This window comes from Labrenzia sp. VG12, assembly GCF_002237595.1.
Classification (GTDB): Bacteria; Pseudomonadota; Alphaproteobacteria; order Rhizobiales; family Stappiaceae; genus Roseibium.
Genome location: NZ_CP022529.1, coordinates 5,630,206 through 5,744,469, shown reverse-complemented (window position 1 = coordinate 5,744,469; position 114,264 = coordinate 5,630,206). Strand labels below are relative to the sequence as shown.

Sequence of the window (114,264 nt, the reverse complement as noted above, 5' to 3'; positions counted from 1 at the left end):
GATCCTGTTTGAAGGCAAGACAGCCATAGGTGTCGAGCTTCTTGGTGGTGAAACGCTGATGGCAGGCCGCGAAGTGATCCTGTCGGCCGGCGCGATCGGCTCACCGCAACTGCTGCAAGTGTCCGGGATCGGTCCGGGACATCTTCTTTCCGATCTGGGCATTCCGGTTCTCCTTGAGAATGACAATGTCGGCGGTCATCTCCAGGATCACCTGGCCGCGAAATTCACTTTCAGGGCGAACGAACCGACACTGAATGCCGTATTGCGGCCTCTGGTGGGCAGGGCGTTGGCGGCCGCACAATATGCGCTGACGCGAAAAGGACCGCTGTCGCTTTCGGTCAATCAATGCGGCGGCTTTCTGCGCTCGAATGGCAAGCTGAGCCGGCCGGACCAGCAGCTCTATTTCAATCCGATCAGCTACCGGCTCCTGCCAAGGGGGAACTCGAACCAGCTGACCATCGACCCGTTCAACGGCTTCATCATCTGCGCCCAGCCGGCACGCCCGACCAGCCGCGGACGCGTCGACATCGTCAGTGCTGATCCGGCAGCAGCGCCCAGGATCCAGCCGAATTCCCTCGCAACCGAGGAGGACCGCGCGACCGTGATTGCCGGTGGGCGTCTCTGTCAGCGGCTGATGGCGAGCAGGGCCCTCAGTGCGCTGGTCGAGCAATCGGAAGCGCCTCATCTGCCGCAGCTTGACGACGAGGCCCTGCTGGCGGATTTCCGAACCCGTGCCTCAACGGTGTTTCACCCGGTCTCGACCTGCCGCATGGGCGAAAACCGGAACAGCACGGTGGTCAACAGCCGCCTCAAGGTCCATGGTGTCGACCGGCTGCGCGTGGTTGATGCCTCCGCCTTTCCCAATATCACGTCGGGCAACACAAATGCCCCGACCATGATGCTGGCCCTCAAGGGGGCCGACCTCATTCTAGAAGATCAGCAACGGGTTCACTGATGACAGTCCAGGACATCGCACAAACGTATCTTTCCACCGGCAAGCTGGACGCCCTGCCCGATGGCCATTTCATTGGCGGCAAGGCAACCGCAGCCTCCAATAGCAAGATGGAAAGTTTCGATCCCGGCCGTGCCGAGGCCTTCGCCGAATTTTCTCTTGGCGACGACTCGGACATGGACCGGGCCATCGATGCGGCGGAAAAGGCCGCCAGTCACTGGCGCCAGGTGACGCCCGGCGAGCGCTGCCGGATCCTCAACAATGTCGCCCGGCTCTTCAGGGAAAATGCCGACCGCCTCTCGGTGATCGAAGTAATCGACAGCGGCAAGACCCTGGCCGAAGCCCAGGGCGACGTGCAGTCTTCGGCGCGCTTGTTCGAATACTATGCCGGTGCTGCCGACAAGCTGGACGGCCGGTCCGTCAATCTCGGTCCCACCTATACCGCCTTCACGATGCGCGAACCGGTCGGCGTTACGGGACACATCATTCCCTGGAACTATCCCACCTCGACCTTCGCGCGCGGTGTTGCCCCTGCGCTTGCCGCCGGCTGCTCGGTGGTTGCCAAGCCGGCCGAGACGACCCCTTTCACCGCTCTTGTCATGGCGGAACTGCTTGCCGAAGCCGGCGTACCGGACGGGCTGGTCAACGTGGTAACGGGGCTCGGATCGGATGTCGGCGCCAAGATGGCGCGCGATCCACGCATCAAGCAGCTGACCTTCACCGGTTCGGTCACCACCGGTATCAATGTTGCCCAGATGGCGGCTCCCAATGTCACGCGGCTGACGCTGGAACTCGGTGGCAAGTCGCCGCTGATTGCCTTTGCAGATGCCGATCCGGAAAAAGTGGCCGATGGCGCATATTGGGCAATCTTCTCCAATTCCGGGCAGATCTGCTCGGCCGGCTCCCGCCTCATCCTGCACAAGTCCCTGCGTGACGACGTGCTGGCGATCCTGGCCGAACGGGCCAAGAAAATCAGAACCGGCCACGGCCTGAGCGCCCCGGACATGGGCGCGATCAATTCAGAGCTGCATCTGTCTCGCATCAAGGCCCATGTCGATGCCGCCAAGGCCCGCGGCGCCAATATCCTGACCGGTGGGGATGTCACGGGTGACGCCGACACCGGCAAAGGCTGGTTCTTCCAGCCGACTATCATCGCCGACCTCGCCCCGAACGATCCGGCTGTCCAGGAAGAGATTTTCGGGCCGGTGCTATCCGTTCAGACTTTCGAGACCGAAGAAGAAGCGATCCGCCTTGCCAACGGCACGGAGTTCGGGCTGATTGCCAGCGTCTATACCAATGATGTCGGCCGTGCCATGCGGATTGCCGGTGCCATGGATTGCGGTCAGGTGTCGATCAACGACTATTGGGCCGGCGGACTTGAACTGCCCTTCGGCGGCAACAAGAAATCCGGTTATGGCCGCGAAAAGGGCTGGGAAGGGCTCGACGCCTATACCAAGGTGAAATCGATCACGATCAGCAACGCCAGCTAACGGGATTTCCATGAAACTCGACCATATCGAGACCTTCGTCGTCGGCAACCCGCCTCCCCGGCATGGCGGCCGCTATTTCATCTTTGTCAAGCTGGTCACCACCTGTGGCATAAAAGGTTACGGCGAAATCTACAATGCCACGTTCGGTCCGCATCTGGTCGCCGAGATGGCAAAGGACGTGTTTCACCGCCAGTTTGCCGGTGAAGACCCGCATCACATCGAGAAGCTCTGGCACAAGAGCTATGGCGCCGGATACACTCAGCGCCCGGATGTCTCTGTCATGGGAGTGCTGTCAGGCCTGGAAATGGCCTGCTGGGACATTATCGGCAAGGCCGCCGGCAAACCGGCATACGAACTTCTGGGTGGCAAGGTGCATGAGCGACTGCGGTCCTACACCTATCTCTATCCGGCTGATGGCGATGTTTACCCGGACCCGGACATACCCAATGTCTATAACGACGCGGGAATGGCAGCCGAAGCAGCCGCAAAGGCTGTGAAGCAGGGGTTCACCGCCGTCAAATTCGATCCGGCCGGGACTTACACGATCTATGATGGCCACCAGCCGAGCCTGGAAGACCTGGAGCGCTCGGAGGCCTTCTGCCGTGAAATCCGGAACGCCGTCGGCACCAAGGCGGACCTGCTGTTCGGCACCCATGGCCAGTTCACCGTTTCAGGTGCCAGGCGCCTCGCCCGCCGGCTGGAAGCTTATGACCCGCTCTGGTTCGAGGAACCCATCCCGCCGGAAAAACCGGAGGACATGGCAGACGTTGCGCGCTTTACGTCCATTCCGGTCGCGACCGGAGAACGGCTCTGCACCAAGTACGAGTTTGCGCGCGTGCTGGAGACCGGGGCTGCAAGCATCTTGCAGATGAACCTCGGCCGGGTCGGCGGTCTTCTGGAGGCCAAGAAGATCGCCGCCATGGCCGAGTGCCATTCGGCCCAGGTCGCCCCGCATCTTTACTGCGGGCCCTTGGTTGCGCTGGCCAACATCCAGCTGGCCACCTGCAGCCCGAATTTCCTGGTTCTGGAATCGATCCGCACTTTTGACGGGTTTTATGCCGACCTGCTGACAACACCGATCCGCTGGGAAGACGGCTATGTCATCCCGTCCAGCGAACCGGGCCTGGGCCACGAGCTCAACGAAGAGGTCGCCAGAGCGCATCCTTACGAAGGCAACGAGCTCCATCTCGGATTTCAGGAGACACCGGCGTTGCCGCTTTGACGGCAATGACCAGGTCGAAATCTTTCGGGCCCACCGAAGTCCGGTGAAGTCTCGCTACCTCCGAAGACTGCGAGGCTCGATGCGTGTGACCGCTGTGCTGCTCGACGGCCCCAAGGGCGTGTTCACTTGATTAGAGATTGACAGAATTATGTATTAATACGAAAAATATCCAACTTTTTTGGATAGATGGACGCAATGCTGTTCTCGGGTAAATCGTCTGAAGACAACACGATCGTGGAACTGCTTGCCTCCGCCCTGCGCAAGGACATTGCGTTCGGAAAGCTGCTGCCCGACCAGAAGCTGAAAATCAATGAACTTCGCACGCGCTATGGCGGCTCGAACCATTCCATGCGCGAGACCTTGCGGATCCTGTCCTCCGAGGGCCTTGTCGAAGCCACTGCACAGCGCGGCTTCCGTGTGACGTCGGCCACGGAAGATGACCTGCGCGACATTCAACTGGTGCGCCTGCAGATCGAAACGGTTGCGCTTTCGCGCGCGATCGCAATCGGAGATGTTGCTTGGGAAGGCCGCGTGATTGCGGCCCATCACGCCTTGCAAAAGGCGGAACAGCAGGTGACGGAAAATCCGGACGACCTGACAGCGCTGGAATGGGACAAGGCCTGTGGCGCCTTTGCCGCTGTCCTGATCGAAGCCTGCGCAAGCCCGCGGCTGATCGATCTGCAGCGCAAGTTCTTTGATCAGAGCCGCCGGTTCCGACTGGCGCAGTTGCGCGAGGGCAAACTGGACTGGGCGTCTCGTCGGACCCGCCAGAAGGCCCTGCTCGACGCGGTGCTGAGGAAAGACGCGGACATGGCGCTCAGCTTGCTGCAGGACGACATCAAGGCAGACCTGAAAACGACGGAAAAATCATAGGGAGGAAATCATGACTGAACTCAACCGCCGTAAGGCGCTTGCCCTGATGGGTGGAACGCTGGCTGCAACAGGCCTTGCCACGCCTGCACTTGCTCAGAACAAGAAGATCAAGGTCGGGGCTCTGCGATTTACGTCCCATGCCGGCAACTTCGTCGCCTTCGAACGCGGCTATTTCGACGAGGCCGGTCTCGACGTCGAATTCGAGTTTTTCCAGGCAGCACAGCCCATGGCCGTCGCGATTGCCTCGGGCGATGTCGACTTTGCGTTGACCGCGGTCTCCGGTGGCCTGATCAGCCTGGCGCAGAAAGGGGCGATCAAGGTGATCGGCGGCGGTCTGAGCGAAGAAGCAGGCATCGACGGCCAGAAGTTCCTGGCCTCAGATGCTGCCTTCCAGGCCGGTGTGAAAACACCGAAGGACCTGAACGGCAAGAAATTCGCGGTCACCCAGGCCGGTTCGTCCTTCCATTACATGGGTTCGAAGATGGCGGCTGCCGAAGGCATCGACATGTCCTTCACACCGCTGCAGAAGGTGGGCGCCATCATCGGCGCCATGAAGTCCGGTCAGGTCGACGGCTGGTCCATCGTGCCGCATATCGCCAAGCCGCTCGCCGGCTCCGGTGCCGTGCACATCATCGGCAATGTCTCCGACTACCTGCCGAACTACCAGGTGACCACGGTCTTTACCTCAGCCGAGAATGCCGCGAATGAACGCGACCTGACCGAGCGCTACCTGTCAGCCTATTCCAGGGGTGTTGACGACTACACCGCCGCGATGATCGACAAGACGGCGGACCAGGACGCGATGGTCGACCTGATCCACAAATATGTCTACACGGATCGCCCGCGGGAAAAGGCGGCACCTTCGATCATCAATGGCACCATGCGGCTCAACAAGGACGCGGCGCTCAACATCGCCTCGATCAAGGATCAGCTCGCCTGGTTCCAGTCCGAGGGGCTGGTCGATGCGGATATCACGATCGACCAGGTCGTCGACGGATCCTACGTGGACATGATCGAAGGCTGACACTTTCGGAGCAGGACCGGAGGCACTCGGTCCCGCTCCTTGCTGCGAGACCCCCATGGACATTCGACTGGATGGCATCAGCCATTCCTATGATTCCTTTGACGTCCTGCGTGACATCTCACTGGACATCCCCAGCGGGCAGATCGCCTGCATCGTGGGCCCGTCGGGCTGTGGCAAGTCCACGCTGTTGCGCTTCATCGGCGGGCTGGAACGGCCCATGTCCGGGCAGGTCCTGCAACTCGGCGACCCGCCGGAAGGCTGCCTGAACCCGTTGACCTATATCTTTCAGGACTTTGCCTTGCTGCCCTGGAGAACCGTCTCCGGCAACATTTCGCTGGTGCTTGAGGATCATGGCATCAAGGGAGACAGGGCGCGAAACATCATTGAAGATGTGCTGGCGCGCACAAAACTGACTGATTTTGCCAAGGCCCTGCCGAAACAGCTCTCCGGCGGCATGAAGCAGCGGGTGGCCATAGCCCGGGCACTGGCGGTCAATCCGGCTGTGCTGCTCATGGACGAGCCCTTGTCCGCACTCGACAGCCAGACCCGCGAACTTTTGATGGATGATCTCGTGGATCTGTGGACCCGTCAGCCGTTCACGGCGGTTTATGTCACCCACAACCTGGCGGAAGCGGTTCGGCTTGGGCATCAGGTGGTCGTCCTGTCGCGCCGTCCGGGTCAGATCCGCGAGATCGTGACCATCGACAAGCCCCTTGCCGGTCGCGAGTTCGGCGATGCCGATCTGGAGACAGCGCAGAAGCATCTCTGGCAGCTGATGCGCGATGAAGCCCGTGCGGCCGATGCGGAGTTGATCCATGTCTGATGACACCGTCACTCGAAACGCCGTCGCTTTTCGCGGTGGCGGTTTCGCACCGAAACCGCATCGCTGGGTGGGGTTCGCCGTCTTTGTCGGCCTGATCCTGATCACGGAATGGGGAACACGCGCAGGCTGGATTTCGGCGCTCACGTTGCCGAGACCCTCAGACGTGCTGGAAACGTTGGTGGAGCTCTACGAAAGCGGACTTCTGTTCAAACATCTGGGTCCCTCGCTGTCGCGACTGATCGTCGGCGCGGCGATCGGTGTCAGCATCGGCATCAGCGTCGGGGTGCTGATCGGCCTGTTCTCCTATATCCGGTCAGGCATGGTGCCTCTGGTCGCGGCGATCTTCCCGATCCCCAAGATCGCGCTGCTGCCGCTCTTCGTCATCTGGTTCGGGATCGGCGAAGGTTCGAAATACGCGTTGATCGCCTTCGGCACTTTTACGCCCACGGTCGTGGCGACCTATGGCGCGGTCGACAATGTTGACCGGACCCTCATTCGTATGGGCCAAAGCTTCGGCCTGTCCTGGTGGTCCATCGTGCGCAAGATCGTGCTGCCCGGTGCCATGCCCGGTATCCTGTCCGGCCTGCGTATCAGCCTTGCCATCGCGATCATTCTCTTGGTGGCCGCCGAAATGCTGGGAGCCGAATACGGGATCGGCGCCTATATCCTGGAGGCCGGGTCTCTCTATGACCTGGAGCGCCTGTTCGCAGGTGTCGTGATCCTGTCCCTGCTGGGGGTTCTTGTGAGCGCGCTGATCGGTGTGGTTGAACGGCGGTTGCTTGGCTGGCGCACCTGAGACAGACACCTGGGCCGTCGGTTAACCGGCCTGCGGGCGCATGTCACCTGCCCTCAACCGGTTCAGCCCTCAATTCTGACGGCGGGTGTTTTCCGCGCCAGCCTGCTGCCGGCGATTGAAAGTGACCCACCTGTCGATGTTCACCTCGAGCAGTCTTTCTGCGGTTCCATCACCAAACAGTTCAAGATAGCGCCGATTGAGATATTCCAGATGGACGGCGCAGCTCGAGCCAAGAGAGAAGCCGCTATGGATGAACCCGCCGATAATATCCCTTTCCAGCGGAACGATTTTTTCCCCGCCCTCGATGATGCCGAAGTGTGCCTGTCCGACATACCGGCCGTGAATGATGTAATCGAGCCGGCCGAGCATCAACCGGTTCACATTGTCTTCAAGCGAGTCGTTGTCCGGTAGTTTCAAGATTTCAAGCACATAACTGTCGAGGGGCTGTCCGTAGCGGTCTCCTGCATTCTTGCTTCCCTTGAGCGCTTTCAAATCGCTCCAGCGTTCCAGATCGAAGGAATTCTCAGCAAGCGTGAAAGCCGTAAAGGGATTGGGAAAGGCGGGGTAGTCCGTGAAACGAAGAAAGGCCTCGCGCTCGGACGTGCGTTTCAGCGACATGACGAAGTCGATCATGTTGCTCTCGGCCGTCGCCAGAACCCGTTTCCAGGGACCGGAATAAACGGCTGCGAATTCGACGCCTATTTCCCGAAACACCAACCTGTTGAGGTCGACGCTCGCACCGACAATTTCATTGCCCTCACGCCAATGATAGGGGGGATAGTTCGGGTGAGCGGAGGCAATGATCTTCTTGCATTCGTTCGCGCTCGCCTGGCTGTTGAAACTTGCAAGACAAAGCACGAGAGCGGCGAGTAAAAATCGCTTCATCGGATCACAGCTCCCCCTCGCAGTTTGCCAAAACAACAAAACCAGAAGTGGTACGTTATCGCAAACCAAACCTAACCCAACGTAAATTTGGTCAGGTAAACAGCTGCACTTTGCAGTTAATCCCAAGTACAGTCTTCTCCAAGGCGGAAAGACCGGGCCGACCATACAGCTTGCCTCTGCCGTCCGACCATGTCGGATAACGCAGATTGCGATTATTTCAATGGACACCGAAACCAAAAAGAGGCGGCCCATGCGGACCGCCTCGAGGATGTCTCGTTCAAGTTCGAATACCGGCCGTCAGGCAACCTTCGCCTTGAACTCGATCCGGCGGCGATGCAGCACCGGCTCGGTGTAGCCATTCGGCTGACTTGTCCCTTCAAGCACCAGCTCGCAAGCGGCCTGGAAGGCGACGGAACCGTCAAAGTCATCCGCCATCGGCCGGTAGAGCGGGTCGCCCGCGTTCTGTCCGTCAACGACGGCAGCCATGCGCTTCAGGGTCTCCAGGACCTGGTCCTTGGAGACGACGCCGTGATGCAGCCAGTTGGCGATGTGTTGGGAGGAAATGCGCAAAGTGGCCCGGTCTTCCATCAGGCCGACATCGTTGATGTCCGGCACCTTGGAGCAACCAACACCCTGCTCCACCCAGCGCACGACATAGCCCAGAATGCCCTGGGCATTGTTGTCGAGTTCGGCCTGGATGTCTTCCGGTGCCCAGTTCGGGCGCTCGGCGACCGGGATCGACAGGATGTCCTCCAGCTTGGCAGCGTCGCGGGACTTCAGCTCTCCCTGGTGATCGGCGACACGGACCTTGTAATAATGCAGCGCGTGCAGGGTTGCTGCCGTCGGCGACGGCACCCAGGCGGTGTTGGCGCCTGACATCGGATGGCCGATCTTCTGCTCCAGCATCGCCTGCATCAGGTCCGGCATGGCCCACATGCCCTTGCCGATCTGGGCATGGCCCGGCAGGCCGCAGGCAAGACCGACATCGACATTGTTGTTCTCATAAGCCCCGATCCATGTGGCGGCCTTCATGTCGCCCTTGCGGATCATCGGACCGGCTTCCATGGAGGTATGCATCTCGTCGCCGGTGCGATCGAGGAAGCCGGTGTTGATGAAGAAAACCCGGTCCCTGGCCTGACGGATGCACTCTTTCAGGTTCACCGTCGTCCGGCGTTCCTCGTCCATGATGCCCATCTTGAGCGTGTTGCGGGCCATGCCGAGCGCATCTTCGACCCGGTTGAAGATCTCGCAGGCAAAGGCAACCTCTTCCGGACCATGCATCTTCGGCTTGACGATATAGACCGAGCCGGCACGGCTGTTCAGCTCGCGGCCATTCGGGCCGACGTCGTGCAGAGCGATCATGCCCGTGATCATGCCGTCGAGCAGACCTTCCGGCACCTCGTTGCCGTCCCTGTCGAGCACCGCGTCGATGGTCATCAGGTGGCCGACATTGCGCACCAGGAGCAGCGAGCGGCCATGCAGCGACAGGGCGCTGCCGTCGGGGGCCGTGTAGTTGCGGTCGCCATTCATGCGGCGGGTGATGGTCTTGCCACCCTTTTCGAAGGTTTCTTCTAGGTCGCCCTTCATCAGGCCGAGCCAGTTTGTGTAGACGACCACCTTGTCTTCCGCATCGACGGCGGCGACGCTGTCCTCACAGTCCATGATCGTCGACATGGCCGATTCAAGGATCACGTCGGCGATATGCGCCTTGTCGGTCTTGCCGATCGGGTGCTGGCTGTCGATGTCGATTTCCAGATGCAGACCGTTCTTTGCCAGAAGCACCTTGTAGGGGGCGGCAGCGTCTCCGGAATAGCCGCTGAATTGCGCCGGATCGGCCAGCCCTGTGGAGCCTGCTTCAGTGGCGACCACCAGCTTCTCATTCTCGATGGAAAAGCCGGTGGCTTCCGACCAGCTGCCCGAGCCAAGCGGTGCGGCTTCGTCGAGGATCTTGCGGGCATAGGCGATGACTTCAGCGCCGCGCGCCGGATCGAACCCCTTGCCAGACGGTTTCGATCCCATGGCATCGGTACCGTAAAGGGCATCGTAAAGGGAGCCCCAACGGGCGTTTGCGGCGTTAAGGGCATAGCGTGCATTCATGACCGGAACGACGAGCTGCGGACCGGCAACGCTGCCGATTTCCGGATCGATATTGGCGGTGCCGACCTCAAAGGCCTCCCCTTCCGGAACGAGATAACCGATCTCCTTCAGGAAGGACTTGTAACCGGCCATGTCCGGCGTGCCTGGATTGGCCTTGTGCCAGGCGTCGATCTGTTCCTGCAGCTGATCCCGTTTCGCCAGAAGTGCGCGGTTCTTCGGCGCCAGGTCATGAACGAGATCAGAGAGGCTTTTCCAGAAATGGTCCTGATCGACACCTGTTTCCGGCAATGCCTTTTCGTTCACAAAGTCATAGAGGTCGCTGGCAACTTTCAATCCGTGCACATCGATCCGGCCTGTCATGGGGCAGCTCCTTTGAAAATCTCTTTTAATGGCTGTTTGCAGGTGTTTTGGGGTGAAAGACGGCACGCGTCAATTGCCGGATGCCTCCCATGACTTTTTCCATTTTGGAAAAGATCCAGGTCATTATCTCCAACAGTATAAGACGGTATACAAAATAAAAGGCCTTTCGGCCCTGCACCTGATCCGCTACCGATGGCGTTTCCGTTTTCTCTCATGACCCCACAGGACACCATGATTGCGCTGGTGAAACGACTTGGCGACCTGACCTATGGCAATGCGCTGTTAATGCTGGCGCTCACCACCCTTTTCTGGGGCGGCAACACGGTGGCCGGCCGTCTCGCTGTGGGCGAAGTCTCGCCGATGGTGGTCGTGTTTTTGCGCTGGGTGATCGTGGCCGCGATCATGCTGCCGATGCAATGGGCCAGTATTCGCCGCGAATGGCCGCTGATGAGGCCCTATTTTCCGCGCATGCTGCTGATGGCGATCTTCGGTTTTGTCGGCTTCAACTCGCTTTTCTACATCGCGGCGACCGAAACGACCGCGGTCAATCTCGGCATCATCCAGGGCTCCATGCCGATCCTGGTTCTGATCGGCTCCGTCATCGCCTTCGGCACCAAGGTGCGGTTGTTGCAGGTGCTCGGCATTCTGCTGACGCTTGCCGGCGTGACGCTGATTGCCGCCCAGGGCAAGCTGGAGGTGCTGCTGGCGCTCGCGGTCAATCCCGGCGACGGCGTGATGCTTATCGCCTGTGTGCTTTATTCCGGTTACACGCTCGCGCTCCGAAACCGTCCGCAAGTCTCGCCGCTGACGTTCTTCGCGGTGCTTGCCGGCATTTCCGCCATCACGTCAGTACCGGGCCTGTTTTACGAAATGGCGGCCGACAGCGCCATCTGGCCAAGCCTGCAAGGCTGGCTGGTGGTGCTTTACATCGCCCTCTTTCCGTCTTTTCTGGCCCAGATCTTCTTCATGCGCGGTGTGGAGTTGATCGGCCCGGCCCGGGCGGGTGTGTTCATCAATCTCGTGCCGATCTTCGCCGCGATCCTGGCAGTGTCGATCCTCGGAGAAGAGTTCAAGTGGCACCACGGCACCGCCCTTGCGCTGGTGCTTGGCGGCATCTGGCTCTCCGAGCGCAAAGCGAAGGAATAGCCGGAAACCATCCTGCGGCAACATGTCCTTGACCTTTTGCTGTCAGAACGAAGACCCACCAATTTGAAATTGCCGCAATCGCAGTGCACCATGGCGCGATGGAAACACCTTTGATAACAGGCGCTTTTGCGCTGCTGCTGATCACGATTTCGCTGCTGCAGCCCCTTGCCAGACGGCTGGGGCTTGCGCCGAGCGTGCTGTTGGCAACCGTTGGCACGCTGATCGGCATTCTGGCGATCTATCTGCGCTATTCGGCGGAGACCGACGCGTTCAATTCCATTGCCGACGTCTTCATCAATCCACCGCTCGACTCGGAGATGATCCTTTACATCTTCCTGCCGATCCTGCTGTTCCAGACCGCCCTGACGCTGGATGTACGCCGGATCATGGAGGATATTGCACCCATTCTGGTCATGGCCGTGGTGGCCGTTTTCGTGGCCACTGCCTTTATCGGTTTCGGGCTTTACCCGCTTGCCCTGCTGTTTTCGCTGCACGACATCGGCCTGATCGCCTGCCTGTTGCTCGGGGCGATCGTGGCAACGACAGACCCGGTCGCTGTTGTTGCCATCTTCCGGGACATCGGCGCGCCGGCCCGGCTTGCCCGGATCGTGGAAGGTGAAAGCCTTCTGAACGACGCTGCCGCGATCGTGATTTTCGTCATCCTGCTGCACATGCTGACAGGTCAGAGCACCTTGCAGGTGGACGAGGCGTTGATTGCCTTTTGCCGGTCCTTTGCGGGCGGCATCCTGGTCGGGGCCGTGCTCGGCAGGGTGACCGTCAGCCTGCTGCCGCTGATGCGCGATCTGCCACTCGCCCAGGTCACGCTCAGCCTGGCGCTGCCCTACGGCACCTATGTGCTCAGCGACCAGTTTGTGGACGTTTCCGCCGTCGTTGCGGTTGTCTGCGCCGGCACCGTTTTCAATTTCTACGGACTGGCAAGGATCCAGCCCTCCGCCTGGCAGTTTCTGCACGCGGTCTGGGAGCAGATTTCCTTCTGGGCCGCCTCGCTGATCTTCCTTCTGTCCGCCATCCTGATCCCGCGTTTTGTCGAAGGATTCTCTCCGGTCGATATTCTCCTGCTCCTGGTCGTGATCATCGCTGCGCTCGCAGCACGCGCCGTCGTGATCTTCGGCCTGTTGCCGGTCCTGAGCGTTTTAAAGGTGGGGCAGTCGGTCAATTCCAAATACAAGACGGTGATGCTGTGGGGCGGAATGCGCGGCGCCGTGACGCTGACGCTTGCCCTCTCCGTTTCAGAACATGCCCTGCTGTCGTCGGAAGTCTCCGGCTTTGTCACCAAGCTTTCCACCGGCTTTGTGCTCTTCACCCTGCTGGTCTACGGAACCAGCCTGAAACCGCTGATCCGGCTGCTCAAGCTCGACCAGCTGAATGCAAGAGACGAGGCACTCAGGACGCAATACCTGTCGCTGTCCCTGACGGACATCCGGCACGAGCTGGAATCCGCCGCCAGCAGCTATCATATTGGCCCCGATGTTTCGGGACCTGTTCTCAAGGATTACGAAGACCGGGCAGCAGCCGCAGCCCAGACCAACAAGCTGGATGAACTGACGGACTGGGACCGTGTGCGCATCGGCCTGATTGCGCTGGCCGACCGGGAACAGCAACTGGTTCTGGAGCATTTTCACGAAAAGACAATTTCCGGACGCTCCGTCTCCCGGTTCCTCACGCTGACAGGGCGGTCAGGAGATCTGGCGCGCAGCGACGGCCGGTCTGGCTATAAGAGGGCCACCCGCCAACCGCTCAAATTCGGCTTCGGCTTCCGCCTGGCCCAGTCGCTGCAACGTCGCCTACGGATTGCACGGCCATTGGCCATCCAGCTGGCCGACCGGTTCGAATTCCTGCTGGTCTACCGCATTCTCGCCGACGAGCTGATCGTCTTCAACAACCGGCGGATCAGGCCGCTGCTCGGCGACCGCGTTGCCGACATTCTGCAGGACACACTGACCCTGCGCCAGGACGAGACCCTGGCCGCAATCGATGCTCTGCGCCTGCAATATCCTGATTACGCGGATGCCCTGGAGGGCCAGTTCCTGCGTAAGGCAGGGGTGCGGCTTGAAGAGACCGCCTATGACGAGGCCAAGGCGCAGATGCTGATCGGCACCGAGCTGCATCGCGATCTCTTGCGCGATGTCGAGCGCACCCGCCGCGAGTGTCATACCCGGCCGAAACTGGATCTCGGTCTCAAGACGCGGGAGCTGGTCAGCGCTCATCCGCTTTTTGCCGACCTGCCGCGCAAGCAGCAAAAGGCGATCCGCCGCATGATGCGACCGCAATTCGCAACCCCCGGCGAGAAGCTGATCCGCAAGGGCGACCGGGGCGATGCAGCCTATTTCATTGCCTCCGGCGCGGTTGAAGTGCAGGCACCGACCCACAATGTCCGGCTCGGTCGCGGCGACGTGTTCGGCGAAATTGCCCTGATGACCGGCGGCCGGCGCAGTGCCGACGTGGTGGCGCTCGGCTATTGCCAGTTGCTCAGTCTGAAGGCCCAGGATTTCAAGGCACTGATGGCCGAGCACCAGGACCTGCGGGACCATGTCGTGTCGCTGGCACAGAAGCGGCAACTGATGAATACCGACGACGACCCGGAAGACATCGAGGATCCCGTGGTCCCGGTGTTTTCCGAGGTTCAGGCTGACGTTCGAACGGCAGCTGCCTCTGAAGCAGACGCCGTGCAGCCGGACGTCAATGCCCACACTCCGGAAGACGAGGCAGGCACGCCATTGGAAGAGGCCTCCTCCGAGACCGGTCAGCAGGCCGAGGCAGGCCAGGCGACGGAGGATGCGAAAGCGGATACTGGCGCGCCGCAGTCATCGGACGCAGCAGCACCAGCCAGTTCCTCCCCTGTTTCCAGTGATGATAACACCCCGGAAGGTGGTTCCGAACTGCCGGATGGCGTCATGCCAAAGGAACCTGAGAAAGTCTGAGACGCACGAGAGGCGTCGCGGCGGGCAAGAGCCACCGAGTGGCCATGCCCGCAGCTCTTCAGCTTGTTATCCTAGCCAGGCACAGAGCGGTGCCGCGTCCCGGCCTCTCGGGAATTTGCCCTGGCAATAGATGACGCGTCCAGGGCCCCTGTTTTCGCGGAAACGACACAAGGAATCCGCCGCCGGGAAAGGTGGCGGACTCTGTCTCTGGCTCACCCCGCCTTCTGGATTTCCACCTGATGCGGATAGGGAATGGAGATACCGCCCGCGTCAAAGGCTTCCTTGACGGCCTTGAGCATGTGGAACTTCAGCTCCCAGTAATCGCCGGCCTCACACCACAGGCGCACGCCGAGATCGACGGAACTGTCGCCAAGATTGGTCACGCGTACCCAGGGCTCCGGATCCTTGTGAACACGGCTGTCCGCACCGGCCACATCCAGGATGATCTGGATCGCCTTGTCGGCATCATCGCCATAATCGATGCCGAAAGTCAGATCGAGGCGGCGGGTGGCGTGGGCCGAAAAATTGGTCACCACCGTGCCCCAGGCCTTGCCGTTGGGCATGATGATCTGGACGTTGTCCGGCGTCACCAGTTCCGTCACGAAGATATTGACGTCCTTCACCGTTCCTGACGTGCCGCCGATGTCGACAAACTGGCCGATCTTGTAGGGCCGGAAAATGATCAGCATGACCCCGGCGGCAACATCGCTGAGCGTGCCTTGCAAGGCCAGGCCGATGGCCAGCGTACCGGCGCCGAGCACGGCAACAAGACTGGTTGCCTGGATGCCGAAGAGCTGGAGAATGGCAATCACGGTGACCAGAAGGATCAGCCAACGCACGATCGACGCGGCAAACCCACCGATCGTGTCGTCAATCTGCGGGTGGCTGACGATGCGTTTCTTGACAAGTGCCGAGAAAAAACCGGCGAGGAACCAGCCGATCACCAGAACGATGACAGCTTTCACCGCATTGATCAGCAGTGGCATCCAGACACTTACCTGGTCCATTGCACTTTCCATGAAGACCCCTCCGTCCTTGGCAAAATAAACCCTGCGGGAAGTTCTAACAGCGGTTGAGGGTACTTGGCCAGCAACAAGGCCTGCGTCGGCCCCAAAGGCTGAGAACCAGAGCAGACCCCGGTTCTCAGCCCTTGATCCGAGGTCAGAGGTCAGAGGTCAGAGGTGGCTCTGTTGCCAGTCCTCCAGAAACTGCACCATGTCCTCGTTACCGCAGCCGGTGATGAAGTGCGGATAGAGCTCGCTGCCGGCTTCCAGCAGCAACCGAGCACAGGTGATGTGGTCCCGCTCGTCCTTGTCCAGCCGGTGTTCAGAGCCGTGCAGCACGGTGTCCAGAGCGTCCCCGCCAAAGGCGTTCTTCCAGGTCAGGTCCGGTTTGAGGGTCAGCAGATAGGCGACCGCCTCCGGCAAGCCGGCCCAGCCAGCGGCATGGATCGGAGGCAGTCCCATTTCATCCGTCCTGTTCGGATCAAGTCCTGCCTCGACGAGCGCCTTCAGATGGTCCAGACGGTCCTCCTGAAACACAATGCGGGTCAACAGGAGCTGGTCTTCCTCCGGCAAGGTCGCCAGGTCGAACGGTGCGGCGGGGGTCTTTCCCATCGCGCAATCGGCCAGACCTTTTTCCGTCTCGCTTAAGGGTGTTGCTGCGCCCCGTTGTTCCAGAAGGGCTGCCACGTCCACGTTGCCGAAGATCCTGGCTGTTGCGTAGGGCGTATGACCCTTCCAGACCCGTTTCGGGTCCGCGCCATGATCCAGGAGAAGCTCAGCCAGCGGAGCCGGACACCAGCGGCGTGCGGCCTGGTGCAAAGCCGGGACTGTTTCGATCGGCTGGCCGCTCGGGTGATCCCGGACCGCTTCGTCCGGGTCTGCACCGGCTTCCAGCAGCAGGCGTACCTTGTCCTCTTCGCGAAAATCCAGGGCGCGGGCGAGCGCGTTGGTACCATCGGGCCTGGCGCCATGTTTCAAGAGCAGCTTGAGTGCGGCCGTGCCGGACAGTTCCGTGCTGTGGTAGAGACTTTCATTGTCGTTCGGATCCGCGCCATTCTCCAGCAGCCACTCGCCGAGAACAGGATTGTCGGCATGGCACAGGGCACCATAGAGCGCAGAGACCTTGTGTTCAGAGCCCGGTTCGGTGGCGTAGCCGTCATTCACATCCGCGCCGCCCGTGCGCAGCAGCTCGGCGATGGCGAGCATGTCGCCCTGCCTCTCCGGACTGCGATGAATTTCCTTGGAAAAGGCGAGATGCAGAATGGGCGTGCGCACGCCGATTTTGCTGAGCGCCGCATTCGGCTCGGACTCAAGCGCGGATTTGACCGCGGCCAGATCATAGAGAGCGATCTGCAGGCCGAGATTGTCGTCCTTCAGCGCCGGGTCCGCGGCAAGAAGTTTTTCGGTGGCCCAGTGCTGGCCGAAATAGAGCGCCATCTTCAGCCGTTCGGCCCGCTCTACCCGGCTCATGGCCGCGCTTTCCAGCGCGAACTTCAGTTTCGGCCAACTGTCATGGCCCGCCTCGCGGGCAATCACATGCAGAAAGTCTGCATGTCTCAGTGCCTTGTCTGAAGGAACATGGGCGGCAACGCGCGCAAGGGCTTCAGCCTCGCCCTTGGCATGCGATTTGCGCAAGCGGCGCGCCGCGTTCTTATAGGGATCGATGGAAGATGCAGGTCCGTTGGACATGGCTTTTCTCCTGGTTCAGATGCCCGGGTGATCCGCTGGTATCGGGCGCAGGTGAAAAACCGGCATATGTCGTCAGGTGTCAGGGTGCTTTCGCTTTCCGCGGATCCGGTTGCCGCCCTCGTCGGCACCGGCAAACTGCCTGAACGGGCTGGACATTGCAAGCCCGTTCAGCCGGATCAACGATCGTCTCAGCTCTTGACCGGACCAAGGTCGCAGGGCGCTTCGCTGTCGTCTGGCACGAAGAAGTCCGGTGCCAGCGCCAGGCTCGGATCGACCCGGTACTTGTCGAAATCGGTCACGCCACGGCTTGCCAGGAACGTGTCGTCAATGACGAATTGACCCGTGAAGTCCTTCGAGGGCGAGGTGAAGATCTCGTAGGCGGCATCGGCGAGAATTTCCGGCGTCCGGCTCTGCTGCATCATCTTGTCGCCTCCGATGATGTTCTTGATCGCGGCCGTCGCGATGGTCGTGCGCGGCCACAGTGCATTGACCGCTATGCCCTTGGACCTGAGCTCGCCTGCAAGTCCCAGAACCACCAGGCTCATGCCGTATTTTGCGATGGAATAGGGTGTGAACGGTGCGAACCATTTCTCCTGCATGTCGAGCGGTGGCGACAGCATCAGGATGTGCGGATTGTCCGCGTTTTTCAGATGCTCGATCGCGTGTTTGGAACAGGCAAGCGTGCCGCGCGTGTTGATCTGGTGCATCAGATCGAAGCGCTTCATGTCGGTCTGCTGCAAGGGTGTCAGCTGAATGGCGCTGGCGTTGTTGACCAGGATGTCCAGACCACCGAATTCGGCTGCCGTCCTGTCGATGGCTTTCTTGACGGCTTCGTCGTCACGCACGTCCAGCACGACCGGCAGCGCCTTGCCGCCCGCGGCCTCGATCTCTTCGGCGGCGGTGAAGATCGTGCCTTCCAGTTTCGGATGCGGTTCCGCGGTTTTTGCAGCAACGGCAATGTTGGCACCGTCCCGGGCCGCGCGCAGCGCGATTTCCTTGCCAATCCCGCGTGACGCGCCGGTGATGAAAAGTGTTTTTCCCTTCAGGGACATGATGGTTCCTCCTGGATTTCGCTCGAAGGCGGTCCTGTTTCTGCGTCGATGCCTCAAGGCCGTGGCAATTGCTTCATCCCATTCCCGTCGCCGGCGACTACTGGCCCCCCGCCTTCACGGGGATGACAACGGAGAGGTGGCGTGCTGCCCTCAAGCCTTCTTCTTCATCATGAAGGCCTGGAAAGCGGCGATGGTTTCCGGTGCCGTCAGGCGGCCGGCGAAGATCCTGATTTCCTCTTCCACCCGGTCCGACAAAACCGAGGTGTCCCCGCGCAGCAGTTTGCGCGACAGGGCCATGGCCTGAGGCGGTTTTGCCGCAATGTCCTTTGCACAGGCGAACGCCGCAGCATCGACATCGTCCTCGACGACCTCGTTGACCAGACCGCAGCCAGCTGCCTTTTCCGCGGAAAAGCCATTGCCGAGACAGAGCAGTTCAAACGCCCTGGCGTGGCCCATCAGTTGCGGACCAAGCAGGCTGGACCCGGCTTCGGGCACCAGTCCGAGATCGACAAAGGGCGAGCGGATCAGCGAGCGCGGGCTGGCAAAGACCATGTCGCAATGCATCAGCAAGGTCGTGCCGACCCCGATGGCCAGGCCATCGATGGAAGCCACCAGCGGCTTTTCATTGCGCACCAGCGCCCGCAGAAACCGCACGACCGGCGTTTCGTCGATGGCAACCTTGCCGGCATATTGCAGGAAATCGCCGATGTCGTTGCCGGCCGTAAAGACCTCGGGCTGACCGCAAATCAGCTGGCAGCGGATTGCGTCGTCGCCATTGCCGGTTTCCAGTGCGTCGGCGAGCGCGTTGTACATGTCACCCGTCAGGGCATTCTTCTTCTCCGGCCGGTCCAGACGCAGGGTCCGGACGCCGTCCTCAATGGATGTTCTTATCATCTGTTACTCCAGGGAAGCGCTCAGGAGGCCAGGGCTTCCGGATCAAAATCCTGAATGGCCGCGGCCGACAGGAGGATGTCCGATTTCAGACCCGATGTTTCGCCGAGGGTGGTCTCGCAGAAGCTGCGCGCCAGAAGCGTACGCTCCGACAGCCGCACGGCCGGTTCTTCAGAGGACCGCAGCGCGCCCCTGGCCAGAAGGGCGCCACCGAGTGCCAGCCCCGCCACGCGCAGGTAGGGGGTCGCACCCGACAAGGCATCCGCAACCCGGCCGTCGGCCTGAGCGCTCAGCATATAGTCGGTCGCTTCAGTGAGATCCTGAATGCTGGCGGCCAGCCGTTCGGCCGTCGCTCCGAATTCCGGTCGATTGGAGGCAGACACTTCGTCTGCAATCTCCTTCAGTTCCTGAATGAAGCCCTTGATGTGCTCACCACCGGACAGCGGCAGCTTGCGCATGACCAGGTCGATGGACTGGATGCCATTGGTACCTTCATAGATCGGCGCAATACGGGCATCGCGCAGATGCTGGGCAGCGCCGGTCTCCTCGATGAAGCCCATGCCACCATGGATCTGGACACCAAGTGACGCCACTTCGACGCCAAAATCTGTCGACAGGGCCTTGGCAATCGGTGTCAGCAGGCTGGCGCGCTCGCTCCAGAACGTCCTGCTCTCGGCATCTTCGGCGACATTGGCCATGTCGATCGCATGGGCGCAGGCGTAGCAGATTGCCCGGGCAACCTGTGTGCGCGACTTCATGCCCAGCAGCATGCGCTTGATATCCGGATGACGGGCAATCGGGCTCATGCCTTCGCCGGTGTCACCAGGTGCCCTGCCCTGCTTGCGCTCAACGGCATAGGCGAGCGCATGCTGATAGGCACGCTCGGCCACCCCGAGGCCCTGAATGCCGACGGCCAGCCGGGCGTTGTTCATCATGGTGAACATGCAGGCAAGACCGCGGTTCTCCTCGCCGACCAGCCAGCCGATGGCACCGTCCTCGTCGCCATAGACCATGGTGCAGGTCGGCGAGCCGTGAATGCCCATCTTGTGCTCGACACCGGCAACCTTGACGTCGTTGCGTTCACCCAGGGACCCGTCGTCGTTGACCAGGAACTTCGGCACCAGGAACAGGGAAATGCCCCTGGTTCCGGGAGGGGCATCCGGCAGCCGCGCCAAAACCATATGGATGATGTTGTCGGTCAGGTCATGGTCACCATAGGTGATGAAGATCTTCTGGCCGAAAATGCGGTAGGTGCCGTCGTCCCGGCGCTCGGCTTTGGCCTTCAGGGCGTTAAGGTCCGAGCCTGCCTGCGGCTCGGTCAGGTTCATGGTGCCCATCCATTCGCCTGTAACCAGTTTTTCCAGGTATTTGGCCTTGAGCTCCTCGGAGGCGTGTTTTTCCATCGCCTCGACAGCGCCGATGGTCAGGGTCGGACCGATGGCAAAGGCCATCGATCCGGAGTTCCACATTTCCAGCGCGGCGGCCGACAACATTTGCGGCAGGCCCTGTCCCCCTGCTTCCGGATCGGCGGTCAGCCCGTTCCAGCCGCCCTCGATCCAGGCATGATAGGCATCGCGCCAGCCCGGAGGCGTCGAGACCTCACCATTTTCAAGCGGCGTGCCATGCGTATCGGCAACCTTGTTGAGGGGAGCAATCTCTTCAGCTGCAAAGCGGCCGGCTTCCGTCAAAATGGCATCGACCAGATCATCGCCAAGGTCGGCGAAGCGGGCATTCTGCTGCAGATCACCCAATCCGCAGACATGTTTCAGCGTGAAGGCAATCTCATCGACCGGGGCTCGATACATTCAGGTCCTCCCAAACCTGCCGGCTCCACTCGTCCGGCATTTGATTGTTTTCGCGGCTCAAAGCTTGACGGAAGCCCGGCTTCTCCGCAAAAGGCGCTATCGACAGCGAGTTGACAGGACAATAGACCAGTTGACGTTAACGTCAACCCGTATCGCTGCGGCAGGTCATCGTCTTTTTGGTCAGGTCGCCGGAACCTGCAGGACGAGCCTTGCGACATGCAACGTTGGACACTCGACATCGACAGCCCTGACTGGAAGAGCGCGCCGGAAGCGGATGCGGTCTGCACCGCCCTGCTGGCAGGAGACCTTGTCGCGATTCCGACCGAGACCGTCTACGGGCTGGCGGCGGATGCCACCGATGGCAAAGCCTGCGCCAGGATCTTTCAGGCCAAGGGCCGACCGCAGTTCAACCCGCTGATATCGCATGTGCCTTCGCTGGAAAGTGCAATGGACCATGGCGAGTTTGATGATCGGGCCCTGAAACTTGCGAGGGCCTTCTGGCCGGGTCCGCTGACACTGGTGGTTCCGAAAAAAAAAGGGTCGCCGATCTCGGACCTGGCAACAGCCGGCCTTGAAACTGTCGCCCTGCGCGTGCCGAAGGGCCCTGTCATGCGGTTCCTGGCGGAGAAGACCGGACGCCCCCTGGCCGCACCAAGCGCCAATACATCCGGGCGGATCAGTCCGACCCGTGCCGAGGATGTCATTGCCGACCTGGAACCGTCCCTGAGCTATGTGATTGATGCCGGCCCCTGCACAGTCGGCATTGAATCGACGATTGTCGGGTTGATCGATGACCAACCTCGCCTTTTGCGGCCCGGTGGACTGACCCGGGAGGACATTGAGCAGGTTCTTGGAACGGAACTGGCAACGCGGGACACGTCCACGCAGCCGGATGCCCCTACTGCCCCCGGCATGCTGACCTCGCACTACGCACCCAATGCGCGTCTCATCCTTGAGGCTGCAGAAGCGTCTCCGGAAGACGGTCTGTTGTCCTTCGGCCCGACCTCCTTGCCCGGTGCCGAGGCAGCTCGTGCAGAGTTCAACCTGAGCCCGACCGGTGACTTGGCAGAAGCAGCCGCGAATCTGTTTCAAGCCCTGCGATGGCTTGATGCGCACGGGGCTGCCGTCATTCGCGCACAAATTATCCCCAACTTTGGATTGGGTGAAGCGATCAACGACAGGCTCCGCCGCGCCGCGGCCCCCCGTCCGTGACACGCTATCAGGTCATCGTTCCGCTGACTTGAAATCGGCCTTCCCTCAGGGAACTGACCATTTCTTCATCACCCAAACAAAAAGCCAGAAAAATCAGCAGGTCATGCGCCGGTTCTGACTTTTCAAGTGAAGCATGACCGCCTGAAATAAAGTTTCAGCCTGGACAAGTTTCCGTTTTAACGGACAAACAATACACGCACCCGAAACCGGATTTTGGTTAAGCAAATCATACAATAGACACCGGGAAATCTGCGGCGACTTCAAACTTATCAACACCATGTACCAAAAGGATTACGGTAAAAAGCTCGCATTCCCTTACTGGAATCACATAGATTAAAACTCAGATTTGAGATGCAGCGGACCTCCCCTCGGGCATTGCGGTGCTCGCACCTCGTAGCGGGCCGGCTTATCAGCCGGCCCTTTTTTTGGGCGTTTTTCCTTCAGTATCCCAGATAGGATTCGCCGAGGCTGTCGCGATACTTGTCGACCCAGGCCGTATTGATCCTGGAAATCGTGCCGTCCGCATCCAGTTCCTTGAAGCAGCGATTGAAGTCAGCCGCGTGCGCCGCATTGCGGAACGCCATGGTGTAAGGACTGGAGTCGAACACCGCCTTGAAGGTAACCGACTGGTTCGGATCGAAGCGCAGGTCACTCTGGCCGCGCAGTTGCTGATTGTATTCGGCAAACAGCATACCGTCGCCGATGATGGCATCGACACGTCCACCAAACAGCGACCGGCTTTGCGTGATCTGGTCGGTCACTTCGCGATAGTCACCGAAGGAACCGGTGTGGTCGGCAAGACCCGGAATGATGCTTTCCGCGCCCTTGAACCCGATCACCTTCTTGCCGGCAAGATCGCCAAGACCGGTGTAGCTGGCGCCACTGTCTGTCAAGAACGAGACCCCGTTCTGGTAATGGATGTAAACGTCGCTTGCCGTGCCGTCGATCGGCATGCCCTGAGGAACGGTCGCAACGGCATCACCTTCACCTTACTTGTAGGTTTCCCAGTGACGGGTGAAGGGCTGAATTTCGAAGGAAACCGAATGACCGCATTTTTCCATCACGGCGGAGATGATCTCGGCCTCGCGCCCCTTGCCGCCGTCCAGGAACATCGGCGGCAGGTTACCCGCCAGGATCTTGATGTCATCGGCCTTTGCGGTTCCGGCTGCAACAACCGCGAGAACACCGACCGCAATAAAGGAGAGATTTTTCATGTTTTACCCCTGCTGGAACACGCTTTGCACGCAGAGTAAAACCCGAACAAACTAAAATTTTGATTACTTGGTCAAATTTTTTATTTGATTCTATTATACGCACTTTTATCAATACATGCATTTCAGAACCCGGATTTCCACCGCCCCCCAACAGCGTTGCAATATCCCTTTCGGCAATTGACAGTCCCTATGGCAACCGGTCAGATGCTCAAAACAATTCTGACCTTCCGGAAACGCCTCCTTGTCTACCCTGATCCTGAATCACCCGTCCTATCTCGATCATCTGACGCCCGTCGGCCATCCCGAGCGCCCGGACAGAATTCGCGCCATCGACCGGATCTTGGAACACGAGAAGTTTCAGCCGGTTGAGCGGGACATGGCGCCCATGGGAGCGGTGGAGGACATCGCGCGCGCACATCCGATGAGCTATGTCGACATGCTGCACCGGCTGGCCCCCCAGGAGGGAACGGCCAGGGTCGATGCGGACACCACCATGTCACCGGGCACCTGGGAGGCTGCCCTGCGCGGTGTCGGCGGGGCCTGCCGTGCTGTCGATGAAGTTCTGACCGACAAGGTGAACAACGCCTTTTCCGCCTCCCGGCCGCCGGGACACCATGCGGAAAAGGACCGGGCAATGGGCTTCTGCTTCTTCAACAACGTTGCAGTAGCTGCCCGTTATGCGCAGGCCAAATACGGACTGGAACGCGTCGCGATCATCGATTTCGACGTGCATCACGGCAACGGCACGCAGGACATTTTCTGGGACGATCCGACGGTGATGTATTGCTCCACCCACCAGATGCCACTCTATCCAGGGTCGGGTGCGGCGTCCGAAACGGGAGATGCCAATACAATCGTCAATGTCCCCCTGCCGCCGGGCGAGGACGGCGCCGGGTTCAAGGAGGCATTTGACGTTGTGATCCTGCCACGCCTGAACACATTCGCCCCGGAACTGGTGATCATTTCCGCCGGGTTCGACGCGCATGCCCGGGACCCTCTCGGCGGCCTCAACCTGCTCGAAGCCGACTTCGCCTGGGCGACACGGGCATTGATGGATGTTGCCGACAAACACAGCGACGGACATCTGATTTCTGTGCTGGAAGGCGGGTACGATCTGGAAGGCCTGGCGCGGTCAACGGCAGCCCATGTCATGACCTTGATGACAGGCTGACCCGGCTCAGGCGGCAGGTCTTCATGCGCGTCTTGCCCCTTCCCAGTGAGCCTGCCCGTTGCTCAAATCCACGTGGATGATCGCCCTGAAAGACATTTGACACCTTGACCTCAGCTGCTGCGCCCGCAAGTTTGCTGCAGGATCACTGGATGCGAACACGAACGGAACCCACACCGATGGCCGATGCAGCGAACGACATTTCCGCGCTCTCCTTTGAAGAGGCTCTCAAGCAGCTGGAGACGATCGTGCGCGAACTGGAGCAGGGTAACGTGCCGCTGGAACGCAGCATCGAGATGTATGAGCGCGGCGACGCGCTGCGCAAGCATTGCGACACCCTGCTGAAATCCGCAGAGGCGAAGGTGGAAAAGATCCAGTTGGGCCAAAACGGCGACGCCAGCGGCACGGAAGCCCTGGACCCGCAATAGCGTTGCCGCAGGCTTCAACACCGCTGCCTGCCCGTACAGCGCAGCGGTTGGCGCCGTTTCGCCCCTCAACCAGAGCCTTGTTGTTACGCCCGACGCTGGACAGCCTCGCGTTCGCCTTAACTTAAGCAATAAATGAAAAAATACCGCTACTATTGCCAAGAAAGCGATAAATTGCTAGTAATATTGACAGTCTAAAGAGGCATTTATGTAATAATTAGTAGACAATGCAAACTATGCCAGCACTCAGTGAAACAGACCAAGCAAAACTACTTATGCGGGTTCTTGAGTGCTCCTCCCAAACCGAAGGTTGGCCCCAGGTACTGGCATTCATAGACAAGGCATTGGAATGCAGGTCCTTCCTGGCTGCCTTTGACGGAAATGGCGCCGCATTGCCTCACTTCGGTGGCCAGCGCTCTGCCCAGGACCTTGGTGGATTGCTTGAGCAGATTGAAACGGAAGATGGCCCCAGTGCGCTTCAGTTTCTTTTGTCCGAGGCGTCACTGTTTTTCCCGTATTGCAAAACGTCACTTGACCGGACCCATACCGGCAACACAGAGGTATCAGAGCCTGCCGCGCATCAGTCGACGTTGACTGAAGAGACTTCTGCGAATGCAAACGGCCAGAATGTTGAGGATCAGCTCAAAAAACTGCGCCGCGCACCTGGGCTGGTCTCCCCCATTTGGCGGACAGACCGATCCACCATTCTTTTCGGCTGCCTGTTCACGTCGCATCATCCGCAGACCATTGACGTCGCCCTTGCCAGAGAAACGTTTCGGGAGATCGTGAAGGCCCTTGCGCCAGGCTTGAACCTGCATTTTCAACTGGAGCAGCAACGGCAGAACAGCCAATTCAATCGCGTCCTTCTGTCGGCGAGCGACAGTCCCGCCGTGCTGATCAATTCAGACAGGGACATCCTCGCCCAGACGCCAACCTGCCTTGAAGCGCTCAGGCGCGCCGATGCGGCCACGCAGCAGCGCCAGAAACTTCTCGTCAAGAACAAGCAGTTGGATGCTGCGCTCCTGGAACTGGCCGTTGCAAACCGGCACACGCCGGACAGACCCGTTCCTGGTGTCGGCAAGTATCCTCAGCGTGCTCTCTGCGTCGCCGGACCGGATGGTTTGCTCAAACGGATCTTGATCAAGACGGTCTATCCAACACCGCCTTCCTCGGACCGGTTCTCGCCCCCCCTGTTCATTCTCAGGCTTTCCGAAACCAGGGACGTGCCCAAGGACGTTGAAAAATGTCTGCAGGATCACTTCGACCTGTCTCAGTCCGAAGCGCATCTTGCGCGACATCTCACCGTGACAGGGTCGATGAACGCAACCGTCGAGGATCTCGGCATCACCCGGAACACGGCCAAAACCCATCTTCGTCGCATCTATGAAAAGACGGGAAACAACACGCAACTCCAGCTGGCAAAACTCGTTCACCGGCTCGCTCAGTTGTTCTAGGTCAATTTGGGCTCGTGGCCGGCTCCTCGAAACCACCTGCAAACAGGCCACGTTCCAGCATGTCGCACATGTGAGCAGACAAAAAAATGGGGCCGCGAAATACGACCCCAAGTTGATCACTGTGCACGTGGCCCCATCGACCACACCCTTCCCTTAAGGTAGTTCCGAACGTGGCGCATCACCCAAACGGGTGACTAATGACGATTTCTTGAAAAGTTGCACACAAAATGCATGTCCAACTCCTAATTTAGTTGGACAAATTCTGCCTGGAACGCGTTTTCGCAGCCACCCCTGCCAATTTGGCGCATTCCTCTCTTCGAATTTGCGCCCTATATCGGGTTGGTGTATGCCTGCCCGCCAGTTTTCTAATCGTGGAGCGGTCTCCAGAGTGACTTCCAAACCAGACACCCCCCTTCTCGACAAGGTTCGTTCGCCGGCTGACCTTCGTCAGCTTGAAGAAGGCGAACTGCGGCAGCTCGCAGACGAACTGCGCGCCGAAACGATCGACGCCGTGTCGATCACCGGTGGTCATCTGGGTGCCGGGCTGGGTGTGGTCGAGCTGACCGTTGCATTGCACTACGTGTTCAACACGCCGGACGACAGGGTCATCTGGGATGTCGGGCATCAATGCTACCCGCACAAGATCCTGACGGAACGCCGCGACCGGATCCGGACGCTTCGCCAGGGAGATGGATTGTCCGGCTTCACCAAGCGCGCGGAAAGCATCTACGATCCTTTTGGGGCCGCCCATTCCTCCACGTCGATTTCCGCGGGCCTCGGCATGGCCGCTGCGCGAGATCTCAAGGGCGGCGACAACAATGTCATCGCCGTCATTGGCGACGGGGCCATGTCGGCCGGCATGGCCTACGAGGCCATGAACAATGCCGGGCATCTTGGCTCGCGGCTGATCGTGATCCTCAACGACAACGACATGTCGATCGCCCCTCCTGTCGGCGCCATGTCGGCTTACCTGGCCAAACTTGTGTCCGGCCCGACCTACCAAACCCTTCGCGACGCGGCGAAGAACCTGGTCAAGAACCTGCCCAAGCCGGTTTTTGAAAAGGCGGCGCGGGCAGAGGAATATGCGCGCGGTTTCTGGACCGGCGGCACGCTGTTCGAAGAGCTCGGCTTCTACTATGTCGGACCGGTCGACGGCCACAATCTGGAACACCTGCTGCCTGTCCTGAAAAATGTCCGTGACACGCATCACGGCCCGGTACTGATTCACGCAGTCACCCAGAAGGGCAAGGGCTATGGACCTGCCGAAGGGGCAAAGGACAAATATCACGGCGTCGCGAAATTCGACGTTGTCACCGGCAAGCAGGCCAAGCCGAAAGCCAATGCGCCGAGCTACACCAACGTCTTCGCCACGTCCCTGATCAAGGAAGCTGAAGCAGATGACAAGGTCGTTGCGATCACGGCGGCCATGCCGGACGGCACGGGACTGAACCTCTTTGGCGAAGCCTTTCCGGAACGGACCTATGACGTCGGCATTGCCGAACAGCATGCAGTGACCTTCGCCGCCGGTCTGGCCACGGAAGGCTACAAGCCGTTTGCCGCAATCTATTCCACCTTCCTTCAGCGCGCCTATGACCAGGTGATCCACGATGTTGCGATCCAGGGGCTGCCGGTCCGCTTCCCGATCGATCGCGCCGGTCTGGTCGGCGCCGATGGCCCCACACATGCCGGCGCCTTCGACACGGCTTTCCTGAGCTGTCTGCCGGGTTTCGTGGTCATGGCCGCAGCGGACGAAGTGGAACTGAGACACATGGTGGCAACCGCGGTTGCCTATGACGATGGTCCGATGTCCTTCCGTTATCCGCGCGGCGAAGGTGTTGGCCTGGAGATGCCGGAGCGCGGCAGCGTGCTTGAAATCGGCAAGGGCATCATTCGCCGTGAAGGCACGAAGGTTGCTCTTCTGAGCTTCGGTGGCCGCATGGCCGAGTGCCTGAAGGCAGCCGAGGAACTGGATGCCGCAGGCCTGTCGACAACTGTCGCCGACGCGCGTTTCGCAAAGCCGCTCGACATGGACCTGATCCGCCGCCTTGCGCGGGAGCACGAGGTTCTCGTGACGGTCGAGGAAGGATCGGTCGGAGGCTTCGGCAGCCATGTCCTGACCCGGCTGGCGGAGGAAGGCCTGCTCGACAACGGTCTGAAAGTGCGCACGCTCGCCCTGCCCGATACCTATATCGACCAGGACAAGCCTGACGCCATGTACGCGGCCGCCGGCCTGAACTGCGACGGCATCATGAAGACCGTCTTTGCTGCCCTCGGCACGGAGGCGATGACCGCTCCGCAGCGCGCATAACCGACGAAATACATTTCAAAAACGCCGCTCCCCATGCCTGACATGGGGAGCGGATTTTTTTGGTCATTGACACGGACCGGAAGAGCTGTGAAGGCTGATTTGCAGGATCAGGCGGCCGGTTCGTCCGGCGCTTTTGCAATTCATCTGCAACACCAGAAGCTGACAGTCGTTTACGTTGATGTCGGCACATATTTTCAGGACGCAGCCATGGCCCAGACGCTTCTTTCCGTGTCCGCCCTCTTGTTGTCCGTCGCCCTGTTTATCTTCGGGCACGGTCTGCAAACGACACTGCTGCCTCTTGCTGCCGACAGGTACTATTTCACCGATCTGGAAATCGGTGCCATGTCGTCTGCCTACTTCGTCGGCATGGTTCTTGGCTGCCTAGGTGCGCCGCTGATCATCATGCGTGCCGGCCACATCCGGGCCTTTGCCGCGCTGGTGTCGCTGATGTCCGCTTCCGCCATCCTGCATCCGGTGATGATTGATCCGACTGCATGGTTCCTGATCCGGATGATCTCCGGCTTCTGCCTGGCGGGCTTCTACATGATTGTCGAAAGCTGGTTGAACGAGAGCGCGACCAACGAGAACCGCGGTACGATCATGTCGTTCTACATCGTGATCCTGTTCGCAGCATTGATGCTCGGCCAGATCTCGATCGCGACGATGAGCATCTCCTCCTTCGTGCCCTTTGTAATCGCGTCGGTTGCCGTCAGCATTGCGGTGATGCCGGTCTCGCTGACCAACTCCACACAGCCGGCCCCGATCACTCTAGTGCGCTTCCGCCCCAAGCAACTCTACCAGAACTCGCCCGCCGCCTTCGTCGGCGTCCTGTTTGTCGGCGCAACACAAGGCGCCCTGTTGACGCTGTCACCGCTTTATGGATCGCAGATCGGCCTCTCGACCAACCAGTCGGCCTTTTTCGCAGCGGCGTTTATCGGCGGCGGCATGCTGGCCCAATGGCCCGTAGGCCGTCTCTCGGACAAGATGGACCGGCGCCTCGTGCTCGTGGGACTGGGGCTTTGGACCGCAGCGGGAGCCCTGGCGATCGTCTTTTTCTCGCCCGACGGGTTCATGACCGCAATCGCGATGGCGATATTCGTCGGCCTGGCCTCCCAGCCGCTCTACGCCATCACCGTCGCGCACGCATTCGACCACGCGGCAGCCGAGGACTTTGTCGAAACGTCATCAGGCATGCTGCTGTCCTTCGGCATCGGCTCGATCGTCGGCCCGTTTGCAGCCTCCCTGCTGATGGGAAAGATCGGGCCGTCCGGTCTGTTCGTGATGGTCTCCGTCGTGATGGTTGTGATGGTCGTTTTCATCCTGACCCGTATCGTCACCCGCTCGGCGCTGACGTCCGACGAAAAGACCGACTTCGAATACGCCTCGACGGCCCAGGTCGGTTCGGTCATCTCGCCGGAGCCACTGGATTGGGAAACGGAAGAGTACGTCATCCCGCCGGAAGAATTCCCGGCTTATGAAGACGATATCTACAATTTCGACACACCCGAGGAGGGTGAAACAGCCGATGCGTCCGAGGCCGAGTCCCTTGCGAAAGCAGGCGAGACCTCAGACAAGGAACAGCCGGATGCACCTGAAACGCAAACCGAAAGTCCGGCAAAACCCACCTAGTCCGGCGGGCGCCCCGTCCCTGCGCCGTTTCGCCGCTCGACTTCCGGCCTGAACCGTCCTATAGCCGCTTCATGGCAAGGCCTTTGACACAGATGCAATTGCTTCGGCAGGAGCGCCACCCGCTTGTCGCGCTGGCGGGAACGGCATTTGTGTTGCGTCTGTGCCTGCTTGTGCTTGCCAGCGCTCTCTCGCCGCAAATGGCAGCAGCCGACGGCCTGACAAGCCTGTGCCAACCATCCGGTCTCGAACAGGGACTGCCTGCACCCCACGACCCCATTCATTGCCAGTGTGCCCAGGCCTGTCCGCATGGCTGCGCCATGGGGCCCTGCCTCGCACCGCAGGCCCAGGCAACCGGACCATCAAGGGCAGTGCAAGAGAGTGTCGAGGCGACCCGCCAAGGCCCGAGCGCGCTTCGATACCCGGAAAAAACACGGGCCATCCGGGGCCCACCCGTTTCCAGGATCTGAAACCGACCATTTCTTCAGACCTCAAGGAAACTCAAAATGAACATCTTCAAATCTGTTGTGGCTGCAACAGCGCTCACGCTCGTGTCCCTGTCCGCCTTCGCCAAGGACTACAAGGCGGGCGACCTGGAACTCAGCACGGCCTGGACCCGGGCAACACCGCCGAAGGCAAAGGCCGGTGGTGGTTTCATCGAGATCGTCAATACCGGCTCGGAAGCAGACCGCCTGGTCTCCGCAAGCTCGGATGTCGCCAAAAAGACGGAAATTCATGAAATGGCTGTCACCGACGGCGTCATGAAGATGCGCGAGCTGGAAAACGGCATCGAGATCCCGGCCGGCGAAACCGTTGCCCTCAAACCGGGCGGCCTCCATATCATGTTCATGGGCCTCAACCAGTCCTTCGAAGAAGGCAGCAAGGTGCCTGTGGTCCTGACTTTCGAAAAGGCCGGTGAGGTAGCTGTCGAACTCGACGTTGCCAAGATGGGCGCCAAGACCCCGAACCACGGCAAGATGAACCACAGCAAGAACTGAGCTTAACTGAGAAGAGGACGAGACCATGTCTGGCTTGAAACTCTTCCGGTACGTGGCCTGGGCGGCGGTTGCCGTCCTTGCCGGCGTGTCCGGATACCTGGTCTATCAGCAGACCGCAGGCAATCAGAATTCCGGCGCCCTGATCGAACCGCTCGCCGCCATCGGCGGACCGTTCGAGTTGGTCAGTGGATCGGGCGAAACAGTGTCGGACAAGACGCTTGCCGGCAAACCGACCGTGCTGTTTTTCGGCTTCACGTTCTGTCCGGATGTCTGTCCGACGACCTTGTCGGAACTGCAGGGCTGGATGGAAGCGCTCGGACCTGATGCGGACAAGCTGAACTACGCCTTCGTGACCGTTGATCCGGAGCGCGACACGCCGGATGTCATGCGCGACTATGTCTGGGCCTTCGACAAGCGCATCCTGCCGCTGACCGGCTCCCGGGAGCAGGTTGACGCAATGCTGAAAGCCTATCGCGTCTACGCCAAGAAGGTGCCTCTTGACGATGGCGACTATACGATGGACCATTCCGCGGCCGTCTACCTGATGAATGCGGACAACAAGTTTGTCGGCACCATTGCGTATGGCGAAGCTGAGGAAAATGCCATGAAGAAGCTGGAGCGACTGATCGCAACGGCGCCGGCGTCTTCCTGACACCTTATATCGGAGAGACCCGGACACCATGGGCAAACCGCTTTTCATAGGACTGACAGCCGGCGCGACGGGTCTGCTCGCGCTGTCTGCCGTGCTGTGGGTCTATGCGGGCGACCGTGTTTATGCCGACCGGCTGCTCTCCGCCATCGCCAATTGCTTCTGATCCTCGTCCTTGATGTCCAAACACCGCCTCGACCAGTATCTTGTCGATCTGGGCCTGTTCCCGAGCCGCGCCAGGGCGCGTGATGCCATCCTGCGTGGAACGGTCAGCGTCAATGGAGCAACCTGCACCAAACCGGCGCAAAAGGTTGGTTCGGACAGCACGATCAAAGTCGAGGACCCGGCGTCGCGCTACGTTTCCAGGGCGGCGCTGAAGCTGATCGAGGGTCTGGACCGCTTTGCCATCGACCCGGCAAACCTCATCTGCCTCGACATTGGTGCTTCGACCGGCGGCTTCACCCAGGTGCTACTGGAACGCGGAGCGGCCAAAGTCCATGCCATCGATGTCGGCCATGACCAGTTGCATGACCTGCTGCGCGGCGACGCACGCGTTGTCGCAAGGGAGGGCCTGAACGCCCGCGACCTGAGCCTTGCCGATCTGGACGGCGACCGGCCGGACCTGCTTGTGTCCGATGTCAGCTTCATCTCGCTGAAACTGGCCCTTCCCCCGGCTCTCGATCTGGCCGCTCCCGGCGCTTGCGGCGTCTTTCTGGTCAAGCCGCAATTCGAGGCCGGCAAGGAGAATATCGGCAAAGGCGGACTGGTGGATCCGGATCTTGCCGCAGAAACCGCCAGATCTATACAAACCTGGCTCGGGACGGTCGATGGCTGGAGCGCCGCCGACCTGGTGCCGTCTCCCGTCAAAGGGGGCGACGGCAATGCGGAATGGTTGCTTCTGGGGCACAAGGCCCTCTGACCACCGCTGTAAACCGTCTTTTGAAAGACCTGCCGCAATCCCAATCAAGGGTTGAACGAATTTCAACTGCGTTACCGATTTGGGAAGACTTGGACCGTATAACCGGGCCGGTTACTGCGGAGGACAGGCATGCATATTCCGGCCTTGAATCGCGTGGAATGCGCGATACTTCACGATGAATTCAACCCGCTGGACGGTACCATTCTTTTTCAGAAGATCGAAAAACTTGCGATTGACCTTGGCTATGCGGCCGAGGTTCAGCTGATGATCACCTCGACCGGCAAGGACATTCATGTTCATGCGGGCGGGCACCGGATTCTGGTCAGCCAGAATGACACGCCGCTGGGGCCGGACGGGTTTCAGTCCGCGCTGACAACGCCCTATACCGGTTTCGTGTTTCCCGATGCTCGCGAGGTGGTCGCCCGGCACAAGGCCAATACTTTCATCACGATCGCCAAGGGGATCCTGGATACACAGTTCCTGTCTGAAAAGATGCGCGAGATTTGCGGTGACGATGCCCTGGCACAAATGCTTCCCGACGAGTCTTTCTGCACGCTCGAAGAAGCCGACCGGGCCAGAACCCTCTGCGCGGAACTCACAAAACTGCTGATCGGGCACAATCCAGCGAGTGCCCTGCACTGGTGCGTCAGCGACAACCTGGTGCCGCAACCGCTTTTTGAGCGTCTCACCCAGGACGAGGACCTGACCTTCCTCAATATCCGCCCCTTTCTGACGTCCAGTTCCGGACAGCTTGGAGAAGGCCGGCCGCTTGGCATGTTTTTGCATGGATCCCAATGGGTCATCGGCAAGATGATCGAGTTTGAGGAGGCCCCCGTGCCGTTTTCCTGGATGATGGAGGTCGTTACCAACTTCATCAAAATGTGCCAGATCCGCGGCTCGATCCTGCCCGACCGGAACATCTTCAGCACGGAAGGCGAAGACTGGACGGTGGCCGTCTTTCACGAAAAGATCGACGGGCACACGGCCTGGGAAAAGGTGCGGCTGCAAGTGATCAATGCACCGCAATTCGGGATCCACGGGGACACAACGGCAAAACGGTCACTCAAATATGACAATGAGCAAGACATCCGCGCGCGGGCCGAGGAAGAGCAACACGAGGTCCATGCTGCCAACGACCCGCAACCCTTTCACCGGCGTCCGGATGATCCTTCCGGACCGTCCCGGCAAGCGAGCCCGCCCGGCAGAGCAGCGGCCGGCGCAAATGATTGCGCACCTGAGCCCCTTCGCCGCGCGAACCGGCAGGACATGCAGGCGCTGCGGGAATTTGCCAAGCGCGCGAGCACGCAGTCTCAGGCCGCGGCCGATCCCGCCCGCAAGCCGAACAGCCTTCTGGCGAAGGCGCGGCGTCTGCTTGGACGCCAGTGACTTTCGCCAGCGCCCCCTGCCCCGCCAGAAAACACGGCAACCGGGCGGCGGCCCGGCGACTTTGCCTTGCACTGACCGTTCGCAGAATTAACCGCTGACATCACTGCCATTCCGCATTAGGGTCACGGCTCCCTCCCTTGCGTCTGGCGTTACACATGAACACGATCGCCCCTTACCTGCCCGGCCTGTTGCTGGTCTATTCCGCCTTTCTTCTTGCGGTGCTCAGCCCGGGACCCAGCGTGTTGGCCATCATGGGAACCGCCATGCATTCTGGCCGCAAGGCGGGTGTCTGTTTTGCGTTTGGTGTCGTTCTCGGCTCGATCACCTGGGGCACCCTGACGGTGATCGGCTTGTCCGCACTTCTGGCGCAATTCGGTTTTCTTCTGATCGCAATCAAGATCTTCGGCGGGGTCTATCTCCTGTTCCTGGCCTTCAAGGCCTTTCGGGCCGCACGGACCCATCAGGACATGACAGCGATGCCAACGGCAGATCAGAAACTCTCGGGACGCCAACTGATCCTGCGCGGCTATCTGGTGATGATCACCAATCCCAAGGCGATTTTCGGCTGGCTGGCCATCGTCTCGCTCGGCGTTCAGGACGGCGGCCCGTGGTGGATCGGCCTTCCGATCCTGGTCGGCACGGTGGGCCTCTCGTTCCTGGTCAATGTCGGCTACGCCCTGCTTTTTTCCACGTCCCTCATGCTTGCGGCCTACCGCCGGGCCCGGCGCGCCATCCAGGCCGCCTTCGGCGCGTTCTTTACCTTTGCCGGCGTGAAAATCCTGTCTTCGGCCTAACTTGAGGTGCAGCGCTTGCCCGCAGCGCCCTTTGGCGCTATCGCTCAGCCATGAGTGAGAGAGAGCTGATTGTTACCGAGCTCGGTCATCGCGGCGACGGCATCGCCCAGACCGAGACCGGGTCCGTGTTTGTCGCCGGTGCCCTGCCCGGCGAAACCGTTCGCGCCGAAGTCGTCGATGGACGGGCGAAAAAGCCTGTGATCGATACCCCGTCACCAGACCGGATCGAGCCGGTTTGCCGGCACTTCAAGACCTGCGGCGGCTGCTCGGTGCAGCATCTTGCCGAGCACCCCTATCTCGACTGGAAGCGTGGTCTGGTCGCCAAGGCGCTCGGGGACCGGGGCATTGAAACCGATGTTGACCGGACTGTCGCGGCCACCGCTGGCGGCCGCCGCCGCGCCGTCCTGACGGCAACACGCGCGGGCCGTCACACCCTGCTTGGCTATCACGAGAAGGCCAGTCACCGTCTGGTCGACATCACCGAATGCCCGGTGCTCGATCCTGCCATCGTTGCAGCCCTGCCCGGGCTGAAGTCGCTCGCGGCGGAAGTCTTGCCCAAGAAAGGCGACCTGCGCCTGACCGTGCTGGCCACAACCGCCGGGCTGGATATCGCCATCGACAAGGCGGACAAGACTTACGAACGCAAGATCCCGGCCCTGTCCCAGAAGGTTGTCGAGCTGGATCTGGCGCGGCTCTCCGTCAATGGCGAGGTGATCCTGGAAGTCCGCCCGCCCCTGCTGGACATGGGCGGCGTCGGCATCGTGGCCGCTCCGGGCGGCTTCACACAGGCGACCATTGCTGCCGAAGAAGCGCTGTCGAAACTGGTCCTTGCCGGCATCGGCAAGGCCAGGAACGTCGCGGATCTGTTCTCCGGCGTCGGCACCTTCGCCTTGCGGCTGGCGCGCAGCGCCAATGTTCATGCCGTGGAAGGCGACGCTGCGGCGCTCGCAACGTTCGACAAGGCGCTGCGCAAACCGCAAGGCCTGAAGAAAGTCACTTTCGAGCGCCGCGACCTTTCCCGGCGCCCCTTGGTGCGCGATGAGCTGGAGCCCTTCGACACGGTGGTGTTCGATCCACCACGCGCCGGTGCCCAGGCCCAGGCCGAGCAACTGGCGCTTTCCAAGGTCAAGACGGTCGTGGCGGTGTCGTGCAACCCGGCCACCCTTGCCCGGGACCTGCGGATCCTGATCGACGGCGGCTATGTGCTGCAAAGCGTCACACCGGTGGACCAGTTCCACTATTCGCCCCATATTGAAGTCGTGGCAGTGCTGACAAGGGAGTGAGCCATGAGCGCGGCAGACCAGGACACCGGGCCTTCTTCACGGGGACGTTCCCTGCCGCTTTCCAGTCTCGCCCGCCGGACCCGCTATGCGCTTTATCAGGGCAGCCGGGTCGCACTCTACACGCTGCATTCGGAAGCCATGCGGCGGATGAACAGGGATCTGCAGAAGGATCTGCCGGAAACGCCGAAGGTGGTGCCGGACGGCCCGGTACCAGGCCAGCGGCGCATGCTGGCCGATATCGTCAGGCTGTTCGCCGCCGACCTGAAGGCCGTCGAAGACGGGCTCTATCCCATGCCGTCGGACGGCACCATGAGCCCGCGCGAGTTGCTGGCCACCAGCCGTGCCTTTTTCAAGGATGTGCCGGAAGTTGCCCGCCGCCGGGCCACCGGTGCCCATCAGGAAGTCAATGAAGACCCGGACGGGTTTGCCGCGGCCCTGCCGCGCTATTATCGGCAGAACTTTCATTTCCAGACAGATGGATGGCTCTCCGAGGACAGCGCGAAACTCTACGACTTCCAGGTCGACGTGCTGTTTTCCGGAGCGACGGCTGCCATGCGCCGGCGGGCTCTGGTGCCGTTTGCACAGATCCTGCGCCGGAAGGACCAGCGAAAGATCGCCTATCTGGACCTGGCCTGCGGAACCGGCGGCTTGCTGAGACCAGCGCTGACGGCGTTCCCGCGCCTGACCGGTACAGGTCTCGATTTGTCTGAGCCCTATCTCAACGTTGCGCAGAGCAGACTGCAGACACGGCGGGCGCGCTTCGTCACCGCCATGGCCGAGACCCTGCCTTTTGCGGACAATTCGCAGGACGTGGTGTCCTGCGTCTTCCTGTTCCACGAATTGCCCCCCAAGGTCCGGCGGCAGGTGATCACGGAGGTCGCGCGTGTCCTCAAGCCCGGCGGGTCGTTCCTGTTTGTCGACAGCCTGCAGACCGGCGACGTGCCGGATTACGACGGCCTGCTGTCGCTCTTTCCGCAGCTGTTCCACGAACCTTACTATACCTCTTACCTCACTGAGGATCTGACCGGTCTGTGCGCAGACGCCGGTCTCAAGGAGACATGGATGAGCCCCGCATTTGTCTCGCGCGTCGCGGAATATCGAAAATCCGACTAATCTTTCAGTCTCACTGAATTTTCGCACACCCTTCTCTTGTGGCTGAAAGCGAACGGGCGTATATGCTGGCCCATGAGACTTGACCAATGGCTTGTACAGACAGGGGAAAGCCGCAGCGCCTTCGCACGCCGCGCCAATCTTTCGCCTGCCTCTGTCACCGCCCTCTGCAATGACCCGAATGTCTGGGTCTCGCGGGACATGGCCCGCAAGATCGCCATTGCCACCCATGGCGAGGTCACGCCCAACGATTTTCTCGGACTAGCTACAACCAAGGAGCATCCCGTGTCCCAGGCCCGTGTCGCTGAAGCAATCCGCGCATTCGAACGAGGTGAGATGGTTGTCGTGACCGACGATGACGATCGCGAGAATGAAGGCGATCTGATTGTCGCTGCCTCGAAAGTCACCCCCGAACAGATGGCCTTCATGGTCCGCCACACGTCCGGCATCATCTGCGCCCCGATGACGGTCGCTCATGCCCGGCGCCTGCGCCTAGACCCGATGGTGGCGGAAAACGACGCACCACTGGCCACCGCCTTCACCATCTCCGTCGATTATCGCCAGGGCCTGACTACCGGCATCTCCGCGGAGGAACGCTGTTCCACCGTGCGTGCCCTGGCCAATCCGAATGTCGGCGCGGACGACTTCGTCCGGCCCGGTCACATCTTCCCGCTGGTCGCCAAGGAAGGCGGCGTGATGATCCGTTCCGGCCACACCGAGGCTGCCGTCGATCTCTGCCGTCTTGCAGGCCTGGAACAGGTCGGGGTCATCAGCGAACTGGTCAATGACGACGGCACCGTCAAACGCGGCCAGCAGGTTGCCGAATTTGCCGCCGAGCATGACCTCAAGATGGTCTCCGTGTCCGACCTGATTGCCTGGCGCCAGCGCACCGAACGCATGGTCGAACGGGTGAATGAGCAGCCGGTCGACACGGTCTGCGGTCCCGCCTATGCCATGACCTATTCCACGCCCTATGACCCGATGCACCATCTGGCGATCGTCTATGGCGACATTCTCGACGGGCGCAACGTCCCCGTCCGGCTTCAGCTGGAATCGGTTCTCGACGACGTCTTCGGCGACAGCCAGCCGCTCGATCAGATCATGAAGCATTTTGCCGAACGCGGCCGTGGCGTTATTGTCTATCTGCGCGAGGGCTCGGTCGGGGTCGCACGTCAATCCAGGCGTGCAAGATCGGACTTTGAAGCCGCAGATTCCGAGGAACACAGCTCCGCACAAGCTAGACAGGAACAATGGCGTGAAGTGGGACTTGGCGCACAGATCCTGAAGGACCTGGGGGTGAGTTCCATACGCCTGCTGGCATCACGTGAGCGCCATTACGTGGGGCTGGAAGGGTTCGACATCAAGATTGACGAAACCGAGATCCTCGACACCTAGGGGATCCATCACGAGGTGATCCTTCATGGCGGCTAAGACCGAGGCAGTTTCGAACGAAGAGGCCGCGAAGCCGGAACCGGTGCCCTTCACGGTCGGCTTCAACCGCGGCCAGAGCGAGGGCCTTGTCTATGGCAGCCTGTTGCTCGGCATCCTGTTTGTTGTCATCGGCCTGGTCGGAGGCATTCCTCTCCTGGCGGTTGCCGGACTGGCACCGCTCGGCATTGCCTATTGGCATTATCCGATGATCGAAAAAAGCAGGCCGCAGCTCGGTGCCAACGAAGACGGGCTCTACGTGGAACGCATCGGCTTCATCGACTGGGCGGCGATCCGGATGACCGACGTCAAGCGCACCTCGGTGCGCAACATGGAGCTGGTCAGGCTGGATGTTCTGCTGACCCGCCCACTTGAGAATGCCGTCTTCAAGGCCCAGACCTTTCCGGTCTGGAAGAAGTTCATGATGCGCAACTGGAAGCGCACCCCGCGCGAACACGGCCGCGAGCTGATTGCGATCAACCTGCACACGCTGTCCGCCGACCCGGACGAAATCCTCAGCCGCATCCGTGCGTTCAAGTTTGTTTGAGGGCAGCCTCAAGACCAGACCTGCTGCTCCACATTCTTTGAACGCCGACTGGTCAGACTGCCGAACGGCGACACTACCTCAGTTTGTCATTCCGGCTTGGTGCAGCCAAGGGCGGGACCCGGTACTCACCGGTGCATGCGAGCTACCTTCAAACGACTGCGTTTACGAGGTCCCGGTCTCGACGCTTTCGCGTCAAAACGGATGACAACAAGAGAAGTGGGTGCAACACCCCGCCATGCATTTGGTCCGTGTCCCGCCCCCCTCTCCACCGTTATCATCCCATGGCTTGACCATGGGATCCATGCCGTTCCGTTTCCCGTTGCAAGGCATCGGGACAGACAGAAGTCACGGCATGGATTACCGGATCAAGTCCGGTAATGACGACCAGGGATAGGGTCTCGGGTTACAGCTCCCAGAGCACCTCCTACATCAGGTGCTGCTTGAAGAACTCAACCGTGCGCTCTTCGGCCAGTTTGGCAGCGGCTTCGTCGTAGCGTGGAGTGGTGTCGTTGTGGAAGCCGTGGTTCACCCCCGGATACATGTGGGCGACATAGTCCTTGCCGTTGGCTTTCAGGGCCTCTTCGTAAGCCGGCCAGCCCGCATTGATGCGCTCGTCGAGCTCGGCGAATTGCAGCATCAGGGGCGCCTGGATCTTCGGCACATCGGCCGCATCCGCCTGACGGCCATAGAAGGGCACGCCAGCCGCAAGTTCCGGATAGGCAACCGCGATCGCATTGACGACACCGCCGCCGTAACAGAAGCCGACCGCGCCGACCTTGCCGGTGCTGCCTTCATGGGCGAGCAGGAACTCGAACCCGGCGAAGAAGTCGTTGAGCAGCTTTTCCCTGTCCACGGTGCGCTGCAGCTCGCGCCCCTTGTCATCGGTGCCGGGATATCCGCCGACAGAGGTCAGACCATCCGGCGCCAGTGCCATGAACCCGGCCTTGCCAAGGCGCCGTGCGACGTCCTCGATATAGGGGTTGAGGCCCCGGTTTTCGTGGATCACCAGAACGGCGGGCAGTTTGCCGGTCACACCGGCCGGTTTCACAAGATAACCGTTGACCTCGCCATGGCCGTTCGGCGACGGATAGGTGATCCGTTCGGTGACAATTGCGTCGTCGTCGGGAGCGACCTGCTGGGCCAAGGCGTAGTTCGGCGACAACTGGTCGAGCAACATCGAGGCGGTCACACCGGCAACCGCGAACTTGGCGGCCCCGCTCAGGAACTCTCGCTTGGTGATCTTGCCATGAGCGTAATAGTCGTAAAGGTCGAGCAACTCCTGCGGAAAGTCTTTCGCCGTCATGCGGCGGATCGGGGTCATCTCGTTCATGTCATCACTCCCTGATAGGCACGGCACCATGCTGCAATCAGAATTAGGAGTGCGACGGCCAGGGTCCAGAGGCGCCTGGTGACAGAATTGTATCGAGATGTAACCCGGCGATCGTCAACCGACCTGGCCGCGGTGGCGCAGGAAATGATCTGCCAGCACGCAGGCCATCATCGCTTCCCCGACGGGAACAGCGCGAATACCAACGCACGGGTCGTGCCGGCCCTTGGTCATGACATCGACTTCCTCTCCCTGGCGGGTGATCGACTTGCGCTCGGTCAGGATGGAAGATGTCGGCTTGACCGCAAAACGGGCCACCAGGGGATCGCCGTTTGAAATTCCGCCGAGAACACCGCCTGCATTGTTGGTCAGGAACATGGGCTGACCGACATCGTCGACGCGAATTTCGTCGGCATTTTCCTCGCCCGTCAGCGTGGCGGCTTCAAACCCGTTGCCGATCTCAACACCCTTGACCGCGTTGATCGACATCATCGCTGCCGAGATATCGGTATCGAGCTTGCCGTAGATCGGCGCGCCCCAGCCGGCCGGAACCCCTTCCGCGACAATTTCCACCACGGCCCCGACGGAAGACCCGGCCTTGCGCACGCCGTCCAGATAGTCTGCCCAGAAAGCGGCAGCCGCAGCGTCGGGCGAGAAGAACGGATTGTTGTCGACTTCAGACCAGTCCCAGTTGTCGCGGGAAACCTTGTGCGGCCCGACTTGAACCAGGGCGCCGCGAATGGTCACGCCCTGAAGTACCTTGCGGGCAACCGCGCCGGCAGCCACGCGCATGGCCGTTTCGCGCGCCGAGGATCGGCCGCCACCGCGATAGTCGCGAATGCCGTATTTGGCGTTGTAAGTGAAGTCGGCGTGACCGGGACGGAAGCGGTCCTTGATTTCCGAATAATCCTTCGACCGCTGATCGGTGTTCTCCACCATCAGCGAGATCGGCGTGCCCGTGGTCTTCTGGACACCGTCCTCATCGACCATGACACCGGACAGGATCTTGACCTCATCCGGCTCCCGGCGCTGCGTGGTGAACCGGGACTGGCCCGGCTTGCGCTTTTCCATGAAACCCTGAATATCGGTCTCGTTCAGCGGGATCAGAGGCGGACATCCGTCGATCACACAGCCAATGGCGGGACCGTGGCTTTCCCCCCAGGTTGTGACCCGAAACAGATGACCGAAACTGTTATGCGACATGAAAGGTTTCCACGGCTTGAATAAGAGCTGTCAGGGGCAGAGCGATACGCCATCATGCCAGCAAGCTCAAGCCCGGAACGCCGGTTAAACGACGCATTCGGCGTCGGGTTACCCTCGAAGGCTTAGTGAATTTTCGCAAGTGTCGAACAGGAAAAAACACTCACCAATCCGTGAGTGGGAAACACTTATAAGTAAATTCTTCAAGAACCTTTCAAGTCCGGCGTCCATTCGACTTCAGATTTGCCAATCCTTAAGGCTCTACCACTAAGACAAATCGGGAGCGAAAATGCATCACGGGGCAAGATATTGCGCATTCGAGGCTGGCTGACAGGACTGATCGTATTTCTGCTGGCCCCAAGCCTGCTCTTCGCCTCGCTCTGGTTCTACAACAGGTTCGAGCAGGTTGGCGCGATCGACCGCAGTCTCGCCGGTCTGCACCTGATCGAGGCACTTGGTCCGCTGATGCAGGAAAAGGCCCTCACGGGCAAGATCAGTCAGCCTTCCGAAAAGCTGCGCAAGCAACTGGCCGCCTTCAGCGGCCGGGAAATGTCGGAAGAACTGACCGGACATCTTGATGCGTTCTTCAGGGAAAAGAGCACTCCCCTGGCGCTTCGCCAGGCCAGAATGCTGGCTTCGTCCGTAACGCAACTTGCCAAAATCAGCTCCTCCTCATCGTTTGAAGCCTCCCGCCTGCCTCATCTCGTCAACGATACGCTGCCTTCGGTTGTCATAGAATCCTCCATCATGGTGTCCAACGCCCGCATGCTGAAGGATCGCTCGTCGGTCAATGTCTGGGACAAGATGCTCATCCCCGTGCAAGGCGGACAGTTCAAGATCGCCGCGGACGGGGCATCGCGAGAAGCCACCGAGTATTTTGATCTCCTGTCCGGGGAAAGCGCCGAAAAACTCCAGCAACACGCACTGGCCTATCGCAAGGCCAACCACGCCTATCAGACGGAAGGGGCCAAACTCCTTTCTTCCACGATCAAGGCAGCGACCGGTGACGACGTTGTCTGGGAACCTGTTGTCGAAGCACAACCTGAGCTGGTCGCCGCCACATTCACACTGTGGCAGGCAGCGCTCGACTATCTCTATCAAGACCTGCAAACCCGCCGGGCCGAAACCCTGTTCGCTGTTGCGCTGGCCGGTCTCGTGGGCGGTCTCGTCATCCTGGGCGCCTTTGCCATTGCCATTGCTCTCAGCCGGGCCCTCGCAGACCGGACGCAGCGGGAATTCGAAGATCTCGGTTTTCACGACCCGCTGACCGGTTTGCCCAATCGCCGAGCGCTCCTGAATACGATCCGGTCGATGGAAATGCTCGACAGCAAGAACCGGGCCGGCCTGATCCTGCTCGATCTGCGCCAGTTCAAGAAAATCAACGACCGTTTCGGCGATCACAATGGTGATTCCATCCTTCGGGAGGTCGCCGAGCAGATGTCGCAACAGGCGCAACCGGACGATTTCCTCTGCCGGACAGGCGGCACCGAATTCACGCTGTTGCGACCGAAGGTCAAGACAAGGGACCGCTTCGAGCAATTTGCTCAGAAACTGCTGCGCGAAGTCGGCAAGGAAAGGGTGATTGACGGCCACAAGACCGCGATTGATGCCAGTGCAGGCCTGTGCATCAATCAGGAGGGCGAACCGATCACGGACAATGTGCTCACCGATGCCGCCCTTGCCTTGCGCACCGCAAAGCAGAAGGGACCGCTCAAAGTGGTCAGGTTCACGGCGGAAATGCGGGCCGCCTTTGAGGAACACGATGAAGTCGCCAAGAAACTCAAGAAAGCGCTTACCGAAGACAATATTGTCGCCTGGTACCAGCCGCAGGTGGATATCCATTCGGGCAAGGTCGTGGGCGCCGAAGCGCTCGCGCGCTGGATCGACGACGGTACGGTCCGTTTCCCGGGTGCTTTCCTGCCCGCTGCAGTGGAGGCGGGCTACATGGAGGATATCGAAGCGGCCGTGCGTGAAAAGGCGCTTCGTCTTGCTGTCGACCTGAGCGGCGCAAGCCAAAACCCCATCCACCTCGGCCTCAACGTTTCCGCCAGTCTCCTGACCAGCGCCAAGGCTGTTGACGCCCTCGATCAGCAGGTTCGGGCACTCGGTCTGGAGCCGTCTGACGTCAGCCTGGAAATTCTGGAAGCGGTCATGATCGACGAGATCACGGCCATGCCCATCAAGGAAAACATCGCCCGCCTGTCAGACCTTGGCTTTTTCATCGAGCTCGACGACTTCGGCACAGGACACTCCAGCATCTCCAGCCTGCGAGACCTGAAGGTGGACCGGGTCAAGATCGATCGCAGTTTCGTGTCCGGTGTCGACACAAATCCCGGCTTGCAGAAATTCACCAGCGCCCTGATCAATCTGGCCAAGAGCCTGGACATCAGCGTGCTTGCGGAAGGTGTTGAAACAGAAGGCGAGCGCGACTGGCTCAGACAGAACGGCTGTGATGTGATCCAGGGTTTCCTGATCTCGAAAGCCGTGCCGGAAGACCAGCTTGCCGCGCTGATCCTCAAGCAGAACTTCGTGCAACCTGTATCGGCGGCAGAACAGCCCCTGGCAGCCCGCGCGCGCTCCTGACCCTAATTCGTTACGCTCATTTTCGATTGTCTTGCCTTGAAAGCTGCTGCTGCCACGGACAAGCCGCCATCGGCGCCATCCACGAAATGGATATGATGGCTGTTGCCGATGTCCTGGACAAAACAGGTCATCAGGGCCGTGTCGGAGACATGCATGCCATAGATGAGGTCACCTTGCGCATAGGCCTCGTCCAGATGCTGCTCCAGATCGGATAGCTGACCGGGTGTCAGGTCCAGAACCAGTTGCAGACTGTCTCCCACCTTGCGATGGTCCGTGTTGAGCCCAAGCTCCCTGAAATATTTCTTGGGATCGAAAGGTCCAATGCGCCAGCCGGTTGTATAGGAAATCACGAAGAAGACATTCTCCATCATGGCCTGACACCAGCCACGCAGATGGTTTTTTGCGTGCCCCAACAGGACTTCCGCACGCATGCCGCTCGGTGGAAACCGGAACTTCAACCGCTTCCCTTCCGCCATCCGCACCTTCTTGTCATCCGACAGCGGATTGTAACCGAGCTTTGCTGCGATATCCTCCATCAGGCCCGGCAAGGTCTTCCCGCCGGCCGGTTTCAGGATCAGCGACACGATGTGTCCCTCCTGCGAGGGAAGCGGCTCCCAGCGGCAGGACAATCCTTCAAGCGGCGGGAGCTCCGCGCGATCTGCGCTGATGGCGAAAGGGGCAACCTGGTCCGGATCCTTCAAAATGCGATCTGCCAGCGCCAGTCCGTCGCCGATAATCATGGCAAGGTGATTGCCCGGGCTGAGCTGGTACTTGCGCAGACGAATGTCGCCGCCCAGTTCGCGCAGTGAAGATACCGGAATGGCCGCGGCCCGCAGCTCAAGCTCCATGACCTGGCGGGCCAGATCCACAACACCGGCAAGCGCGTCGCTCGCCGCCGCGAGATCGGTTGCCGGAACAACCAGTGTTGCGCCGTCGCCGCCAAAGACAAAGGGAACTCGATCCCGGCCAACACTGTTGAGCACGCCGGCAATGACGGCAGCTCCAAGCATGTTGACATCCTTGTAACGCCCGGCCGCGACGGCATCGGTCGAGCGAACGATATCGGCGGCCAGAACGAACCAGTCATCGGGAACCGGCCGGTATTCGTCCAGAACACCAACAGTGCTGAAATCGGAAAAACTGGGCAGTTCGGTGTAAAAATCTTCCGCGGACACGGTCATCTTCCCCGATGGTTTCGCCGTCTACGCCTTTTCGGCAAAAGCCGATCAACCCATGCGACCGGCCTGGTGTAAACTCTTTGTGTACACGGAACGGCACGAAGAGACGGCACGATAGGAAGATGGGGTGCCGGAAGCTGTATCACAGCCGGACCAAAGGCCGCATGTTAGGGGACCACAACGGCGAGACGCCTTTGATTGTCGGCGAACCGAAAAGGTTCAAACGACCTCGAAACAGCCTTTCCGCCAAACAAACACCTTGTCCTGCGGCACATCCAGCTTGGGCACGGCCACCTTCTCCCTTCCTTCCAGATGCCCCCGGAGCACCCGGAACACTCCGCCATGGGAAACGACGACGGACGGCCGGTCGACCGTCTTCAACCAGACACCAATCCGGTCCGCCAGCATTTCATAGCTCTCTCCGCCCGGGGGCACGAAGCCCCACTTGTCGGCGCGGCGCTGCAGGATAAGGTCCTGCTCTTCCTCCGCGAGCTCTTCCAGGGTGAACCCTTCCCAAGCGCCGAAGGTGATTTCCTTCAGTTGATCGTCCAGCCGGTAGGCGGACGCGTTCAGGTTCATGGCGCCGCGCAGCAGTTCCATGGTCGAGCGGGTCCGGGTGAGCGGTGACGAGACGAAGTCGAGCGTGGCAGGATCGATGCCTTCCTGCGCCAGATAGGCCTTGAGACGCTGGCCGTTCTCTGTCGCCTGCGCCTGGCCGGTGGCGTTCAGGGGAATGTCCTTCTGCCCCTGCATGCGACCTTCAAAATTCCAGTCGGTTTCACCATGACGGACGAATATCAGCAGCTCGGGATCGTGCAGTTTCGGCATGAGGCCGAGGCCTGGCGCGGGAATAACTTTGGTCATGGTGGTACCAGATAGGAGAGAAACGGCGCTTCGGAAGGGCCGGCAGAACGTCCTGAATGCAAAAACGGCCGGTTGGGAACCGGCCGTTTGATGGGTCAGTCCTTGACGACCGATATGTCCGGCGCGTCCACCGCCTTCATGCCGACGATGTTGTAGCCGCAATCGACATGCTGGATTTCGCCGGTCACGCCGCGGCCGAGATCGGACAGAAGGAACAGGGCGCTGTCGCCGACTTCCTCGATGGTGACCGTGCGCCGCAGCGGCGAGTTGTATTCGTTCCACTTCAGGATATAGCGGAAGTCGCCAATGCCGGACGCTGCCAGGGTCTTGATCGGGCCGGCGGACACCGCGTTGACGCGGATGTTTTTCGGTCCGAGATCCATCGCCAGATATTTCACGCTGGTTTCCAGAGCCGCCTTGGCAACGCCCATGACGTTGTAGTGCGGCATGACCTTTTCAGCACCGTAATAGGTGAGCGTCAGGATCGAGCCGCCGTCTTCCATCAGCTTCTCTGCCCGCTGGGTCACCGCCACCAGCGAGTAGCAGGAGATGTCCATGGTGCGCGCGAAGTTGTCGGAGCTCGTCTCAACGAACCGGCCGGTCAGTTCCGACTTGTCGGAGAAGGCAACGGCGTGAACGAGGAAATCGATCTTGCCCCATTTGTCTTCCAGGGCCTTGAAAACGGCATCGATGGAAGCACCGTCGGTGACGTCACAATGGCCGGCGACAAAGGCACCCAGTTGATCGGCGAGAGGCTCAACACGTTTCTTCAGCGCATCCCCCTGATAGGTCAGCGCCAGTTCGGCTCCCGCGTCGGCCAGTGCTTTGGCAATACCCCAGGCAATCGACTTGTTGTTTGCCACGCCCATGATCAGGCCACGTTTGCCATTCATCAGTCCGCGCGTTTCCGCCATCTTCATCTCCGAACAGAATTCCACTACCACCCGAACGGGCTGGCATCCTATGGCACAAGGGGTTTCGAGCTTCAAGTGACACGGCGACGGAATGAAGCGTCGACGTGGCCGGATCGAGCCACTATGTTGGCGCCCGAATTTCACTGTCAAACTTCACGAGGACCTCGCTCATGGAGCGCTCCCCCCACGCCGACCGCTTCGCCGACCTGATCGGCGCAGCCAATGTTCTGACCAGCCCGGACGACCAGGCCCCCTACCTGACCGAGTGGCGCGATCTCTATAAAGGGGTCACCCCGATGGTCCTTCGCCCGGGCAACACCGAGGAGGTCAGTGCGGTCATGGCCTATGCCTATGAGCATGATCTCAAGGTCGTGCCGCAAGGCGGCAACACAGGTCTGGTGGGCGGGCAAATCCCGCAGGAAACCGGGGATGAAATCGTCTTGTCGCTGGTGCGTCTCAACAAGATCCGGGACGTCGACCCGGCCGGTTTCACGCTCACGGCGGAAGCCGGCGTCGTGCTTGAAGCGCTGCAGCAGGAGGCCGAAAAAGCCGATCGTCTGTTCCCGCTGTCGCTCGGGGCACAGGGCTCCTGTCAGATCGGTGGCAACATTTCCACCAATGCCGGCGGCACCGCCGTCCTGGCTTACGGCAACACCCGCGACCTGGTTCTGGGGCTCGAAGTCGTGCTGCCGAATGGTGACATCTGGAACGGTCTCAGAACCCTTCGCAAGGACAATACCGGTTATGATTTGAAACAATTATTTATCGGCGGCGAAGGCACTTTGGGGATCATTACAGCGGCTGCGCTGAAACTCTTCCCCAAGCCGAAGAAGCTCGAGGCGGCTTTCGTCGGCCTGCCGAATCCACAAGCGGCGCTGAAGCTGTTCACGCTGGCCAAGGCGAGCGCCGGACCGGTGCTGACCGGCTTTGAAATCATGCCCCGTGTCGGCGTGGAATTCTGCCTCAAACACCTTGAAGGCGCGCGCGATCCGCTGGAAGGGCAGCACGCCTGGTACGTGCTGATGGAGATGTCCAGCGGCTCCGAGGCCTTTCCGGTGCGCGACCTTCTGGAAAGCGTGCTCGGTGAAGCGTTCGAGGACGGTCTGGTGGAAGACGCGGCCTTTGCGCAAAACCTCAGCCAGGTCCAGGATTTCTGGCATATCCGGCATGGCATGTCGGAAGTGCAGAAGCCCGAAGGCGGCTCGATCAAGCACGATGTTTCCGTCCCCGTTGCCTCCATTCCGGAGTTTCTCGACAAGGCCATGGCCGCCGTCGAGGCTTTCGTGCCCGGGTGCCGCCCCGTACCCTTCGGCCATATCGGCGATGGCAACATCCACTTCAATGTCAGCCAGCCCGTCGGGGCGGACAAGGAAAGCTACCTCGCCAAGTGGGATGAAATGAACAGTATTGTCCATGGCATCGTCGGAGACTTCGGCGGCAGCATCTCCGCGGAACACGGCATCGGCCGCCTCAAGCGGGACTTGCTGGCTGAGGTCAAGACCGACATCGAGTTGGACCTCATGAAACGCATCAAGTCGGCATTTGATCCCAAGGGCCTACTGAACCCCGGCCGCGTTCTCTGATCTCTCCGGTCTGGTCACCTGACCGGCAACATTTAACGGTCGCCTGCAGAATGCAGAGCGGCCGTTTTCTTTCGCCGGTCGGGCGCGCCTGCCGGATTGCGTTTATTGCGCCCAGGACAGAGGTCTTTGTTTTACACTTAAAACTACTTCAACCGATCTACTCTGGCTGACATCGACGTTTCATCCGCCGAGCGAACGGTTCGATCAATTGTCAAAACTGACGGATCGCCTGAAAACTGGCGGGGTTGGGGATAAGGTTAATATCGCGCTCAAATTCAGGGACCGGATCGGCTGCACCGAGATCGAGACCCATGCGATTGATCTTATGGCAGTTTTCGGAAACGGCACTTCCTGAGCACGCCTCTTCAGCCCCGCCGCTGGACCCTTTTCGACAGCTGAAACTGTCCCCAACTTCCAGCGCTCCAGAGCGCTCTTTAGGCGGCTTATCGACTCCTTCGGCGGTTCAACACACCTGCGGCCGAAACTCATCAAAACCGGTAATAGGCAGAAGTTACAGGCTTTTTTCCAACTGATCGGTATCCGCCTCGTTCGATTTCACTAGTTTTTCATCTGCCTTTTGAAAACTCGCAGAAAAATTTCCTAAAAGTTAAATTTTTCCTAAAATTGCTTACGTGCTCACAGGAAGAGCCAAAACAGCCAGAGGAGAACAACTCGGTCAGGACTTGCGGCATGTCCTGACGATGACGGAAGCTAAGATTCTCTATGTAAAATTTACATTCGCAGCGTCCGTCATCTACAAAAATCACAATATGAAACGTCTATGACCTCATAAAAATAAGCTATTTGAAAATATGGTAAGTAAAAGGTTAATGATGTTTCATAGGCGTTAAAAGCCAGCGGTCAGAAGGCTCAAAAAGGGCCCTGCGACCGACAAAAGCAAACGGGCAGCGAAGGCGGAAATTCGCGGCTCATAGACAGTGCACAGGGGGGGAACGGTGCAAAGCGGTCCCTCCAATGGAGGCCACAATGCAGGTTCAGAACTTAGCCGGTTCGGATCAATGGGATCGTGTGAAAAAGGAACTGAGAAACGAACTCGGGGACGATGTATTCTCAAATTGGTTCGGCAGGGTAAACCATGAAGAAACCACAGGCGATGCAGTCCGCCTGTCCGTACCGACCCGCTTCCTGAAAAACTGGATCCAGAGCAACTACGAAAAGCAGCTCGTCGGCCTCTGGAAACGCGAACAGGACGATATCAAGCGTATCGAACTGACGGTTCGCGGTGCGCTTCGCCCCCGGCGGATCACGGCGGGCAACGCTCCCAAGGCCATCACCGCACGCCGCATCAGCGGTCGTCCCGGTCCTTTCAGCAGCACGCCTCAGTTCGGCGCAGGCGCGGCAGTCATTCCCTGTCTGGCGGACACGGGCGAAGAAGCCGCTGCCGACTTCCTGAACGGTGCGGCGCTCAACCCGAAACTGACCTTCGATACGTTTGCCGAAGGCTCGTCCAACAGCCTGGCCTGCGCGGCCGTGCGCCAGATGGCCGCCGGCCATGAAGGCACGCTGGACATGCTCTATATCCATTCGACCACCGGTATCGGCAAGACCCATCTCTTGCAGGCAGCCGCCTCTGAAGCGCGGAAAACCGGGCGTCAGGTGGCCTATCTCTCGGCCGAATTCTTCATGTATCACCTGGTGCCGGCGCTGCGCACCCCGGCCTTCCCGGTTCTGCGCCAGGCCATGCGCTCCATCGACCTTCTGCTGGTAGACGACCTCCAGTTCCTGCATGGCAAACAGGGCCAGGATGAATTCGCCAAGACCCTGGAAATGCTGATGGAAGCTCCGTCGCAGATCATCATGGCGGCGGACAGGTCACCGGATGAACTGGACACGCTCGGCGAAGCCCTGCGGCGGCGCATTCAGAAGGGTGAAGTCGTCGGCATTCAGGCGACAGACTATGCCCTGCGCCACGACATTCTGAAAAAGCGCGTCTCCGCGGCCCGCCGGACCCATCCCGGCTTCTCCGTGCCGGAGGAAGTGTCCGACTACATCGCACGCTATGTCATTTCCTCGGCACGGGATCTGGAAGGTGCTCTCAACCGGCTGTTTGCCCATAACCAGCTGACCAAGCAGCCCGTGACCATGGATCTGGCCGAAAAGACCCTGCACGACCTGGTGCGGATCGGCGAACCGCGCTCCATCAAGGTCGAGGAAATCCAGCAGGTTGTCTGCAAGCACTTCAGTGTGACCAAGGCCGACCTCCTGTCGTCCTGCCGCGCCCGCACCCTGGTCCGGCCGCGTCAGATCGCGATGTATATCGCCAAGGTGATGACCGGACGTTCGCTGCCGGAAATCGGCCGCCGTTTCGGCAACCGCGATCATACGACCGTGCTGCACGCCGTGCGCAAGATCGAAGACATGGTGAGCAAGGACAAGACCCTTTCACAGGAGGTCGAACTCCTGAAGCGGCTGGTCCACACCTGAACTCTCCGGGGACACCCCTCCCCCGGCGACCAGCGACACCGGGCACGCCCGCTGTCGCGATTGCTCTCCCCCATACGGAGCAATCACGCGTCTGCGCAAAAAGTGCAGGCTGCATCAGGCAGTGGCAGCTGCCCGGTGTTTCATCTTAACCTCCCTCTCCTTAAAGCCGCTTCTGCGGCTTTCTTTTTGTCTCATTGGCATTTTCGACCGCGTTGACAGATGCCGGCGGCATGCGTATGTCTGCGCGCGGTCAGAGGGAGCCGGCCGCCCGCAGGCACTGCCCATGGTGAATTCCCTTCCGCGACAGATGTCGCGGTCTCTTGTCGACCTTCACGGATGTGCAGGCTTGATGGCAATGCGGGCCCCATGACGGGCAATGCCCGACCGCCTGCCTTTCCTGGAAAGGTACTCGACATGACGCTTCCAAGCGTTGCCCAGCTCAAGGCACAGGCGAAACGGCTCAAGGCCGCGCTGGCCGAAAAAGGGCAGAAACTCTCGCACAGCCAGGCGCTGGAACTCCTGTCCGCCCAATATGGCTTCAAGGACTGGAACACCGCCCATGCGGTGGCCTCGCGCCAGAACCAGATGCCCCTTGCCGTCGGAGACAGGGTCTCCGGTTCCTACATGAAACAGGCGTTTCAGGGCGAAATCCTGGCGCTCGCCCGGATCGGTCCGGTCGGGCAATACCGCGTGACCCTGCAATTCGATGAAGCGGTGGATGTGGTGACCTTCGACAGCTTCTCCGCCTATCGCAGCCGGGTGACCTGCCTGATCGATGCGGACGGTGTTGCCATCAAACGCACCTCCGATGGCGAACCTTATCTGAGGCTTCACCGCGCCGATTAGGAGCAGACATCGGCAGGTTTTCTAACCCGATGCTCCCGGTTTGCCGCCGGGAGCATCTTCCTGTTCTGCCTGCATTTCCCAGCAGGCAGCCGCCTTCGGCCGCTTCCCCTGTTTCATCTTGCCCGAGCCGTGCCATACTCAGGTTGTGCATGCCGTCTGCAGGATGAGGGCCGGAGATATGAGCATCCCAGTTACAATACCCGCTTCCCGTCCGGGACCGGTTGCGCAGCTCCTGCTTGCCATTGCCATGATTGTGCTGGCCTCCGTGCCCGTTGCAAAGGCCTCGGTGATGCCCGGTGGCAACAGCGGCTGGCTTGTCATTGCAAGCCGGGCCGACGCCAATTCCGCTGTCTCGCTGGCGCGCGGGTATGCACCGCGTTTTCCGCAGACAACCGTGTTCCAGTCCAACAATGGCTGGTATGCGGTTACGCTCGGCTGGATGCGCCAGCCGGCGGGCAATGCCTACAAGAACAGCCTGATTTCCAGCGGCGCCATCCCTGGCGACAGCTACTTCCACAATGGTGAACGGTTTCAGTATGCGGTCTGGTCGGCGACCGGCGTGACCGGCGGCCTGTCGCAGGCACTGTTGTCGGCAACGGCGCTGCAGGGAGGATCTCCCGCCGGATCAGGAAGTTACACTCCCTCCAATCAGGGCTACGTGACCGGCCTCAATCCACGCGGTGACAATTACCTGTCCCTGCGCACAGGGCCCGGATCCCGATACCAGGAAATCGCCAGAATGGGCCCGAATACGCCTCTGACGATCCTGGGGCGCCAGGGCTCCTGGCTAAGCGTCAGACTGCAGGACGGCCGCAGCGGCTGGGCCTATAGCAAATATGTTGCCTCCGCTCCCGCCGCCCCGACAGCGCCGCCGACCGTGTCTCCCCAGCCGACGCCAGCCCCTACGGTCGTCAGCCGGGCCATTTCGCCGCCGCGCCCTGGCCTTGTCGGCGACCTGAGCGACAGTGGTGACACATTCCTGTCGCTGCGCACGGGAGCCGGAACCGGCCATGCGGAAATTGCCCGGCTTCTGGAAGGAACGGAAGTCACCATGCTGACCCAGCAGGGGGCGTGGATCGAGGTCGAGTTGAACAACGGCATGCGCGGCTGGGCCTATGGACGGTACCTGGCTGCTGCGGCGACCAGAAACAATGGCGAAACGGACACGGACATCCCGGTTATCGGACCGGATCCTGCACCACCACAGGTGGCCACCCCCGCACCAGGCGCGCCGCCTACCTCTTCGCCGTCTCTGCCGGATCTGTCCACCTTGCCGGACGGCAAGCGGGTTGCCCTGGTGATGGGCAATTCAGCCTATGAATATGCGCCGCTCTTGCCCAACCCGAAGAATGACGCTGCCCGATTGACCGAGACCTTGAAGCGTCTCGGCTTCACGGTCATCGTCGGCCTGGACCAGAGCAAGGTGGCGATGGAAAGCACGGTCCGCTCCTATGTGCGTGCCATCAGGGATGCCGACGTTGCCCTCTTCTTCTATGCCGGACACGCCATGCAGATGGGCGGCAAGAATTTTCTGATCCCGATCGATGCGAAACTGGAAGACGCCACCGCGGTCGATTTCGAGACCATCGAGCTCGGCACCATCCTGAATTACATGAATGCGCCCGGACGGCTTTCGATCGCGCTGCTCGATGCCTGCCGGGACAATCCGCTTGCCCGCCGGTTCCGCAGTCTCGGGACCAGCCGCAGCGCCTATGTCGGCCGCGGTCTTGCTGCACCCGAGGCCGGCGGCGGTAACATCCTGATTGGTTATGCCACAGCCCCGGGCGAAGTCGCCCTTGATGGTGACGGCGACAACAGCCCGTTCACGACGGCCCTTCTTGAACACATCGAAACGCCGGGCCTTGAAATCGAGATCATGATGAAACGGGTCAAGGCGGATGTTTACTCCGCCACCGGAGGGTCTCAATCGCCCTGGCACAATTCCGCCCTGAGGCGGGAATTCTATTTCCTCAAATAGATCCGCCTTCAGCGTATCTGCGCCATGACGAGATGGCCCGGAACCGGATCGCCAGCCTCCTGGCGCACCGTGATCGGGTCCATCGTCAGAATGTCGAAACCGGCCTTGTCCAGTGCGGTGCGGACATAATCTTCGCTTTGCGCAAAGCGGTTGTTCGGGCCGACCATGTACGGACGTCCCTGCAGCAATGCGCCCGACAGGGTCTCGGTCGAAAAAGTCAGATAGCCGCGCGGGGTCAGCCGATCGGCTGCGCCTTCCAGAAAAGGTTCAACGGCTCCCAGATAGGGAAACACATCCGTTGCCGCGATCAGGTCCCAGCCCGGGCGCGTGCCGTCCTCTTCCTCGAAGTCCTTCAGAAATTCGACCGCCTCGCCGACATAGAGATCCTCATAGACTTCGCGGTCATAGGCCAGTTCAACGATCCGTTCCGACAGGTCCACACCGGTCCGGTGTACAGAACAGTCAGCCAGTGCCATTCCGGTCAGGCCGGTGCCGCAGCCAAGATCCAGCACCCTTGCGAAAGGTCCGATCTCCAGCTTCGCAATCAGGTCGCGTACCAGCAGCGGCACGCAATAGCCCAACTCGTCGACCAGGATCTCGTCAAAGACGTCGGCATGCTGGTCGAACAGCGTTGCGACATACGCATCGGGCATCTTCTCCGGGCTTGTTTCTGCGCCAATGGCCGCAAGCCGGACGCTGACACCGCCGCTGTCGTCGGGATCGAGCGCAAGTGCTTCACGGAAAGCCGCCTCGGCGCCCTTGAAGTCGCCGGCCTTCTGACGCTCAAGGCCACGGTTATAGGCCTCTGCAAGGGCTTCGTTTTCGGTGTCGTCCTCTTGGTCGGACGGGTGCTCGTCATCGATCATGTTTCTGTTCCGGCGCTTTTCTCCTGCCCTACAGGGCTGACACGTCAGATGCACGCAAAATCTGAATTTCCGATCGCTCAGAAAAGATCGAGTTGACTGTCGTCGGCAGCCTGCTTTTCCGCTGCCTTGCCGGCGTCCCTGATCTTTTTCAGCGGCACCGCCATTTCCTCTGCGGAGATCTCACGCTGAACATCCGGGTCATCGTTGACGACCTTGTTGACCCGGGTCGAAACCGGACTGGCAACCAGAAAGTCGTCTTCGGCCGGCACCAGCAGTTTTTCCGCGTCGCGCCGCTCCACATTGGCAACGTCCAGCCAGGTGCCAAAATCGCCCGGCTTCAGGATCACGGGCATGCGGTGATGGATCTCGGACATCATCCGGTTGGATTCGATCGTCAGGATTGCGCCGGTGTCCATGTCGCCGCCGTCCGGATCGGACCAGGTTTCCCACAAACCGGCAAACCCCATGATGTCGCCGTTGCGGGGCCTTATCCAGAATGGCTGCTTGCCCTCCGGCGTGCGCCGCCATTCATAGAAGCCTGACGCGGGAACCAGACATCTGCCATGCCGCATGGCGGTGCGAAAGGATGGTTTTTGCGCGGCGGTTTCCGCCCTGGCGTTGATCAACAGCGTGAAACTGGACGGATCCTTGACCCAACCCGGGATCAATCCCCAGCGCACCAGGTGAAACCGGCGCGTCCCGTCCAGCGTCTGCCTCACGATGGCAAGCGGCTGGGTTGGCGCGATGTTGTAGCGCGGCGGAAAATTCGGCCGATCGACATAGCCGAAGAAGGTGCGCACGGCGTCGGGCGGCGTCGTCAGGGCCAGGCGGCCGCACATGGCTGTTCCCTCCGTTTCTTCACCGGCAAACGCGTCCGGCGATTGGCTGTCGCCAAGTTAGGCAATTGGAAACAAAAAAGAAGTAGCTTAGGCCTCAAGTCAATAACAGGGGGACAGGTATGGAGTGTTTGCATCCAGTATTGGGCGCCGGGGAGCTGGCAGCCGATCGGCTGGAGGAGGCAAACATCAACCCCCAGACCGGGCTTGCTACTGATTACCTCAATCATTTCAATGAGGTAATGATGCTTCTTGAAATGCTTCCCGACATGCCGGATTGCGCCGAAGATGTCCTTGAGTGGGCCCCTCTTGACTATGAAGGGCATTTCGAGAACTCCACCTTCAAGGACAAGAACCTGGCGATTCAGGCCTACCATGCGGCTCCTGCCTATTTGCGCGAGCATCTGGAAGCCCAGGTTGCCGACATCAACAGGCTTGTCGGCGAGATCCAGGACCAGTTGCGCGCCGCGCCGAATCCGGCAGAGGTCGCCGCCATGATCGCCGACAAGGCAACGCTCGAGATCAAACCACTGATCGCCATTGCCGGCGCGGTCATTCACGGCCATGTCGAACCGGAAGCCTCCGAACACGAAGGCGACGGCGCACAGGCAGAAATCGACGCCCTGTTCGCCTGATTTCCCCGTTAGGGAATGGCCCCATAAGGCTCATTGAACCGGGCCGCGTTCTCAAGACTGTTCCTGTGCCTGAGGGCGCCCTATTCTCTGGCAGCGCACCGATTCCTTTCCTGTTGCCGAGGTCTTCATGTCCAGGTTCTATCCCGATGCACCACGTGCCAGTGTCAGCGTGCTTTGCCACCGGGACGGCCGGGCGCTTGTCGTCAAGCGCGGCAAGCCGCCCTTCAAGGACCACTGGAGCCTGCCGGGCGGCGTGATTGAACTCGGGGAAACTCTCAGGGAAGCCGCCGCGCGCGAATTGCTGGAGGAAACGGGGGTCACGGCGGATCTCGACCAGCCGGTCGAGACCTTCGATTCCATTCAAAGGGATCCGGACGGCAAGGTCGTCACGCATTTCATCCTGACCGTCTTTTGCGGGGCCTACCTTGCCGGAACACCCGAGGCCCAGGACGATGCCGCAGACCTTGACTGGGTGCTTCCCGAAGAGCTCGACGACCGGCCAACGACACCGGGCACGCCGGATCGGATCCGGCGGCTGCTGTCGTCAACGTGATCACACAGGATTGCAAAGCCGTGATTCGAAACCGCGGCGAATAGCGACAACCATGCCTCTGGTTCACTCCTGAGGGATCAAGCAATGGACAAGCTTGTCAAAACGGGCCTGACAATTTCCAGGCACATCGCAAAGGCCACCGTGTTTTGCCTGTTCCTCGTCGTGTCCGCCCAGGCCAGTCCGGACCAGTGGCGGCGCGCAGGCTTCAGCACCGATTTCAGCAAGAGCACGGTTGATCTCGGCACCATCTTTTCCGGCGGCCCTCCAAAGGACGGTATCCCGTCGATCGATGACCCACGGTTTGAAAGGGCAACAGACATTGACTGGCTGGAGGACAGGGAACCGGTGATCCGGCTGGATGTGGACGGCATTGTCCGCGCCTATCCGCTGCAGATCCTGATCTGGCACGAGATCGTCAATGACAGGATCGGATCCGTTCCGGTGTCGGTGACCTACTGCCCGCTTTGCAATTCCTCGATTGCCTTCGATCGGCGTCTTGGCGGAGAAACGCTGGATTTCGGCACCACCGGTCTTCTGCGCAATTCAGACCTCGTCATGTATGACCGTCAGAGCGAAACCTGGTGGCAGCAGTTCACCGGCGAAGGCATCGTCGGCACTCATGCGGGCCGCGAACTGAATATGCTGCCGTCGAGAGTGGTGTCGTTCGCTGACTTCCGGCAGCAACACCCGACTGCAGATGTGCTCGCGCGGCCTGTTCCCGCACGGCGGGACTATGGCCGCAATCCCTATGTCGGTTACGACAGCCGGTCGGCGCCCTTCCCGCTTTTTCAGGGAGACCTGCCGGAGAACATCAACCCGATGGCGCGGGTGGTTCTGGTGCGGGACGGCGCCAGACTTCATGCCGCCACTCTTGAGCATATCCGCAATGCCGGCACGGTTGCACTGACGGACGAGACGTCGCTGCGCTGGACCGGCGAACAGGCGTCCATCCTCGATGCATCTGCCACCGGTGACGGCCGGGCCGTCGGGTCCGTCGAGGCGGTCAGGAAAGCCCCGGAAGGTGAACAGGCACTCGTTCACGACGTCACTTTTGCCTTTGTGGTCCATGCTTTCCATCCCGACGTGCCTATTCTTGGGATCACTCGGCCATAGCGCTTGCGCATGGATCGGTCGTTGACCATGATCGCCCCATGAGTATGTGCCGTTTGCAACCCGCTGCGCTCCAGGCTGTGATTGTCCTGGCGATTGTTCTGATTTTCCCGGCGAGGGTTGTATCCGCACAGGAGATTTCGGCGGATGCACCGCCTTACGAACAACAGCTCATGCGCCTGTCGGAAATCTTCGGGGCACTGCATTTTCTGCGTCCGCTCTGTGAAGAAAAAGATGTTCCGAGCTGGCGTGACCAGATGGAAGACTTTCTGGACGCGGAAACACTAGACGAGAACCGGCGGCGCCGGTTCATCGAACGGTTCAATCAAGGTTATCGTGGTTTCTCAGTCGCTTATAGAGACTGTACTGACGCGGCACGTCTCGCAATGGGACAGTACTTGAGCGAAGGCGAAACAATTATCAGCGACGTCACCAGCCGCTACGGCCGATGATATCCGCAAAAATCTTCAATTCGTTACGAGTTGGTTAACCTTTTGAATCAAATTTGTGGGTGGCCGTTAAGTTTGCGTTCACGGTTGCTTATCAGCACGGTTCGCCGTGCTAGGATCAAGACACAAGATTCGGGGCAGGAACACGCGAGAGTTGTCCCTCTTGCGTTCGGGAAGGACCGGTAAGGAAGCGAATGATCAACGACGATTATGCTGACGCGGCAATGGAAGCGGAATTTGCCGAAGACGAAGACATAAGACGCGCCGCGCTCGGGTTCATTTCCGATGCCTGGGCCGAAGCAATTGCAAATGGCGTCGATGCGGATGCCGTGGCACACGCGGCCATGTTCACCGCGCTTGCCGACCTTGTCGCCGCCTATGGCGAAGACGCCGTTGCCAAACTGGCCGAGGGCCTGCCGGACCGGATCCTGCAGGGCGACTACACGGTCAACCGCGTTCTGCAATAGCAGCGGTACATTTCGAAACATCGCAAAAGGCCGGGTGACCGGCCTTTTTGAGTCTGCATGGCGTCGCCGCCACTGTAGTCGCTAAAACAGGTGTTCGAGCGCCAGCTTCAGGTAGATCAGCGCGCCAAAAACCACCAGCAGGAAACCGGCAATATGGTTGGCCCTGTCCAGCCACTGATCGTCTATCCTGGTTTTGAAATGCGACACGGTGGCCGACACGATCACCCACCAGCTTGTCGCCCCCGCCGTCACGCCGGCGACCATCACAAGCGCCCCGACATGATCGCCCGGAGCCGGACGGAAGTCGCCGAGGCCGCCGAAAATGGCGATAAAGGCCAGGATCGCACCCGGGTTTGTGATCGCCATGAAGAAGGCCGCGGTCGCATCTCCGAGAAAGCCGTGTTCCCGTCCATTGCCGTTCTTCGTCAGATGCGGATGCGTGTTCCAGATCTTGATGCCGAAAATGATCAGGAGCGCTCCACCGACAAATTCGATCAGGTCGAACTGGCCCTCGATGAAGGTGGTCACGGCAGAGACGCCGAAAATCGCCGCAAAGGCATAGATCGTGTCGGCGATGACCGCCCCCAGACCAACATAAACGCCGTGCCGGAAGCCGCCACGCACTGCATGCTGGATGGCCATGATGTTGACCGGGCCGACGGGTGCTGTGGTGAGAATGCCGACAAAATATCCGATCAGCACATATTCCAGAAAGGTCACAATCGGTCCTTTTTGCCCGGCCTGTCGAAACCGCTTTTCAACTGGCAGCGGGCCCTTGGTTTTCCCTGTTCGGCGAATAGGCCTTTCGATAGCGGCGATGCGGGTCGCTGACAAGAACGAGAATTGACCCGGGCAACTGTTTTCACCATGGCATGAATTGTTTAAGGAATGGCACAGCAGGAGCTAGCTGGAGAACGCGCTGATGGGATGGAAACTGCTTGCCGCGGTTGCGATTGCGATTGCCGGCCTGTTGCCCTTGGCAGGTCAGGCCAAGACCGTCGAGGTCAAAACCATTCCGGTCACGCCGTCCCAGGAGACGCCGATCATCCCGGACACCGAAATCCAGCTGCCTTCGGAAAACGCAGCGGCCCCAGCCAGCGAAGCGGCCACGGACCCGGAGGCTCCAGAGGAACTGCCCCAGGTGCTCTACAGCACCGACTATCTGCCAAAGCCGGTTGCGCGCATGCACAGCCAACTGAAGGAGGCGGCCGCCAATGGCGATCTCGACCGCATCCGGATGATCCTGGAAAGCAATGAAATGCCGCCGACCTTGTCCTTTGGCGACATCGGTGACCCGATCGATTTCCTGAAACAGAGTTCCGGCGACGGTGAAGGCTTCGAGATCCTGGCCATTCTGGCCGACATTCTGGACGCAGGTTTCCTGCATGTCGATGTCGGCACGGCGCAGGAAATGTATGTCTGGCCGTATTTCGCCCGCTATCCGCTGGAGGGCCTCAGACCCGACCAGAAGGTTGAACTGTTCCGGATCGTGACCGCAGGCGACTTTGCCGAAATGCAGGAATTCGGCGCCTGGACCTTCTACCGCCTCGGCATCGGTCCGGACGGAACGCTCCACTTTTTCGTGGCGGGTGACTGAAGCACGATCCTAGAGGCTTTTGAACCAGGTCTCGCTGTAACGCTTCCAGAACTGGTGGTCATACCTGGACATTATTGCGCCCCAGCCGTTGCCCTTGTCGAAGGTCGAAAACTTGAACGGTGTCACGGACGGGTAGCGTTCCGGGCGGCAGATATCCGAGATTCTGCGCAAAGCCTCGTAGGTTCCCTCGTTGTCCGCAGCCAAGAAGAAACTCATTTGCAACAAATCCGAGGACAGATTGACGGCTTGAACAAACCGGCTGATATCCGTCGCCGAAATCGTTGTCGAGCTGGTAATGCCGCAAAGATCGCCCGTCGTAAGCTGCCCCGATGCCAGCGGCGGCAGGGCGTTGTACCAGATGTCGAAGTCTTTGCTGTTGGCCGGCAGCACCGGGCTTGCCCACATATGCGTGCGAAAGTCGTCCAGCGCATCGCCCGAAAGCTGAAGGCGGTGGCCGAGTTCGTTCAGGAAACACATGGCAAGAGCGAATCTGGCCGAAATCGACAGCTGTCGGGTTTCGTCCCGGAAGGTGTTGATTTCATGAGCAAGGTCGAGATTTTCTGTCATGTTCCAGCTTCAGGAATTGAGAACGGAGCCTGTTCATAAAGGCCGCCGACGCTCTGTCAACGGCCCTGGTTTCAATCAGACAAGCTGCGCTGAATGCCCTGAACCTGCGACGTCAAGGGGCGTCCCGCCTTGCCAGTCTCACGGCCGTCTGACCGCGCCAGAGCCGTTTTGACGGCATGACCAGCATGATGTCGTCTTCAGGGGTCACCACTTCCCGCTCGCCATCGTGACCGAGAAGCGTTCCTTTCCTGGCAATGATTTCACCTCCGGAAAAGGGCTCTGCGAAAACAAACGCATCGGACTGGATGGTCACGGCCTCGATGACGGTAAAGGCCGATTGTTCGGCGACGGAGGCAGGAAACTCCTCCAGAAGGTCGGGTGCCGCAACGCCCGTTGCAACCAGGAACCGGGCCGCCGATTCCCGTGCCAGATCTCCGGCCGAAGCCTCCCAGTGCTGGCCGCATTCAATCAGCAAGGCGGTTTGTGACGCGTCGGGATCATCGAAGGCTGCATAGTCGCGCATGCGCCGGCCGGCGGCATGGCCGGCATCTCCCACGACCCGGTCCGGAACCCCGACCGACGCGGCCAACCTCTTTGCCCTCGCGTGCCTGCCGGTCATCATCAGTGGCGGTGCAAGATGCTGCATGCTGTGAATGTCGAGCAGAAAGTCGATCCCGGTCAGCGCCGGCCGAACCTCGCGGGCGCGGCGCAATTCGACGCTGTCGCGCTCGCCTTCCAGCACATCGATCTCCCAGACCCGGTTGAAGTCTTCCTCGACCCAGCGCGTGGCGTTGGGATCGGCAGGATCGAAGGCCTCGTAGGCCGCAATGTTCATGAAAGCGAGGCTCAAGGACCCGGCCTGCGGCCGGATGTCCTTCTTCAACAGCCAATCAAGGGCAATCGCTCCGCAAGGCTCATTGCCATGCACAACGGCACTGATCATGACGTTCGGCCCCGCCTTGCCGCTGTCAAATCGCCAGATATAGGGAATATCCGTGTTGCCGTTCCTGTAGGGCGAGATATCCGGCGCGTCGAGCTCAACCGGATAGTCATTGGGAATGTTGATTTCGGTCATCTGCTCGTGCTCCTCTTTGAACAGTCAGGCATGGGAGGGATACTGGTGAAAACCCCGAAGGTTGCGTTGCTGGGCATGATCCTGGAATCGAACCGCTTCGCCCGCCCGGCCACCGAGAACGACTTTCGCTCGCTGACCTGGCTTGAAGGAGACGCCCTTCTTCAGGAAGCGCGCGCTCAGACACCGACCCTTGCGGCTGAATTTGCCGCCTTCGTGCGGGCCATGGACGCGACCGGACCGTGGCACCCGGTTCCCTGCACGCTGGCTGCAAGCCACCCGGCAGGGCCTGTCAGGCGCGAGGTCTTCGAGACGGTCACTGGCGCGATACAGCGCCAACTCGCCGAGAACGGGCCTTTTGATGCGGTCTATATCTGCAATCACGGTGCCATGGTCGCCGAACACGACCACGACCCGGATGGCTCGCTGATGGCACAGGTTCGCGAAGCCGTCGGAGCCGCGCCCCTGATCGTGTGCACGCTCGATCTCCACGCAAATATCTCCGAGCGCATGGTTGCTGCCTGTGACCTGATCGTCGGCTATCGCACCAATCCGCATGTCGACATGATAGAACGCGGTGAAGAGGCCGCCTTTTCGCTCAGGCGCTGTCTTGCAAGTGGCCGGCGGCCCCAGGTCGCCCTTGAAAAACCGCCCCTTGTCCCGGCTTCCGTCACGCTGCTGACGGCAGAAGCCCCCTATGGCGAGCTGATCAATTACGGACAGCAACGCCAGGCCGAACTCGGTGGTTCCATCCTGAACGTGTCCGTGTTCGGAAATTTCGTTTTCTCCGACACGCCGGACAATGGGCTGGCCGTCGTCGTGACGGCGCGCGACGATCCGGCTGCCGCCAAGGACCTGGCTTCGGATATTGCGGATCGCGCCTGGGCGAACCGAAACGGCTTTGTCCGCCGCCTGACATCTGTCGAGCAGGCCGTGACAATCGCCGAGGACAAGAAGCGCGCACCGGTCATCTTTTCCGACGCGGGCGACAATCCCGGTGGCGGCGGCACCGGACGCACCACGGAACTGCTCGCTGCGCTTAACGCCAGCAACGTCGACAATATTCTCTATGGCTCGTTCTTTGACCCGGAACTCGCGGCCGAAGCGCACAGTCTGGGTAAAGGCGCGACCTTCAAGGCGAGGTTCAACCGATCCGCCGGACCGGAGGTCTGGGAGAAATGGGATCTTCCCTTCGAAACAGAGGCCAGGGTTGTTGCGCTTCATGATGGCAATGTCGTCGGCGAAGGTGGCATGACCAAAGGCCGGCGTCTGCATCTCGGTCCGTCGGCAGCCCTTGAGCTTGGTGCGATCCAGGTGGTGGTCATCTCCGACCGGGCGCAGACCTCCGACCCGGTCTTTTTTCACATGCTCGGCCTTGATATCGGCAGCGCCGACTGTGTGGTCGTGAAATCGCGCGGGCATTTCCGGGCCGGCTTTGCTCCGTGGTTCGCGCCGGACCGGGTCTACGAGATAGACACTGCCGGCCTGACGAGCCCGGTGCTGGCACGCTGGCCGTTCGAGAACATACCCCGCCCGAGCTTTCCGCTCGATCCCGATACGCAATGGAACGATCCTCGCCACGGTTAGACAGGCTCCGAATATTCATCGGGCGGCGTGGTCTGCTTGACGTAGTCCATGAACTGCCGCGCAAGCTCGGACGGTTGTCGGCCGGTGGGGAGCACGAAGCTCGTGTGATAGGTGATGGGAGCGTCGAACGGCCGGACGGTTATGTCCGCCATGCCGCCGGAGAGAACCGGAAACGGATTGATCAAGGTGACCCCGAGACCTTCTCGCACCAGTTCCAGCGCCGCCATGTTGGTCGCGGTTTCCGCAACCGTTCGCGGGCGGACGCCGGAGCGGGCAAAGAGCTGTTCGGTGATTGCGCGTGTGCCGAGCCGCCGCAGAAACTCGATCAGGTCCACCCCTTCCAGATCCGCCGGGGTGATGATTTCCTTTGCCTCAAGCGGGTGCCCGCTCGGCATGGCACAGACAACATGGGACCGCCGCCAGGGCAGCAAGGTGACGCCGGACCGCTGGATCATGGCACTGGTCAGACCGAGATCGTAGCGCAGGTCCAGAATGCCGGACACCAGCACATCGGTCGCCTGGATATCGAGCTGCAGGTTCTTGGCCGGGTTCTGCTTCAGGAAGGCAGCGACCCGGCGGATGACAAAGTTGTGCGCCAGGGTCGGCGGCACGATCAGCCGAAGGGGCTCTTCGTCTGCTTCCGCCCATTCGGCCCCTTCAATCAGGGCCAGTGTTTCGAACAACGGATCCAGCTGGTCGTTCAGCCGAAGGGCCGCCGCCGTCGGCTCGACCCGACCGGAATCCCTCAGAAAGAGATTGCGGCCAACGCGTTGCTCCAGCGAAGACAGCGCCCGGCTGATAGAAGATTGCGAGACGCCCAGACGGCGTGCCGCGCCAATGGTGGTTCCTGTTGTCACCAGGGCGCGCAACGCTTCCATTTCCCGCAGTCGGTGCCGCTGTTCTGCCATGTCGATTGATATTCCTGTTCCGCGGAAGGTGGGTTTGAGGTCTGAATTACCTTATGCAAAAATGCATCAACTTCTCTATTGGCAATGTATTTTCTGCAAGCTAACATCCTTTTCAGCGTGCGGCAAAAAGTCCGGAAAAGGACACCGCGCCTTCCGAGGGAGTTACATTGTCATGAGAAAACTTGCAGCCGCTGCGGCGGTCACGGTCAGCGCGTTTGCGCTGATGACCAGTGCCGCCTCCGCAGAAAAACTCACCATCGGCCTGGCTTCCGAGCCGACGTCGATGGATCCGCATTTCCACAATCTTGGTCCCAACAACGCCATGTCGGTCCACCTGTTCGACCGGCTGATTGCCCAGGACGAAAAACAGCGCCTGTCGCCGGGCCTTGCCGTTTCCTGGGAGCCGATCGACGACCTGACCTGGGAATTCAAGCTGCGCGAGGGCGTTAAGTTCCACGACGGCAGCGATTTCAATGCAGATGATGTCATCTGCACCATGGAACGTGCACCGGATGTGCCGAATTCTCCGTCGGGCTACGGCACCTATCTGAAGGGCAAGACCTTCAAGAAGATCGACGACTACACTGTCCACGCCATCACCGAAGCCCCCTATCCGCTGATGGCCAATGACATCTCGACCATTCCGGTGATCTCCGACAGCGCGGGCTGCGGAGCGGCAACGGAAGACTTCAACGCCGGCACTGCCGCGGTCGGCACCGGTCCGTTCAAGTTCTCCAGCTACAAGCCGGGCGAAAGCATCACGATGGTTCGCAACGACGACTATTGGGGCGATGCACCCACCTGGAGCGAAGTCGAATTCCGGCCGATCAAATCCGGTCCGAGCCGCGTCGCCGCTCTTCTGGCAGGCGATGTCGACATGATCGCTGGCGTGCCGACGACCGACATCGAGACCTTGAAATCCAAGGACAACATTCAGCTCAGCCAAGGTGTTTCGAACCGGGTCATCTATTTGCATATGGACCAGTTCCGCGAGAACTCGCCCTTCGTGAAAGGCAATGACGGCAGCGACATCAAGAACCCGCTGATGGATCAGCGTGTCCGCACGGCGATCTCCAAGGCGATCAGCCGGGATGCGATTGTCGACCGGGTCATGGAAGGCGTGGCCCTGCCGGCCGGTCAGCTGTTGCCCGAAGGTTTCTTCGGGGTTTCGGACAAGTTGCAGCCTGTCGAGTACGACCCGGAAGGGGCCAAGGCCCTGCTGGCGGAAGCCGGCTATCCGGACGGGTTCCAGCTGACGATCCATGGCCCGAACGATCGCTATATCAACGATGCCAAGATCGCCGAAGCCATCGGCCAGATGCTGACCCGTGTCGGCATCAAGACAGCCGTGGAAACCATGCCGCGCTCGGTCTATTTCGGCCGCGCCTCGCGTGGTGGAGCGGACGGTCAGCCGGAATTCAGCTTCATCCTCGTGGGCTGGGGTGCCGGCTCTGGTGAAGCCTCCTCGCCGCTGAAATCCCTGATCCATACCTTTGACAAGGACAAGGGGTTCGGCTCGTCGAACCGTGGCCGGCATTCCAATGCCGAGATCGACGCCATGATCGAGGAAGCACTCCGGACGGTGGATGACGAGAAGCGTCAGGACCTTCTCGCAAAAGCCACGGAAATGGCCATCGAGGATGTCGCGATCATTCCGACGCACTTCCAGGTCAACACCTGGGCAGCCAAGAAGGGCCTCTCCTACATTCCCCGGACGGACGAATACACCCTTGCCATGGGTGTTGTGAAGGACTGATTCAAACCTTCCGGGTCGCTGAACCTCAGCGGCCCGGTCCTTCCTGCAGCCTGAGTATTTCTCATGTCCGTTTTCGTCATCCGCCGGCTGATGCAGGCGTTCTTTGTCGTCTTTCTCATGTCGGTGATCGTTTTCTTCGGCGTGAACATTGTCGGCGATCCCGTCTACATGCTCGTCAGCCCCGACGCGGATCAGGCGGATATTGAGGCCGCCATCCGCCGCCTCGGTCTCGACCGGCCGATCTGGGAACAGTATCTCCTGTTTCTGAAAGGCGCGGCCCAGGGCAATCTTGGCGACTCTTTCATCTTCGGCGAACCCGCCCTGAAACTGATCCTGCACCACATGCCGGCTACGCTGGAACTCGCCTTCAGCGCGCTGTTCCTGGCAATCGCCATCGGCATTCCGCTCGGCCTCTTTTCCGGTCTTTATCCGGACAATCCGGTTTCCAAGGGCATCATGGCCGGATCCATCCTCGGCTTTTCCCTGCCGACCTTCTGGGTCGGGCTGATGCTGATCCTGCTCTTCGCGGTCGAACTCGGGTGGTTGCCCTCCACGGGACGCGGCGACACCGCAACGATATTCGGCATTGAAACGAGCCTGGCCACCTGGGACGGGATCAGACATATCTTCCTGCCTGCCCTGAACCTGGCGCTGTTGAAGATTTCGCTCGCAATCCGCCTGACACGAGCCGGTGTCCGTGAAGCCATGGGCCAGGACTATGTCAAATACGCCCGTGCCAAGGGCATCTCGACCCGGCGCATCATTTTCGTTCACGTGATGAAAAACATCATGATCCCGGTTGTCACGGTGATGGGTCTGGAATTCGGCAGCCTGATCGGCTTCTCGGTCGTCACGGAAACGATCTTTGCCTGGCCCGGCATGGGCAAGCTGCTGATCGATGCCATCCTGCAGCTCGACCGCCCCGTGGTCGTTGCCTACCTGATGATCATGGTTCTGTTCTTTGTCGTGATCAATCTGGTCGTCGACATTCTCTATTCCATTCTGGACCCGCGGGTCCGCCTACAGGACCAGGGCGCATGACCGACGCAACGCTTGAGACAGAAGCTCCGGCCCCGGCAAAGGTGGAAACCCCGTTCCAGCGGTTTCGCGCCGAGTTTTTCGAAAGCCGCATTGCCGCCACCGCCTTTGTCGTTCTTGTCATCATTGTTCTGCTGGCGATCCTGGCTCCCTGGATCACCCCCCAGAACCCTTATGACCTGGCACAGGTGGATGTGCTTGACGGGCGCCTTCCACCCGGCTCCGAGGCCTTTGCGGGTTACACCATGTGGCTCGGATCGGACGGGGCCGGCAGGGATCTCTATTCGGCCATTCTCTACGGGCTCCGGATTTCCATATCCGTCGGCCTCGCCTCCGGCGTCATTGCACTCTTCATCGGCATGGCCGTCGGCCTGATCGCCGCCTATGCCGGCGGCAGAACCGAAGCGATCATCATGCGGGTGGTCGATCTGCAACTGTCCTTTCCGGCGTCGCTGGTCGCCCTGATGCTGGTCGCGGCGCTCGGCAAGGGGGTCGACAAGATCATCCTCGCACTCGTCGTCGCGCAATGGGCCTATTACGCCCGCACGGTACGTGCGACCGCCCTGGTGGAACGCGGCAAGGAATATGTCGAGGCGGCGCAATGCCTCGGCCTCTCGAAAGTGCGTGTTGTCTTCCGGCACATCCTGCCGAATTGCCTGGCCCCGCTGATCGTGGTGGGCACCGTGCAGACCGCACATGCCGTCTCCCTGGAGGCGACGCTGTCCTTCCTCGGCGTCGGTCTGCCACAGACAGAACCCTCTCTCGGCGTGCTGATCGCCAACGGGTTTGAATACATGCTGTCCGGTCGTTACTGGATCTCCGTCTTTCCCGGCATTGCCCTGCTTCTGACGGTGGCCTCGATCAACCTTGTCGGTGATCAGCTGCGCGACGTGCTCAATCCGAGGCTGAAGAAATGACCGCCGTCCTCGAAGTCAGCGGGTTGAAGACGCATTTCTTCACCCATGCCGGTGTCGTCAAGGCCGTCGACGGCGTCGACTTCACCGTCAACAAGGGCGAGGTCATGGGCCTTGTCGGCGAATCCGGGTCGGGCAAATCCATCACCGGGTTTTCCATTCTCGGTCTCATCGACCCGCCGGGACGGATCATTGAAGGCGCCATTCGCTTTAATGGCGACGACATTGCCAATGCGCCGGAGGAACGGTTGAAGTCGATCCGTGGCAACAAGATCTCGATGATCTTCCAGGATCCGATGATGACGTTGAACCCGGTTCTGCGGATCGACTCGCAGATGATGGAAGCGATCCTGGCTCATGAGAAAGTCTCCAGGAAAGAAGCCTGGGAACGCTGCCGCGACGCGCTGGGTCTGGTCGGCATTCCCTCCCCCGAGGAACGGCTCAGGGCCTATCCCCACCAGCTTTCCGGCGGCATGCGCCAACGGGTGTCGATTGCCATCGCCTTCCTGAACAAGCCGGACCTGATCATTGCCGACGAACCGACGACGGCACTCGATGTCACGATCCAGGCCCAGATCATTCACGAGGCCCAGAAGCTGACACGGCAGACCGGTACGGCGATGATCTGGATCACCCATGATCTTGCCGTTGTCGCGGGCCTCGCCGATCGGATTTCGGTGATGTATGCCGGCCGGATCGTCGAACAGGGACCGACCGACGACGTCATCGACCATCCGCTTCACCCCTATACGGTTGGCCTGCTGGGCTCCGTGCCCACGGCCAACAAACGCGGCGAGCGCCTGTTCCAGATCGAAGGCATGACGCCGAACATGCTGGCGTTGCCACAGGGCTGTGCCTTTGCCCCGCGCTGCGGCTTCGCCACCGAGGCCTGCAAGGTCCCGCCTCAGGTCGAACAGGTCGCGGGCCGCGCTCTTCGCTGCTATCACCCCCAGGCTCAGGTTGCTGCCCAATGACGGCTCCCCTTGTTGAGATCCGCGACGTCTCCAAACGCTTCGCAAAACGGCTCGACGTGGCCGGCAAGATTGCCCGGAAACTTGGGGCCGGTATCCGCGAGGAAATCGTTCATGCCGTTGACGAGGTCAACCTGGAGATCCGCGAGGGCGAAGTGCTCGGCCTGGTCGGGGAATCGGGCTGCGGCAAGTCCACTCTGGGCCGTGTTGTCGCCGGCATTCATGCCCCCAGCAGCGGACAGCTGCTTTTTCAGGGCAATGACGTGGCGGCGATGTCCTCCGCCGACAAACGGGCGGCAACACTTGCCATCCAGATGATCTTCCAGGACCCGTTCGCCAGTCTCAATCCGCGCATGCGGGTCGAGGATATCATCGGGGAAGCGCCAAGGGTGCATGGCATCGTCTCCAGGTCCGAAGCCTCGGACTATGTCGACGACATCATGAAGAAGGTCGGTCTCGACCCGTCGCTGAAGCGGCGCTATGCGCACCAGTTTTCAGGCGGACAGCGCCAGCGTATCGGCATTGCCCGGGCGCTGGCGGTAAAGCCGCGCTTTCTCGTCTGCGACGAGGCGATTGCAGCGCTTGACGTGTCGATCCAGGCGCAGGTGATCAATCTCTTCATGGATCTCAGAGAAGAATTCGGCCTGACCTATCTGTTCATCAGCCATGACCTCAGCGTCGTGGAGCACATCGCCGACCGGGTGGCGATCATGTATCTGGGCCGGATCGTGGAAAGCGCTTCAACTGAAGAGATTTTCAGCGCGCCCCGACATCCCTACACCAAGGCGCTTCTGGCCGAGGCGCCGCGGCTGGATCAGCGCAAGCGCGACTTTGCCCCGATTGAAGGCGAAATCCCCTCGCCCTTGAACCCGCCTGACGGGTGTTTCTTCAATCCCCGCTGCCCGCATGCCCAGGATCTCTGCCGCCGCGACCAGCCACTTCTTGAAACATTCGGTGGGGACCATTCGGTCGCCTGCCACTATTGGAAAGACATATGATCCCCGCAGTCCGCACGGTCGCGCCCGTCACAGATCCCGTCCCGCTCGTCTTCGACAGTCCCCATTCAGGTTCGATCTATCCCGCGGACTTCAACCATGCGATCGACCGCATGACCCTGCGCCGGTCAGAGGACGCCCATGTCGAGGAGCTGTTTGCGCCTGCGGTCGCGGAAGGCGCAACCCTCATCCATGCGCTCTTTCCACGCTGTTATGTCGATCCGAACCGGAACAGCGATGACATCGACATTTCGATGATCGATGGGACCTGGGACGGTCCCGTCAATCCCACATTCAAGACGTTGCAACGTGGCGTCGGCCTAATCTGGAAGGACATGAAGGCTTTCGGTCCGGTCTATGATCGCAAATTAACCGCCGGGGAAATCCGCAAGCGGATCGACACTTGCTGGGCACCCTATCACGGCACACTGAAATCGACGCTCGACCGGTTCCACGAAACGCACGGCCACGTTCTGCATGTGAACTGTCATTCCATGGCCAGCATGGGTGACAGGACCACCGAAGACGGTGAGGTACCGCGGCCTGATTTTGTCATTGGCGACCGGGACGGCAGCACCTGTGCCCCTGCCCTGACCGACTGTGTGGTGGAGACCTTGCGCGAACTTGGCTACTCCGTCGCCATCAACGACCCTTACAAGGGGTTTGAACTGGTGCGCCGGCATGGCCGGCCGTCGGAAGGCCGGCACAGCATCCAGATCGAGATCAATCGCAAGCTCTATATGGAAGAAGCGACGCTTTCCAAGGTCGACGGCTTTCTGCAGCTGGAACAGAATTTGACCGTTCTTGCCCGTGCACTTGCCAAGCTGGCAGCCGATCCGGCGGCGCTTTGAACCTCACGCGCCAAACAGGTCTGCTGCCGGGTCCTGCTCCATAATGTCCTCGTAGTATTCGGCGACTTCGCTCATGGATACCTGCCTGAGTGGCTCCCGGTGATCAAATCCGGATGAAAACAGAACGAGCGTGCGTGAGTTTCTGTCTTCAAACTGCAGAAGCGCCATGCCAAGGCGATCGAAGTAGAGCGAGCCTCCTTGTGCCTGGAAGAGACCACCGTTCCTTTGCCCGAGAAAATCGACAAGCTCAAGGATGGGTTGGCCCAGCATCTCATTGTCGTCCAGGGAGAGGTTCTCAAGGCCTTCGAGGTAACTCGCTATAGAGACCAGACCATTCTGTGAATAGGTGCACTCGTTCCAGGGCGCGTGATGCCGGCTTTCCTCCACACAAACCCGTTCGCTCTGCCGCACGTTTTCCGGCGGACCCAGAATGAACCTGACGTCGTCCGCCTTCATTCCGAAGGACAGTGCGCCACAGCCAACATGTGGTTGAATGGTCCATTTCATTGATCTCGTTTTCCTTTTTTGTAATCGGCATTAGACTGCCATATTCGTCGGCACCCAGTTTCGAGTGCAACCAGATGTACGACCCCAAAGGCAATGGCAAAGACAGGGCTGTCCAGTCGGTCCGGTTTACCGAACTGGAGCCGCCGGAGCACCTGCGCAGCATTGTTCACCGCTTTCTCGAATTGAAAACCCTGGAACCGCTTGAGCAGGATTACCGGTTTCACGCCCTGCCCGATGCCTGTGTCTATATCGTTCTGGACCAGTCACACCGTGATGTCGCCGGGATCACAAGGCTGCGGGCATCTTCCGAGGAACTCAGCCTCGGGCGCAGTTTTCATTATATCAACATCCGTTTGCTGCCCGGCGTCTGGCAGGGGTCTCCCGATGAGACCGGCTACGGGATGATCGACAGCGCCTATGCCGGCAAGTTGCCACTCGTCGCACTCAATCGGGCGCTCGTCGCCAGAGATCTATCGGACAATCTCCAGCATCTGGTGCGATTTGTCGAAAGCCTTGCCGAAGGCGGCCTGGTCCTTGCCAATCCGGTCACCGAAAAGATCTTCCGCCATCTCGAAGACATCCATTCGGTCGCAGACATGGCCGCCGTGTCCGGCGTATCCCCAAGGCAGTTGCAACGGACCTTGAAAAAGACGACCGGCTTTGCCCCGCACGACTTTCTGAAAGTGCTGCGATTGCAGCAGTCGCTCAGGGGAGAACCGTCCCTCTCCTATGCCGACCAGTCCCATTTCATTCATTCGTTCCGAAAGGCGACCGGGTACACACCGGCGAAATATGCCAAAAAGTTCGATGTCTGAAATCTACAATACAGGCGAGGCGCGCGCCCTTAAGCAGGCAGACAGGATCGACAAGACAGGAGTTGATGATGTCTGCAATGAACGCAATCGGATGGTTTGACATCTTTGTTGAGGATCTCGATCGGGCGGTCTCGTTTTACGAAACCGTGCTGGCGCGCAAGCTGGAGCCGATCGGTGATCCGACAGGCGAAACCCGGATGATGAGTTTTCCGGCGGAGATGAGCGCCTATGGCGCGGGCGGCGCCCTCACCAAGTCGCCGCATGCCGGGCCTGGCGCTGGCGGAACAATTGTCTATTTCAACGCCGAAGACTGCGCAATTGAAGAAGCCCGTGTCGCAGGGGCCGGCGGTCAGGTGATCCGGCCGAAATTCTCGATCGGCGAATATGGCTGGGTGAGCCTCTGCCAGGACACGGAAGGCAATCTCTTCGGCATCAGCTCGATGACATGACAGGTTTCCCTGGTGGCCGCTTCGTAGGGGGCAATCCTCCGGAAGAGGCCACCGAACCCATTAAACACCAACCGAAGGGGAAGAGTGAAAGGAACGCTCTGGCCCCCGCTCCTGTTGGCCGAAGGCGGAAAGCGCCGAAAGTGGTGCAGGTGAGCGAATCGAACCAGAACCGCGCTCATGTAGCGCAAACAAGAATGGTGCGGCCGGGGAGACTCGAACTCCCATTGAGGGTTGCCCTCGCCGGATCCTAAATCCGGTGCGTCTGCCATTTCGCCACGGCCGCATGTTCTTGAACTGGTCCTGGGAGAAGGGATCGAACCTTCGCCTCCGGTTCCACAGACCGGCGCTCTGACCAACTGAGCTATCCCAGATTTCAGATGGGCGGCAATCAATAGGCTGCTCACCCAAAGGGTTTCGGTGACGAATTGGCGTTCGTCCCCCTTGCCCGAACGCCCCAGGCCACGAGGAGACAGGCGAGGTACTCGCTCAAGCCACTCGAGGAGCGATTGAGCAAGCAACAGGTGGTGCGGCTGGTGGGGGTCGAACCCACATGAGGTGCTCCCTCACCGGTCTCTCAAACCGGCGCGTCTGCCATTCCGCCACAGCCGCAAACTGGTCAGGGAGGCGGGATTTGAACCCGCGGCCTCTCGCGTCCGAGGCGAGCACTCTGACCGAACTGAGCTACTCCCTGAAGATTTCATTTGGCCCCGGAAGCCCCTTGCACGGTTCGCGCAAGGGGCTTCCGGGTGCCACGTATCCGCCTGATGCGGATGCTGGTGCCGGCGGGGAGAGTCGAACTCCCAAACGACTGCATCTGAGGCAGCCAGGTATGCCAGTTCCCGTCACGCCGGCGAAGGGGCGGCAAATTCTGGTGGGCGGGGAGGGACTCGAACCCCCACAGTTAAAAACGGCTGATTTACAGTCAGTTGGGCTCTCCGGCGCCCGGTGCCCGCCCTAAGGTAGACGGATCCGCTGTGACGGCCGGATCCGAAAAAGTCTGTGATGTCAAAGAACTCCCGATCCCGCCGGGCCCCGGGCGGACCCGGTTCTGAGCTTGAAAACGAAAGACCCCCGTGACGTGCGGTCGACGGGGGTCTTTCGTTGCTCGGGATCTTGGGAGTGTCAGAGTGCTCTGGTAACTCCTCGAACCGGCATGACCCGTCGACCGCCTGCTGGCAGCAGCAGATGCAGTTGCGAGAGCAGATACGAATAGACGTGCGCGATCGATGCGCTTGCAGCGCCGATCATGTTCGCAGTGGTCCCAGTCGTGGTCATTGTCTCGTCCTATTGGTCAGCCGGGAGGTGTTCCCGCGGGCCGAATTGATGTGCAAATCATCCGTCATCGTCAAGCAAAAAACTTGTAGCAGACGCGGCATTTTTCGCGGGACCCTATGGGTCCCGAAAATCACCTGGCGAAACGGACAGCGCTTGCGCCCAAACCGTTCCAGGGCAAATGAGTCGGCAGAATCGGAAATTTTGACTGGTTCGACCATCCGGTTTCGAATGTCGTTTCCTGTATCCCCTGCCCCGTCGCCAATGGTGCGCGGACCACAATCCGCGCACCCGATGGCGAGCGAACCAGAACTCAAAACTTGCCGTTGTCATGTGCCATTTCGGCCGGGATGGGCGAGACCACATCCCAGTGTTCGACGATCTTGCCGTCGGCCACCCGCCAAAGGTCGAAAAAGGCCCAGGGTTCTCCCCCCATGACGGCATCGGAGGCAACAAAGACAAAATTACCTTCCGCGACAACGATCTGTGGCTCGAATTTGGTAATCACCATGCCTTCTTCCGCATAGGCCTCAATGGCCACAAGCAGTCCGTTCAAACCATCGGCAATGTTCGGATTGTGCTGCATGTAGACCGCCGGATCCATGTAGTCGGCAACCTTTTCCGGTGCCGCCCCGCCAAGCACATCACGCACAAATCCAACCACAAGCTGCTTGTTTGCCTCCGTCTTGTCGAGGTCCGTGATTTCAGTCGGACCGTCGGTCATTGACCGGCCGGAGACGGTGGTTTCCGGTCGTGGCTGCAGATTGTCCCAATGCTCGGCGACCACGCCATCTTCAACGCGGAAGACATCGAAAGCGACCAGTGCCGGCGCGCCGAACGCGTCGGCGTTTTCGTAAGAGTTGTGCAGAACGACATAATCGCCCTCGGTGATCACGCGGTGTGTCGTCATGGACATGCCCGACTGGGCAATGAACGGGATCGCGTTCAACAGGCCCTCCGCACCGGTCTCGATGGCGGGATTGTGCTGGATGTAATCCGGCGCCAGATACGGCCGGGCAGCTTCCGGGTCGTGATCGACAAAGGCAGCGGTCATCAGGGCAAGAACGAGTTCTTTGGGTGTCATCGTGTTTTCCTTCAAATTTGCTATCGCAATATCAAGTATCAAATCTGCACCAAGATGCAATTACGCACTTTAAAAACACATGGTATGCTACGGGATACCTGCCACGAATCCAGCCATTGCGGTTCATGAAACAAGTATGGTATTTGATGCTGGTATCTGTTTTAAACCGAGATTGCCCATGCTCCCGATTGGCGTTGAAAGCAAAGCCGAAGCCTCGACATGTCCGATCCGCTCGGTGCTGTCGAATGTGACCGGCAAATGGCGGATGATCATTGTGTTGGCGCTGGAAGACGGGCCAATGCGGTTTGGAGCTATCAAGCGCTGTATCGGTGACGTGACACAACGTGTCCTGACGGAAAACCTGCGCGGCCTTCAGCGTGATGGCTATCTGACCCGGAGCGTCGACCCCGGGCCTCCTGTCGCGGTTTCCTATGAACTGACACCGCTCGGCCGAAGCCTCCTGGAGATGCTGAAACCGCTCGTGTTCTGGTCACATGAGCAGATGGAACAGGTCAAAACCGCTCGCCTCGCCTACGACAGGGAGCAGGCAAAGGATTAGGTCTGCCCTTGAGCGTAACCGGACTTCAGGCCTTGAACGTCCGGGAGGAACTCAGCCCCTGGTCATGACCGCATAATCCGCATAACCACGGTAGAGCGGGCGAAAATCCAGACGCGCACCGGCCTTTGCGGCCAGGCCTTGCAATTCCGCTTCCAGTTCTGCGCGCGGCGTCACGTGGAAGGACGTCAGCCACCTGAAGAGCAGTTTTCGGAACCAGCCGGGCAATCGCTGCTGCTGGCCGAAATCGACCACATGAATGCGGCCGCCCTCCTGCAGCCGGGCCGTCCCTGCGGCCAGGGCCTCCCGCCAGATCGGGATCATGGACAAGGTGTAGGAATACATCACCCTGTCGAAGGCCGGGACATCAAGGCCTTCGGTTGCGGCCGGATTGGCGGCATCCCCCTCGATCAGGGTGATCCGGTCACTCAGGCCTGCCTTGGCGATGTTCTTTTCCGCTGTCTCCAGCATGTGCCGGGAAATATCGAGACCATAGAAGCGGGCACCGGGATAGCGTCTGGCGGCTGCAATCAGGTTGCGGCCGGTGCCGCAGCCGAGTTCCAGCACGTTGCCACCTTGCGGCGGCTGCAACTCGTCGATCAGAAGGTCCCGGCCGAGCAGATAGTATTTGCGGGTCAGGTCGTAGAAATGGCGCTGGTGGCGATAGACGGCGTCCATCAGCCGGGCTGTTTCGACAGCTTCGCTCATTGTCTTGTCCGTCCGATGCCGTTGCTGATCCGTCAGCCGTTATAGACGTAGAGGTGGAAGCCACCATAGATCGAGGACCGGTCCTGGCGGCCAAGCTCAAGGCTCTCCGCTTCTTCATAGGTCCAGCGGTTCAGGATCTCGTCTGCAACACGGCCGGGCAGCAGGGTCGGCTCGGCCGCTGTGCGGAAGATCACCCGCGCACCAGGGCGCGCCGTTCTTGTGATCTCGCTCCAGAGCGCATTGAGCTGGTGATCGGTCATCCAGTCCTGGGCGTCCAGCAGCACATAGGCGTCGAGCGTATTGTCGGCGACAGACTGCAGGTGCTCGGTAAAGTTCCGGTTGAGCACGCGCACGCGGCCGGCGCGCTGGCGGATTTCCTCGTAGTGCGCGCGTTTCAGATAGGGTGGCAGCGGTCCGGATTCGCCGGTGGATTCCGTTGAGTTCGGCGCATAGCCGCGGCCAAAGGCCTGCCAGGCAAAATAGTTGTCCTGCATGGTAAAATCGCAGGCCAGCTTTTCAAGGCGGTCCTTGAGCACGGCAGACATGTCCCCCTCCGCATTGGCGGAAACCAGCGCGTCATATTGTGCCGGTGGAATGCCGAGACCGTAGAGCGACATCTTCTTGGACGTCGCCCAGCGCACAAGACGCTTGTCGAACAGCGGCGCCAGGGACTTGTCGAAAAAGGACCGTTGCTCTTCGAGCGACTTGGTCCGGACCATGTGTTTGGGATCGATACCGTAGAGCTTTGCCACCAAATGGCCCATACCGATGCAGTAACCCAGGAGCCCATGGTGATAAAGGTCACGCGAGAACAGGGTGATGCGCTTGCGGCCCCAGTTCGCCAGATCGCGGCCTTCCCAGTAGGCGATCGTTTCCGGATCGAGCGTGTCCTTCAAAAACCGCTGATAAGCCGCCACATTCGCCTTTTCGTCCGCTTCGCCGAAGAACCGGTAGAAGGTCTCGTAGTTCGGGAAATGTTTGGCTGCCGCCAGTTTCAGCCGGCCGAGCGCGACATGGGCCCGGTTGAGATCGACCGCGGTGATCTCCGCCGGATTGGCCGTCAGATAGGACATCACGTTGCAGCCGCCAGAGGCGATGGTGATCATCCGGCTGTCCGGTGTCAGTCGCAGGGCTTTCATATCGACATCCGGGTCTTCCCAGATCTGCGGATAGACCAGCCCCTTGAAGGCAAAGGTGAACAGGCGCTCCAGGATCCCTTCGCGGGACGAGGCCTCGGACCGGTGAACCGCGTTCTTAAGCCGTTTCTTAGAAGCCGTGAGCGTGCTCTGCGCCATGTCTTTCTCCCGAGTCACCTGCGCGATTGGTGGCCTTCCGATACGTGAGAGAGACGACAGTTTGGTGACGATCTGGCAGAAACGCCCTTTTATCCGGGTAATCGTCGAGACCATGAGCCGGAAAACAAAAGCCCTCGCCGAAGCGAGGGCTGCCTGGAATGTGTCGGAGAGACAAACCTGGGCGCTGATCAGCGCGTGATCACCACGAAGTCGGTGCCAAGCCCTGTGTTGCGCTTGAAACTGCGGTCGGTGATCGTCAGCGACGTGCCCGGTGTCAGCATTTTTGATACTTCAAGAGCAACCTTCTCCGGCATGTCGATCCGGTTAAGGATGTCCATGGAAGAGCCGCCGCGCTCGCCTTCGGCCGAGACGGCAATCCACTCGACGGATTTGTCGCCTTGCTCAAAATCCAGTGCCGTGAAGACATGCGTACCGATCTCACGCTCGATGTTCCTGACCGTGACCGGCGCGGAGTAGACATCCCGGAACTTGCGGCGAATGCGCAAGGTTGCATTTTGAGGTTTCTCGTAGCCGGCATCGGCATAGATCCGGGCTTCGAGACCCTTGGTGATATTGCCCGTGACCGGCAGGTCGGCGCCTTCCTGATAGAGGCTGATGGCGGCACGCGTCTTACGGCCGGCAACGCCGTCAACCGGACCCGCCTTGTAGCCCATCTGGTTCAATAGGCGCTGCAGCACCATGATCTTGTTCGGCGCCTTCTGCGGCGTGATGATCATGCGCAGCGGACGGTCGAAATGCGGATTGTCCGGTTGGGAAACCGGCAGGCTGGCCTGCAGCGGCGTTTCCTGGATCGCCCCCCGCAAGGCCGGATCTGCGGCAATGGTCTCGCTGGAAAGGCTTGCAACCGTCGTTTCCGGCACAAAGGGTTGCGGCAGGACATCGTGACGGATGGAAGCCGGCTGCGCCTGGCCCCTGGTCACCACCACATGCATGCCGCGTTCGGTCATGCTGTAGAGCGACTTGGCAAAAGGGCGCGGCATGCGAATGCAGCCGTGGGAGGCCGGGTATCCCGGAAGTTTGCCCACATGCAGCGCAATACCGGACCAGGTCAGGCGCTGCATGAACGGCATTGGTGCATTGTCGTAAAGGTTGGAAAAATGCTTGCGCCGTTTTTCCAGAATGGAGAAGACCCCGGTCGGGGTGCTGTGACCGCGTTTGCCGGAGGAAATCGGCGAGGTTTCGATCAGATCCGTGCCGCGATAGACCTGGATCTGCTGTTCATCGAGCGACACCAGCATATGCAGCGGCGCTTCATTTGCCGGATTTTCGGCAGTCTCCGGAGCAGTGTCCCGCGCGGTGGCAGCAGAGGCCGCGGCAACCGACAAGATCGCTGCGCCGGCCAGTCCGGCCAAAGCGCGCGCAGGTGTGCTCCGGCGCAATTTCATTCCTGACAACATCCCTGAGCTCCCCAACGCAAAACCCATAAAGCTCTACTCAAACTCTAACCAAGACCTGTGTAGATCGGGTTAGGAAACACGGTTACCCATTGGTTTCCTTCACCCTTTCCCCTGCGTCATCGCACACTAGCCAGCTTTTGGCTGTTATTCACATCACAAATTGTACGGTGGGGTTGAGCTCCGTGAAGCCGTCAGCGCTTCATACCGTCCTGAAACAGGACCGCCTCGCCGCGGGAAGGTGTCGTCAATTCGCCGTCCCACATCACCCGCTGACCGCGGACCATGGTGCCGATCGGCCAGCCCGTGACTTCCTTGCCGTCATAGGGCGTCCAGCCACATTTGGAGGCGATCCACTCGTTGCGGATAGTCTCCTTGCGCTTGAGATCCACAATGGTGAAGTCGGCATCATATCCGACGGCAATCCGTCCCTTGCGTGCGGTCCAGAACAGACGGGCCGGACCGGCACTGGTCATGTCCACGAACCGGGCCAGGCTAAGGCGGCCAGCGTTGACGTGATCCAGCATGATCGGCACCAGGGTCTGCACGCCGGTCATGCCGGACGGCGAGGCCGGATAGGCTTTCTGCTTCTCTTCCAGAAGATGCGGCGCATGGTCGGATCCGAATATGTCCAGAATGCCCTGGCTCAGGCCCCACCATAGGCGTTCTGAGTGGCGCGGCGCGCGCACCGGCGGGTTCATCTGCACGAGCGTGCCAAGCCGGTGATAGGCCTCGTCGGTCAGCGTCAGGTGATGCGGGGTTACCTCGATCGAGGCAACATCCTTGTGATCGATCAGGTAGTCGACTTCCTCGGCGGTGGACAGATGCAGGATATGGATCTTGGCCCCGGTCTCCCGGGCGATGCTGACAAGACGCTGGGTGCATTGAAGCGCTGCGATCTCGTCGCGCCAGATCGGGTGCGAACTCGGATCGCCCTCGACACGCTCTCCCTGCCGATCACGCAGACGGAATTCATCCTCCGAGTGAAATGCCGCGCGGCGGCGCGTGGCGGAGAGAATATCCCGGACGCCCTGGTCGTCTTCGACAAGAAGGTCACCGGTGGAGGAGCCCATGAACACCTTGATGCCGGCGGCGGCCGGGAGGCGTTCCAGCTCCGGGATGTCCTTGACGTTCTCGCGCGTGCCTCCGACCCAGAAGGCAAAATCGCAATGCATGCGGTGGTGACCGCGTTTGACCTTGTCGGCCAGGGCCGCTTCCGACGTTGTCAGCGGATTGGTGTTCGGCATTTCGAAAACGGAGGTGACACCGCCCATCACGGCTGCACGCGATCCCGATTCCAGATCTTCCTTGTGCTCAAGACCCGGTTCGCGGAAATGCACCTGCGTGTCCATGACCCCCGGCAGAACATGCAGACCCTTGCAGTCGATCACGTCGCCGGCCTGAGACGCATCAAAGGAGCCAAGCCCTGCAATGCGCCCGTCGCGGATGGCAACATCGCGCTGCCCCTCCCCGTCCTGATTGACCACCGTTCCGCCTTTCAGGATCAGGTCATAGGTCGCGCTCATGGGGCTCCTCCGCTAAGCTTTGAGATAGGGACTGACGTATTGATCGCGCTTATACGTGGCCCGGCGCCAAAGAGCCAGATGCTCTTCAGCAAATTCCGGTCCTTGCCCGTCTCCGCCAAAGCGCCTATTTGGCAAGGGAGAAATATTGGCAATTCCCGTCTGCTTTTGAGGAGCCCCCGGTGCCGACACACTTCTTTGCCCATCTCAGCGACCGTGCACTGATCCGCGTTGGTGGCCCCGAAGCACAACACTTTCTGCAGAACCTGGTGACAAGCGACATCGACACGGTCGACAAGACCGGAGCGTCTGCAGGCGCCTTGCTGACGCCGCAAGGCAAGATCCTGTTCGATTTCCTCATCTACAAGGCCGAGGACGGCTACCTGCTGGACACGCCGGCCGCAACCGCACCGGACTTCCTGAAGCGGCTGACCTTTTACCGGCTCCGCGCAAAGGTGGATCTGGAGTTGCTGGATGCCGGCACCGGCGTCCTGGCTGTCTGGGGAGAGCCCGTTGAAACAGCCACCGCAGAGCTCCGCGTAACGGACCCTCGCCTTGAAGCGCTCGGCCAGCGGCTGGTCGGCCCGGTCACCGAGATGACCAGCGAACTGGACGACAGCGACGCCGGACTTGCGGCCTACCACACGCACCGTATCGGACTTGGTGTGCCGGAGGGCCTGCAGGATTATGACTATTCCGAAATCTTTCCCCACGATGCCGATCTCGACCAGTTGGGCGGCGTTTCGTTCAGCAAGGGCTGTTATGTCGGGCAGGAAGTCGTGTCCCGGGTTCAGCATCGCGGAACCGCGCGCAAGCGGTTCGTCCAGATCGAGAGCTCCGGACCGCTTCCCGGCAAGGGCAGCGACGTCAAGGCCGGGGGCAAAACCATCGGAACACTTGGGTCGTCGACGACCTCCGAGGCAGGGTCAACAGGTCTTGCCCTGATGCGTCTTGACAAGGTTGTCCAAGCCAAGGACAACGGCAGCCTTCTTGAATGCGGCGACGCGGAGATTCTGGTCAAGTTGCCCGAATGGGCGGGATTTTCTTTGCCGGAACCGGGTGCCGCGGACTGAAACCGCTAAACATTTTGGGGACCGATGCCCGCCGCCCGTTCCGACCAGCCGCCTCGCGCCTGGCAGCGCATGTTGTCCGGAAGACGTCTCAATCTGCTGGATCCGTCTCCACTCGACGTCGAGATTTCCGACATTGCCCATGGCCTTGCCCGTGTCGCGCGCTGGAACGGTCAGACCTTCGGCAATCATGCCTTTTCCGTTGCCGAGCATTCGCTGGTGGTGGAGGACATCGCCCTGATGCTGAAACCGGACCTACCTCCCCATTGGCGCCTGGCGGTACTGCTGCATGATGCGCCGGAATACGTCATCGGCGACATGATCTCACCGTTCAAGGCGGTGATCGGCGAAGCCTACAAGGCCGTCGAAGCGCGCCTGCAGGGGGCAATCCATCTCAGGTTTGGCCTGCCGGCGGAAATTCCGCAGACCGTCAAGAAACTCGCCAAAAGGGCCGACATCATCTGCGCCTATTTCGAGGCCGTGGAACTCGCTGGCTTCGACGATGTGGAAGCCGGCAAGATCTTCGGCCGTCCGCGCGGATTTCCGCTGAACGAAGAAGGCAAGCTGCGCTACGGGCTGGAACCTCTACCGGTGAAGATCGCTCAGGAAAAGTTCATGGAACGCTTTGAAGCCATCGAAGCCCTGCGTGAAGCTGGGAACAAACAAAAAAGGCATCAAGCTAACGGGTGATTTTGCGACCGGTTGGCCCTAGTTTACTGGCAGATAACATCAACCGGTCCCATCATGCTGCACGTCTGCTCCCTGTCCAAACTCCCTGAGACCGTTGCCGCCACCGGCGCAAAATCGGTCGTGACGCTCATCAATGCGGAAATGCATGTTCCGACGCCGGAAGGCATTGTGCCGGAGCAGCATCTCAACCTGTCTTTCAACGACATCGTTGACCCGGTGGACGGCCTCGTACCGGCCAGCGAACAGCATATCGAACAGTTTCTTACCTTCATTCAGAGCTGGGACAGGCAGGCACCGCTCGTCATTCATTGCTGGGCGGGAATCAGCCGGTCAACTGCGGGCGCCTATGTCGCAGCCTGCGCGCTCAACCCGGAGGCCGATGAGTACCAGCTGGCAGAGCTGTTGCGGACACGATCACCGTCAGCAACTCCGAATGCCCGTATTGTTGCCATGGGCGACAGGCTGCTTGGCCGTGAGGGCCGCATGATCGACGCCATCCGCGGCATCGGCCGCGGCGCCAACGCCTTTGAAGGCACGCCCTTCGTCATGCCCATCGACTGACCAGCAGCGGAGCCGCAATGCCCCATCGGCAAGCCAGCATTGAAATCGGATTGAACGCGGTCATCGTTTCGGTCGCGGGAAGCCTGCCGCAGATCGTGCACGTGAACGAGCCCGGCGGCGATGCCCTGGACAGCCTGCCCTTCGGCCCGTTTGATCCGATCCGGCACCGCACCTTCGAAATCGGCCTCAGAAGCTGGGTGGAGGACCAGACCGCGCTCCGGCTCGGCTATGTGGAACAGCTTTACACGTTCGGCGACCGCGGCCGCCACAGGGAAACCGGCGACGAAGGCCCGCATGTGGTTTCCGTCGGCTATCTCGCCCTCACCCGGCAGACTGCGGATTCTGAGGACATGCTGGCCCGGCACAAATCCGCCTGGCGGTCCTGGTACGACTATTTCCCCTGGGAGGACTGGCGGACCGGACGGCCGGACCTTCTCGACCGGGACATCCTGCCTCTGCTTGAACACTGGGCCAAGGAGCCGCCTGCGGCCGGCGAACCTCCACGAGCCCTCGGACGCCAGGAACGCATCCGGCTCGCTTTCGGCTCAGACACGACAAGCTGGGACGAAGAGCGGGCGCTCGAGCGGTATGAGCTGCTCTACGAGGCAGGGCTTGTGGAGGAAGCACGAACTGACGGACGACCGGCGGCGCTCGACCGGACGAGTCGGCCTTCGCTCGGCATCCCGATGCGCTTCGACCACCGGCGTGTGCTTGCAACCGCGATTTCGCGGCTGCGCGGCAAACTGAAATACCGTCCGGTGATTTTCGAGCTGATGCCGGAGACGTTCACCCTGACCGAGCTGCAGACTTCTGTCGAAGCGATCTCCGGCCGTCATCTGCACAAGCAGAACTTCCGCCGCCTGGTGGAAAATGCCGATCTTGTCGAACCGACCGGCGCCACATCCACGGCCACCGGCGGACGCCCGGCAGCCCTCTTCCGATTCCGTCACCAGCTGATGAGCGAGCGGCCTGCTCCCGGTCTGCGTGTTGGCGGGCGCTGACAGATCTCTTCGTCAGTTCCTTCGTAATATTAACCATAAAAAGAAGTTTGACGGCGTTTTGCTGTCCGAAATTCCTCAAATCCTGTCCGCATTAACGGTCTCTCAAGGTTAAGCAGACATCTTCAATTTCGGTGTTGCCGTTTACCCGGCGTTCACGCTGATCGTCCGGCGTATTGGGACGATGTGTACCGAGTTGGAGTTGGCTGCGTATGTCTGGCCCTAAGTCCCGCAACAGGAAGCGGTTTTCTTCTAAAGTGACTCAGGAATACGGTCCGGTCCGTGCGCGCATGCGCCGGCTCAAATACATTCTTGTCGCCTCGCCATTGGTGTGGCTCGGATTCGGCGGTGCAATCGGCGAACAGGATGTCGTTGCGCTGATCAACGCGCGCTCGCAGGAGACGCCGCGCTGGATGATGGCGCTCGAACCCGCCACCTATACGACCTCGCTGACCCCGAAGCTGTCGCTCGGAACGAAGCCCGTTCCCGATCACACCGTTGCGCCGGTGCTGACCCTGACCTCAGCTGCCAAGGATTTTGAGGCGCGCCCCATTGTCGGTCTTGGCGATGTCGCCAGAAGCGCGGCGCCCACCGAAGTGCCCGAGACGATCCTCACCAACACCTCCTCGAAAGGCGACCGCCTGATCACGATGGCGCCGGACCGGCAGATGGTCGACCAGGCCGCCGGCAACCTCTATGCCATGTCGAGCCTGATCTCGACGGAAAAGAAACACGAAGACCTGCCGCGCGTTGCCTTCGTCAAGCCGGAACCGCTCGATGCCAAGGAAACCAGCCGGCTGTCGAAAGCCGGCAAGGACGGTCTGCTGGAAGAAGGCCCGCTTGACCTGCAAAAGGTGATGATGGCCCGGAACGCCGCCGCCGCCAGTTTCTCGCTGGTGTCCGCCTATGCGCCCGACAGCGTGAAGGAAACCAAGGATCCGTTCGATGCGCTGTTCGGAGCCGCCAAGTACGAACAGGACATGCCGCCGGCGGAAGACCCCGATAACCCGCACTGGTGGGCCCAGGTGCCGCTGCCGCTGTCCGTCGGCTCCAAGAGGGAGCAGCAGTGTTTGGCGGAAGCCATCTATTTCGAAGCGCGCGGGGAAAGCGAAGACGGCCAGGTGGCCGTTGCCCAGGTTGTCCTGAACCGGGTCAAGAACCCGGCCTATCCGGATTCCATCTGCGGCGTTGTTTACCAGAACAAGCACAAGCGCAACCGCTGCCAGTTCTCCTTTGCCTGTGACGGCATCAAAGACCGGATCGCGAGCCCGGGTGCCTGGAAAACCGCGCAGCGTCTGGCCAAAGACGTCAGCGACGGCAAGCGTTTTTCAAAGATGGTCGACGCCTCGACCCACTACCACGCGACCTATGTCAATCCGCGGTGGGCAAAGGCCATGGCCAAGCGCGGCCAGGTCGGGCTGCACATCTTCTACAAGACCTATGCGGGCGGCTGGAACTGATCCGGCCGCTTCTGCCAGGCAAGAAAATCAATCATTTGCGCGAAAGACGTTGGTGACCACATAGGTCGCCAGCAGGATCAGGTGAAAGCCGAACAGGGCCGCCACCTGGAGCGGCGACGTCTGCGAGAATTCCAGCAATTCACTCAGGACATGGATCGAGGAGATGATGATGATCGTCGACACGATCCGGTGTTTCATCCGCCGGTAGGCTTTCTCGCCCTGCTGGATGTAATCGTCTCCATGAACCGATCTCTTCAGCCGGAAGGTGTTGTAGGTGTTGGTCGCCACCATGATCAGAAGGTTGGCAATGAAGACCATGTCGAGCAGGTTGAGGATCAGCAGGATCGTCTTCTTGCGGTCCAGAAATTCAAAGGTCTGGACCGCATCATAAATGTCGACAAAGAACGTGATGAGAAACAGCACCATCGCGCCGGCCAGACCGATCAGCATCGGTATCTGTGCGTAGCGGGTCAGTCTGATGACGATGTCTGACCCGTGTCCCTTGCCTGACTCTGATTGCTGCTCGCTCATGACGCTGCCCTGAAACTCTTTATGTCAGAGCTAACATGCTGGTGGAATTGACGCCAACGGAAACCGCTCGCGCCATCTTGTCACGGCAACCGGCTCTAAAGGTCAGGCCGGTGCAAAGACATCCTTGAACCGCTCCCGCAGCACGTTTTTCTGAACCTTGCCCATCGTGTTGCGTGGCAGTTCGTCCACCAGAATGAGTTTTCGGGGATGCTTGAACCGGGCAAGCGACGCCCCCGTGGCCTGCATAATCGCGTCGAGATCAGGCTGTTCCGTGCCGTCCGGCACGACAAGTCCCAGCACCGTTTCTCCGAAATCGGCATGGGGCACCCCGATGACGGCACTTTCCAGAACGCCCGGCTGGGCGTCGAGAACCAGTTCGATCTCTTTCGGATAGATGTTGTAGCCGCCGGAGATGATCAGGTCCTTGTTGCGGCCAACGATATGCACATAGCCGTCCGGATCGATCTTGCCGAGATCGCCTGTGATGAAAAAGCCGTCCGCCCGCAGTTCGGCGGCCGTTTTTTCCGGCATCTGCCAGTATCCCTTGAAGACATTCGGGCCGCGCACCTCGATCTGCCCGACTGTTTCGGATGGCAGGGCTGCGCCTGTTTCGGGATCGGTGATTTTCAGCTCGACCCCGGGCAGCGGAAAGCCGACGGTGCCGGCACGGCGCTCGCCCTCATAGGGGTTCGAGGTGTTCATGTTGGTTTCCGTCATGCCGTAGCGTTCGAGGATCCGGTGCCCTGTCCGCGCCTCGAAGTCGCGATGGGTCTCGGCCAGCAGCGGCGCGCTGCCGGAAATGAACAGCCGCATGCCCCGTGTCAGCTCTTGGGTGAACCGGTCATCGGCAAGAAGCCGCGTATAGAAGGTCGGCACGCCCATCATCGTGGTCGCCCTCGGCATCAGATCGATCATGGCGTCCTGATCGAATTTCGGCAGAAACAGCATCGCGCCGCCCGCAACCAGCGACACATTGGTGGCAACAAACAGGCCGTGAGTGTGGAAAATCGGCAGGGCGTGGAGCAGAACATCGGCGTCGGTAAACCGCCATTCGTCCGCCAGCACCGCCGCATTCGACAGAAGATTTTTCTGGGTCAGCATGGCGCCCTTGGATCGGCCCGTTGTCCCGGACGTGTACAAAAATGCGGCGAGATCGTCTTCCGACCGGTCCACAGTCGCAAACTGCGTCGGCATGGTGGTCGCCTGATCCGTCAATGATCCCGTTTCATCGCCGCTCAGGGTCTCGATACGCACGCCCAGACCTTCAGCCACCGGGGACAAGGCCGCCTCACTCGCTGCATCACAGACAACAAGCCTGGCGCCGCTGTTTTCTATGAAGTAGCTCAGCTCATCCACCGTATAGGCCGTGTTCAAAGGCAGGAAGACGATGCCGGCCTGGGCACAGGCCGCATAAAGCGCCAGGGCGCATGGCGATTTGTGGACCTGCGCAGCGAGGCGGTCTCCGGGGCGCAGGCCGTTCCGGGTCAGGACATGCGCAATCCGGGCTGCCTTTTCCAGAAACGCCGCGTGGCTGAGCTGCCCTCCGTCCTGAAAGATCAGGAACGGCGTATCCTTGCCCGCGTGTTTTCCAAAAAGTTGATCATAAAGCGGATTGCTCATCGGTCAGGTCCCTTTTGAACAGGTGTTCGTGGCTTTGATGACCGCAGGCTCGGCACACATGATTTTCTCCCCAAGGTCACTCGAATTGAGATCGGCACCCGGTCTTTCTCTCAGCTAATGTTTTTTTGTCAAGCATTTTTGTATACAAGATTGCTCTTATTGCACGCACATGTTTGCTGTGCTATGTGGCCATGGATGGACAGAAAACGTTCCGATCACATCGCTGACGCGCTTGAAGGCCTGATCTTCGACGGCACTTTTGCTGATGGAGACAGGCTGGACGAAGTGCAGCTGGCGGCCCGGTTTTCGGTATCGAGAACACCGGTTCGCGAAGCCCTGCATCGGCTGGCCCAATCCGGTCTGGTTGAACAGATCCCCCGGCGTGGTGTCTTCGTGCGCCAGCCGGGCCCGGTGGAACTGATCGAGATGTTCGAGGTAATGGCCGAGCTGGAGGCCGTCTGCGCCAGACTGGCTGCGTCGCGCATTTCCGACCAGGCGCTCAAGGACCTTCACGCCGTCAATGAACGCTGCAGACACGCGATCGAAGCGCAGGACACCGACGGCTATTATCGCGAAAACCAGGAGTTCCACGCGATCCTCTATCGCCAGTCGGGCAACAGTTTTCTGGAACAGGAATGCCTCAAACTGCAGCGCCGCCTGCAGCCCTTCCGGCGCGTGCAATTGCGTGTCCGAGGGCGCATGGGCCAGTCCATGGCGGAACACGAGGCGATCGTCACGGCGATCGAGGATGGGGACGGCGACAAGGCGGCCGAAGCGATCCGTCAGCATGTCTCCATCCAGGGCGAGAAGTTCCATCACCTGATGGCGAGCCTCAAACCGGCGGCGCGATAAGACTTTTCCGTACGGAAACCCGGATATTCAGATGCCCTGGCCCGTAGGACGCACCGCCACCAGGGCAAAGCGATTGGCAGCGCTCTGCCGAAGCCGCTCGGCAAGACCGTAACCCCGCATGCCTCGGCCATAGAGCGGGCGCACCGGCAACGGACCGACAACATCGAACCCCGCGCGCTCAAGATCGATTGTAAGACGCTCCGCATTCAATCCGTCACGATAGGGAAGCCGGTCCAGAATTGCATCGTGGCGGTCTCTGTCGCCTTGAGGGGGCTGGCGTCCCGACAACCAATTGGCCAGAAGGTTCCGCAGCCGCTGCCATGGCGACTTCGGCGCCCGAAAATTACCATCGACAACAAGCAGCCTTCCGCCGGGTTTCAGCACCCTCAGCCACTCGGCATAGGCGTCTTGCGGATGGGTAAGGGTCCAGGCGAGATGACGTGTCACGGCAAGGTCAAAACTGGCATCCTCCAGCTGAACCATGGCCTCCGCATCACTCAGCACCGATCGCCAGTCCGCGCCCGCCAGTTTTTGCCGGGCAAGGCCGAGCATGGTTTCGGAAAAGTCGAGACCCGTCACGCTGGCGCCAAGGCTGGTCAAGACCCGGCTGATCTCCCCCGTTCCGCAGGCAATATCCAGGACCTGCCACCCAACCAGATCCTCGGTCGGCGGAAGCGTGCAGGCAGCCCGGACCAACTGCTGCCACTCGGGCAGGCCATAACGGCCCTCGATCCTGTGCGATGCAGACAGGTCAAAGGTGGCAGCGCGGTCCGACCAGTAGTCGCAGATCTCGTCTTTCAGCGAGAAGTTCGAGACAGATTGCACGGTTCCGGAAGGGTCGAGGGTCACAGCTGGTGTTCCAACGAGGCGTCGACATAGAGCGCCCCGGCCAGCGTTGTCTCCAGCGAGGTTCTGACCCGATAGGTTTCGCCAATCGCCGGCAGGGCAAGCACGTCCTGCGGGGACCCGTCGGCCAGGATCCGGCCCTGGTTGATCAGGATCAGCCGGTCGCAGAACTTGGCTGCCAGATTGAGGTCATGCAGCGCTGCCATGACGATGGTGCCGCGTGCCTGCATCTGCGCGCGGACCGAGCCGAGGATCGACAATTGATGGTGCAGGTCGAGGGCGCTGGTCGGCTCGTCAAGCAACACCATGCGCGGCGCACGCACCAGTGTTTGTGCGACGGCGACCATCTGTGCCTGGCCGCCGGAGAGATCGGATATGCCGCGGTCGGCCAGGTGGGACAGGCGCAGGGCGGCAAGCGTTGAAGAAACCTGCGCGAGATTATCCGCCCTCACTCGCCAGCCGGATGTCTGCTTGAGCGCCAGCAACACGCTTTCAAACACGGTCAGAAGTGCATTGCAGCCATAGGCCTGGGGCATGTAGGCAATGGCGCGTGCCCGGTCACGGCGCGACAGGTGGGTCAGCGAATTTCCGTCGAGAACGACCTCCCCGGCGAGCGGTTTGATCAGTCCCGCGATTGTCTTGAACAGCGTGGACTTGCCCGCTGCGTTCGGTCCGATCACCCCGACAAAGGAGCCCGGCGCGACGGCAGGAATGGAGATGTCCTGCAAGATGGCCTTGCGGCCGTAACCGGCCGTCAGGTCCTGGATGCCCAGCGTCATGACAGTTTCTCCCGCCGTGTGGTCAGGATGATCGAGATGAACACCGGCACACCGATCAGCGCGGTGATGATGCCGATGGGATAGATGACGCCCGGCGTAATCGACTTGGACAGGATCGAGGTCAGCGACAGAACCAGGGCGCCGATAAGCGCCGACAGGGGCAGGAAGAAGCGCTGGTCTTCCCCCACCAGGAGCCGTGCGATATGCGGCCCGACCAGCCCGACAAAGCCGACCGCGCCAACGAAGGAGACAGCGGTCGCTGCCAGCAACGAAATGGAAATCAGCATCTCGATCCGCAACCGGGCAACATCGACCCCCATGCTTTCAGCGGTGGCTTCGCCCATGCGCAAGGCCGTCATGGACCAGGTGCGCATCAGGCCAAAGGGAATGGCCAGTCCCAGCAGGACGGCCCCAAGACCGATCTTCTCCCAGCTGGCGCGGCTGAGCGACCCCATCATCCAGAAGACGATCCGGGCAAGCTGATCCTCACTCGCCATGTACTGCATCAGCGACAGCAAGGCGGAGAATGTGAAGAAGATCGCGATCCCGAACAGGATCATCGTTTCGGAGCCAACGCCCTTGAGACGCGTTGCCAGAAGGATGATCGCGCAGGTGCCGAGTGCAAACAGGAAGGAATTCAGCGTCACCAGCAGCCCGCCAACAGCCGGGAGCACGGAAATGCCAAGCACGATCGCCAGGGCGGCCCCGAAGCTGGCTGCGGCCGACACGCCGAGCGTGAAGGGTTCGGCAAGCGGGTTGTTGAGAATGGTCTGCATCTGCGCACCGGCGGTTGCCAGCATCGCTCCGACCAGCACGGCCGTGAGGGCGACCGGAATGCGGTAGTCCCAGACGATCACTTTCAGCCGGGCCCCATGGGCAAACGGGTCAGCAAGCACCTCCGCCACGGTCTGAAGCGAGTAACCTCCCGGCCCTGTGGCGCAATCCACGACAAAACTCAACAATAGCAGCGTACAAGCTCCGAAGAGCATGGCAGTGCGGCGCATGGTTCGGCTGGTATAGCCCGCCTGGAGCGTCTCCGCGGTCAGTTCACTCATCTCAAATGCCAATCTGTTGGTAAAACGCGGCCCGGAAACCCGGACCGCGCGGTCAGTCACAGCGTCAGCTGCCCTTGTTCAGGCTTGCCCAGAAGACGCCGGAATAATCGATCGGCAGGAAGCGCTGATGCAGTTCGGCCATGGTTGCTTCCGGATCCAGGTCCTCGAACAGCTCAGGATGCAGCCACTTGGCAAAGGCCTGCATCGCCACGAAATGGTAGGGGCTGTTGTAGAACTGGTGGTAGATGCTGTGGAACCGGCCGGTTTTCACCGCCTGCAGTTCGGACCATCCTTCGCGTTCAGCCAGAGCGCCAAGACGTTCCTGGACGCCATCCTTGCTGGCCTCGTATCCGAACAGCACGGCCGTTGTTTCCGGGTTGGCTTCCGCCCAGTTGGCACCGGTGCCGATGATCACGGCAGGGTCATCGGCAAAGACCGCCTCCAGGCTGACATTGCCGCCGAAACCCGGAAATTTCTGAGAGCCCCAGTTGCGTCCGCCCGCCAGTTCGACGAGGCGGCCGAGATTGGCCGAGCCGAACGTGCCGCAGCACTTGTTCGGATTGTATCCCGCTGCCCGCTCAATGAAGACAACCGGCCGGTCTTCTGCCGGAATGCCATCGACTGCGGCGTAGATCCGCTTCATCTGGGCATTGTAGTAATCGGTAAAGGCGTCGGCATTGTCGCGTTCATCCAGAATGCGGCCCAGCAACTGGATAGACGGCACCGTGTTCTGGGTCGGATCCTGACGGAAATCGACAAACACGGTAGCAACGCCCGCCCCTTCCAGTTTCTCGATAATGCCGCTCTCCTGAGCCTTCAGAAGGTTGCCCAGGTTCATGAATACGACTTCGGTGCCGGAGGAAATGACGGCTTCCAGGTTCCACTCGTCCGAATAGGGGCTGCCGAGCCGCTGAATGTCCGTCGCTTCTGGAAACTTTTCCTCGTATTTGCGCCAGGCATCCGGATCGTAAAGGATCATGTCGTTCTTCCAGCCGACGACCCGTTCAAACGGATTTTCGCGATCCAGAAGCGCCAGGGTGTAGATCATCCGGCCTTCGCCGAGCACAATGGCGGACGGATCTTTTTCGACTTCGACGGTGCGGCCGGCGAGGTCGGTGACGGTAATCGTTTCTGCAAGTGCGGACGGGGCTGACGCGAGACATGCGCTGGCTGCGAGAGCAAGGCAGAAACCCTTGGTCATTTTCATGACGGACATAGGGTTCTCCTGTTCTGTCACAGGGGCGGACGCCCCTGAATGGCCGGACGCTAATTAATATGAATTTTTGAGTCAAGTTTAAATGCAGCCGCTCGGCGCGGCCCTGTGGATCAGGCCGGGCTGTCGAAGCCGGTCAGCGAATGGTGCCCGCAATCCGTCCGCTTTGCTGCCGGTCCCAGGCCGGGCTGTTGCCATGGGCCGCCCGGTAGCGGTTGGAAAAGTGGGAGGCGCTGGCAAAGCCGCAGGCGACCGCAATGTCGATCATGCGCATGGACGTGCGGCACACCAGCTGGCGGGCAATGTCGATGCGGATCTTGTTGTAATATTCCTGCGGCGAACAATTGAGGTTCTTCTGGAAGTCCCGTTGCAATTGCCGCGGGCTGACACCGACCCTGTCGGCAATCTGCTGCAGGCTGAGCGGTTCGCTGACATTGTCCGTCATCAGGTCGATTGCGCGGCGCATGCGTTCCGGCACCATGCCGAGATCGTCCCGCTGCAACATGTGCTGGCGTTCGCTGCCGGTGCGCCGGTCATGATGCAGCGCGATCTCGGCCACGTCGCAGGCCACGGCACCGCCATGGACCTGGGCGATGAACCCGATCATCAGGTCGAGTGCCGCCGTACCGCCTGCACAGGTCATCAGCTTGCCGTCGGACTGGATGAGGCTGTCGACCAGATTGGCTGCCGGATAGATCTCCCGGAAGAGGTCCGCATATTCCCAGTGGATGGTGCAGTTGCGGTTGTCGAGCATGCCGAGACCTGCCAGCACATAGGCACCGGTGCAGATCCCGGCAACGTTGCCCGATTGATTGGCAACCTGACGGATCAGGGCCTTTTGTGCGCCGGTGAGTTGCACCTGCTCGACATCATCACTGCTGCAAACGGCCAGCAAGTCAGGTCGGCCGACATCGTCAAAGGCACCATCTGTGCGCACCTTGCCGCCATTGCTGGCAAGCGCGTCCGATCCGTCCAGCGTCCGGCAGCTGTAGATAAAGGCCTGTCGCTTGAGCACCTTGTTCGCGATCCTCAACGGCTCGATCGCAGAGGCAAAGGAGAGCAGGGAAAAGTTGTCGAGAAGCAGGAAACAGATCTCGACCGTATCTGTTCCGGCGCGGCCTGCAGGCTCTGAAACGTCTTCTTCCCTATGCGCTGTCACTGTCACCAGCCGTGACCCTTTCCTTTGTCCGATCGACCCATTCACCGGTCTCTTTGCCAGGGCGATACGCTTCCAGCCTATGCCAGGCGAACCCCTTTTGCAGGCGGCAGTGTCACATCGATTGGTTTGCCAGCGACATTGCTGCCTGTCACCAGGGAAGATCATAAGCACAATTTACAGGCATCCGGAATCGGTGATAGATCGCCCTTGTCAAAAAACAGGCACATGATCGGTGCGACCCAATCCGGGGCACCTGAATGACCAATCGAAGGATCTTTTCATGATTATCCGCCTCGGCCTTGCAGCAGGTGTTTTTGCCCTGGCCACGTCCCCTGCCCTTGCCCATCTGGACCCGGCCGAACACGGTTCCTTTGCCGCCGGGTTCACCCATCCTCTCTTCGGCACCGACCATGTACTGGCCATGATTGCCGTGGGCCTTTGGGCCGCGCTTCAGGGCGGCCGCGCCGTCTGGGCACTTCCGACAGCCTTTGTCGGCGCGATGGTGGTCGGCTTTGGCCTGTCGCTGGCCGGTGTTCCCCTTCCCTATGTCGAACCGCTGATCCTGACATCGGTGGTCGTCCTTGGAACCGTGGTTGCCCTTGCCCTGCGTCTGCCGCTTGGCCTGTCAGCGGGTCTCGTTGCCCTCTTTGGCGTCTGCCACGGACACGCTCACGGCGGCGAAATCGGCCTGGCCGGTGAATTCGGCTATGCAGGCGGTTTCGTTCTCGCGACCGCGCTGCTGCACGCGGCCGGCCTCTTGATCGGCTACGCCGCCAACATCGCAACCCGCAACGATCCCGACTGGGCTGAAAGGATCATTCGCGGTCTTGGCGTGGTGACTGCAGTTGGCGGCATTCTTCTCGCCACGGGCTAAGCTTTCGCACGACGGCGCCACAACACTCAAAGACCTCATCCTGAGGAGGACCGTCATGTCCGTCTCCAAGGATCGGCCACTCGCCCAAGCGTGCGCAGCCCATCCTTCGAGACAGCGCTGGCGCGCTTCCTCAGGATGAAGTGATTAAGGTGTTTGAACTCAGTAAGCGAAGGAGACGGGCTCAGGCTCAGCCCATCTCGATATCGAGGCCGAGATCCAGCACCGGCGCCGAGTGGGTGATCCAGCCGGAGGAGATCAGATCGACACCGGCTTCCGCGACGGCCTTGACCGTGTCGCGCTCGATCCCGCCAGAGGCTTCCAGCAGAACCTTGCCACCTGCCATCACAACGGCTTCCTTCAGGGTCGCAGGCGGCATGTTGTCGAGCATGACCACGTCCGGCCCGGCGGCCAGGGCTTCTTCCAGCTGCGCCAGCGTGTCGACTTCCACCTCGATCTTGACCAGATGACCGGCAAAGGCCTTCGCCGCCGAGATCGCCTGCGTGACACCGCCGGCAACCGCGATGTGGTTGTCCTTGATCAGGATTGCATCATCGAGACCGAAACGGTGATTTGAGCCACCGCCGCATCTGACCGCGTATTTCTCAAACGCGCGCAGGCCCGGGGTCGTCTTGCGGGTGCAGACAATGTCCGCCCTGGTGTGGGCGATCAGATCGGCAAAAGACGCCGTGGCGGTGGCGATGCCGGAAAGGTGCCCGAGATAGTTGAGCGCAACGCGTTCAGCGGCAAGCAGAGCCCGTGCAGGGCCTTCGATCCGGGCGACGACATCGTTGGCAGACAAGCGGTCGCCGTCGGTCTTCTCCGCGTTGAAACTCAAACCTGCATCTGTCTGGCGAAAGGCGCTTTCGGCCAGCGCCAAGCCCGCGAGAACACCGGGCTTGCGGGCCGCGATCACGGCCTTTGCCTGTGCCGTTGAAGGCAGCGTCGCCTGGCTGGTGACATCGCCTGCCCGGCCCCAGTCCTCCAGAAGCGCGGCCTTGACCGCCTCGTCGACCATCAGGCGTGGCAGTTCCGGCAAATGATTGCGGGTCATGCGGAGTTCCTCAAGCCGTCTCGAGCGCGTCGGCCGTGATCGCCTGCACTTCTTTCAAGGTGGTATAGGAGCGGAATGCCATGGCCGGATTTTCGTCCGGGTAGTCCTTGCGGAAATGGCCGCCACGGCTTTCCTGGCGCTTGAGCGCAGCAGCCGCAATGATCTTGCCGGCAATCATCATGTTCTTGATGGACTGACGCACGCAGATCTTCTCTACTTCGGTGATGTCGGCCAGCGCGGCCTTCAGGCCGGCTTCGTCGCGCAGGACACCGACATTCTTTGCCAGCGTCTTGCGCAGGACGGTGATGCCGTTGCGCTCTTCCACATTCCGCTGGCTCGGCAGGCCGGGCGCATCATCCATTTCGTTCCAGAAGGCACTGCGCGGTGTCGGCATCAGCCCCTGGATGTCCTCGGCTATGCGCGCGGCAAAGACAACCGCTTCCAGTAGGGAATTCGAAGCAAGGCGGTTGGCCCCATGCGCGCCCGTGGACGCAACTTCGCCGGCCGCCCACAGACCGTCCAGCGACGTCCGGCCATTGGCATCGGTCAGGACGCCGCCCATGTGATAGTGCTCCGCCGGAGCGACCGGTAGGAGATCCCGGGCGGGATCGAGGCCTGCCGCTTCGGCGGCAGCAAACACCGTCGGGAAATGTTCCTTGAAGCTTGCCCCGATGGCCGTGCGGCAATCCAGGAATGCGCCCCGCCCTTCCGCGATCTCGTTGTGGATGGCCCGGGCGACGATGTCGCGCGGGGCCAGTTCCAGATCCGGGTGCACACCTTCCATGAAGCGTTCGCCGGCGCTGTTGAGCAGGGTCGCACCTTCACCGCGCAGAGCCTCTGTCGCCAGCGGTGCCGGGTCCTTGCCGAGATCCAGCGCGGTCGGGTGAAATTGCACAAATTCGGCGTCGGCAATCACCGCTCCGGCGCGTGCGGCCATGGCCAGGCCATGGCCATTGGCTTCGTGCGGATTGGTGGTCAGGTCGAAGAGGTGGCCAATACCGCCGGAGGCCAGCACCACCGCCTTTGCCGGAAAAGCGAGCCGTTCCAGACCGCCCCGCTTGCGGGCCAGCACCCCGGTCACATACCGGCCTTCGCCGAGAAAACTCTCGCCGAGATAGCCTTCCAGAATGCGGATGGAGGGGGTCCTGCGCACGGCTGCGATCAGCGCGTCCATGATGGCGCGGCCGGCCATGTCGCCGCGCACGCGCACGACACGGCTGTGGGAATGGGCCGCCTCGCGGGAAAACTTCAGACGCCCTTCCAGGTCCTGGTCGAAGGGCACCCCATAAGACAGAAGATCATGTACCCGGTCGCTGCCCTCACGGGTCATCTGCTCGACGATCTTCTCCTCGCAGATGCCACAGCCGGCCGTCAGGGTGTCGTCCCGGTGCTTGTCGACGGAATCATTTTCGGAAATCGCCGCGGCAATGCCGCCCTGCGCCCAGGCGGACGACGCCCCCTGGCCGATCGGCGCGTTGGTGATGACGGTTACCGGACGGGGACTGAGTTTGAGCGCACAGAACAGGCCGGCAAGGCCTCCTCCCAGAATGACGACGTCATCGACATCCTTGCCTATATAGGCAGGTGCAAAATCCTCAACCGACACGGCCATGGGAAACTTCCTGGAACTGAACGGGCTTTGCCCAAGGGGCCTCCGCGCCAGCCTCAAGGGCGATAGCGCGGAAGACAACGCATGATGCGGTTTAGACCGAAGCCGGTCAGATTTTCAAGTTGATCATCCGCTCGACCGCGGTGCGGGCCTTGTCGGCGACCGCCGGGTCGACAATCACTTCCTCTTTCATCTCCAGAAGAGCATCGAGGATCTTGTCGAGCGTGATCCGCTTCATGTGCGGGCAGAGGTTGCACGGCCGGATGTAATTGACGCCCGGGGTCTCGCTGGCCACGTTGTCGGCCATGGAGCATTCGGTGACCATCATCACCTTTTCCGGCTGCCTGGTCTTCACCCAGTCGATCATGTGGGCGGTCGACCCGGCAAAATCGGCCTCTGCCACGACGTCCGGCGGGCACTCAGGGTGCGCGATGATCTTCACGTCCGGTTCGATCTTGCGATAGTCGCGCAGTTCCTCGGCCGTGAACCGCTCATGCACTTCGCAGGCGCCATCCCAGATCAGCACTTCCACATCGGTCTTGTTGCCGACATTGGCGGCCAGATACTTGTCCGGGATCAGGAACACCTTGTCGACGCCGAAGCTCTCAACCACCTGCAAGGCATTGGAAGACGTGCAGCAGATGTCGCATTCCGCCTTCACATCGGCGGAAGTGTTGACATAGGTGATGATCGGAATGCCCGGGTTACGTTCCCGCAGGCCGCGGACATCGGCGCCGGTGATGGATTCGGCCAGCGAGCAGCCTGCCCGCATGTCCGGGATCAGCACGGTCTTTTCCGGGCTCAGGATCTTCGAGGTCTCGGCCATGAAGTGAACACCGCACTGGACAATCACCTCGGCATCCGTCCGGGTTGCCTCGATTGCCAGCTGCAGGCTGTCACCGACAATGTCGGCAACACCGTGATAGATGTCCGGCGTCATGTAGTTATGTGCCAGGATGACAGCATTGCGCTGCTTCTTCAGCTGGTTGATGGCATGGATGGTCGGTGCCAGGGCCGGCCACTCGATGGCCGGAATGATGTGCTTGACCTTCTCGAAGATCGGCGCGGTCGCCTCGGCGACTTCCGGTGTGTAGCTCAATGCCGGACGCTCCAGCTTGCCGTAGCGCTCCAGGGCCGACAGGCCGGTTGCGATCGGTGCACCAACCGGTGCCGTGGTCTGGGCGATGGTCATGGCGACCTCCCTTTTTTGCAGGCTTCAAACGAGGTTGAAGGCTTGCCGATTATTTATACTCAACTTGAGCATATTAGACACAAAAGAAAACGGGCGCTGAGGCCCACCTTTTGCTCTTTCAGAGTTTATATAAGCTTGCCCCGCCCGAAAATCCACCAAAATCGTTGAGAATTTGCGCCCTGATCTTTTTCACTCATGTTTTCATGATGTTAGCGAGAAAATATCACTACCCCACATAGCCGGCAAACCATTCCCGCCTTCCCGGGAGCGCCGAGCGCCCACTCTGGCCCCTTTTCCCGGGCACCGTTCTCCATTGGCTCAGGCGCTGGTGTCAGTCTTTCTTTGCGGCGTCCTCACATTCGATTTCATCGATACCGTGCTCCTTCTTCGCCCTGGCAATCCAGTCCAGCAAGGTCAGCTTGAAGGCGGGACTGGCGTCGCCGAGATCCATGCTCTGGCCCTTTTCAAGCGGCTTGCCGTGCTTGTTGAGAATTTCGACCCCGTTTTCCGCGAGCCGCCATTTCATCGAATTCAGGACAACGTAAGGTTTCTTGTCGAGACACAGAACCGCTGTTTCGAAATACTCGTGCACGTCCATCGTCTTGGCGGCGGGCGTATCGAAGGACCCGACATGTCGCCCCCCCTTCTTGGCATTGCCCTTGTCGTCGATGGCCTTTTGCGCGTGATAGCAAGGGCATTTGATGGCCGGGTTGCCAGACTTTCTGGGATGATAGAACGGCGTGTCGACCGCAAATCCGCCAAGATCCTTACCGCCATGCGGCAACGTGTTGAAAGGCTTCTTCTTTTTCTGACCGTCCTTCTTGTCCCCGTCGCCGACGTCTCGCGTAAAACCCGTGTTGTCCTTGATATACTCCTTCTTGAATCCGTCGACGGCGGGCGTCACCAGCTTGGTGTATTCCCCCTTGTCGTTCTTCTTGTAGAAGCAGAAGACGGACACCATGCAGAGCTTCTTGCAAGTCAGCTTCTTGTCCACCCAGAAGTACCAGTTGATGGCATAGGGTGTGTTGTAGGTATCCTTTTGGGCCTTGCTGCCCTGGAAGCTGCCGCCTTTCTGGAACACGAAATTTTCCTTCAGCAGCTTCTTGTTCAGCTTCAGCAGGTAATCGGGCGACAACATGGACACCAGCGCGTCGCGCGCCGAGAGAATGGCATCCGCGGAACCGAGCAGAACCGACAGTTCCTCGGCCAGTTCCGGCTGGAGATAGTCCGGGATATCCGCCCGCAGGTCCGCAAGGGACCTTGCCTCTTCCAGCAGCGCCCTGGCGGTGACAAGGTCGCCGCTGGCAAGAGCCTCCGTTGCGGCCGCCAGAGCAGCCCGTGCCTGTGCCAGCCGCACTCTTGCGGCATCCGTCACTTTGCCGACCAGATAAGGATCGGCCTCATTCGTGATCAGCTGGCCTTCGTCACAGCCCCCGGTCTTGTCGTCCTTTTTTCTCATTGTCTCCCCCATCGCTGCCCTGTCGCCCGCCATAGGTCGGCAATGCTGCAGGCTCCCAGGTTCCAGCTTCCGCCAATTCCCGGGACATATCAACCGATGGGCGTGCATCACTGCAATTCTGCAACTCAGATCAACCTGTCCGGCACGAGGCGTTTATTGAACGGATGGCATTCCATCAGGAACGCTTATCCACTCATCAAAAATACGCATTTCCCGGAAGACCGGTTTCAGCCTAGTCTGATCGCAATTTCACGATGGATATCTGCCGATGACCACTGCCTCTGACGCCGGGCGGACCGGACCGAACATTCCGCTGATCATTATCTGCGGCTGCCTGATCGCCCTGATCTCCTTCGGGCCGCGATCCGCCATGGGACTGTTCTTTCAGCCCATGACCGAGGCGCGTGACTGGAGCCGTGAACTGTTTGCGCTGGCGATCGCCATTCAGAACCTGATGTGGGGCTTCGGCCAACCCCTTGCCGGGATGATGGCAGACCGGTACGGCACCTGGAAGGCAATGACCCTCGGCACGGTGCTTTACGCCATCGGTCTGCTGCTGATGATAGACGCCCAGAGCGCCGTCGCCCTCCATGTCTCAGCCGGCATTCTGATCGGCCTTGGCATTGCGTTTTCTTCGTTTTCGCTGGTTCTGGCGGCCTTCGGGCGTACGGTCACTCCGGCGCAGCGCTCCCTGGCCTTCGGCATCGGCACGGCGTCCGGCTCTCTCGGACAGTTCCTGTTCGCGCCGCTCGGGGCCACGTTGATCGAACATATCGGCTGGCAGGACACGTTGATTGTGTTTGCCGGACTGATCGCGACGATCCCGTTGCTGGCAATTGCATTGCGCGGAAAGTCGGATGCACCGGTCGCGGCTGGCACCGCTTCGGACCAGAACCTCAAGGCGGCGATGGCCGAAGCCTTCGGCACCCGCGGGTTCCTGCTGCTGACGCTCGGCTTCTTCGTATGCGGGTTTCACGTCGCCTTCATCACGGTGCACCTGCCGCCCTTCATTGCCGATGTCGGCCTCGACCCGGGCCTTGGTGGCTGGGCCATCGCAATCATTGGTCTTTGCAATGTCGCCGGGTCGCTCGCCGCCGGTTACATTGGCGGGCGCTATTCCAAGCCGATCTTTCTGTCGCTGATCTATCTCGGCCGCTCGATCGCCATCTTCACCTTCATCATGTTGCCGATCACCCCGGCCTCGGTGCTGATCTTCTCCGGCGTCATGGGGCTGTTGTGGCTGTCGACCGTTCCGCCGACCTCCGGCCTGGTCGCCGTCATGTTCGGTCCGCGTTACATGGCAACGCTCTTCGGCTTCGTGTTCCTGTCTCACCAGGTCGGTGCGTTTCTGGGCGTCTGGCTGGGCGGCAAACTCTATGACGAGACCGGTTCCTACGATCCGATCTGGTGGTGCGGCATCGTTCTGGGCATCGCCGCGGCCGTCATCCACTGGCCGATCCAGGAAAAGCCGGTCCCGCGGCTGGCCCAGGAAGCAGCGGAGTAGTCGCTTCTCACAGCCGAAGCATCAACCAGTGCAAAGAATTTGATCCGCCATCGCAAGCGATAGTGGATCAAACACTCAGATGCGTTCCGAAAACGCGCGAAAGACGGTCGAGAGCATCTCGATATTGATGCGGTCAGCCATCTGGGCCTTGATGTAGACGGCGAAAAATTCGTCAGCCGGCTCGTTGAGACGAATGCCATTCAACTCAAGAAAAATCAGAGCGGACATGAAGGCAATCCGCTTGTTGCCATCCACCATGGCGTGGGCCTTTCCAACGCCGTAAATCAGTTCGCAGGCCAACAGAAAAACGTCGGTCTCGCCGCCATAATGGTAGCGATTAACCGGACGCTCGAGCGCCGCCATCATGTCGTTCGGACGGACAAGTTCAACGCGATGACGCGGATAAAGTTCCGCGACAACGTCAATCATCTCGTTGACCTGGTCGAAAGAAAGCCAATAGGGCTCAGAGGCCGGTGTCATTCTCCGAGCGATTTCATGGTCGCGGCGAACCGTGTGTTGTTGTCGATGACCATCTCGCGAATGCTGCGCCCGGGCTTCAGTACCGCGCCTGCGGGCGATTGCTCGTCGGTAGGGCCAGCGGCATCTTCCGTCTGCTTCATTTGTGCCCGCTGATCTTCCGACTTGTGGTCCACGTTTTCAACCTTTCACGTTTCACTCGCCTGAAAATACAGCAAGTTGTCACGAAACCAAACTGTGCCGCAGGCTCATCCGGCAACCTTGGAGAAATCCGCCACCACATGGGTCGCATCGCGGATTTCGGCCAACAGCTGCAGGCGGTTCCTGCGAAGGGCCGGATCATCGGCATTCACCAGAATGTCGACGAAGAACCTGTCGACAGGCGCGCGCAGTTTCGACAGGGCTTCCATCGCGCCTTCGAAATTCTCCTGCCCCACCGCCCCGGCTGCCTCGGCGCGCGCTGCGTCGATGGCCGCGGCCAGATCAATCTCGGCCTGCTCCTGCAGATGGTCCGCATGCGGCTTGCCCGTGATCGGTGCGCCGTCCTTCTTCTCTTCCGCCTTCAGGATGTTGACCGAACGCTTGTAGCCGGCCAGCAGGTTGATGCCATCGTCGGACGAAATGAACGTGCCGAGCGCCTCGACCCGTTTGACGACCATCAGGAGGTCGTCCTGACCTTCCAGTGCAAAGACGGCATCGATGAGGTCGTGACGAGCCCCTTCGTCCTTCAGATGCACCTTCAGGCGGTCACCGAGGAACGACAGAAGATCTCCGATGACCCCAGCCGGGTCGCTCACATCGGCCTTTTGAAGCGTAAGCGCGGAGCGCAGGGCTTTGTCCAGCCGGATCCGGAGACCATTTTCCAGAACGATCCGGATCACACCCAGGGCAGCACGGCGCAGGGCGTAAGGATCCTTGGAGCCCGTTGGCTTTTCGTCGATGGCCCAGAAGCCGGTCAGAAGATCCAGCTTTTCAGCCAGTGCAACGGCAATCGCGACCGGATCGGTCGGCACGCTGTCGCTCGGCCCCTGCGGCTTGTAATGCTCCTCGATGGCGGTCGCGACGGACGCATCCTCGCCCTGGGCGTCCGCATAGTAGCGGCCCATCAGGCCCTGCAGTTCCGGGAATTCGAACACCATCTGCGACACGAGGTCAGCCTTGGCGAGCTCCGCGGCGCGTTCGGCCTTCGCCTGGTCAGCACCCACGATCGGCGCCAGTTCGGCCGAAAGCGCGATCAGACGTTTGACGCGTTCGCCGACGCTGCCGAGCTTTTCGTGGAACTTGACCTCGTCCAGTTTCGGCAGATTGTCGCTGAGCCTCGTCTTCAGATCCGTGTCCCAGAAGAAGCGGGCATCGGCAAGGCGCGCGCGAATGACCTTCTCGTTGCCGGCAACGATCAGTTTGCCGCCGTCGTCCGCGACGATGTTGGAGATCAGCACAAAACGATTGGCGAGACGGCCTGTCTTCGGGTCTTTCAGGACAAAGCACTTCTGGTTGACCTTGATGGTCAGCTGGATGCACTCATCCGGGATGGTCAGGAAGTCCTCGTCGAAGCTTCCCGTCAGCACGACCGGCCATTCCACGAGACCGGCGACTTCTTCCAGAAGACCGGGATCCTCGACCAGTTCCAGACCGAGCGCCAGCGCCTGGTCCTTGGCATCGTTCAGGATGATCTCCTTGCGCCGGTCAGCGTCCAGGACGACCTTGTGCTTTTCAAGCCCCATGGCGTAATCATCAAAGCGGCGCACATCAAAGGCCTTGTCGGCCAGGAACCGGTGACCGCGCGTGGTCTTGCCGGACCGGATGCCGTCAAATTCGAACGGCACCACATCCGGCTCTTCGGTCTCCGGGCCGAAGCTGGCAACAATCGAATGCAGCGGGCGGACCCAGCGGGTGCTGGTGGTGCCCCAGCGCATGGATTTCGGCCAGGGAAACCCGCGCAGGATGCCCGGCATGAAATCCGCAATGATATCGATGGCGGTCCGGCCCGGCTTTTCGATCACGGCGACGTAGAAGTCACCCTTCTTGGGGTCGCTCTGGATTTCTGCATCGTCGATCGAGGCAAGCCCGGCGCCGCGCAGAAAGCCTTCAACGGCCTTCTCCGGGGCGCCGACACGCGGTCCCTTGCGCTCTTCACGTGTCGCTGCCGAACCAGCCGGCACACCGGCGACGTGCAGCGCCAGCCGGCGCGGGGTCGAAAAGGCTTTCGCGCCCTCATATGGCAAGCCGGCATCCACCAATGCGTTGGTGACAAGCGTTTTCAGGTCCTCGGCCGCCTTGCGCTGCATGCGGGCCGGAATTTCTTCGCTGAACAGCTCAAGCAGAAGATCTGGCATGAATAATTGACCTTTGGCCTTGGTGGGACGGGCGTCTCCCAATGGGAATGCGCGTCGGTTACCAAGTCGGCGGCGACTTGTCACCCCCCTATCGACACCCGCTCATATACGCAGTTTTTTCAGGGTGTTCGTAACCGGTTTAACCAACAGTTTCACTCTTCTTCAAGAAATCCATGGGAAACTCCTTGACCAGAAATGAGTAAAATTCAGTGGGACTGGCCGCGTGATTAACCGGGAAGTTGCAAACAACCGTCTTTTGACACGATCTATAGTTGCACTTCTTGCAATAGTACTTGTCAGTTTTGCCTCCCTCCAGTTGTTTCCGGTCGTGTTCCCGTCCTATGGGGCGGACCATTCCCATCACGCCTATGACATTCTGACCAGCGTGCTGCTGGGTCTTGCGGCCTTCAGCCTGGCCTATGGCACCTGGGCGACCAAGCGCCTGCGCAAGGAGCTGAAAGTCCGCTCGTCGGCGCACACCGAAGCCCTGGCGCTCGCGCAGCATGATGCCCTGACCGGCCTGCCCAACCGCAGACGGCTGCTTGAGGCATTTTCCGATCTCATCCGGGATGTCAAACCGGATCACTTCCGCGCTGTCATGATGCTCGACCTTGATGGCTTCAAACCGATCAACGACGTTTATGGCCATGCCTTCGGCGACAATCTGCTGCGCAGTTTCGCAGACCGCCTGGCGGAGACACTCGGCAAGGAAGGGATCGTCGCCCGCCTCGGCGGCGACGAATTCGCGATTGTGTCGCCGGTCTTCAAGGACAAGTCGGAAGCCGGCGGCTTTGCCCGCCGCCTGCTGACGCGGATCAATGACCGGTTCGAATTCGGCGACCGGCAGATTTCGATCGGTTCGGGCATCGGCATTGCCATGTACCCGCATGACGGCCACGCAATCACCGAACTGCTGCGCAGAGCCGATATCGCCCTTTACCGGGCCAAGTCTTCCGGCCGGTCGACCTACCGGTTTTTTGAAGTCGACATGGATGCCTCGATCCTGCACCGAACGCTGCTGGAACAGCGCCTGCGCCGTGCCATATCAGAGCAGGAAGTCAAGGCCTATTATCAGCCGATCCTGGACCTCGACACCGGCAAGATCGCCGGATTTGAAGCACTGGCCCGCTGGACGGATACCGACTTCGGCGCCGTACCGCCCCTGCAGTTCATCCCGATTGCCGAAGACTGCGGCATCATTTCCGAACTTACCCAGCATCTGCTGGCCGATGCCTGCAAGGTCGCGCGCACCTGGCCGGAGGACCTCTACCTGTCCTTCAACCTGTCGCCCGTGCAGCTTCAGGACAATGGCCTGCCGGAACAGATCAGCGCCATCCTGAATGCGCACGGTTTCCCGCCGCAGCGCCTGGTTCTGGAAATCACGGAAACCTCGCTGGTCAAGAACCCGGATTCAGCCAAGCGCATCCTGGCCGAGCTGACCGACCTGGGCATCTCCATTGCCCTCGATGACTTCGGCGCAGGGCATTCCAGCCTCAGTTACCTGCGCGACTTCCCGATCAAGAAGGTCAAGATCGATCGTTCCTTCACGGAACGCATGCTCAGCGACAAACAATGCGCCGCCATCGTCGAGGCGATTCTTGTCCTGTCGAAAGGCCTCGATATCGACGCTGTTGCCGAAGGTGTCGAGGAGAGCGACGTTCATGACGCGCTCAACCAGAATGGCTGCCACTATGGCCAGGGCTTTCTGTTCGCCGCAGCCGTCTCCGCCGAGGAAGCGTCCGGGCTTTTGGATGCACAGGCAGATGGTCGCCTGCCGTTTGGCGCCAAGACCGACGCGGCCTGAAGGCCGCCCCGTTCCTGAGGCGTCGCAGGCTCCTACCAGCCGCCACCACCGCCGCCGCCGCCGCCGCCACCGGAGGACCCTCCCGACGAGCCGGAGGATGAAGATGATGGTGCCGGCACGGATGACTGGAACGACCCGGCCATGGAACTCGCCGTCTGACTGACGCTGCTGGAAATATGGCGTATCTCGAAGGACCGGCCGGAATACCAGTTCGGATGATAGCTGGCCGCAGCCGCAGCTCCGGCCGCCGTTGACAGCCAGCGCTCGAAAGTGGTCGCCCAGGGTTTTTCGACATCCAGTGCCACGGCATAGGGAAGCAGCTCCTCGAAATGAACGGTGGTCATGTCTGGAACACCTGTCATGTTGAGCCGGTCCTTTTCTGCAACGGACAGGTAGAGCTTCAGCCCCTCGATCTGGTCGAGCACCTGGCGCCCCCTCAAGGTTGGCGCACCGATAAAGGCGATGGCGCAGAGATTGGTCCAGGCCAGCGCGGCGACAACGAACGGAACAGCGACAAGCGTTTCCAGACCGCCGGTCGCAAGACCAGCCAGCTGGGCTGCCCCGAACAGGGCCACCCCGATGATCCCCATCACGAGGCCGACGCGGAGCACGAAATTTTTCACCGGCAGCAGCAGAAGACCGAAGGCAGCCGGAAACACGATCGCGAAGACGGAGAGAAACAGGAACAGGATCATGAATTCCTGTTCGTTCGGGAATTGCGGCGCCAGGAAGAACAGCACAACAAGTGTGAGCAGGCTTACGAGAATACCCGGAACGAGATAAAGACCGTTGCTTTTGAAGAAGACGTTATGGTTCTCGCCCGAAATCGCGTTGGTGAAAGCATCTCCCAGCTTCTTCACCGAGCGGCCGTTGGCCTTGTTCAGGGTCAGCGGTTTGCCTCGTTTGTCGAGCCAGCGCTCCAGTGCCGCCTCACCTTTTGGCAACCCGTCTCCCGGCGCGCGCCCCGCCCGCCCCTCGGCGTCGAGCGAGAGGGTCATGTCGCCGTCCTGTTCTTCAAGGTTGAGCCGCTTCTTGACGGCCAGACTGAGGCAGGCTGCGGTCAGCGCCACCCAGCCTCCGTCTCCGAACCCACGCCGGTCAATGTATCTTGCAAGCGCCGGCGAGATGTCTGCCGGCGGCGTGAAGCGCGGGAAGATGACGCCTTTCTCCGGATCGCGCCCCACTTTCAGCCAGGCATGGAGATACCAGGCGATCACCAGCAACACACCGAAACCACCGATCAGATCGGCACGATAATCAGCCAGAAATCTCTGAAACCATGCTTCCTGCGACGGTTTTGCCACCGACCCGACAGGCATGGTGACAACAACGGACAATCCCTCCAAGACCTGCAGGGTCTGCGAGGTGGTAAACAGGACCTCCGTGCCACTGTCATTGGTGCGCGCGGTATAGTTCTGACCTGTGTCTCCGAACTCCCCGGTAAAGGCTGTCCAGCCCGTCGCCTTGACGCCCTCCGGAAGGATGACGCGGGCGACCACCTGATCGATCGGAAAATCCCAGTCGTTGCCTGTGACGTTCCAGTAAAGTTCGTCATGTTCGTCGAAATACCGGATCTGGCGGTCGGTCTCATAGGTCAGCTTGTAGCTGTGAATACCTTGCGGGACATTCCTGTTTTCATCGCCAATATAGATCCGAATGCCCTTGTTGTTGTCCCGGATGAAATGGGGAGCGGGTTGTCCGTCGAGTTCGACAGAAAGCAGTTTGAAGCCGACACGGTAGTGACGCCCATTGGCAGCGCGCGCGGTCAAAGGAATGTCTCGGTAGATGCCTCGATCGATCTGGTCCCACTCGGCCCTGACGGTAATGCTCTCCGTCACGGTCAGGGTACCGTCGGCACCAACTTCGATATCAGACAGGTATTTCAGGATGCGTTCATCCGCCTGAGCCGCGATACCGGCAAACAGCAAGAAGACTGCCGACAGAAGAACAGGAAAGAAACGTTTCAAAATCATGGTCTCGCTTGTTAAAACTTCACATCCGGAACAGCCCGATCGGCATCGTCTTCGATCTCGAAATACTCCGCTTTTTCGAACTTGAACTGGCTGGCAATGATGTTGGAGGGGAAACTTTCAACCGCCACGTTGAGATTGCGCACGGCGCCGTTGTAATACCGCCGCGCCATCTGAATGGCGTTTTCAATCTCGTCGAGGGACTGGTGCAGCTCTGAAAAGTTCTGGCTGGCCTTCAGGTCCGGATAGGCTTCGGCAACGGCGAAAAGCCGGCCCAGCGCCTGCGACAGCGCAGTCTCCTTCAAGGCGCGCGCCGCAACGTCCTCTGACGGCAAGGCGCCGACCTGCGCCCTCAGCTCTGTCAGCGAGGTCAGGGTCTCGTTCTCATGGGATGTGTAGCCCTTGACGGTCTCGACCAGGTTCGGGATCAGGTTGGCCCGTCGTTTCAGCTGGACATCGATACCGCTCCAGCCCTCGGCCACCATCTGCCGCTTTTTGACAAGTGCATTATAAAGAACGATTGCAAAGACGCTGACCGCGATCAGAAGCGCAAGAATTAACCAGGCCATCCGGGAACCCTCCAAATTACAGGGTCCGGAAGCTAGCCGCCGCCGGCGGGAATGTCATCCCGTCCGCACGGTCTCAATTGTGTCAGGCTGGTATCAAACGACAATCTGTGCCGGAGAACACAGTTTTCGCGGCTCCGGCACCAAAGACATCTGGAAAACTATTCTGCCGCCTGGTTGTGAAAACCAACGCCGCCAGCTTCCGTTTCCAGGAAAGCTGCACCACAGGCCTTTGCCAATTCACGCACGCGCAGAATGTAGCTCTGGCGCTCGGTGACGGAAATCACGCCGCGGGCGTCAAGCAGGTTGAATGCGTGGCTCGCCTTGATGCACTGGTCATAGGCGGGCAGCACCACCTGGTGCACATTGGCGCCCTTCTCGTCCCGTGCCTTGGCACCGGCGTCCAGCAGCGCCCGGCATTCGGCCTCCGCGTCCTTGAAGTGCCGGAACAGGATCTCGGTGTCGGCATGCTCGAAATTGTGCCGCGAATACTCCTGTTCGGCCTGTAGGAAAACATCGCCATACGTGACCTTGTCGGCGCCTTCCATGCCGTTGTAATTGAGCTCGTAGACGTTATCGACGCCCTGGATATACATGGCCAGGCGCTCCAGGCCGTAGGTCAGCTCACCGGAAACCGGGGAACATTCAAAGCCCGCCACCTGCTGGAAATAGGTGAACTGGGAGACCTCCATGCCATCGCACCAGCATTCCCAGCCAAGGCCCCAGGCGCCCAGCGTCGGGCTTTCCCAGTCATCCTCAACGAAACGCACGTCATGGACCTTCGGGTCGAGGCCGATGGCATAGAGCGAGTTGAGATAAAGCTCCTGCAGGTTGGCCGGAGACGGCTTCAGGATCACCTGGAACTGGTAATAGTGCTGCAGACGGTTCGGGTTCTCACCATAGCGGCCGTCGGTCGGACGGCGGGAGGGCTGCACATAGGCGGCCTTCCAGGGACGCGGCCCGAGCGAACGCAAGGTGGTGGCCGGATGGAAGGTCCCGGCGCCGACTTCCATGTCGTAAGGCTGCAGCACCACGCAGCCCTGGTCGGCCCAGTAGCGCTGCAAGGTCAGGATCAGGCCTTGAAAGGAGTTTTCCGGGCGCATATGCGCCGGCAGGGTCTCGGTCGACATGGGAGTGTTCCGCAAATGTGGCTGGTTCCGGCGGCGACAGGTGCCACGATGCGGGGTGAAGGTCAAGGCAGAGTGTGGTAAATCGCACCTGATCTGAAACGGCATTGATGGAAACACCGCCACCACTGGCAGGCAAAGGACTGGATCTGCGCCCCGCCCCTGTTCCGTTTTCTCATTGACGATGGCATTGAGAGCGGTTACCTAACCCACCGGCTCCGGAATGCCCGCCGCTCGCAGACGATCCCGTCCTGGTGAAATTCCGCTTGAAACGACATCTGTTCCTCCACGCATTTCGCGCTGGTGGCAATGCGAGCCCCTCCTTCAACATCGAAATGCCCAGTTTGGAGAACAGTCATGTCTGACGACACCTCCCGGGCGAATTCGTTCACCCATGGGCCAATTGGCCCGACCCTTCTGAAAACCGCCGGGCCGATCATCCTTGTCATGAGCATGAACGGCTTTCTGACCGTTGCCGACGCCGTCTTTCTCGGGATTTATGTCGGACCGGACGCGCTCAGTGCGGTCACGCTGATGTTTCCCGCCTACATGCTGCTGGCCGCATTGGCGACGTTTGTCTCCAGCGGCATGTCCAGCCTGCTGGCCCGTCATCTTGGCGGAACCCGGTTCGAGGAGGCCCGCGCCGTCTTTGCAGGCGCGCACGGCCTTGCCCTGACGGCCGGCCTTGGCCTGATCCTGCTTTTGCTGCTGTTTGGCCGCATGGCAACGCTTGCGGCAGCGGATGGTGCGGTGGAAATTGCCGGAATGAGCTATGTCTATCTTGCGATCACCATTGGCTTTTCGCCGTTGATGTTCGTGCTCTCGGTCAATTCCGATGCGCTCAGGAACGAAGGCCATGTCATGCTGATGGCAGGCTTGAGCCTGTCTGTTTCGCTCGGCAATCTCGCCCTGAACTACGTGCTGATCGCCCTTCTCGGGCTCGGTGTTGCCGGCAGTGCACTCGGAACCGTCCTGGCCCAGGCGCTTGCGCTCGTGTTTCTGATCGGTTTTCGCCTCAAGGGCCACACGGTTCTGAGCCCGAGAGATGTCTTCGCCAATCCGCTGACCTCGGACTGGCGCGCCATCCTGGCACTCGGTGCACCACAGAGCCTGAGTTTTCTCGGCATCGCACTCGGGTCAGCGGCAACCATCGCGGTCTTGCAACGGTTCGCGGCAGACGGATATGAGGCGACCGTGGCCGCCTTTGGTGTCACCACACGCATCATGACCTTTGCCTACCTGCCATTGCTTGGTCTTTCCATGGCCTTCCAGACCATGATCGGCAACAATGCCGGTGCGCAGCTCTGGCAACGGACCGATGCAACGCTCCGCCTAGGGCTTGGTCTCGCCTTTGGCTACAGTCTTGCGCTTCAGGCCTTGCTGACCTTTGGCGCACCATGGATCGGCCTGGCCTTCGTCGACGATGCGGACGTGATCAGGGAGGTGGGCCGCATTTTGCCGGTGATGGTCGCGATGTATTTCGCAGCCGGGCCGCTTTTTGTGGTGGCGACCTATTTCCAGGCGCTCGGAGACGCCAGACGAGCGGCTCTGCTCAGCCTGGTGAAACCTTATGCGTTTCTGCTGCCATTGCTGGTCTTGCTGCCGCTTGGCTTCGGTGAGTTGGGCATCTGGCTGGCTGGCCCGGTGGCGGAAGGCCTGCTGATCGGGCTGACGGTCGTCACTCTCATGGAGGCTGCGCGCGGCGGCACTGCGAGATGGGGCCTGTTCCGGGCAACGCCGGCGATCTGATCCTCAGGGGCGGGTGGACATGTTCTGCCCGCCCTCATTCATCCTCAACAGACGGGATCCGATCTGTCGAGGTTGATATCAGGCCTGCGGCCGGTATTTGCCGCTGACCGGGTCCAGCACCAGCTTCGGGCCGGGTCCATTGGGGTCGGCTTTGGCGGCGGCACGCGAGATCTGGTTTTCGACTTCGGCCATCTTGCGCTTCACGCGGCGCACGATCCAATAGCCACCCACGGCCAGTGCAGCAACGCCTATCAGTTCGGTCATGTTCTTCCCCTTTGTCGCCCTGCATGATCACACGGGCAATGTGCCTTTTTAAAGGCCGTAGCGCGCCCAGAGTGCCCGCTCTTCCACCGATGACATCAGCTCACCGCCCAGCCCTTCAACAAGCTTGCCGCCGCCAAGGCCGACACCAACACCGCCCTTGCGACCGAACAGGCCACGGGGTGCGGAAATCAGTTTGGGCTCCGCCTTCTCGCCGTATCTGTCCCGGATGACGCCGCGCAAATCGCCAATCGCGTCGACAAGGCCAAGCTGGATCGCGGTGCGACCGGTCCAGAACTTGCCGCTGAACAGATCCGGGTCGTCAGCCAGCACATCGCTGCGCCGCGACTTCACCAGGTCGATGAAGGTCTCGTGAATTTCCAGCTGAAGCGTCTTCAGGTATTCAATGTCCTCTTCCACTTCCGGCTGGAACGGATCAAGGATCACCTTCTTCTTGCCCGCGGTATAGACGCGCCGGTCAACACCGATTTTCTTGATCATCTCGGTGAACCCGAAACCGGCTGCGACCACACCGATGGACCCGACAATCGAGGACGGATCGACGAAGATCTCGTCGCCGGCCACGGCCAGCATGTAGCCGCCACTTGCGGCAACATCCTCGACAAAGACCAGGACGTCCTTTTCATTTTCCTTGGCCAGATCCCGGATGCGCTTGAAGATCAGGCGGGACTGGACCGGTGATCCGCCGGGAGAATTGATGATCAGGGCCACCGCCGGCGCTTTCTTGACCGAAAAGGCTTTTTCCAGCGGGATTGCCGCCGAGGCCAGCGAAAGCCCCGTCTTCATCGGTCCGCCGGAACCGATGGCGCCTTGTAGGCGCACAACTGGTATGACGGTTTTTTCGTTTCGGAAACGTTTGGGAAGATACCGGCGAAGGGTTGAAAACACGCGCAAGGGCCCCGAATGAGATCACAATTGCCTTGGATATATGTATCGCAGGGCCGATTTCAAAGAGGAAATTGGAACATCTCTCTCAATGCTCATTCGATGATTTTTGATGCCGGCGAACTGCGAGGCATATGCGGCCAATGACAATGAACACTGCCCGGCAAAAAAGCAGAAAATACGAGGAAGACTAGCGGCCAAAAGCGCTGATCTTTTTCTTGGGCTTCGGCTTTGCTTCCTTCGCCTTTTCCTCTTCCAGGCGCTTCAGGAGTTCATCGGTCTTGTCATCCGGTTCCGGATCCGGTTCGAACGGCCAGTTCAGCTGAACGCCGGCCTGTCCGTTCCGGCGCCAGACAATTGCCCCGTTGACCGGCAGATCGAGGCCCGGAATGGAGATCTCGATCGCCTCCGGTAAGCGGTCAAGCGTCTCGCCTTCCAGGCGGCAACCGGACTTGCTGGCGTCGACAATCTGGCATTTCATGGTGATCGGATGGGCCTGACCGCTGACGATGGCGGTGATCCAGACCGCGCGGCGGATCTCCCGGCGTTTTTCACCCGGTTCTTCCTTCTTGATGACAAAGGAAACCTGGGCTTCCCGGTCGCCATAGGCGACGACCGTTCCGCGGATGAGCTTGTCAAAACCGGCAATCCTGAGCCCGACCTCCTCCTTGAGCAGATCAACCTTGTCGGACGCGATCCAGCAGCCCTCTTTGGACAGATCGAAAAGAGACGCCTCGAAGCAGGACATGTCGGCGAGATCGACGACAAGCGCCGTCACGCTTTTCTTCGTTCCAACTGCCATGGCCGACCCGCTCACGGTTTCCTCCGGACTTTCACATCTCAGAATGCAACCCGAGTCTGAAGTCAGAGTTAACGTAAAGGCAGGTTACGCTGCTCAGTCGCCCGTCAGGCGCGCCTTGATACTGAGAAAATCTCTCCACGAAAGGCGCTTTTCGAGCGGACTGCGCAGAAGATAGGCCGGGTGATAGGTGGCAACCGCCGCGATTTCCTTGTCGCGGCCCGGATAGGCCATCCAGCGGCCCCTCATCTTGCGAATGCCGTCCTCGACACCGAGCAGGGTCTTGGCCGAGGCCGCCCCCAGGAACACGAGCACATCCGGATTGACCAGCTCGATCTGGCGCAGGATGAACGGCTTGCAGATTTCGGTTTCCTGCGGGGTCGGCGTCCGGTTTCCCGGGGGACGCCAGGGCACGACATTGGCGATGTAGGCGGCTGAACGATCGAGGCCGATTGCCTCC

Annotated in this window: 104 protein-coding genes and 6 tRNA genes (2 of these 110 cut by a window edge); 57 read left to right on the top strand and 53 right to left on the bottom strand. The window is 60.4% G+C overall.

The genetic code is table 11. The annotated features are described in order from the left end of the window. The 7 genes from CHH27_RS26505 to CHH27_RS26475 form a co-directional block, all read left to right on the top strand. Nucleotides 1-955, top strand: the 3' portion of a protein-coding gene (locus tag CHH27_RS26505; RefSeq protein WP_094074263.1) for a GMC family oxidoreductase. 659 nt of this gene lie to the left of the window's left edge; 955 of the gene's 1,614 nt are visible here — the last part of the coding sequence; its start codon lies off the left edge, out of view; its stop codon occupies nt 953-955. Then, the gene (locus CHH27_RS26500; RefSeq protein ID WP_094074262.1) at nt 955-2,442 is read left to right on the top strand and encodes an aldehyde dehydrogenase family protein; all 1,488 of its coding nucleotides are present in this window, start codon (nt 955-957) and stop codon (nt 2,440-2,442) included. Before CHH27_RS26505 ends, CHH27_RS26500 begins: the two co-directional genes overlap by 1 nt. 10 nt (nt 2,443-2,452) lie before the next feature. Beyond that, complete coding sequence (locus CHH27_RS26495) at nt 2,453-3,664, top strand: mandelate racemase/muconate lactonizing enzyme family protein (protein WP_094074261.1); 1,212 nt, start codon at nt 2,453-2,455, stop codon at nt 3,662-3,664. 186 nt (nt 3,665-3,850) lie between these two features. Then, nucleotides 3,851-4,537: a GntR family transcriptional regulator gene (locus CHH27_RS26490; RefSeq protein ID WP_208988390.1), complete on the top strand. Its 687-nt coding sequence runs from the start codon at nt 3,851-3,853 to the stop codon at nt 4,535-4,537. Between the two features lie 7 nt (nt 4,538-4,544). After that, entirely contained in the window at nt 4,545-5,561 is a 1,017-nt protein-coding gene (locus CHH27_RS26485; RefSeq protein ID WP_371681866.1) for an ABC transporter substrate-binding protein, read from the top strand. Nucleotides 5,562-5,616: 55 nt separating this feature from the next. Then, nucleotides 5,617-6,384 (top strand): ABC transporter ATP-binding protein, encoded by a 768-nt coding sequence (locus tag CHH27_RS26480; protein WP_094074259.1) that lies wholly within the window; start codon nt 5,617-5,619, stop codon nt 6,382-6,384. Next, nucleotides 6,377-7,180, top strand: coding sequence for an ABC transporter permease (locus CHH27_RS26475; protein ID WP_094074258.1), 804 nt, complete (start codon nt 6,377-6,379; stop codon nt 7,178-7,180). Before CHH27_RS26480 ends, CHH27_RS26475 begins: the two co-directional genes overlap by 8 nt. Before the next feature lie 69 nt (nt 7,181-7,249). Here the strand turns inward: CHH27_RS26475 and CHH27_RS26470 are convergent, their stop codons facing one another. Both CHH27_RS26470 and CHH27_RS26465 read right to left on the bottom strand, forming a co-directional pair. Continuing rightward, nucleotides 7,250-8,065, bottom strand: a complete 816-nt coding sequence (locus tag CHH27_RS26470; protein ID WP_157739113.1) for an ABC transporter substrate-binding protein — start codon at nt 8,063-8,065, stop codon at nt 7,250-7,252. A gap of 297 nt (nt 8,066-8,362) precedes the next feature. After that, entirely contained in the window at nt 8,363-10,522 is a 2,160-nt protein-coding gene (locus tag CHH27_RS26465) for a malate synthase G (protein ID WP_094074256.1), read from the bottom strand. Between the two features lie 231 nt (nt 10,523-10,753). Between CHH27_RS26465 and CHH27_RS26460 the strand changes: the two genes are divergently transcribed. Both CHH27_RS26460 and CHH27_RS26455 read left to right on the top strand, forming a co-directional pair. After that, nucleotides 10,754-11,668, top strand: a complete 915-nt coding sequence (locus tag CHH27_RS26460) for a DMT family transporter (RefSeq protein ID WP_198338506.1) — start codon at nt 10,754-10,756, stop codon at nt 11,666-11,668. A 110-nt stretch (nt 11,669-11,778) separates the two neighbouring features. Then, on the top strand, nt 11,779-14,610 hold the full coding sequence (locus CHH27_RS26455) for a cation:proton antiporter (protein ID WP_208988389.1): 2,832 nt from the start codon (nt 11,779-11,781) through the stop codon (nt 14,608-14,610). A 212-nt stretch (nt 14,611-14,822) separates the two neighbouring features. Here CHH27_RS26455 and CHH27_RS26450 read toward each other — a convergent pair whose 3' ends face one another. The 5 genes from CHH27_RS26450 to CHH27_RS26430 all read right to left on the bottom strand — a co-directional run bounded on the left by CHH27_RS26450 (nt 14,823) and on the right by CHH27_RS26430 (nt 21,051). Beyond that, nucleotides 14,823-15,617 (bottom strand): mechanosensitive ion channel family protein, encoded by a 795-nt coding sequence (locus tag CHH27_RS26450; RefSeq protein WP_208988388.1) that lies wholly within the window; start codon nt 15,615-15,617, stop codon nt 14,823-14,825. Nucleotides 15,618-15,785: 168 nt separating this feature from the next. Next, nucleotides 15,786-17,303 carry an ankyrin repeat domain-containing protein gene (locus tag CHH27_RS26445; RefSeq protein ID WP_094074253.1) on the bottom strand — a complete coding sequence of 506 codons (1,518 nt, stop codon included), beginning with the start codon at nt 17,301-17,303 and terminating at the stop codon, nt 15,786-15,788. A 188-nt stretch (nt 17,304-17,491) separates the two neighbouring features. After that, complete coding sequence (locus CHH27_RS26440; protein WP_094074252.1) at nt 17,492-18,355, bottom strand: NAD(P)-dependent oxidoreductase; 864 nt, start codon at nt 18,353-18,355, stop codon at nt 17,492-17,494. A 150-nt stretch (nt 18,356-18,505) separates the two neighbouring features. Further along, the gene (locus CHH27_RS26435) at nt 18,506-19,249 is read right to left on the bottom strand and encodes a crotonase/enoyl-CoA hydratase family protein (protein ID WP_094074251.1); all 744 of its coding nucleotides are present in this window, start codon (nt 19,247-19,249) and stop codon (nt 18,506-18,508) included. Nucleotides 19,250-19,269: 20 nt separating this feature from the next. Continuing rightward, nucleotides 19,270-21,051: an acyl-CoA dehydrogenase gene (locus CHH27_RS26430; protein WP_094074250.1), complete on the bottom strand. Its 1,782-nt coding sequence runs from the start codon at nt 21,049-21,051 to the stop codon at nt 19,270-19,272. Nucleotides 21,052-21,267: 216 nt separating this feature from the next. Here CHH27_RS26430 and CHH27_RS26425 point away from each other — a divergent pair, with 216 nt between their 5' ends. After that, on the top strand, nt 21,268-22,263 hold the full coding sequence (locus tag CHH27_RS26425; RefSeq protein ID WP_094074249.1) for an L-threonylcarbamoyladenylate synthase: 996 nt from the start codon (nt 21,268-21,270) through the stop codon (nt 22,261-22,263). 440 nt (nt 22,264-22,703) lie between these two features. Here the strand turns inward: CHH27_RS26425 and CHH27_RS26420 are convergent, their stop codons facing one another. Further along, nucleotides 22,704-23,216: an ABC transporter substrate-binding protein gene (locus CHH27_RS26420; protein ID WP_208988387.1), complete on the bottom strand. Its 513-nt coding sequence runs from the start codon at nt 23,214-23,216 to the stop codon at nt 22,704-22,706. A 36-nt stretch (nt 23,217-23,252) separates the two neighbouring features. Continuing rightward, nucleotides 23,253-23,477 carry a hypothetical protein gene (locus CHH27_RS28170; protein ID WP_208988386.1) on the bottom strand — a complete coding sequence of 75 codons (225 nt, stop codon included), beginning with the start codon at nt 23,475-23,477 and terminating at the stop codon, nt 23,253-23,255. 241 nt (nt 23,478-23,718) lie between these two features. On the opposite strand from CHH27_RS28170, the gene CHH27_RS26415 reads away from it, so the two are divergent. The 16 genes from CHH27_RS26415 (at nt 23,719) to CHH27_RS26350 (ending at nt 39,572) form a co-directional block, all read left to right on the top strand. Continuing rightward, complete coding sequence (locus tag CHH27_RS26415; RefSeq protein WP_198338307.1) at nt 23,719-24,648, top strand: histone deacetylase family protein; 930 nt, start codon at nt 23,719-23,721, stop codon at nt 24,646-24,648. 176 nt (nt 24,649-24,824) lie between these two features. Then, nucleotides 24,825-25,073, top strand: a complete 249-nt coding sequence (locus tag CHH27_RS26410; RefSeq protein ID WP_094075030.1) for an exodeoxyribonuclease VII small subunit — start codon at nt 24,825-24,827, stop codon at nt 25,071-25,073. Nucleotides 25,074-25,414: 341 nt separating this feature from the next. Further along, on the top strand, nt 25,415-26,524 hold the full coding sequence (locus tag CHH27_RS26405) for a helix-turn-helix transcriptional regulator (protein ID WP_094074248.1): 1,110 nt from the start codon (nt 25,415-25,417) through the stop codon (nt 26,522-26,524). 346 nt (nt 26,525-26,870) lie between these two features. Continuing rightward, nucleotides 26,871-28,832: a 1-deoxy-D-xylulose-5-phosphate synthase gene (dxs, locus tag CHH27_RS26400; protein WP_094074247.1), complete on the top strand. Its 1,962-nt coding sequence runs from the start codon at nt 26,871-26,873 to the stop codon at nt 28,830-28,832. 87 nt (nt 28,833-28,919) lie between these two features. Continuing rightward, complete coding sequence (locus CHH27_RS26395; RefSeq protein WP_208988385.1) at nt 28,920-30,461, top strand: MFS transporter; 1,542 nt, start codon at nt 28,920-28,922, stop codon at nt 30,459-30,461. 92 nt (nt 30,462-30,553) lie between these two features. After that, entirely contained in the window at nt 30,554-30,928 is a 375-nt protein-coding gene (locus CHH27_RS27830) for a hypothetical protein (protein ID WP_157739112.1), read from the top strand. 36 nt (nt 30,929-30,964) lie between these two features. Next, on the top strand, nt 30,965-31,456 hold the full coding sequence (locus CHH27_RS26390; RefSeq protein WP_094074246.1) for a copper chaperone PCu(A)C: 492 nt from the start codon (nt 30,965-30,967) through the stop codon (nt 31,454-31,456). Nucleotides 31,457-31,481: 25 nt separating this feature from the next. Then, nucleotides 31,482-32,108 carry an SCO family protein gene (locus CHH27_RS26385; RefSeq protein WP_094074245.1) on the top strand — a complete coding sequence of 209 codons (627 nt, stop codon included), beginning with the start codon at nt 31,482-31,484 and terminating at the stop codon, nt 32,106-32,108. 28 nt (nt 32,109-32,136) lie between these two features. Further along, nucleotides 32,137-32,271 carry a hypothetical protein gene (locus CHH27_RS28560; protein WP_256386407.1) on the top strand — a complete coding sequence of 45 codons (135 nt, stop codon included), beginning with the start codon at nt 32,137-32,139 and terminating at the stop codon, nt 32,269-32,271. Nucleotides 32,272-32,283: 12 nt separating this feature from the next. Further along, nucleotides 32,284-33,024: a TlyA family RNA methyltransferase gene (locus CHH27_RS26380; protein WP_094074244.1), complete on the top strand. Its 741-nt coding sequence runs from the start codon at nt 32,284-32,286 to the stop codon at nt 33,022-33,024. A gap of 129 nt (nt 33,025-33,153) precedes the next feature. Then, nucleotides 33,154-34,410: a hypothetical protein gene (locus CHH27_RS26375; protein ID WP_094074243.1), complete on the top strand. Its 1,257-nt coding sequence runs from the start codon at nt 33,154-33,156 to the stop codon at nt 34,408-34,410. A 155-nt stretch (nt 34,411-34,565) separates the two neighbouring features. Further along, on the top strand, nt 34,566-35,204 hold the full coding sequence (locus tag CHH27_RS26370; RefSeq protein ID WP_094074242.1) for a LysE family translocator: 639 nt from the start codon (nt 34,566-34,568) through the stop codon (nt 35,202-35,204). Nucleotides 35,205-35,254: 50 nt separating this feature from the next. Continuing rightward, nucleotides 35,255-36,487, top strand: a complete 1,233-nt coding sequence (locus CHH27_RS26365) for a class I SAM-dependent RNA methyltransferase (RefSeq protein ID WP_094074241.1) — start codon at nt 35,255-35,257, stop codon at nt 36,485-36,487. 3 nt (nt 36,488-36,490) lie between these two features. After that, on the top strand, nt 36,491-37,600 hold the full coding sequence (locus tag CHH27_RS26360) for a class I SAM-dependent methyltransferase (RefSeq protein ID WP_094074240.1): 1,110 nt from the start codon (nt 36,491-36,493) through the stop codon (nt 37,598-37,600). Nucleotides 37,601-37,672: 72 nt separating this feature from the next. After that, complete coding sequence (gene ribB, locus CHH27_RS26355; protein WP_094074239.1) at nt 37,673-38,992, top strand: 3,4-dihydroxy-2-butanone-4-phosphate synthase; 1,320 nt, start codon at nt 37,673-37,675, stop codon at nt 38,990-38,992. Between the two features lie 25 nt (nt 38,993-39,017). Beyond that, complete coding sequence (locus CHH27_RS26350; protein WP_094074238.1) at nt 39,018-39,572, top strand: hypothetical protein; 555 nt, start codon at nt 39,018-39,020, stop codon at nt 39,570-39,572. 424 nt (nt 39,573-39,996) lie between these two features. On the opposite strand, the gene yghX is transcribed toward CHH27_RS26350, so the two are convergent. After that, the gene (gene yghX / locus CHH27_RS26345; RefSeq protein ID WP_208989030.1) at nt 39,997-40,884 is read right to left on the bottom strand and encodes a YghX family hydrolase; all 888 of its coding nucleotides are present in this window, start codon (nt 40,882-40,884) and stop codon (nt 39,997-39,999) included. Nucleotides 40,885-41,016: 132 nt separating this feature from the next. After that, on the bottom strand, nt 41,017-42,102 hold the full coding sequence (gene aroC, locus CHH27_RS26340; protein WP_094074236.1) for a chorismate synthase: 1,086 nt from the start codon (nt 42,100-42,102) through the stop codon (nt 41,017-41,019). Nucleotides 42,103-42,408: 306 nt separating this feature from the next. On the opposite strand from aroC, the gene CHH27_RS26335 reads away from it, so the two are divergent. Further along, nucleotides 42,409-44,682: a bifunctional diguanylate cyclase/phosphodiesterase gene (locus CHH27_RS26335; protein WP_094074235.1), complete on the top strand. Its 2,274-nt coding sequence runs from the start codon at nt 42,409-42,411 to the stop codon at nt 44,680-44,682. 2 nt (nt 44,683-44,684) lie between these two features. Here CHH27_RS26335 and CHH27_RS26330 read toward each other — a convergent pair whose 3' ends face one another. The 3 genes from CHH27_RS26330 to fabI all read right to left on the bottom strand — a co-directional run bounded on the left by CHH27_RS26330 (nt 44,685) and on the right by fabI (nt 47,638). After that, nucleotides 44,685-45,863 carry a DUF3095 family protein gene (locus tag CHH27_RS26330; RefSeq protein WP_094074234.1) on the bottom strand — a complete coding sequence of 393 codons (1,179 nt, stop codon included), beginning with the start codon at nt 45,861-45,863 and terminating at the stop codon, nt 44,685-44,687. Between the two features lie 216 nt (nt 45,864-46,079). Further along, nucleotides 46,080-46,724 carry a histidine phosphatase family protein gene (locus CHH27_RS26325; RefSeq protein ID WP_094074233.1) on the bottom strand — a complete coding sequence of 215 codons (645 nt, stop codon included), beginning with the start codon at nt 46,722-46,724 and terminating at the stop codon, nt 46,080-46,082. Between the two features lie 95 nt (nt 46,725-46,819). After that, nucleotides 46,820-47,638, bottom strand: coding sequence for an enoyl-ACP reductase FabI (gene fabI / locus CHH27_RS26320; protein ID WP_094075028.1), 819 nt, complete (start codon nt 47,636-47,638; stop codon nt 46,820-46,822). 170 nt (nt 47,639-47,808) lie between these two features. Between fabI and CHH27_RS26315 the strand changes: the two genes are divergently transcribed. From CHH27_RS26315 to CHH27_RS26300, 4 genes are all read left to right on the top strand, one after another. Next, the gene (locus CHH27_RS26315; protein ID WP_094074232.1) at nt 47,809-49,221 is read left to right on the top strand and encodes an FAD-binding oxidoreductase; all 1,413 of its coding nucleotides are present in this window, start codon (nt 47,809-47,811) and stop codon (nt 49,219-49,221) included. Nucleotides 49,222-50,208: 987 nt separating this feature from the next. Beyond that, nucleotides 50,209-51,666: a chromosomal replication initiator protein DnaA gene (gene dnaA, locus CHH27_RS26310; protein WP_094075027.1), complete on the top strand. Its 1,458-nt coding sequence runs from the start codon at nt 50,209-50,211 to the stop codon at nt 51,664-51,666. Nucleotides 51,667-52,080: 414 nt separating this feature from the next. Beyond that, the gene (locus tag CHH27_RS26305) at nt 52,081-52,512 is read left to right on the top strand and encodes a glyoxalase superfamily protein (protein WP_094075026.1); all 432 of its coding nucleotides are present in this window, start codon (nt 52,081-52,083) and stop codon (nt 52,510-52,512) included. 178 nt (nt 52,513-52,690) lie between these two features. After that, entirely contained in the window at nt 52,691-54,490 is a 1,800-nt protein-coding gene (locus CHH27_RS26300; RefSeq protein ID WP_198338305.1) for a caspase family protein, read from the top strand. A gap of 8 nt (nt 54,491-54,498) precedes the next feature. Here the strand turns inward: CHH27_RS26300 and CHH27_RS26295 are convergent, their stop codons facing one another. After that, nucleotides 54,499-55,356: a methyltransferase gene (locus CHH27_RS26295; protein ID WP_094074230.1), complete on the bottom strand. Its 858-nt coding sequence runs from the start codon at nt 55,354-55,356 to the stop codon at nt 54,499-54,501. Between the two features lie 77 nt (nt 55,357-55,433). Continuing rightward, nucleotides 55,434-56,195 carry an SOS response-associated peptidase gene (locus CHH27_RS26290; protein ID WP_094074229.1) on the bottom strand — a complete coding sequence of 254 codons (762 nt, stop codon included), beginning with the start codon at nt 56,193-56,195 and terminating at the stop codon, nt 55,434-55,436. Between the two features lie 242 nt (nt 56,196-56,437). Here CHH27_RS26290 and CHH27_RS26285 point away from each other — a divergent pair, with 242 nt between their 5' ends. From CHH27_RS26285 to CHH27_RS26265, 5 genes are all read left to right on the top strand, one after another. Next, on the top strand, nt 56,438-56,827 hold the full coding sequence (locus tag CHH27_RS26285) for a hypothetical protein (RefSeq protein WP_371681798.1): 390 nt from the start codon (nt 56,438-56,440) through the stop codon (nt 56,825-56,827). 127 nt (nt 56,828-56,954) lie between these two features. Next, on the top strand, nt 56,955-57,380 hold the full coding sequence (locus CHH27_RS26280; protein WP_094074227.1) for an NUDIX hydrolase: 426 nt from the start codon (nt 56,955-56,957) through the stop codon (nt 57,378-57,380). Between the two features lie 84 nt (nt 57,381-57,464). Continuing rightward, the gene (locus CHH27_RS26275) at nt 57,465-58,493 is read left to right on the top strand and encodes a DUF3179 domain-containing protein (protein ID WP_094074226.1); all 1,029 of its coding nucleotides are present in this window, start codon (nt 57,465-57,467) and stop codon (nt 58,491-58,493) included. A gap of 38 nt (nt 58,494-58,531) precedes the next feature. Beyond that, nucleotides 58,532-58,942: a TIGR02301 family protein gene (locus CHH27_RS26270; RefSeq protein ID WP_208988383.1), complete on the top strand. Its 411-nt coding sequence runs from the start codon at nt 58,532-58,534 to the stop codon at nt 58,940-58,942. A gap of 191 nt (nt 58,943-59,133) precedes the next feature. After that, nucleotides 59,134-59,406: a hypothetical protein gene (locus tag CHH27_RS26265; RefSeq protein ID WP_006933467.1), complete on the top strand. Its 273-nt coding sequence runs from the start codon at nt 59,134-59,136 to the stop codon at nt 59,404-59,406. Nucleotides 59,407-59,487: 81 nt separating this feature from the next. Here the strand turns inward: CHH27_RS26265 and CHH27_RS26260 are convergent, their stop codons facing one another. Continuing rightward, complete coding sequence (locus CHH27_RS26260) at nt 59,488-60,126, bottom strand: LysE family translocator (protein ID WP_094074224.1); 639 nt, start codon at nt 60,124-60,126, stop codon at nt 59,488-59,490. Nucleotides 60,127-60,328: 202 nt separating this feature from the next. On the opposite strand from CHH27_RS26260, the gene CHH27_RS26255 reads away from it, so the two are divergent. Next, entirely contained in the window at nt 60,329-61,003 is a 675-nt protein-coding gene (locus tag CHH27_RS26255; protein ID WP_094074223.1) for a hypothetical protein, read from the top strand. A 9-nt stretch (nt 61,004-61,012) separates the two neighbouring features. On the opposite strand, the gene CHH27_RS26250 is transcribed toward CHH27_RS26255, so the two are convergent. After that, entirely contained in the window at nt 61,013-61,570 is a 558-nt protein-coding gene (locus CHH27_RS26250) for a hypothetical protein (protein WP_094074222.1), read from the bottom strand. Between the two features lie 112 nt (nt 61,571-61,682). Next, nucleotides 61,683-62,645 (bottom strand): succinylglutamate desuccinylase/aspartoacylase family protein, encoded by a 963-nt coding sequence (locus tag CHH27_RS26245; RefSeq protein WP_094074221.1) that lies wholly within the window; start codon nt 62,643-62,645, stop codon nt 61,683-61,685. A gap of 45 nt (nt 62,646-62,690) precedes the next feature. Between CHH27_RS26245 and CHH27_RS26240 the strand changes: the two genes are divergently transcribed. Beyond that, a complete protein-coding gene (locus CHH27_RS26240; protein WP_198338304.1) occupies nt 62,691-64,229 on the top strand; it encodes a M81 family metallopeptidase in 1,539 nt (512 codons plus the stop codon). Here the strand turns inward: CHH27_RS26240 and CHH27_RS26235 are convergent. Further along, nucleotides 64,226-65,137, bottom strand: coding sequence for a LysR family transcriptional regulator (locus CHH27_RS26235; RefSeq protein ID WP_208988382.1), 912 nt, complete (start codon nt 65,135-65,137; stop codon nt 64,226-64,228). The two genes, CHH27_RS26240 and CHH27_RS26235, sit on opposite strands and share 4 nt — an antisense overlap. Before the next feature lie 172 nt (nt 65,138-65,309). Here CHH27_RS26235 and CHH27_RS26230 point away from each other — a divergent pair, with 172 nt between their 5' ends. The 6 genes from CHH27_RS26230 to CHH27_RS26205 all read left to right on the top strand — a co-directional run bounded on the left by CHH27_RS26230 (nt 65,310) and on the right by CHH27_RS26205 (nt 71,662). Continuing rightward, a complete protein-coding gene (locus tag CHH27_RS26230) occupies nt 65,310-66,893 on the top strand; it encodes an ABC transporter substrate-binding protein (protein WP_094074219.1) in 1,584 nt (527 codons plus the stop codon). 63 nt (nt 66,894-66,956) lie between these two features. After that, entirely contained in the window at nt 66,957-67,934 is a 978-nt protein-coding gene (locus tag CHH27_RS26225) for an ABC transporter permease (protein WP_094074218.1), read from the top strand. Continuing rightward, complete coding sequence (locus tag CHH27_RS26220; RefSeq protein ID WP_094074217.1) at nt 67,931-68,848, top strand: ABC transporter permease; 918 nt, start codon at nt 67,931-67,933, stop codon at nt 68,846-68,848. The genes CHH27_RS26225 and CHH27_RS26220 overlap by 4 nt, the downstream gene beginning before the upstream one ends. Continuing rightward, the gene (locus tag CHH27_RS26215; RefSeq protein WP_094074216.1) at nt 68,845-69,819 is read left to right on the top strand and encodes an ABC transporter ATP-binding protein; all 975 of its coding nucleotides are present in this window, start codon (nt 68,845-68,847) and stop codon (nt 69,817-69,819) included. Before CHH27_RS26220 ends, CHH27_RS26215 begins: the two co-directional genes overlap by 4 nt. After that, nucleotides 69,816-70,814: an ABC transporter ATP-binding protein gene (locus CHH27_RS26210; RefSeq protein ID WP_094074215.1), complete on the top strand. Its 999-nt coding sequence runs from the start codon at nt 69,816-69,818 to the stop codon at nt 70,812-70,814. Before CHH27_RS26215 ends, CHH27_RS26210 begins: the two co-directional genes overlap by 4 nt. Then, entirely contained in the window at nt 70,811-71,662 is an 852-nt protein-coding gene (locus tag CHH27_RS26205; RefSeq protein WP_094074214.1) for an N-formylglutamate amidohydrolase, read from the top strand. Before CHH27_RS26210 ends, CHH27_RS26205 begins: the two co-directional genes overlap by 4 nt. Before the next feature lie 3 nt (nt 71,663-71,665). Here the strand turns inward: CHH27_RS26205 and CHH27_RS26200 are convergent, their stop codons facing one another. Beyond that, entirely contained in the window at nt 71,666-72,169 is a 504-nt protein-coding gene (locus CHH27_RS26200) for a hypothetical protein (protein ID WP_157739111.1), read from the bottom strand. 74 nt (nt 72,170-72,243) lie between these two features. On the opposite strand from CHH27_RS26200, the gene CHH27_RS26195 reads away from it, so the two are divergent. Together CHH27_RS26195 and CHH27_RS26190 are read left to right on the top strand one after the other, a co-directional pair. Continuing rightward, entirely contained in the window at nt 72,244-72,984 is a 741-nt protein-coding gene (locus CHH27_RS26195; RefSeq protein WP_094074212.1) for an AraC family transcriptional regulator, read from the top strand. A gap of 77 nt (nt 72,985-73,061) precedes the next feature. Beyond that, on the top strand, nt 73,062-73,433 hold the full coding sequence (locus tag CHH27_RS26190) for a VOC family protein (protein ID WP_208988381.1): 372 nt from the start codon (nt 73,062-73,064) through the stop codon (nt 73,431-73,433). A 195-nt stretch (nt 73,434-73,628) separates the two neighbouring features. On the opposite strand, the gene CHH27_RS26185 is transcribed toward CHH27_RS26190, so the two are convergent. The 7 genes from CHH27_RS26185 to CHH27_RS26155 all read right to left on the bottom strand — a co-directional run bounded on the left by CHH27_RS26185 (nt 73,629) and on the right by CHH27_RS26155 (nt 75,789). Further along, nucleotides 73,629-73,716 (bottom strand) — tRNA-Leu (locus CHH27_RS26185). Nucleotides 73,717-73,728: 12 nt separating this feature from the next. After that, nucleotides 73,729-73,804: transfer RNA gene (locus CHH27_RS26180), tRNA-His, on the bottom strand. A 151-nt stretch (nt 73,805-73,955) separates the two neighbouring features. Further along, nucleotides 73,956-74,042: transfer RNA gene (locus CHH27_RS26175), tRNA-Leu, on the bottom strand. A 4-nt stretch (nt 74,043-74,046) separates the two neighbouring features. Continuing rightward, nucleotides 74,047-74,124 (bottom strand) — tRNA-Pro (locus CHH27_RS26170). A gap of 83 nt (nt 74,125-74,207) precedes the next feature. Further along, nucleotides 74,208-74,285, bottom strand: a tRNA-Leu gene (locus CHH27_RS26165). Nucleotides 74,286-74,302: 17 nt separating this feature from the next. Beyond that, nucleotides 74,303-74,388: transfer RNA gene (locus CHH27_RS26160), tRNA-Tyr, on the bottom strand. Nucleotides 74,389-75,018: 630 nt separating this feature from the next. Then, nucleotides 75,019-75,789, bottom strand: a complete 771-nt coding sequence (locus tag CHH27_RS26155; protein ID WP_094075023.1) for a nuclear transport factor 2 family protein — start codon at nt 75,787-75,789, stop codon at nt 75,019-75,021. 178 nt (nt 75,790-75,967) lie between these two features. On the opposite strand from CHH27_RS26155, the gene CHH27_RS26150 reads away from it, so the two are divergent. Further along, nucleotides 75,968-76,348: a helix-turn-helix domain-containing protein gene (locus CHH27_RS26150; RefSeq protein ID WP_094074211.1), complete on the top strand. Its 381-nt coding sequence runs from the start codon at nt 75,968-75,970 to the stop codon at nt 76,346-76,348. A 51-nt stretch (nt 76,349-76,399) separates the two neighbouring features. On the opposite strand, the gene CHH27_RS26145 is transcribed toward CHH27_RS26150, so the two are convergent. From CHH27_RS26145 to CHH27_RS26125, 4 genes are all read right to left on the bottom strand, one after another. After that, the gene (locus CHH27_RS26145; protein ID WP_094074210.1) at nt 76,400-77,053 is read right to left on the bottom strand and encodes a class I SAM-dependent methyltransferase; all 654 of its coding nucleotides are present in this window, start codon (nt 77,051-77,053) and stop codon (nt 76,400-76,402) included. Nucleotides 77,054-77,085: 32 nt separating this feature from the next. Beyond that, the gene (locus CHH27_RS26140; protein WP_094074209.1) at nt 77,086-78,348 is read right to left on the bottom strand and encodes a DUF3419 family protein; all 1,263 of its coding nucleotides are present in this window, start codon (nt 78,346-78,348) and stop codon (nt 77,086-77,088) included. A 188-nt stretch (nt 78,349-78,536) separates the two neighbouring features. Beyond that, on the bottom strand, nt 78,537-79,754 hold the full coding sequence (locus CHH27_RS26130) for a L,D-transpeptidase (protein WP_094074207.1): 1,218 nt from the start codon (nt 79,752-79,754) through the stop codon (nt 78,537-78,539). A 203-nt stretch (nt 79,755-79,957) separates the two neighbouring features. Further along, nucleotides 79,958-81,289, bottom strand: coding sequence for a dihydroorotase (locus CHH27_RS26125; protein WP_094074206.1), 1,332 nt, complete (start codon nt 81,287-81,289; stop codon nt 79,958-79,960). 179 nt (nt 81,290-81,468) lie between these two features. Between CHH27_RS26125 and CHH27_RS26120 the strand changes: the two genes are divergently transcribed. From CHH27_RS26120 to CHH27_RS26100, 5 genes are all read left to right on the top strand, one after another. Continuing rightward, nucleotides 81,469-82,359: a folate-binding protein YgfZ gene (locus CHH27_RS26120; RefSeq protein WP_094074205.1), complete on the top strand. Its 891-nt coding sequence runs from the start codon at nt 81,469-81,471 to the stop codon at nt 82,357-82,359. Nucleotides 82,360-82,383: 24 nt separating this feature from the next. Then, nucleotides 82,384-83,046, top strand: coding sequence for a YfbR-like 5'-deoxynucleotidase (locus CHH27_RS26115; protein WP_094074204.1), 663 nt, complete (start codon nt 82,384-82,386; stop codon nt 83,044-83,046). A gap of 54 nt (nt 83,047-83,100) precedes the next feature. Then, nucleotides 83,101-83,607 carry a tyrosine phosphatase family protein gene (locus CHH27_RS26110; RefSeq protein WP_094074203.1) on the top strand — a complete coding sequence of 169 codons (507 nt, stop codon included), beginning with the start codon at nt 83,101-83,103 and terminating at the stop codon, nt 83,605-83,607. 17 nt (nt 83,608-83,624) lie between these two features. Beyond that, nucleotides 83,625-84,608 carry an NAD regulator gene (locus tag CHH27_RS26105; RefSeq protein ID WP_094074202.1) on the top strand — a complete coding sequence of 328 codons (984 nt, stop codon included), beginning with the start codon at nt 83,625-83,627 and terminating at the stop codon, nt 84,606-84,608. Between the two features lie 209 nt (nt 84,609-84,817). Further along, nucleotides 84,818-86,065: a cell wall hydrolase gene (locus CHH27_RS26100; protein WP_094074201.1), complete on the top strand. Its 1,248-nt coding sequence runs from the start codon at nt 84,818-84,820 to the stop codon at nt 86,063-86,065. 27 nt (nt 86,066-86,092) lie between these two features. Here the strand turns inward: CHH27_RS26100 and CHH27_RS26095 are convergent, their stop codons facing one another. Together CHH27_RS26095 and CHH27_RS26090 are read right to left on the bottom strand one after the other, a co-directional pair. Next, nucleotides 86,093-86,596: a YqhA family protein gene (locus tag CHH27_RS26095; RefSeq protein ID WP_094074200.1), complete on the bottom strand. Its 504-nt coding sequence runs from the start codon at nt 86,594-86,596 to the stop codon at nt 86,093-86,095. A 102-nt stretch (nt 86,597-86,698) separates the two neighbouring features. Further along, entirely contained in the window at nt 86,699-88,216 is a 1,518-nt protein-coding gene (locus CHH27_RS26090) for a malonyl-CoA synthase (protein ID WP_094074199.1), read from the bottom strand. A 195-nt stretch (nt 88,217-88,411) separates the two neighbouring features. On the opposite strand from CHH27_RS26090, the gene CHH27_RS26085 reads away from it, so the two are divergent. Beyond that, nucleotides 88,412-89,068, top strand: coding sequence for a GntR family transcriptional regulator (locus CHH27_RS26085; RefSeq protein WP_094074198.1), 657 nt, complete (start codon nt 88,412-88,414; stop codon nt 89,066-89,068). A 27-nt stretch (nt 89,069-89,095) separates the two neighbouring features. On the opposite strand, the gene CHH27_RS26080 is transcribed toward CHH27_RS26085, so the two are convergent. The 5 genes from CHH27_RS26080 to CHH27_RS26060 all read right to left on the bottom strand — a co-directional run bounded on the left by CHH27_RS26080 (nt 89,096) and on the right by CHH27_RS26060 (nt 94,126). Beyond that, the gene (locus CHH27_RS26080) at nt 89,096-89,917 is read right to left on the bottom strand and encodes a class I SAM-dependent methyltransferase (RefSeq protein ID WP_094074197.1); all 822 of its coding nucleotides are present in this window, start codon (nt 89,915-89,917) and stop codon (nt 89,096-89,098) included. Further along, complete coding sequence (locus CHH27_RS26075) at nt 89,914-90,693, bottom strand: ABC transporter ATP-binding protein (protein ID WP_094074196.1); 780 nt, start codon at nt 90,691-90,693, stop codon at nt 89,914-89,916. Before CHH27_RS26075 ends, CHH27_RS26080 begins: the two co-directional genes overlap by 4 nt. Beyond that, nucleotides 90,690-91,748, bottom strand: coding sequence for an iron ABC transporter permease (locus CHH27_RS26070; protein WP_094074195.1), 1,059 nt, complete (start codon nt 91,746-91,748; stop codon nt 90,690-90,692). The genes CHH27_RS26075 and CHH27_RS26070 overlap by 4 nt, the downstream gene beginning before the upstream one ends. 64 nt (nt 91,749-91,812) lie before the next feature. Continuing rightward, nucleotides 91,813-92,964, bottom strand: a complete 1,152-nt coding sequence (locus CHH27_RS26065) for an ABC transporter substrate-binding protein (RefSeq protein ID WP_094074194.1) — start codon at nt 92,962-92,964, stop codon at nt 91,813-91,815. Between the two features lie 133 nt (nt 92,965-93,097). Further along, nucleotides 93,098-94,126, bottom strand: a complete 1,029-nt coding sequence (locus tag CHH27_RS26060; RefSeq protein WP_208988380.1) for a GlxA family transcriptional regulator — start codon at nt 94,124-94,126, stop codon at nt 93,098-93,100. 274 nt (nt 94,127-94,400) lie between these two features. Between CHH27_RS26060 and CHH27_RS26055 the strand changes: the two genes are divergently transcribed. After that, on the top strand, nt 94,401-94,994 hold the full coding sequence (locus tag CHH27_RS26055; protein ID WP_094074192.1) for a HupE/UreJ family protein: 594 nt from the start codon (nt 94,401-94,403) through the stop codon (nt 94,992-94,994). A gap of 187 nt (nt 94,995-95,181) precedes the next feature. Here the strand turns inward: CHH27_RS26055 and nadC are convergent, their stop codons facing one another. The 4 genes from nadC to CHH27_RS26035 all read right to left on the bottom strand — a co-directional run bounded on the left by nadC (nt 95,182) and on the right by CHH27_RS26035 (nt 100,305). Then, nucleotides 95,182-96,045 (bottom strand): carboxylating nicotinate-nucleotide diphosphorylase, encoded by an 864-nt coding sequence (gene nadC, locus CHH27_RS26050; protein WP_094074191.1) that lies wholly within the window; start codon nt 96,043-96,045, stop codon nt 95,182-95,184. Nucleotides 96,046-96,055: 10 nt separating this feature from the next. After that, nucleotides 96,056-97,657: an L-aspartate oxidase gene (locus tag CHH27_RS26045; protein WP_094074190.1), complete on the bottom strand. Its 1,602-nt coding sequence runs from the start codon at nt 97,655-97,657 to the stop codon at nt 96,056-96,058. A gap of 106 nt (nt 97,658-97,763) precedes the next feature. Beyond that, nucleotides 97,764-98,846: a quinolinate synthase NadA gene (gene nadA / locus CHH27_RS26040; protein WP_094074189.1), complete on the bottom strand. Its 1,083-nt coding sequence runs from the start codon at nt 98,844-98,846 to the stop codon at nt 97,764-97,766. A gap of 331 nt (nt 98,847-99,177) precedes the next feature. Next, on the bottom strand, nt 99,178-100,305 hold the full coding sequence (locus tag CHH27_RS26035) for a hypothetical protein (RefSeq protein ID WP_157739110.1): 1,128 nt from the start codon (nt 100,303-100,305) through the stop codon (nt 99,178-99,180). Between the two features lie 268 nt (nt 100,306-100,573). On the opposite strand from CHH27_RS26035, the gene CHH27_RS26030 reads away from it, so the two are divergent. Then, nucleotides 100,574-101,809 carry an MFS transporter gene (locus CHH27_RS26030; protein ID WP_094074187.1) on the top strand — a complete coding sequence of 412 codons (1,236 nt, stop codon included), beginning with the start codon at nt 100,574-100,576 and terminating at the stop codon, nt 101,807-101,809. A gap of 75 nt (nt 101,810-101,884) precedes the next feature. Here CHH27_RS26030 and CHH27_RS26025 read toward each other — a convergent pair whose 3' ends face one another. From CHH27_RS26025 to glyS, 3 genes are all read right to left on the bottom strand, one after another. After that, a complete protein-coding gene (locus CHH27_RS26025; protein ID WP_094074186.1) occupies nt 101,885-102,289 on the bottom strand; it encodes a type II toxin-antitoxin system death-on-curing family toxin in 405 nt (134 codons plus the stop codon). After that, entirely contained in the window at nt 102,286-102,429 is a 144-nt protein-coding gene (locus CHH27_RS27825; protein WP_157739109.1) for a hypothetical protein, read from the bottom strand. The genes CHH27_RS26025 and CHH27_RS27825 overlap by 4 nt, the downstream gene beginning before the upstream one ends. 105 nt (nt 102,430-102,534) lie before the next feature. Beyond that, nucleotides 102,535-104,622 (bottom strand): glycine--tRNA ligase subunit beta, encoded by a 2,088-nt coding sequence (gene glyS / locus CHH27_RS26020; RefSeq protein WP_094074185.1) that lies wholly within the window; start codon nt 104,620-104,622, stop codon nt 102,535-102,537. Nucleotides 104,623-104,950: 328 nt separating this feature from the next. Here glyS and CHH27_RS26015 point away from each other — a divergent pair, with 328 nt between their 5' ends. Beyond that, entirely contained in the window at nt 104,951-106,426 is a 1,476-nt protein-coding gene (locus tag CHH27_RS26015) for a bifunctional diguanylate cyclase/phosphodiesterase (RefSeq protein WP_208988379.1), read from the top strand. Nucleotides 106,427-106,458: 32 nt separating this feature from the next. Here the strand turns inward: CHH27_RS26015 and CHH27_RS26010 are convergent, their stop codons facing one another. The 3 genes from CHH27_RS26010 to CHH27_RS26000 form a co-directional block, all read right to left on the bottom strand. Next, nucleotides 106,459-108,399, bottom strand: a complete 1,941-nt coding sequence (locus tag CHH27_RS26010) for a DUF2207 domain-containing protein (RefSeq protein ID WP_094074183.1) — start codon at nt 108,397-108,399, stop codon at nt 106,459-106,461. Between the two features lie 11 nt (nt 108,400-108,410). Further along, nucleotides 108,411-108,965, bottom strand: a complete 555-nt coding sequence (locus tag CHH27_RS26005; RefSeq protein ID WP_094074182.1) for a LemA family protein — start codon at nt 108,963-108,965, stop codon at nt 108,411-108,413. A 158-nt stretch (nt 108,966-109,123) separates the two neighbouring features. Continuing rightward, nucleotides 109,124-110,065 (bottom strand): glycine--tRNA ligase subunit alpha, encoded by a 942-nt coding sequence (locus tag CHH27_RS26000; RefSeq protein ID WP_094075022.1) that lies wholly within the window; start codon nt 110,063-110,065, stop codon nt 109,124-109,126. A 381-nt stretch (nt 110,066-110,446) separates the two neighbouring features. On the opposite strand from CHH27_RS26000, the gene CHH27_RS25995 reads away from it, so the two are divergent. Further along, nucleotides 110,447-111,838 carry an MATE family efflux transporter gene (locus CHH27_RS25995; protein WP_094074181.1) on the top strand — a complete coding sequence of 464 codons (1,392 nt, stop codon included), beginning with the start codon at nt 110,447-110,449 and terminating at the stop codon, nt 111,836-111,838. A gap of 78 nt (nt 111,839-111,916) precedes the next feature. Here the strand turns inward: CHH27_RS25995 and CHH27_RS25990 are convergent, their stop codons facing one another. The 4 genes from CHH27_RS25990 to CHH27_RS25975 form a co-directional block, all read right to left on the bottom strand. After that, complete coding sequence (locus tag CHH27_RS25990) at nt 111,917-112,102, bottom strand: hypothetical protein (protein WP_094074180.1); 186 nt, start codon at nt 112,100-112,102, stop codon at nt 111,917-111,919. Nucleotides 112,103-112,150: 48 nt separating this feature from the next. Continuing rightward, the gene (locus CHH27_RS25985; RefSeq protein WP_094075021.1) at nt 112,151-113,008 is read right to left on the bottom strand and encodes a S49 family peptidase; all 858 of its coding nucleotides are present in this window, start codon (nt 113,006-113,008) and stop codon (nt 112,151-112,153) included. A 187-nt stretch (nt 113,009-113,195) separates the two neighbouring features. Continuing rightward, complete coding sequence (locus CHH27_RS25980; protein WP_198338303.1) at nt 113,196-113,807, bottom strand: PilZ domain-containing protein; 612 nt, start codon at nt 113,805-113,807, stop codon at nt 113,196-113,198. A 93-nt stretch (nt 113,808-113,900) separates the two neighbouring features. Continuing rightward, on the bottom strand, nt 113,901-114,264 hold the end of the coding sequence (locus CHH27_RS25975; RefSeq protein ID WP_247646162.1) for a uracil-DNA glycosylase family protein. It continues 536 nt past the right edge of the window; the window shows 364 of its 900 coding nt (coding positions 537-900); its start codon lies beyond the right edge, outside the window; it ends in the stop codon at nt 113,901-113,903.

Excerpts from the sequence above, each read along its gene's own strand:
- CHH27_RS25995 (WP_094074181.1), top strand. The coding sequence starts at position 110,447 with ATGTCTGACGACACCTCCCGGGCGAATTCGTTCACCCATGGGCCAATT.
- CHH27_RS26235 (WP_208988382.1), bottom strand. The coding sequence starts at position 65,137 with ATGGCAGAACAGCGGCACCGACTGCGGGAAATGGAAGCGTTGCGCGCC.
- CHH27_RS26385 (WP_094074245.1), top strand. The coding sequence starts at position 31,482 with ATGTCTGGCTTGAAACTCTTCCGGTACGTGGCCTGGGCGGCGGTTGCC.
- CHH27_RS26495 (WP_094074261.1), top strand. The coding sequence starts at position 2,453 with ATGAAACTCGACCATATCGAGACCTTCGTCGTCGGCAACCCGCCTCCC.
- CHH27_RS27830 (WP_157739112.1), top strand. The coding sequence starts at position 30,554 with ATGCAATTGCTTCGGCAGGAGCGCCACCCGCTTGTCGCGCTGGCGGGA.
- CHH27_RS26430 (WP_094074250.1), bottom strand. The coding sequence starts at position 21,051 with ATGTATCGAGCCCCGGTCGATGAGATTGCCTTCACGCTGAAACATGTC.
- CHH27_RS26330 (WP_094074234.1), bottom strand. The coding sequence starts at position 45,863 with ATGACCGTGTCCGCGGAAGATTTTTACACCGAACTGCCCAGTTTTTCC.
- CHH27_RS26380 (WP_094074244.1), top strand. The coding sequence starts at position 32,284 with ATGTCCAAACACCGCCTCGACCAGTATCTTGTCGATCTGGGCCTGTTC.
- CHH27_RS26500 (WP_094074262.1), top strand. The coding sequence starts at position 955 with ATGACAGTCCAGGACATCGCACAAACGTATCTTTCCACCGGCAAGCTG.
- CHH27_RS26230 (WP_094074219.1), top strand. The coding sequence starts at position 65,310 with ATGAGAAAACTTGCAGCCGCTGCGGCGGTCACGGTCAGCGCGTTTGCG.
- CHH27_RS25980 (WP_198338303.1), bottom strand. The coding sequence starts at position 113,807 with ATGGCAGTTGGAACGAAGAAAAGCGTGACGGCGCTTGTCGTCGATCTC.
- CHH27_RS26105 (WP_094074202.1), top strand. The coding sequence starts at position 83,625 with ATGCCCCATCGGCAAGCCAGCATTGAAATCGGATTGAACGCGGTCATC.
- CHH27_RS26265 (WP_006933467.1), top strand. The coding sequence starts at position 59,134 with ATGATCAACGACGATTATGCTGACGCGGCAATGGAAGCGGAATTTGCC.
- nadA (WP_094074189.1), bottom strand. The coding sequence starts at position 98,846 with ATGACCATCGCCCAGACCACGGCACCGGTTGGTGCACCGATCGCAACC.
- CHH27_RS26210 (WP_094074215.1), top strand. The coding sequence starts at position 69,816 with ATGACGGCTCCCCTTGTTGAGATCCGCGACGTCTCCAAACGCTTCGCA.
- CHH27_RS26085 (WP_094074198.1), top strand. The coding sequence starts at position 88,412 with ATGGACAGAAAACGTTCCGATCACATCGCTGACGCGCTTGAAGGCCTG.
- CHH27_RS26140 (WP_094074209.1), bottom strand. The coding sequence starts at position 78,348 with ATGGCGCAGAGCACGCTCACGGCTTCTAAGAAACGGCTTAAGAACGCG.
- CHH27_RS26325 (WP_094074233.1), bottom strand. The coding sequence starts at position 46,724 with ATGACCAAAGTTATTCCCGCGCCAGGCCTCGGCCTCATGCCGAAACTG.
- CHH27_RS26145 (WP_094074210.1), bottom strand. The coding sequence starts at position 77,053 with ATGAGCGAAGCTGTCGAAACAGCCCGGCTGATGGACGCCGTCTATCGC.
- CHH27_RS26095 (WP_094074200.1), bottom strand. The coding sequence starts at position 86,596 with ATGAGCGAGCAGCAATCAGAGTCAGGCAAGGGACACGGGTCAGACATC.
- CHH27_RS26445 (WP_094074253.1), bottom strand. The coding sequence starts at position 17,303 with ATGTCCAACGGACCTGCATCTTCCATCGATCCCTATAAGAACGCGGCG.
- CHH27_RS26315 (WP_094074232.1), top strand. The coding sequence starts at position 47,809 with ATGGAGCGCTCCCCCCACGCCGACCGCTTCGCCGACCTGATCGGCGCA.
- CHH27_RS26475 (WP_094074258.1), top strand. The coding sequence starts at position 6,377 with ATGTCTGATGACACCGTCACTCGAAACGCCGTCGCTTTTCGCGGTGGC.
- CHH27_RS27825 (WP_157739109.1), bottom strand. The coding sequence starts at position 102,429 with ATGAAGCAGACGGAAGATGCCGCTGGCCCTACCGACGAGCAATCGCCC.
- CHH27_RS26055 (WP_094074192.1), top strand. The coding sequence starts at position 94,401 with ATGATTATCCGCCTCGGCCTTGCAGCAGGTGTTTTTGCCCTGGCCACG.
- CHH27_RS26275 (WP_094074226.1), top strand. The coding sequence starts at position 57,465 with ATGGACAAGCTTGTCAAAACGGGCCTGACAATTTCCAGGCACATCGCA.
- dnaA (WP_094075027.1), top strand. The coding sequence starts at position 50,209 with ATGCAGGTTCAGAACTTAGCCGGTTCGGATCAATGGGATCGTGTGAAA.
- CHH27_RS26155 (WP_094075023.1), bottom strand. The coding sequence starts at position 75,789 with ATGACACCCAAAGAACTCGTTCTTGCCCTGATGACCGCTGCCTTTGTC.
- CHH27_RS26410 (WP_094075030.1), top strand. The coding sequence starts at position 24,825 with ATGGCCGATGCAGCGAACGACATTTCCGCGCTCTCCTTTGAAGAGGCT.
- CHH27_RS26280 (WP_094074227.1), top strand. The coding sequence starts at position 56,955 with ATGTCCAGGTTCTATCCCGATGCACCACGTGCCAGTGTCAGCGTGCTT.
- CHH27_RS26270 (WP_208988383.1), top strand. The coding sequence starts at position 58,532 with ATGAGTATGTGCCGTTTGCAACCCGCTGCGCTCCAGGCTGTGATTGTC.
- dxs (WP_094074247.1), top strand. The coding sequence starts at position 26,871 with ATGCCTGCCCGCCAGTTTTCTAATCGTGGAGCGGTCTCCAGAGTGACT.
- CHH27_RS26440 (WP_094074252.1), bottom strand. The coding sequence starts at position 18,355 with ATGTCCCTGAAGGGAAAAACACTTTTCATCACCGGCGCGTCACGCGGG.
- CHH27_RS26045 (WP_094074190.1), bottom strand. The coding sequence starts at position 97,657 with ATGGCCGTGTCGGTTGAGGATTTTGCACCTGCCTATATAGGCAAGGAT.
- CHH27_RS26110 (WP_094074203.1), top strand. The coding sequence starts at position 83,101 with ATGCTGCACGTCTGCTCCCTGTCCAAACTCCCTGAGACCGTTGCCGCC.
- CHH27_RS26220 (WP_094074217.1), top strand. The coding sequence starts at position 67,931 with ATGACCGACGCAACGCTTGAGACAGAAGCTCCGGCCCCGGCAAAGGTG.
- CHH27_RS26245 (WP_094074221.1), bottom strand. The coding sequence starts at position 62,645 with ATGACCGAAATCAACATTCCCAATGACTATCCGGTTGAGCTCGACGCG.
- CHH27_RS26285 (WP_371681798.1), top strand. The coding sequence starts at position 56,438 with ATGCTTCTTGAAATGCTTCCCGACATGCCGGATTGCGCCGAAGATGTC.
- CHH27_RS26125 (WP_094074206.1), bottom strand. The coding sequence starts at position 81,289 with ATGAGCGCGACCTATGACCTGATCCTGAAAGGCGGAACGGTGGTCAAT.
- fabI (WP_094075028.1), bottom strand. The coding sequence starts at position 47,638 with ATGGCGGAAACGCGCGGACTGATGAATGGCAAACGTGGCCTGATCATG.
- CHH27_RS26070 (WP_094074195.1), bottom strand. The coding sequence starts at position 91,748 with ATGAGTGAACTGACCGCGGAGACGCTCCAGGCGGGCTATACCAGCCGA.
- CHH27_RS26100 (WP_094074201.1), top strand. The coding sequence starts at position 84,818 with ATGTCTGGCCCTAAGTCCCGCAACAGGAAGCGGTTTTCTTCTAAAGTG.
- CHH27_RS25990 (WP_094074180.1), bottom strand. The coding sequence starts at position 112,102 with ATGACCGAACTGATAGGCGTTGCTGCACTGGCCGTGGGTGGCTATTGG.
- CHH27_RS26460 (WP_198338506.1), top strand. The coding sequence starts at position 10,754 with ATGATTGCGCTGGTGAAACGACTTGGCGACCTGACCTATGGCAATGCG.
- CHH27_RS26225 (WP_094074218.1), top strand. The coding sequence starts at position 66,957 with ATGTCCGTTTTCGTCATCCGCCGGCTGATGCAGGCGTTCTTTGTCGTC.
- CHH27_RS26130 (WP_094074207.1), bottom strand. The coding sequence starts at position 79,754 with ATGAAATTGCGCCGGAGCACACCTGCGCGCGCTTTGGCCGGACTGGCC.
- CHH27_RS26390 (WP_094074246.1), top strand. The coding sequence starts at position 30,965 with ATGAACATCTTCAAATCTGTTGTGGCTGCAACAGCGCTCACGCTCGTG.
- CHH27_RS26470 (WP_157739113.1), bottom strand. The coding sequence starts at position 8,065 with ATGAAGCGATTTTTACTCGCCGCTCTCGTGCTTTGTCTTGCAAGTTTC.
- CHH27_RS26215 (WP_094074216.1), top strand. The coding sequence starts at position 68,845 with ATGACCGCCGTCCTCGAAGTCAGCGGGTTGAAGACGCATTTCTTCACC.
- CHH27_RS26290 (WP_094074229.1), bottom strand. The coding sequence starts at position 56,195 with ATGTGCGGCCGCCTGGCCCTGACGACGCCGCCCGACGCCGTGCGCACC.
- CHH27_RS26435 (WP_094074251.1), bottom strand. The coding sequence starts at position 19,249 with ATGATAAGAACATCCATTGAGGACGGCGTCCGGACCCTGCGTCTGGAC.
- CHH27_RS26365 (WP_094074241.1), top strand. The coding sequence starts at position 35,255 with ATGAGTGAGAGAGAGCTGATTGTTACCGAGCTCGGTCATCGCGGCGAC.
- CHH27_RS26425 (WP_094074249.1), top strand. The coding sequence starts at position 21,268 with ATGCAACGTTGGACACTCGACATCGACAGCCCTGACTGGAAGAGCGCG.
- CHH27_RS26200 (WP_157739111.1), bottom strand. The coding sequence starts at position 72,169 with ATGAAATGGACCATTCAACCACATGTTGGCTGTGGCGCACTGTCCTTC.
- CHH27_RS26000 (WP_094075022.1), bottom strand. The coding sequence starts at position 110,065 with ATGCGCCCGGAAAACTCCTTTCAAGGCCTGATCCTGACCTTGCAGCGC.
- CHH27_RS26420 (WP_208988387.1), bottom strand. The coding sequence starts at position 23,216 with ATGCCGATCGACGGCACGGCAAGCGACGTTTACATCCATTACCAGAAC.
- CHH27_RS26005 (WP_094074182.1), bottom strand. The coding sequence starts at position 108,965 with ATGGCCTGGTTAATTCTTGCGCTTCTGATCGCGGTCAGCGTCTTTGCA.
- CHH27_RS26115 (WP_094074204.1), top strand. The coding sequence starts at position 82,384 with ATGCCCGCCGCCCGTTCCGACCAGCCGCCTCGCGCCTGGCAGCGCATG.
- CHH27_RS26065 (WP_094074194.1), bottom strand. The coding sequence starts at position 92,964 with ATGTCCGTCATGAAAATGACCAAGGGTTTCTGCCTTGCTCTCGCAGCC.
- glyS (WP_094074185.1), bottom strand. The coding sequence starts at position 104,622 with ATGCCAGATCTTCTGCTTGAGCTGTTCAGCGAAGAAATTCCGGCCCGC.
- CHH27_RS26030 (WP_094074187.1), top strand. The coding sequence starts at position 100,574 with ATGACCACTGCCTCTGACGCCGGGCGGACCGGACCGAACATTCCGCTG.
- CHH27_RS28560 (WP_256386407.1), top strand. The coding sequence starts at position 32,137 with ATGGGCAAACCGCTTTTCATAGGACTGACAGCCGGCGCGACGGGTCTG.
- CHH27_RS26350 (WP_094074238.1), top strand. The coding sequence starts at position 39,018 with ATGGCGGCTAAGACCGAGGCAGTTTCGAACGAAGAGGCCGCGAAGCCG.
- aroC (WP_094074236.1), bottom strand. The coding sequence starts at position 42,102 with ATGTCGCATAACAGTTTCGGTCATCTGTTTCGGGTCACAACCTGGGGG.
- CHH27_RS26300 (WP_198338305.1), top strand. The coding sequence starts at position 52,691 with ATGAGCATCCCAGTTACAATACCCGCTTCCCGTCCGGGACCGGTTGCG.
- CHH27_RS26465 (WP_094074256.1), bottom strand. The coding sequence starts at position 10,522 with ATGACAGGCCGGATCGATGTGCACGGATTGAAAGTTGCCAGCGACCTC.
- CHH27_RS26195 (WP_094074212.1), top strand. The coding sequence starts at position 72,244 with ATGTACGACCCCAAAGGCAATGGCAAAGACAGGGCTGTCCAGTCGGTC.
- CHH27_RS26360 (WP_094074240.1), top strand. The coding sequence starts at position 36,491 with ATGAGCGCGGCAGACCAGGACACCGGGCCTTCTTCACGGGGACGTTCC.
- CHH27_RS28170 (WP_208988386.1), bottom strand. The coding sequence starts at position 23,477 with ATGAAAAATCTCTCCTTTATTGCGGTCGGTGTTCTCGCGGTTGTTGCA.
- CHH27_RS26295 (WP_094074230.1), bottom strand. The coding sequence starts at position 55,356 with ATGATCGATGACGAGCACCCGTCCGACCAAGAGGACGACACCGAAAAC.
- CHH27_RS26205 (WP_094074214.1), top strand. The coding sequence starts at position 70,811 with ATGATCCCCGCAGTCCGCACGGTCGCGCCCGTCACAGATCCCGTCCCG.
- CHH27_RS26090 (WP_094074199.1), bottom strand. The coding sequence starts at position 88,216 with ATGAGCAATCCGCTTTATGATCAACTTTTTGGAAAACACGCGGGCAAG.
- CHH27_RS26075 (WP_094074196.1), bottom strand. The coding sequence starts at position 90,693 with ATGACGCTGGGCATCCAGGACCTGACGGCCGGTTACGGCCGCAAGGCC.
- CHH27_RS26025 (WP_094074186.1), bottom strand. The coding sequence starts at position 102,289 with ATGACACCGGCCTCTGAGCCCTATTGGCTTTCTTTCGACCAGGTCAAC.
- CHH27_RS26190 (WP_208988381.1), top strand. The coding sequence starts at position 73,062 with ATGAACGCAATCGGATGGTTTGACATCTTTGTTGAGGATCTCGATCGG.
- CHH27_RS26450 (WP_208988388.1), bottom strand. The coding sequence starts at position 15,617 with ATGGACCAGGTAAGTGTCTGGATGCCACTGCTGATCAATGCGGTGAAA.
- ribB (WP_094074239.1), top strand. The coding sequence starts at position 37,673 with ATGAGACTTGACCAATGGCTTGTACAGACAGGGGAAAGCCGCAGCGCC.
- CHH27_RS26250 (WP_094074222.1), bottom strand. The coding sequence starts at position 61,570 with ATGACAGAAAATCTCGACCTTGCTCATGAAATCAACACCTTCCGGGAC.
- CHH27_RS26010 (WP_094074183.1), bottom strand. The coding sequence starts at position 108,399 with ATGATTTTGAAACGTTTCTTTCCTGTTCTTCTGTCGGCAGTCTTCTTG.
- nadC (WP_094074191.1), bottom strand. The coding sequence starts at position 96,045 with ATGACCCGCAATCATTTGCCGGAACTGCCACGCCTGATGGTCGACGAG.
- CHH27_RS26370 (WP_094074242.1), top strand. The coding sequence starts at position 34,566 with ATGAACACGATCGCCCCTTACCTGCCCGGCCTGTTGCTGGTCTATTCC.
- CHH27_RS26035 (WP_157739110.1), bottom strand. The coding sequence starts at position 100,305 with ATGAGAAAAAAGGACGACAAGACCGGGGGCTGTGACGAAGGCCAGCTG.
- CHH27_RS26150 (WP_094074211.1), top strand. The coding sequence starts at position 75,968 with ATGCTCCCGATTGGCGTTGAAAGCAAAGCCGAAGCCTCGACATGTCCG.
- CHH27_RS26480 (WP_094074259.1), top strand. The coding sequence starts at position 5,617 with ATGGACATTCGACTGGATGGCATCAGCCATTCCTATGATTCCTTTGAC.
- CHH27_RS26255 (WP_094074223.1), top strand. The coding sequence starts at position 60,329 with ATGGGATGGAAACTGCTTGCCGCGGTTGCGATTGCGATTGCCGGCCTG.
- CHH27_RS26490 (WP_208988390.1), top strand. The coding sequence starts at position 3,851 with ATGGACGCAATGCTGTTCTCGGGTAAATCGTCTGAAGACAACACGATC.
- CHH27_RS26375 (WP_094074243.1), top strand. The coding sequence starts at position 33,154 with ATGCATATTCCGGCCTTGAATCGCGTGGAATGCGCGATACTTCACGAT.
- CHH27_RS26305 (WP_094075026.1), top strand. The coding sequence starts at position 52,081 with ATGACGCTTCCAAGCGTTGCCCAGCTCAAGGCACAGGCGAAACGGCTC.